92 protein-coding genes, 1 tRNA gene and 2 pseudogenes (1 of these 95 running past the window's edge) are annotated in these 115,343 nt (G+C 45.2%); 44 read left to right on the top strand and 51 right to left on the bottom strand.

What is annotated here, in order from left to right; translation table 11 throughout:
• Positions 1 to 230 precede the first annotated feature (230 nt).
• Positions 231 to 1,541 (top strand): APC family permease, encoded by a 1,311-nt coding sequence (locus ACE1CD_RS02330; RefSeq protein WP_374821307.1) that lies wholly within the window; start codon positions 231 to 233, stop codon positions 1,539 to 1,541.
• Positions 1,542 to 1,613: 72 nt separating this feature from the next.
• On the opposite strand, the gene ACE1CD_RS02335 is transcribed toward ACE1CD_RS02330, so the two are convergent.
• From ACE1CD_RS02335 to ACE1CD_RS02345, 3 genes and pseudogenes are all read right to left on the bottom strand, one after another.
• Positions 1,614 to 2,999, bottom strand: a complete 1,386-nt coding sequence (locus ACE1CD_RS02335; protein ID WP_374821310.1) for a UDP-glucose dehydrogenase family protein — start codon at positions 2,997 to 2,999, stop codon at positions 1,614 to 1,616.
• Between the two features lie 210 nt (positions 3,000 to 3,209).
• Positions 3,210 to 3,647, bottom strand: a pseudogene (locus ACE1CD_RS02340) (GDP-mannose 4,6-dehydratase); the annotation flags it as partial.
• 3 nt (positions 3,648 to 3,650) lie between these two features.
• Positions 3,651 to 5,507: pseudogene (locus ACE1CD_RS02345) on the bottom strand (GDP-mannose 4,6-dehydratase); the annotation flags it as partial.
• A 433-nt stretch (positions 5,508 to 5,940) separates the two neighbouring features.
• On the opposite strand from ACE1CD_RS02345, the gene ACE1CD_RS02350 reads away from it, so the two are divergent.
• Positions 5,941 to 6,177, top strand: coding sequence for a hypothetical protein (locus ACE1CD_RS02350; protein ID WP_374789543.1), 237 nt, complete (start codon positions 5,941 to 5,943; stop codon positions 6,175 to 6,177).
• Positions 6,178 to 6,661: 484 nt separating this feature from the next.
• Here ACE1CD_RS02350 and lepA read toward each other — a convergent pair whose 3' ends face one another.
• Positions 6,662 to 8,473, bottom strand: a complete 1,812-nt coding sequence (gene lepA, locus ACE1CD_RS02355; protein ID WP_374789541.1) for a translation elongation factor 4 — start codon at positions 8,471 to 8,473, stop codon at positions 6,662 to 6,664.
• Positions 8,474 to 8,873: 400 nt separating this feature from the next.
• Here lepA and ACE1CD_RS02360 point away from each other — a divergent pair, with 400 nt between their 5' ends.
• Positions 8,874 to 9,101, top strand: a complete 228-nt coding sequence (locus ACE1CD_RS02360) for a hypothetical protein (protein ID WP_374789539.1) — start codon at positions 8,874 to 8,876, stop codon at positions 9,099 to 9,101.
• 148 nt (positions 9,102 to 9,249) lie between these two features.
• Here the strand turns inward: ACE1CD_RS02360 and ACE1CD_RS02365 are convergent, their stop codons facing one another.
• From ACE1CD_RS02365 to ACE1CD_RS02385, 5 genes are all read right to left on the bottom strand, one after another.
• Entirely contained in the window at positions 9,250 to 10,014 is a 765-nt protein-coding gene (locus ACE1CD_RS02365) for a PEP-CTERM sorting domain-containing protein (RefSeq protein ID WP_374821313.1), read from the bottom strand.
• A gap of 439 nt (positions 10,015 to 10,453) precedes the next feature.
• Positions 10,454 to 13,207, bottom strand: a complete 2,754-nt coding sequence (locus ACE1CD_RS02370; RefSeq protein ID WP_374821316.1) for a diguanylate cyclase domain-containing protein — start codon at positions 13,205 to 13,207, stop codon at positions 10,454 to 10,456.
• Between the two features lie 275 nt (positions 13,208 to 13,482).
• Positions 13,483 to 16,134, bottom strand: a complete 2,652-nt coding sequence (locus tag ACE1CD_RS02375) for a chloride channel protein (RefSeq protein ID WP_374821318.1) — start codon at positions 16,132 to 16,134, stop codon at positions 13,483 to 13,485.
• Between the two features lie 122 nt (positions 16,135 to 16,256).
• Positions 16,257 to 17,567, bottom strand: coding sequence for a TldD/PmbA family protein (locus tag ACE1CD_RS02380; protein WP_374821321.1), 1,311 nt, complete (start codon positions 17,565 to 17,567; stop codon positions 16,257 to 16,259).
• A gap of 61 nt (positions 17,568 to 17,628) precedes the next feature.
• Positions 17,629 to 18,495, bottom strand: coding sequence for a Tab2/Atab2 family RNA-binding protein (locus tag ACE1CD_RS02385; protein WP_374821324.1), 867 nt, complete (start codon positions 18,493 to 18,495; stop codon positions 17,629 to 17,631).
• Between the two features lie 168 nt (positions 18,496 to 18,663).
• Here ACE1CD_RS02385 and ACE1CD_RS02390 point away from each other — a divergent pair, with 168 nt between their 5' ends.
• Complete coding sequence (locus ACE1CD_RS02390) at positions 18,664 to 21,465, top strand: CHASE2 domain-containing protein (protein WP_374821327.1); 2,802 nt, start codon at positions 18,664 to 18,666, stop codon at positions 21,463 to 21,465.
• 238 nt (positions 21,466 to 21,703) lie between these two features.
• On the opposite strand, the gene ACE1CD_RS02395 is transcribed toward ACE1CD_RS02390, so the two are convergent.
• The 6 genes from ACE1CD_RS02395 to ACE1CD_RS02420 form a co-directional block, all read right to left on the bottom strand.
• Positions 21,704 to 23,974: a glycoside hydrolase gene (locus ACE1CD_RS02395; RefSeq protein ID WP_374821330.1), complete on the bottom strand. Its 2,271-nt coding sequence runs from the start codon at positions 23,972 to 23,974 to the stop codon at positions 21,704 to 21,706.
• Positions 23,975 to 24,050: 76 nt separating this feature from the next.
• Positions 24,051 to 24,281: a NifU family protein gene (locus tag ACE1CD_RS02400; protein WP_374789523.1), complete on the bottom strand. Its 231-nt coding sequence runs from the start codon at positions 24,279 to 24,281 to the stop codon at positions 24,051 to 24,053.
• Positions 24,282 to 24,496: 215 nt separating this feature from the next.
• Positions 24,497 to 25,147, bottom strand: a complete 651-nt coding sequence (locus ACE1CD_RS02405; RefSeq protein WP_374789521.1) for a DUF3386 domain-containing protein — start codon at positions 25,145 to 25,147, stop codon at positions 24,497 to 24,499.
• Positions 25,148 to 25,218: 71 nt separating this feature from the next.
• The gene (locus ACE1CD_RS02410) at positions 25,219 to 27,576 is read right to left on the bottom strand and encodes a response regulator (RefSeq protein WP_374821333.1); all 2,358 of its coding nucleotides are present in this window, start codon (positions 27,574 to 27,576) and stop codon (positions 25,219 to 25,221) included.
• A gap of 8 nt (positions 27,577 to 27,584) precedes the next feature.
• A complete protein-coding gene (locus tag ACE1CD_RS02415) occupies positions 27,585 to 30,848 on the bottom strand; it encodes an ATP-binding protein (RefSeq protein ID WP_374821336.1) in 3,264 nt (1,087 codons plus the stop codon).
• Positions 30,849 to 30,953: 105 nt separating this feature from the next.
• The gene (locus tag ACE1CD_RS02420; protein WP_374789515.1) at positions 30,954 to 32,204 is read right to left on the bottom strand and encodes an MFS transporter; all 1,251 of its coding nucleotides are present in this window, start codon (positions 32,202 to 32,204) and stop codon (positions 30,954 to 30,956) included.
• A 75-nt stretch (positions 32,205 to 32,279) separates the two neighbouring features.
• On the opposite strand from ACE1CD_RS02420, the gene ACE1CD_RS02425 reads away from it, so the two are divergent.
• The 5 genes from ACE1CD_RS02425 (at position 32,280) to ACE1CD_RS02445 (ending at position 37,023) form a co-directional block, all read left to right on the top strand.
• On the top strand, positions 32,280 to 32,411 hold the full coding sequence (locus ACE1CD_RS02425) for a hypothetical protein (RefSeq protein WP_374789513.1): 132 nt from the start codon (positions 32,280 to 32,282) through the stop codon (positions 32,409 to 32,411).
• An 88-nt stretch (positions 32,412 to 32,499) separates the two neighbouring features.
• Positions 32,500 to 33,531 (top strand): tetratricopeptide repeat protein, encoded by a 1,032-nt coding sequence (locus ACE1CD_RS02430; RefSeq protein WP_374821339.1) that lies wholly within the window; start codon positions 32,500 to 32,502, stop codon positions 33,529 to 33,531.
• A gap of 204 nt (positions 33,532 to 33,735) precedes the next feature.
• Positions 33,736 to 34,485, top strand: a complete 750-nt coding sequence (locus ACE1CD_RS02435; RefSeq protein ID WP_374821342.1) for a sucrose-phosphate phosphatase — start codon at positions 33,736 to 33,738, stop codon at positions 34,483 to 34,485.
• A complete protein-coding gene (gene ruvA, locus ACE1CD_RS02440; RefSeq protein ID WP_374821344.1) occupies positions 34,482 to 35,108 on the top strand; it encodes a Holliday junction branch migration protein RuvA in 627 nt (208 codons plus the stop codon). The genes ACE1CD_RS02435 and ruvA overlap by 4 nt, the downstream gene beginning before the upstream one ends.
• Before the next feature lie 163 nt (positions 35,109 to 35,271).
• Complete coding sequence (locus ACE1CD_RS02445) at positions 35,272 to 37,023, top strand: alpha-amylase family glycosyl hydrolase (protein ID WP_374821347.1); 1,752 nt, start codon at positions 35,272 to 35,274, stop codon at positions 37,021 to 37,023.
• 401 nt (positions 37,024 to 37,424) lie between these two features.
• Here the strand turns inward: ACE1CD_RS02445 and ACE1CD_RS02450 are convergent, their stop codons facing one another.
• On the bottom strand, positions 37,425 to 39,335 hold the full coding sequence (locus ACE1CD_RS02450; protein ID WP_374821350.1) for an acetate--CoA ligase family protein: 1,911 nt from the start codon (positions 39,333 to 39,335) through the stop codon (positions 37,425 to 37,427).
• 592 nt (positions 39,336 to 39,927) lie between these two features.
• Here ACE1CD_RS02450 and ACE1CD_RS02455 point away from each other — a divergent pair.
• The gene (locus ACE1CD_RS02455) at positions 39,928 to 40,125 is read left to right on the top strand and encodes a hypothetical protein (protein ID WP_374821353.1); all 198 of its coding nucleotides are present in this window, start codon (positions 39,928 to 39,930) and stop codon (positions 40,123 to 40,125) included.
• Between the two features lie 378 nt (positions 40,126 to 40,503).
• Positions 40,504 to 41,349: a cyanophycinase gene (locus ACE1CD_RS02460; protein WP_374821356.1), complete on the top strand. Its 846-nt coding sequence runs from the start codon at positions 40,504 to 40,506 to the stop codon at positions 41,347 to 41,349.
• A 257-nt stretch (positions 41,350 to 41,606) separates the two neighbouring features.
• Here the strand turns inward: ACE1CD_RS02460 and ACE1CD_RS02465 are convergent, their stop codons facing one another.
• From ACE1CD_RS02465 to ACE1CD_RS02480, 4 genes are all read right to left on the bottom strand, one after another.
• Entirely contained in the window at positions 41,607 to 42,695 is a 1,089-nt protein-coding gene (locus tag ACE1CD_RS02465) for a hypothetical protein (protein WP_374821359.1), read from the bottom strand.
• A 124-nt stretch (positions 42,696 to 42,819) separates the two neighbouring features.
• Positions 42,820 to 46,167 carry a molecular chaperone gene (locus tag ACE1CD_RS02470; RefSeq protein ID WP_374821362.1) on the bottom strand — a complete coding sequence of 1,116 codons (3,348 nt, stop codon included), beginning with the start codon at positions 46,165 to 46,167 and terminating at the stop codon, positions 42,820 to 42,822.
• A gap of 59 nt (positions 46,168 to 46,226) precedes the next feature.
• Complete coding sequence (locus tag ACE1CD_RS02475) at positions 46,227 to 48,833, bottom strand: dynamin family protein (RefSeq protein WP_374821365.1); 2,607 nt, start codon at positions 48,831 to 48,833, stop codon at positions 46,227 to 46,229.
• 114 nt (positions 48,834 to 48,947) lie between these two features.
• Complete coding sequence (locus ACE1CD_RS02480; RefSeq protein WP_374789489.1) at positions 48,948 to 49,091, bottom strand: hypothetical protein; 144 nt, start codon at positions 49,089 to 49,091, stop codon at positions 48,948 to 48,950.
• 304 nt (positions 49,092 to 49,395) lie between these two features.
• Here ACE1CD_RS02480 and rpsO point away from each other — a divergent pair, with 304 nt between their 5' ends.
• The 3 genes from rpsO (at position 49,396) to aroF (ending at position 51,350) form a co-directional block, all read left to right on the top strand.
• On the top strand, positions 49,396 to 49,665 hold the full coding sequence (rpsO, locus tag ACE1CD_RS02485; protein ID WP_190469353.1) for a 30S ribosomal protein S15: 270 nt from the start codon (positions 49,396 to 49,398) through the stop codon (positions 49,663 to 49,665).
• Positions 49,666 to 49,670: 5 nt separating this feature from the next.
• A complete protein-coding gene (locus ACE1CD_RS02490; RefSeq protein WP_374789488.1) occupies positions 49,671 to 50,141 on the top strand; it encodes a PAM68 family protein in 471 nt (156 codons plus the stop codon).
• A 147-nt stretch (positions 50,142 to 50,288) separates the two neighbouring features.
• Positions 50,289 to 51,350, top strand: a complete 1,062-nt coding sequence (gene aroF / locus ACE1CD_RS02495; protein WP_374789486.1) for a 3-deoxy-7-phosphoheptulonate synthase — start codon at positions 50,289 to 50,291, stop codon at positions 51,348 to 51,350.
• Between the two features lie 242 nt (positions 51,351 to 51,592).
• Here aroF and ACE1CD_RS02500 read toward each other — a convergent pair whose 3' ends face one another.
• From ACE1CD_RS02500 to ACE1CD_RS02510, 3 genes are all read right to left on the bottom strand, one after another.
• Positions 51,593 to 51,946, bottom strand: coding sequence for a DUF1257 domain-containing protein (locus ACE1CD_RS02500; RefSeq protein ID WP_190469362.1), 354 nt, complete (start codon positions 51,944 to 51,946; stop codon positions 51,593 to 51,595).
• A 161-nt stretch (positions 51,947 to 52,107) separates the two neighbouring features.
• Positions 52,108 to 53,628 carry an AAA family ATPase gene (locus ACE1CD_RS02505; RefSeq protein WP_374789484.1) on the bottom strand — a complete coding sequence of 507 codons (1,521 nt, stop codon included), beginning with the start codon at positions 53,626 to 53,628 and terminating at the stop codon, positions 52,108 to 52,110.
• Positions 53,629 to 53,764: 136 nt separating this feature from the next.
• Positions 53,765 to 54,112, bottom strand: a complete 348-nt coding sequence (locus ACE1CD_RS02510; RefSeq protein WP_374789561.1) for a hypothetical protein — start codon at positions 54,110 to 54,112, stop codon at positions 53,765 to 53,767.
• A 259-nt stretch (positions 54,113 to 54,371) separates the two neighbouring features.
• Between ACE1CD_RS02510 and ACE1CD_RS02515 the strand changes: the two genes are divergently transcribed.
• Positions 54,372 to 54,443 (top strand) — tRNA-Cys (locus ACE1CD_RS02515).
• 78 nt (positions 54,444 to 54,521) lie between these two features.
• Here ACE1CD_RS02515 and purM read toward each other — a convergent pair.
• A complete protein-coding gene (gene purM / locus ACE1CD_RS02520; RefSeq protein ID WP_374789482.1) occupies positions 54,522 to 55,550 on the bottom strand; it encodes a phosphoribosylformylglycinamidine cyclo-ligase in 1,029 nt (342 codons plus the stop codon).
• 564 nt (positions 55,551 to 56,114) lie between these two features.
• Between purM and ACE1CD_RS02525 the strand changes: the two genes are divergently transcribed.
• The 3 genes from ACE1CD_RS02525 to ACE1CD_RS02535 all read left to right on the top strand — a co-directional run bounded on the left by ACE1CD_RS02525 (position 56,115) and on the right by ACE1CD_RS02535 (position 60,412).
• A complete protein-coding gene (locus tag ACE1CD_RS02525; protein WP_374821367.1) occupies positions 56,115 to 57,431 on the top strand; it encodes a septal ring lytic transglycosylase RlpA family protein in 1,317 nt (438 codons plus the stop codon).
• A 138-nt stretch (positions 57,432 to 57,569) separates the two neighbouring features.
• Entirely contained in the window at positions 57,570 to 59,144 is a 1,575-nt protein-coding gene (locus ACE1CD_RS02530; protein ID WP_374821369.1) for a bifunctional pantoate--beta-alanine ligase/(d)CMP kinase, read from the top strand.
• Between the two features lie 275 nt (positions 59,145 to 59,419).
• Positions 59,420 to 60,412, top strand: a complete 993-nt coding sequence (locus ACE1CD_RS02535; protein ID WP_374789476.1) for a polysaccharide deacetylase family protein — start codon at positions 59,420 to 59,422, stop codon at positions 60,410 to 60,412.
• 121 nt (positions 60,413 to 60,533) lie between these two features.
• Here ACE1CD_RS02535 and ACE1CD_RS02540 read toward each other — a convergent pair whose 3' ends face one another.
• The gene (locus tag ACE1CD_RS02540; RefSeq protein ID WP_374821372.1) at positions 60,534 to 65,267 is read right to left on the bottom strand and encodes a glutamate synthase-related protein; all 4,734 of its coding nucleotides are present in this window, start codon (positions 65,265 to 65,267) and stop codon (positions 60,534 to 60,536) included.
• A 971-nt stretch (positions 65,268 to 66,238) separates the two neighbouring features.
• On the opposite strand from ACE1CD_RS02540, the gene ACE1CD_RS02545 reads away from it, so the two are divergent.
• The 11 genes from ACE1CD_RS02545 (at position 66,239) to ACE1CD_RS02595 (ending at position 77,382) form a co-directional block, all read left to right on the top strand.
• Positions 66,239 to 68,257, top strand: coding sequence for a phosphodiester glycosidase family protein (locus tag ACE1CD_RS02545; protein ID WP_374789472.1), 2,019 nt, complete (start codon positions 66,239 to 66,241; stop codon positions 68,255 to 68,257).
• 385 nt (positions 68,258 to 68,642) lie between these two features.
• Positions 68,643 to 69,068, top strand: coding sequence for a cupin domain-containing protein (locus ACE1CD_RS02550; RefSeq protein ID WP_190475532.1), 426 nt, complete (start codon positions 68,643 to 68,645; stop codon positions 69,066 to 69,068).
• Between the two features lie 118 nt (positions 69,069 to 69,186).
• A complete protein-coding gene (locus ACE1CD_RS02555) occupies positions 69,187 to 69,567 on the top strand; it encodes a HesB/IscA family protein (RefSeq protein ID WP_374821375.1) in 381 nt (126 codons plus the stop codon).
• Positions 69,568 to 69,679: 112 nt separating this feature from the next.
• On the top strand, positions 69,680 to 70,066 hold the full coding sequence (gene rpsL / locus ACE1CD_RS02560) for a 30S ribosomal protein S12 (RefSeq protein WP_190475536.1): 387 nt from the start codon (positions 69,680 to 69,682) through the stop codon (positions 70,064 to 70,066).
• 359 nt (positions 70,067 to 70,425) lie between these two features.
• Positions 70,426 to 70,896 (top strand): 30S ribosomal protein S7, encoded by a 471-nt coding sequence (gene rpsG, locus ACE1CD_RS02565; protein WP_190475546.1) that lies wholly within the window; start codon positions 70,426 to 70,428, stop codon positions 70,894 to 70,896.
• 90 nt (positions 70,897 to 70,986) lie between these two features.
• Positions 70,987 to 73,065 carry an elongation factor G gene (gene fusA / locus ACE1CD_RS02570; protein WP_374821378.1) on the top strand — a complete coding sequence of 693 codons (2,079 nt, stop codon included), beginning with the start codon at positions 70,987 to 70,989 and terminating at the stop codon, positions 73,063 to 73,065.
• 106 nt (positions 73,066 to 73,171) lie between these two features.
• A complete protein-coding gene (tuf, locus tag ACE1CD_RS02575; protein WP_374789467.1) occupies positions 73,172 to 74,401 on the top strand; it encodes an elongation factor Tu in 1,230 nt (409 codons plus the stop codon).
• A 133-nt stretch (positions 74,402 to 74,534) separates the two neighbouring features.
• Entirely contained in the window at positions 74,535 to 74,852 is a 318-nt protein-coding gene (rpsJ, locus tag ACE1CD_RS02580; RefSeq protein WP_190475552.1) for a 30S ribosomal protein S10, read from the top strand.
• Positions 74,853 to 74,987: 135 nt separating this feature from the next.
• Positions 74,988 to 75,629: an LON peptidase substrate-binding domain-containing protein gene (locus ACE1CD_RS02585; RefSeq protein WP_374789465.1), complete on the top strand. Its 642-nt coding sequence runs from the start codon at positions 74,988 to 74,990 to the stop codon at positions 75,627 to 75,629.
• 104 nt (positions 75,630 to 75,733) lie between these two features.
• Positions 75,734 to 76,588: a hypothetical protein gene (locus ACE1CD_RS02590; RefSeq protein WP_374821381.1), complete on the top strand. Its 855-nt coding sequence runs from the start codon at positions 75,734 to 75,736 to the stop codon at positions 76,586 to 76,588.
• Positions 76,589 to 76,677: 89 nt separating this feature from the next.
• On the top strand, positions 76,678 to 77,382 hold the full coding sequence (locus tag ACE1CD_RS02595) for a PEP-CTERM sorting domain-containing protein (protein WP_374789461.1): 705 nt from the start codon (positions 76,678 to 76,680) through the stop codon (positions 77,380 to 77,382).
• 14 nt (positions 77,383 to 77,396) lie between these two features.
• Here ACE1CD_RS02595 and ACE1CD_RS02600 read toward each other — a convergent pair whose 3' ends face one another.
• Together ACE1CD_RS02600 and pheA are read right to left on the bottom strand one after the other, a co-directional pair.
• Positions 77,397 to 78,797 carry a hypothetical protein gene (locus tag ACE1CD_RS02600; protein ID WP_374821384.1) on the bottom strand — a complete coding sequence of 467 codons (1,401 nt, stop codon included), beginning with the start codon at positions 78,795 to 78,797 and terminating at the stop codon, positions 77,397 to 77,399.
• A gap of 110 nt (positions 78,798 to 78,907) precedes the next feature.
• The gene (gene pheA, locus ACE1CD_RS02605) at positions 78,908 to 79,753 is read right to left on the bottom strand and encodes a prephenate dehydratase (protein ID WP_374789559.1); all 846 of its coding nucleotides are present in this window, start codon (positions 79,751 to 79,753) and stop codon (positions 78,908 to 78,910) included.
• A gap of 261 nt (positions 79,754 to 80,014) precedes the next feature.
• Between pheA and ACE1CD_RS02610 the strand changes: the two genes are divergently transcribed.
• Complete coding sequence (locus ACE1CD_RS02610; protein ID WP_374789458.1) at positions 80,015 to 80,614, top strand: DUF1997 domain-containing protein; 600 nt, start codon at positions 80,015 to 80,017, stop codon at positions 80,612 to 80,614.
• Here the strand turns inward: ACE1CD_RS02610 and ACE1CD_RS02615 are convergent, their stop codons facing one another.
• From ACE1CD_RS02615 to ACE1CD_RS02630, 4 genes are all read right to left on the bottom strand, one after another.
• A complete protein-coding gene (locus tag ACE1CD_RS02615; RefSeq protein WP_374789457.1) occupies positions 80,615 to 81,226 on the bottom strand; it encodes a ribonuclease HII in 612 nt (203 codons plus the stop codon).
• Between the two features lie 64 nt (positions 81,227 to 81,290).
• Positions 81,291 to 83,516: a ribonuclease E/G gene (locus ACE1CD_RS02620; RefSeq protein WP_374821387.1), complete on the bottom strand. Its 2,226-nt coding sequence runs from the start codon at positions 83,514 to 83,516 to the stop codon at positions 81,291 to 81,293.
• A gap of 922 nt (positions 83,517 to 84,438) precedes the next feature.
• Positions 84,439 to 87,105 carry a TIGR03960 family B12-binding radical SAM protein gene (locus tag ACE1CD_RS02625; RefSeq protein WP_374821390.1) on the bottom strand — a complete coding sequence of 889 codons (2,667 nt, stop codon included), beginning with the start codon at positions 87,103 to 87,105 and terminating at the stop codon, positions 84,439 to 84,441.
• A 246-nt stretch (positions 87,106 to 87,351) separates the two neighbouring features.
• Positions 87,352 to 87,711 (bottom strand): STAS domain-containing protein, encoded by a 360-nt coding sequence (locus ACE1CD_RS02630; RefSeq protein ID WP_374821392.1) that lies wholly within the window; start codon positions 87,709 to 87,711, stop codon positions 87,352 to 87,354.
• 696 nt (positions 87,712 to 88,407) lie between these two features.
• Here ACE1CD_RS02630 and ACE1CD_RS02635 point away from each other — a divergent pair.
• A complete protein-coding gene (locus ACE1CD_RS02635) occupies positions 88,408 to 88,602 on the top strand; it encodes a hypothetical protein (protein WP_190463463.1) in 195 nt (64 codons plus the stop codon).
• A 184-nt stretch (positions 88,603 to 88,786) separates the two neighbouring features.
• Here the strand turns inward: ACE1CD_RS02635 and ACE1CD_RS02640 are convergent, their stop codons facing one another.
• Positions 88,787 to 89,161 carry a hypothetical protein gene (locus tag ACE1CD_RS02640; protein WP_374789450.1) on the bottom strand — a complete coding sequence of 125 codons (375 nt, stop codon included), beginning with the start codon at positions 89,159 to 89,161 and terminating at the stop codon, positions 88,787 to 88,789.
• Between the two features lie 595 nt (positions 89,162 to 89,756).
• Here ACE1CD_RS02640 and clpS point away from each other — a divergent pair.
• Both clpS and ACE1CD_RS02650 read left to right on the top strand, forming a co-directional pair.
• Positions 89,757 to 90,038: an ATP-dependent Clp protease adapter ClpS gene (clpS, locus tag ACE1CD_RS02645; protein ID WP_190463467.1), complete on the top strand. Its 282-nt coding sequence runs from the start codon at positions 89,757 to 89,759 to the stop codon at positions 90,036 to 90,038.
• Between the two features lie 17 nt (positions 90,039 to 90,055).
• The gene (locus ACE1CD_RS02650) at positions 90,056 to 90,904 is read left to right on the top strand and encodes a lysostaphin resistance A-like protein (RefSeq protein WP_374821395.1); all 849 of its coding nucleotides are present in this window, start codon (positions 90,056 to 90,058) and stop codon (positions 90,902 to 90,904) included.
• 6 nt (positions 90,905 to 90,910) lie between these two features.
• Here ACE1CD_RS02650 and ACE1CD_RS02655 read toward each other — a convergent pair whose 3' ends face one another.
• The 7 genes from ACE1CD_RS02655 to ACE1CD_RS02685 all read right to left on the bottom strand — a co-directional run bounded on the left by ACE1CD_RS02655 (position 90,911) and on the right by ACE1CD_RS02685 (position 97,716).
• On the bottom strand, positions 90,911 to 91,165 hold the full coding sequence (locus ACE1CD_RS02655; RefSeq protein WP_374821398.1) for a BrnA antitoxin family protein: 255 nt from the start codon (positions 91,163 to 91,165) through the stop codon (positions 90,911 to 90,913).
• Between the two features lie 120 nt (positions 91,166 to 91,285).
• Positions 91,286 to 91,501, bottom strand: coding sequence for a hypothetical protein (locus ACE1CD_RS02660; RefSeq protein WP_374821400.1), 216 nt, complete (start codon positions 91,499 to 91,501; stop codon positions 91,286 to 91,288).
• Positions 91,502 to 91,570: 69 nt separating this feature from the next.
• Complete coding sequence (locus ACE1CD_RS02665; RefSeq protein ID WP_374821509.1) at positions 91,571 to 93,529, bottom strand: WG repeat-containing protein; 1,959 nt, start codon at positions 93,527 to 93,529, stop codon at positions 91,571 to 91,573.
• Between the two features lie 47 nt (positions 93,530 to 93,576).
• On the bottom strand, positions 93,577 to 93,801 hold the full coding sequence (locus tag ACE1CD_RS02670; RefSeq protein WP_374821403.1) for a hypothetical protein: 225 nt from the start codon (positions 93,799 to 93,801) through the stop codon (positions 93,577 to 93,579).
• A 162-nt stretch (positions 93,802 to 93,963) separates the two neighbouring features.
• Complete coding sequence (locus ACE1CD_RS02675) at positions 93,964 to 94,668, bottom strand: pentapeptide repeat-containing protein (protein WP_374821406.1); 705 nt, start codon at positions 94,666 to 94,668, stop codon at positions 93,964 to 93,966.
• Between the two features lie 5 nt (positions 94,669 to 94,673).
• Complete coding sequence (locus ACE1CD_RS02680) at positions 94,674 to 96,050, bottom strand: DICT sensory domain-containing protein (protein WP_374821409.1); 1,377 nt, start codon at positions 96,048 to 96,050, stop codon at positions 94,674 to 94,676.
• 94 nt (positions 96,051 to 96,144) lie between these two features.
• The gene (locus ACE1CD_RS02685) at positions 96,145 to 97,716 is read right to left on the bottom strand and encodes a photosystem II high light acclimation radical SAM protein (RefSeq protein ID WP_374821412.1); all 1,572 of its coding nucleotides are present in this window, start codon (positions 97,714 to 97,716) and stop codon (positions 96,145 to 96,147) included.
• A 467-nt stretch (positions 97,717 to 98,183) separates the two neighbouring features.
• On the opposite strand from ACE1CD_RS02685, the gene ACE1CD_RS02690 reads away from it, so the two are divergent.
• From ACE1CD_RS02690 to ACE1CD_RS02710, 5 genes are all read left to right on the top strand, one after another.
• Positions 98,184 to 98,576 (top strand): DUF1830 domain-containing protein, encoded by a 393-nt coding sequence (locus tag ACE1CD_RS02690; RefSeq protein ID WP_374789433.1) that lies wholly within the window; start codon positions 98,184 to 98,186, stop codon positions 98,574 to 98,576.
• A 207-nt stretch (positions 98,577 to 98,783) separates the two neighbouring features.
• Entirely contained in the window at positions 98,784 to 99,221 is a 438-nt protein-coding gene (locus tag ACE1CD_RS02695) for a DUF4079 domain-containing protein (protein WP_374789431.1), read from the top strand.
• Between the two features lie 130 nt (positions 99,222 to 99,351).
• Entirely contained in the window at positions 99,352 to 99,621 is a 270-nt protein-coding gene (locus ACE1CD_RS02700; protein ID WP_374789429.1) for a hypothetical protein, read from the top strand.
• Between the two features lie 193 nt (positions 99,622 to 99,814).
• Positions 99,815 to 100,330: a hypothetical protein gene (locus ACE1CD_RS02705; protein WP_374789555.1), complete on the top strand. Its 516-nt coding sequence runs from the start codon at positions 99,815 to 99,817 to the stop codon at positions 100,328 to 100,330.
• Positions 100,331 to 100,362: 32 nt separating this feature from the next.
• Entirely contained in the window at positions 100,363 to 101,118 is a 756-nt protein-coding gene (locus tag ACE1CD_RS02710; protein ID WP_374821415.1) for an ATP-binding cassette domain-containing protein, read from the top strand.
• 103 nt (positions 101,119 to 101,221) lie between these two features.
• Here ACE1CD_RS02710 and ACE1CD_RS02715 read toward each other — a convergent pair whose 3' ends face one another.
• Positions 101,222 to 101,989, bottom strand: a complete 768-nt coding sequence (locus tag ACE1CD_RS02715) for a response regulator transcription factor (RefSeq protein WP_374789426.1) — start codon at positions 101,987 to 101,989, stop codon at positions 101,222 to 101,224.
• A gap of 552 nt (positions 101,990 to 102,541) precedes the next feature.
• Between ACE1CD_RS02715 and ACE1CD_RS02720 the strand changes: the two genes are divergently transcribed.
• A complete protein-coding gene (locus ACE1CD_RS02720; RefSeq protein ID WP_374821418.1) occupies positions 102,542 to 102,673 on the top strand; it encodes a hypothetical protein in 132 nt (43 codons plus the stop codon).
• The gene (locus tag ACE1CD_RS02725) at positions 102,648 to 102,896 is read left to right on the top strand and encodes a DUF6761 family protein (RefSeq protein WP_190463495.1); all 249 of its coding nucleotides are present in this window, start codon (positions 102,648 to 102,650) and stop codon (positions 102,894 to 102,896) included. The genes ACE1CD_RS02720 and ACE1CD_RS02725 overlap by 26 nt, the downstream gene beginning before the upstream one ends.
• A 231-nt stretch (positions 102,897 to 103,127) precedes the next feature.
• Here ACE1CD_RS02725 and grxD read toward each other — a convergent pair whose 3' ends face one another.
• From grxD to ACE1CD_RS02760, 7 genes are all read right to left on the bottom strand, one after another.
• Positions 103,128 to 103,451, bottom strand: a complete 324-nt coding sequence (grxD, locus tag ACE1CD_RS02730) for a Grx4 family monothiol glutaredoxin (protein WP_374789423.1) — start codon at positions 103,449 to 103,451, stop codon at positions 103,128 to 103,130.
• 125 nt (positions 103,452 to 103,576) lie between these two features.
• A complete protein-coding gene (locus tag ACE1CD_RS02735; RefSeq protein WP_190463499.1) occupies positions 103,577 to 103,828 on the bottom strand; it encodes a BolA family protein in 252 nt (83 codons plus the stop codon).
• Between the two features lie 52 nt (positions 103,829 to 103,880).
• Positions 103,881 to 104,498, bottom strand: coding sequence for a hypothetical protein (locus tag ACE1CD_RS02740; RefSeq protein ID WP_374821421.1), 618 nt, complete (start codon positions 104,496 to 104,498; stop codon positions 103,881 to 103,883).
• Between the two features lie 243 nt (positions 104,499 to 104,741).
• Positions 104,742 to 105,452, bottom strand: coding sequence for a lysophospholipid acyltransferase family protein (locus ACE1CD_RS02745; protein WP_374789553.1), 711 nt, complete (start codon positions 105,450 to 105,452; stop codon positions 104,742 to 104,744).
• 224 nt (positions 105,453 to 105,676) lie between these two features.
• Positions 105,677 to 106,192 carry a tRNA adenosine(34) deaminase TadA gene (tadA, locus tag ACE1CD_RS02750; protein ID WP_374821424.1) on the bottom strand — a complete coding sequence of 172 codons (516 nt, stop codon included), beginning with the start codon at positions 106,190 to 106,192 and terminating at the stop codon, positions 105,677 to 105,679.
• An 80-nt stretch (positions 106,193 to 106,272) separates the two neighbouring features.
• Complete coding sequence (gene grxC, locus ACE1CD_RS02755) at positions 106,273 to 106,587, bottom strand: glutaredoxin 3 (RefSeq protein ID WP_374789417.1); 315 nt, start codon at positions 106,585 to 106,587, stop codon at positions 106,273 to 106,275.
• 235 nt (positions 106,588 to 106,822) lie between these two features.
• Positions 106,823 to 107,245, bottom strand: a complete 423-nt coding sequence (locus ACE1CD_RS02760) for a VOC family protein (RefSeq protein ID WP_374821427.1) — start codon at positions 107,243 to 107,245, stop codon at positions 106,823 to 106,825.
• A gap of 242 nt (positions 107,246 to 107,487) precedes the next feature.
• Between ACE1CD_RS02760 and glpX the strand changes: the two genes are divergently transcribed.
• The 4 genes from glpX (at position 107,488) to ACE1CD_RS02780 (ending at position 110,616) form a co-directional block, all read left to right on the top strand.
• Complete coding sequence (gene glpX, locus ACE1CD_RS02765; protein WP_374789413.1) at positions 107,488 to 108,528, top strand: class II fructose-bisphosphatase; 1,041 nt, start codon at positions 107,488 to 107,490, stop codon at positions 108,526 to 108,528.
• A 113-nt stretch (positions 108,529 to 108,641) separates the two neighbouring features.
• On the top strand, positions 108,642 to 109,943 hold the full coding sequence (locus tag ACE1CD_RS02770; RefSeq protein WP_374789411.1) for a glutamyl-tRNA reductase: 1,302 nt from the start codon (positions 108,642 to 108,644) through the stop codon (positions 109,941 to 109,943).
• 183 nt (positions 109,944 to 110,126) lie between these two features.
• Complete coding sequence (locus ACE1CD_RS02775; protein ID WP_374789409.1) at positions 110,127 to 110,372, top strand: DUF4160 domain-containing protein; 246 nt, start codon at positions 110,127 to 110,129, stop codon at positions 110,370 to 110,372.
• A complete protein-coding gene (locus ACE1CD_RS02780; RefSeq protein ID WP_374789407.1) occupies positions 110,344 to 110,616 on the top strand; it encodes a DUF2442 domain-containing protein in 273 nt (90 codons plus the stop codon). Before ACE1CD_RS02775 ends, ACE1CD_RS02780 begins: the two co-directional genes overlap by 29 nt.
• A 79-nt stretch (positions 110,617 to 110,695) precedes the next feature.
• Here the strand turns inward: ACE1CD_RS02780 and hpsP are convergent, their stop codons facing one another.
• The 4 genes from hpsP to ACE1CD_RS02800 form a co-directional block, all read right to left on the bottom strand.
• Entirely contained in the window at positions 110,696 to 111,928 is a 1,233-nt protein-coding gene (gene hpsP / locus ACE1CD_RS02785) for a hormogonium polysaccharide biosynthesis glycosyltransferase HpsP (RefSeq protein WP_374821430.1), read from the bottom strand.
• A gap of 34 nt (positions 111,929 to 111,962) precedes the next feature.
• The gene (hpsO, locus tag ACE1CD_RS02790) at positions 111,963 to 113,129 is read right to left on the bottom strand and encodes a hormogonium polysaccharide biosynthesis glycosyltransferase HpsO (RefSeq protein ID WP_374821433.1); all 1,167 of its coding nucleotides are present in this window, start codon (positions 113,127 to 113,129) and stop codon (positions 111,963 to 111,965) included.
• A 155-nt stretch (positions 113,130 to 113,284) separates the two neighbouring features.
• Positions 113,285 to 114,295, bottom strand: a complete 1,011-nt coding sequence (gene hpsN / locus ACE1CD_RS02795; RefSeq protein WP_374821437.1) for a hormogonium polysaccharide biosynthesis glycosyltransferase HpsN — start codon at positions 114,293 to 114,295, stop codon at positions 113,285 to 113,287.
• 42 nt (positions 114,296 to 114,337) lie between these two features.
• A protein-coding gene (locus tag ACE1CD_RS02800; protein ID WP_374821440.1) for an acyltransferase family protein crosses the window boundary here: on the bottom strand, positions 114,338 to 115,343 show its 3' portion. It continues 101 nt past the right edge of the window; 1,006 of the gene's 1,107 nt are visible here — the last part of the coding sequence; the start codon falls outside the window, past its right edge; its stop codon occupies positions 114,338 to 114,340.

Below are 115,343 nucleotides of genomic sequence, written 5' to 3' on the forward strand. Positions count from 1 at the left end.
ACGAATGGCTTCATCAAGCATCTCGTACTGCTGCTTTTCTCCTTCAAGTTTTGCCTCAAATACCAACATACTTACGCCAGTAGTTCTGGTATAAGTATAGCGCCTATAAAGAAAGCCGCCCTGAAGGGGCGGGGCTTTAGACCCATTATTTTCGGTAAGTTGGGTTTCGTACCTCAACCCAACCTACGAACTAGCTAGTCTCTAACCCCTAATCCCTAGCCCCTAGTTAAATGTCAAATTCGGCACCCGCACCACCGCAGTTACAACGAGAATTGGGCGTTTTGGGCGCTACTATGATGGGGCTGGGCTCGATTATTGGCACTGGGGTATTTGTCAGTATCGGTGTGGCGGCGGGTATTGCCGGCCCAGCAGTAATTCTGGCGGTGATAATTGGTGCTTTTGTGGCGACATTTAATGCTCTCAACAGCGCCCAGTTAGCTGCCAGTCATCCAGTCAGCGGCGGCACTTACGAGTACGGCTACAAGTATCTCACGCCTTGGTTGGGTTTCACGGCGGGTTGGATGTTTCTGGTCGCAAAGACTGCTTCTGCGGCAACTGCGGCTTTGGGTTTTGCTGGCTATTTGCAAAATGCGATAATGCTACGTATCGCTGTCGCGAACGCACTGCCATCTTCTCGCTTTCTGGTGCCGATCGCTCTGGTAACTGTACTTTTTTTGACTTTAATTGTACTTAGCGGCATTAAGCGATCGAATCTTGCCAATATTATTATTGTGTCAGTAACCCTGCTATCTTTGGGTTTCTTTATGCTGGCAGGATTGCCAAAAGTAGCAACTACTGGTGTAAATAATTTCACTCCTTTCTTCAAAGGTTCTATTTCGACAGTTCTCCACGCCAGCGCTTTGATGTTTGTTGCTTACACCGGATACGGACGCATCGCCACAATGGGAGAGGAAGCAAAAGACCCGCGCCGCACTATTCCCAAAGCAATTATTGTGGCAATGGCGATAACGATGCTGCTTTATACTGCGGTGGCAATAATTGCCGTACTCGCTGCGGGTGCGGATAATCTGGGTAGGGTAACTGCACCTTTGGAAGTGGCAGCTCGCAATTTTGGCATTCCGGGCGCTACCGAGATCTTAGCTGTTGGTGCGATGACGGCGATGCTGGGCGTGTTGCTGAACTTGATTCTCGGTTTGTCTCGCGTAGTGTTGGCAATGGGACGGCGGGGAGATTTACCGGGAATGTTAGCAAATTTGGATCGGGGTGGGACGACACCCTATGCGGCTGTGTTGGTGGTGGGAATTGCGATCGCTAGTTTAGTTTTGATTGGAGATGTCAAAACCACCTGGTCGTTTAGCGCTTTTACAGTTTTGATTTATTACGCGATTACTAATTTAGCAGCGTTGCAGCTGCCAACCCAAGAACGGCTTTATCCTAAATATTTAGCCTGGATGGGTTTGGCAGCTTGTTTGTTTCTAGCTTTCTGGGTAGAAAGGCAGATTTGGTTAACAGGTATTGGCTTGATTTTAATTGGATTAATCTGGCATTTTGTTGCCCGATCGCAGACTCGTAGAGTTTAGATTTCAGATTTCAGATTTCCAATTGAATTCAATCCAAAATCCAAAATCTAAAATCTAAAATCTAAAATTCCCTTATCGGCCAATTCCTACATAACGGAATCCTGCGGCTTCTATTTCCTTGGGATTGAGGAAGTTACGACCGTCAATGATGACGGCATGATTCATCAATTTAGCCATTTTGGCGTAGTCTAAAGTGCGGAACTGATCCCATTCTGTGACCAGTACCAAAGCATCGCAACCATCTGCCAAACGTTCCGGATCTGTTTCGACAATTACGCCGCTTAAACCGTGACGCAAACCGGTTTGAGAAACGATCGGATCGTAAGCTTTGACTTTCATCCCCAAACGGTTGAGTTCTTCGATGATATTCAGCGCTGGGGCGTCCCTCATATCATCGGTATCCGGTTTGAAAGTCAAACCCAACAAACCGACGGATTTACCCTTGAGTATTTTCAGTTCTTGTTGCAGTTTATCGACAGCAATCAGACGCTGACGTTGATTGACTTTCACAGCTGCTTCGAGAAGTTCGGCTGTGTAGTTATAATCTTTAGCGGTGTGGACGAGGGCGGAGACATCTTTGGGGAAACAAGAACCGCCCCAACCAATCCCAGCTTGCAAGAATTTGCCGCCGATGCGGGAGTCTAAACCGATACCTTTGGCGACTTGGGTAACGTCAGCGCCGACGCGATCGCAAATATTGGCCACTTCGTTGATAAAGCTGATTTTGGTTGCCAAGAAAGCGTTGGCGGCATACTTGATCATTTCTGCTGAGTTGATGTCTGTTTCCACTACCGGTACTGGCGGTAAAGAGGAATTTTCGGCATACTTACGCTCGATGATGGGGGTGTATAGTTGTTTCATCAGATCGATCGCTTTCTGGTTGTTGCTGCCCAGAACGATGCGATCGGGGTTAAAGGTATCGTAAACTGCCGACCCTTCCCGCAAAAATTCCGGATTGCTGACGACATCGAATTCGGCGGCGATTTTTTGTACGGCTGCTTCCACACCACCAGCGCCTACCAGCACTTTTTGGCGTTCGGCGATACCGTCCATGACGATCATGCGTACCCAGTCGCCCGATCCGATCGGCACGGTAGATTTATTTACAATTACTTTATAGCCGTCGTTGAGATTCGCCCCAATGCCACGGGCAACTGCTTCTACGTAGCGGGTATCGCTTTCCCCTGTTGGCAATGGAGGCGTTCCCACAGCGATGAATAAAATTTCTCCGTGCTGGACACCTGCGGCGATATCGGTGGTAAATTCCAGCAATCCGTTCTGGTACGTAGATTGCATCAATTCGGATAATCCCGGTTCAAATATCGGCGATTGTCCGGCTTTCATTAACTTAACTTTTTCTTCGTTGTTGTCTACGCAGATCACATGATGACCGGTATGTGCCAAACAAACGCCTGTAACTAAACCAACGTATCCGGTACCTATAACGCAAACGCGCATATTGTGCTTATCCTCAAAGTGAATGACTAAACAGAGTTATATTAGCTTTCCGCTAATATGGAAAATTTTTTTGGGTAGAGAATGTAGGGTATGTTGCTAACTTACGGTGATGTACTCTACTCCTGTGTTCTGATTCTTCCCTGATGTATAGTACCCAAAAGTTAGTTGGCGATCGCTATCATCCCGAAGCAAATACCCTATATTCCTTGTTTAGCTGACTGTTGATGCTTCGGAGTTATCGATGCGAGCCCTAAAATCTTCTATTGTTAGCTTCAGTCCTGCTTCCAGGGGTATCGTTGGCTGCCATCCCAGCCACGTCTTCGCTTTTGTAATGTCAGGTTGCCGCTTGCGGGGGTCGTCTTGCGGTAGCGGTTCGTACTTAATCTCAACATTTGGATTCACCATTTGCTGAATTTTCTGAGCCAGTTCTAGAATAGTGTATTCGTCGGGATTCCCCAAATTGATCGGCCCGGTGCGATCGCCATTCATCAACCGCATCAAACCTTCTACTAGGTCGGAAACGTAGCAAAAACTGCGCGTTTGGGAACCGTTCCCGTACACCGTCAGGGGGATACCCCGCAGTGACTGAACTATAAAGTTGCTGACGACGCGACCGTCATTTTCTAACATTCGAGGGCCATAGGTGTTGTGACAGAATATACAGTATGTGCCGCCGATAAAGTTTTCCAGTTCGGGGACTGAAAAGTCGTAAACCCAATCATCGATCTCAAAAGCTTCTATACTTTTGACTTTTGCCCAGGCAATATTGCCAGTGGTTCGCGCTTGTAAAGTTTGTTGAACGTCTGCCAAGTCTAAAATCGAGTAATTCTCCAATCCTTGCACTGTAATGCGGTAGGATTTGTACTGGCGATCGTCTCCTTTGCGTACCGTGGTGTAAAACTCTGATACGCTGCCAATTATGCCGAATTTAGCCAAAATTAATGTCAGTTTTTCGATGATAGATTGGCTGGAACTGTTGAATATCAGTGACGAACCAGTTGTTTTGGCGTCGTGGTTGCCGTCTCCTTCCCAAAAGCCTTGTAAAAAATGAACCAGTTGGTTTTTGGGTAGTTGCAAAATCCAGTTGGGAATATCTTTTTCGGTACTCAATTTTTTGCCGAATCCAAATGCTTCGATCGCCAAATCCACAATAATTTTAGAACGGATATGGACTGTTGGCGCTCTGCCTTTCGTTTTTGGCATTGTAATTTGGCAAGTTAAGCCGAATAATTCTTCGACTGTGCGTACCAGTTTTTCCAAGTACTTCACATTGGAACTGAACAAAAGCTGGTAGTCTTTGTTTTTGTGAACCACGCACCCTTCTGCCAGGTAAAATCCCAAGAACCACAACAGGGCTTCTACATTTTCAATGTAGTTTTTCACCAGTTTGTTTGAGCTAGACGTGCCAATCTTGTCCTTCGGCGATAATGGTAATTCCAAATATTTCCAAAGTTCTACTGGCAAGCGGTTAATTGCTTCAAACTTTTTGATTTTGCTATAGTACTGGCGAGGGCTTATTCCTTTGGCACAAAGATATTTCCGCACTTTGTCACCAGATTTTTCCAGCCATCCTATGACATCTTCGCTGTGTATTGACAGCCTTTGGGTGGGTATTTTGTCTGTAATGTAGAAAGGCTGGAGTTCTTTTTCTAGCGTAGGAATGTAGTGTGGTACGGCAATTTCGTCACCTATTTTTAAGTCTTTGCCGAAAGCCGCTTTGGGATTGCCTCTTTCATCCCTTACAAACAAGCTGTGATCTTCTGTGATTTTAACTTGTTTGCCCCAAGTTGTCGAGATAGTAAATCCTCTTTTTGTTACCTTGTGCTTCCAAATGGCGGAAATTGGTTTTAAGACCACATTAGCATTGGTATCAAAGCAAGGTACTTTTACGTTAGAAATATCGCCGTGAATTTCATCGTAGCATTCGGCAAATGTTTTGTATTGCAGCCGATCGCCTTGATAATAAATCACTTTTTGATCGCCTGTCAAGCTGTTAAAAATTCGGGCTACGCGAATTTCTACATTATTTTCTCGGTGATAGTCAAACGCTAATGTTTCTGCGATTCGCTTGCCTTCGTCATAACAACTGCGAATCCCGATAGGATTGACATTGCCTCTGTATTCTTCTGTTTGGGGATGCTCTTCTGGATCTCCGTATACTTCTGATGTAGAAGCAAGTAGAAACCTTGCTTGCACGCGCTTTGCCAATCCCAGCATATTCATTGTTCCCATCACGTTTGTTTTGACTGTTTTGATGGGGTTGAATTGATAATGCACGGGGGAAGCGGGACAGGCGAGGTGATAAATTTGATCCACTTCCAACCTAATCGGTTCGGTAATGTCGTGGCGGAGTAACTCGAAGTAGGGACGATCGAGCCATTTGAGGATGTTTCGCTTGTGGCCTGTATAAAAGTTATCTAAGCAAATCACTTCATGTCCTTGTTCCATGAGGCGATCGATCAGATGCGAACCAATAAACCCAGCACCACCAGTGACCAAAATTCTCATAATTTTTTAACAAACGATACATTTTGTCAAGCAGTAAATACCGCCGTTACAAATATAACTGGCTTGCACCCTTTATGGTCTGCTGATATTCCATTCTTGTTGAGATGCTTCTGATGAAATTGCCGTTTTATGACATTTTTGGATGAGACTTTGGGACATTTTACTGTTTCCCGGAGATGAAAGCGTCGTGGCACAACTAGCAAGTTAGCAAAGAATCCCTCAAAAGGCGACTTTTGTTAACCCGATTCATCAAATCTTTACTCTGATGCAGCAAAATCGGTTGATTTTTTTCATAAGTCTTTATAAAATTTTATTTCGCGGGAGGGTCTAGGGCGTCGGGAAAGTCAAAAGTCAAAAGTCAAAAGTCACTCATTAAGAATTTTTTCCTGCTCCCCTGCCCCCCCTCTCCTCCCGGTTAAGGTGGATAGTGCTGATGTTTTCAGGGTACGATCGCGATCGATCGTCGCTATCCTCTGCTCTGGCCCAGCGGTATCGGTGCGACTACCAGGGGGTGTTTGATTTGGCAATGTCTGAATTTTGGCTGAAATCTTTGCTGGCTAAGGTTTTGACGGTTTTGGGTGCTAAAGGTGTTAGTCGCGTCTCTGGAAGCCTTGTCAATACTGGCTTTTACGAAAAAATTTCGACACCTACTTTACAAGCCCGTTCCTGAAATGGTATTCTTTATCTTGTCAGTCGCAAACGAACCTTGAAAACTTCATACTGTCTGGGTTTGAGGATGTTGCCATTTCAAACCACCAAAATCCCTTTCAGGGATTGAAACTCTGCATCTTTGTTGCACTCCATTAATTGTTCGCATTTCAAACCACCAAAATCCCTTTCAGGGATTGAAACATTCACACAGAGACAAAGAAGATTTTCGTCGCAGACTCATTTCAAACCACTAATATCGTGTGCGGTGTATCGGTAGTGTAAGACTGATGCTCAAGATTATCTGTGGGAATCTGGGGTTAAATTTTTACCGCAGATGAAGACAGATGAACGCAGATAAACGCAGATGAAGGCAAATAGGGACGCATTTTTTTATGCACCCGATGCTAGGGGACATAATATGAAACAAGCAGAAAGATACCAAAAAAAAGAGGGAGAAGAGAATTTCCCTTTTCCCTCTGTCACTACCCAATACCAAAAACAATTTATTCTTTATCCAAACGCAAAACAGCCATAAAAGCTTCTTGGGGTACATCTACAGTACCGATCGCTTTCATGCGCTTTTTACCTTTAGCTTGCTTTTGCAACAGTTTCTTCTTCCGAGAAATGTCGCCGCCGTAGCATTTTGCCAACACATCTTTTCGCAATGCGGGAATATGTTCGCTGGCAATTATTTTACTGCCGATCGCAGCTTGAAGTGGTATCTTAAATTGGTGACGGGGAATCAATTCTTTCAGTTTTTCTACCAAATTTCTACCCACGTTGTAAGCTTTATCTCGGTGGACAATCATCGCTAAAGAATCTACCGGATCGTTGTTGATTAAAATATCCAAACGCACCAGGGGATTTTCCCGATAACCGATCAAGTGATATTCCATACTCGCATATCCGCGAGAGCGAGATTTCATTTGATCGAAAAAGTCAGTCACCACTTCCGCCAAAGGCAGTTCGTAACTCAATGTGGTTCTTCCCTGGGTGAGATATTTCATATCCTTGAAAATGCCGCGCCGAGTTTGAGACAATTCCATTAAAGTCCCGACGTATTCTTCCGGCGTAATCATATCGACTTGCACGTAGGGTTCTTCGATTTTCTCCCGGTGCTGTGGGTCTGGTAAATGACTGGGATTGTCGATATAGAGAATTTCTCCTTTAACAGGTGTTACCCTGTAAATTACAGAAGGAGCGGTAATAATCAAATCCAGATTGTATTCTCTCTCCAGGCGTTCTTGCACAATTTCCATGTGCAGCAAACCCAAGAATCCGCAGCGGAAACCAAATCCCATTGCGCTGGAAGTTTCCGGTTCGTAGGATAAAGCGGCGTCGTTGAGCTTTAATTTTTCTAAAGCTTCTCGCAAATCTGGAAATCGATCGGCATCGGTGGGAAACATCCCGCAGAATACCATCGGTTTGGCTTGCGCGTATCCCGGTAAAGGTTCGGCGGCTGGTTCGTATGCCAATGTAATTGTATCGCCGACGCGGGCATCTTCCACAGCTTTAATTGCCGCCGCCACATAGCCTACTTCTCCGGCGTGCAGTTCGCTGACTTGAATTTGGTTGGGGGAAAGGACGCCTAACTCGTCAATTTCGTATTCTTTCCCAGTAGCCATCAAGCGAATGCGATCGCCTTTCTTCACCGTACCGTCCATCACCCGGAAGTAAACTATTACGCCTCGGTAGCTGTCGTAGTAACTATCGAAAATCAACGCTCGCAAGGGTTCCGATACTGTATCTTGCGGTGCGGGTATCAAATGTACGATCGATTCCAGAATTTCGTCTATCCCGATTCCTTCTTTCGCGGAAGCTAAAATCGCTCCACTACAATCCAAACCAATAATTTCTTCGATTTCTTTCTTGACCCGCTCCGGCTCCGCACCGGGTAAATCAATTTTATTCAAAACCGGGATAATTTCGAGATTATTCTCTAATGCTAGATAAACATTCGCCAGAGTTTGCGCTTCTACACCTTGGGAGGCGTCCACCACCAACAGAGCGCCTTCGCACGCAGCGAGAGAGCGGGAGACTTCGTAGGAAAAATCGACGTGACCGGGGGTATCGATGAGATTGAGAACGTATTGCTGCCCATCTTTAGCTTTGTAGTTCATCCGAGCTGCTTGCAGCTTGATGGTAATACCGCGTTCTCGTTCTAACTCCATGTTATCGAGGAACTGTGCTTTCATATCCCGATCGGCTACAGTTCCGGTAGCTTGCAACAGACGATCGGCCAAGGTAGACTTGCCGTGGTCGATGTGGGCGATAATGCAAAAATTGCGAATGCGAGCAACGGGCACATCAGTCATACAGTTCTCTTTAAGGTCGATCGGCGATCGCAGCACAAAGGTAATACAGCTTTCTTAAGATATTTTAATGTTTTCAGAGCCGATCGCGTTTTGTTCTCGATCGCTTTCTGACATTCCCTGCGCTACAGGCAATCCAGGGCCGATCGGCTGACACAAAAATTGACACAATTTAACGACTTGGTAAATTTATTGGTTCATGCGTTATACTAAAAGCTTTGGTTGTAACAGTTTTCCAATTGATATTGTACAATATTAAATAAAAGGCAAAGTAGTTCAAAAAATTAATAGGCGCTGCATAATAGCAATTGCTGAAAACTGCCACCCACAAGGCAGTCAGTGCAGATTGATTTAATCGCGTTTTGCGGTCTCCACCGTTATCGATTAGAATATCGTATTGCAAATGAAAGAACCAGTCCTAGATACCCATCGCTCAAATGATAAGGTGGAAGTTTATATCCACTTGGATTCAGATTTATTCGATCAAATTCAGCACCTCACGAATGACCCCAGCAAGGTGATTGAATCGGCCATCAGACAATGGCTCAAAGGTGGCGATCGGCGAGATGATGACCTAACTCGCACCCTGCAACGAACGCCAGTACCCCCCCGTGGTGAGTGGAACGATTAAATTTCCGTCACCACAAGCTGCTAGAGGAAGTAGGAACGAGGGGAACCCTCTTAATTGGCGAATACTTGTGTAAAATATGGGTCAGCATATTTTGCACAAGTATTTTTGCACAAGGATATCAATGCGATCGCTGTATTCTTCTTCTCAATTAGCTAATGACGTTGTGGTTATCCTTGGATACAGCCCCTAAGCGCAAATTGACACTTTGTTCTCGCTGCCGTTTCAGGATCAGACCCATACCGCATAAGCCGAACAGAACCAAACTACCGACTGTACCGGGTTCTGGTACCTTAGTTTGAGAGACGCGCTGATCGATAAAAGAAATCGTAGCTATTCCAGTAGTTCCACCCTTGAGTTGGATGTCTTTAACTACTTTGGCCTTCTTTACAGGTTTATCGAGATCGATCGCATTGTTAAGTATGGGCGGAGGATTGGAGACAAACGTCTGGCCAATAATATTATTATCTAGATCGAATACCGTTTCCACCACAGACGTTCTTGAGTTGCCCATCGGTGGTGGAGGGATGGGTTGACCGTTGAAAGCTAGATGAATATCGCTAATCGCCATATTCGGATCTAAAGCTTCTACCGAATAGCCAATCAGCACATCGATCGCGTTGTTCGCATCGGCGAAAAATGGCCCAGAAAATCTGATCCCTTCCAGACCGGTGTCCAGTGTTGTTACCGATATGGAATCGGGATCGATCGGCCCCACAAATGCCGGATTGCATACCGCAGGCTGACAATCGATCGTGGCCGTAAAATCACTGAAAAGCTTATCACCAACTGTGAAACTACCGTTGCTATCGATCAAATTTCCTAAATTAAATGTCGCTGCTGCAACGGGCCCAGTCACAACTCCCAAAAGAGTTACGCCCGTACAAACCATTCCTAGCGCAAAATTACGTATCATACTCCCTCTGCAAGTTTTCCGTAAAAAAATGGTAGTCAGTAATTCCGCTTATTGAAATCGATACTCTCTGAAAAGAAAATACCTTTACTCCGCAGTTAAGCTTCGCAAAATCAAGATATCAAAGTTAGCTTTTATACATAGGCCATATATTTGAGTTAAAAAACCCAAATCTACTGAATAATTATGGCTTACTTTTCATCCTCAGCGCTAATTATTTAAGTATTTTTGCTAACCTTGAATTTTTGCTTTCGCATCTAGATTAGTATAAATGTATAAATAACTGCATCCATCTATAGTAAAAATTTACCAATTTTTTATCAAATTTACCTAGATCGGTCAATTTTGTGAAGTTTTAGTAAAGTGACGTTGCCGATATACGTAAGTAATGTGATTTACAATACAAAAAATCCGCTAGTTCGCACAGTGGGGGAGCAAAACTTTAATCCAGATTGTGAAGAAAAAAGCGATCGCGCCCCAAAGCCTTTGCGCGATAGAGCGCCTCGTCAGCTGCCCCAATCAGCCGATCTGGAGAAAAAGCGGAATCAGGAAACGTACTGGCGACGCCCAAACTGACCGTAACGTAATTGCTTACGCAGGAAGCAGTATGAACTTGTTTTAATGCGCTGACATTTTCACGGATAGTTTGTGCGATAAAAACAGCACCCTCAGCTGTCGTATTCGGTAAAATCACTGCAAACTCTTCGCCGCCATAACGAGCAACTAAATCGACTGGACGGTTGACGGCACGACGAATAGCATCCGCGACCTGTTGCAAACACAAATCGCCTGCCAAATGACCGTAAGTGTCGTTGTATAATTTGAAACAATCGACATCGCACATAATCAGCGATAAAGGCAGACGATCGCGGCAGAGACGCCGCCATTCTTGCTCCAAGTATTCATCGAATCGGCGGCGATTTGCCAGCTGAGTCAACCCATCCAGCGAAGCGAGGCGCAGCAATGTTTGATTTGCGGTTTCTAGTTGTTGATAGAGTTCTGCTTGCTGAATCGCAATACCCACCTGAGTTGCCAATTGCTTGAGCAGATCGATTTCTAATGGCTGCCATTCTCTGGGATTGCTACAGTGATGTGCAATTAGCAATCCCCATAACTGTTCGCCTTGGAGAATCGGAACGACCAAGTTTGCTCTGACTTGAAATTGGGCGAGTAAATTAAAGTGACACGGCATTAAATTAGCAACGTTGATATCTGCGATCGCACGGGTGCGACCCTTTTGATAAAGTCGCACCATACTTTCTCCAAAGCAGGGATCGGCGATCGTGGTATTGAGGATTCGCGTCCATTCTGCACCCACAGCTTCTACAACTACAACACCGCTCCAATCTGGCTGGAAGCGATATATAATTACCCGATCTGTTGCGAGAAACTGTCGTACTTCTGTCGCCGTTGTCTTGAGAATTTCATCGAAACGCAAAGACCTGCGAATACGCTCTGCCATCCTGCCAAGCAGCCTTTCTGCTTCCGCTTGCTGCCACAGCGCTTCTTTTGCTCTTTCTTGATAAGTAATATCGCGAAAACTCCACACCCTACCGACGATTTTTTCTCCAATTAGTTGCGGCTGAGTATAGTGTTCAAAAATTTTCCCGTTCTTTAATTCCACAATGTCGTAACTTTTGACTTCTGATTGGTTACTCAATTCTCTAATTCTTTTATTCATCGTTTCTGGATTTTTCATACTATTTATAATAAAATGTAAATAGTCTTCATAGTTATGTCCTGCTATAATGGTATCCGTAATTTGCCACATTTGGATAAATTTCTGATTCAGACATACAAGCTTTCTTTCCAAGCTAAAAGCGATAATCCCATCAGCTGTTGATTCCAGTGTTGCCCGCAACAAAGAAAGAGTTTTTTCTCTTTCTTCTGCTGTCTGTTTCTGTTCTGTAATATCAATATGCGCGATGGCCACCCCATAATTCTCTAGTGGAATAGGAGCAAACTTAAAACTTATCCAAGTGGCTTCATTTTGGTTTCTTAAAATACAAATTTCTACGTCTTCCGGAGTTTTATTTTCTTGCCATTGGCTAAGGGCAAATTCTTTTAGCAATATTTTTGTGCCATCTTTCTTAAGAATTTGCCAATTTTCAGCATCAATTAACTGCCTATTAATATTTTCATTGGAGCTACCTAAAATATTTTCGTATGCCTGATTATATTCGATCGTTTTACCCGTTCGATCGGTTAGAGAAATGCCGATGGGAAATATATCAAAAATTACTCGGTACTTTTCTTGGCTCTCTCTTAATGCCGCTTCTGCAATTTTGCGCTCAGTAATATCCCGACCTACTGACTGGAAAGCGATTATTTTTTTATCGCGATCGAAAATCGCGCGATCGCTCCGCTCTTGCCAGCGAATTTCCCCATTGGGCAGCACCACCCGATGTTCGATCGTTCCAGTTGGCTTATTATAGTTCAAACAACCAATATGATATTTAATTTTCTGCTTATCTTCATCAGGAACAAAAGCTAAAAAGTGGCTTCCTATTAGCTTTTTTCGGCTAATACCAAAGTAACGGCTATACGCAATATTTACGAAATAAATAATACCTAAATCGGAAAAACAACCGATTATTTCTGTTTGTTTTTCTACAATATAACGGTAAAACAACTTGCTTTTGTGTAAAGATGTTTTTGTCTGCCGACGCGCCGCTATATCATATTTAATTTCGCGACTTATACTCATTAAATCGGCAGTCTTTTCGGCCAAATTTTCTTCAAAAAAAGAATGAGAATTAATTAATTTTTTTTGAATTTTACAAATTTCTTTTGATAATGTTTCTTCCGCTTGTAGAGGAATTTCTTCACACACAATAACGATCGATTCATTGGATGTTTTTCCCAGTACTGTGCGAGCGCTGATTTTAACTGCTAAAATACTACCGTCTTGGCAGACAAGACGACATTGCCAACTAGCAACCGATAGCGGCTTAACCCTTTGTACCTCCACATTAAAAAAGGTAGTAAACTCTAAATTTAGTTGCTCTCTATCTTCCCCATAAACAAAATTGAAAATAGATTTTTTTTGTAACTCTTCAGGAGTGTAGCCCAGACGAGAAGCGGCAAACTGATTGACCAGTAAAATTACTGCTGCCGAGTCCAGAATGAAGCTCATACAAGGAAGACACTCATAAAAATTTCGATCCCAATCTGTTTCTGTTTTTGTGGTGTCCATAGCCTCATCTACAGAGATATGACTTCTAAGCCGACCTTATACCAAGTTGCGTTCCATAGTTAAAGGGATAAATAAAACTCATAAATTGGCTCAAATACTTGGTGTAAGAGAGATTTATTATTGCTTCGTGGTCCCTGCCCTATGCTCCTAAAAGCGGATTTTGCGCCCTAAGTAGAGGAGAGCCTTTTTACGTTTATGTTTTATCATCACATAACTGTACAAAAAGTAACTAATTTAGAGAATAAATTGTCAAACAAAGTTGATTTTGAATGCAGCTAGGCGATCGCACCCCGGACTAAAATGACAGTACAATCGGAACCGCGAGCGATCGCCTCCGGAATGTTGCCTTTAATCGCCTGCTGCAACATCCCCTCGCGACTCGCACCCAACACGATCGCATCGCATTTCTCCTTTTCGGCCAAATCGATCACCGCTTCTGGCACAGAACTGGCACAAACAGGTGCAGCGACGCAAACACAGCCGACCTTACGCTGAAGAAACTGCGTAGCTTGTTCCAGCTTCCTGGTATTTATTTGCGTCTTAGAGGGCAAAAAAACCTGCATTAGCCTAATTTCACACTTATCCGACATAGTACATAGGGAAGGTAACAGTTCCACAGCTGCTTGGGCGTTCGGCCCACCCGCCATTGGCAGCAACCACTTGCAGAACTTGTCATTTGTTGATTTTACCGATGACAGCCGATCGGTGACAAAAGACGACTCGCCCAACTTCACCAACACCACATCGCAAGCAGCTTGCCGAACGATCGTATCCACAACGCTGCCAAAAATGCGACCTGCGGTAGGTGGAGCTGCATTCCACCCCATAACAATCAAATCGATATGCTCATTTTTAATAGTTTCCAATATCGCTTGAGCGACATCGTGAGCAACTCGCACCTGAGTGTGAACCGGCAACCCTAACTGGCGTCCCAAATTTTCCGCCTGACGCAGCAAACGGCGACTTTTGACAGTTCGCACAGGTGCTTCCGACGGGGAAATGTGGCGCGGTGCGATCGTCACTTGCAAGCACTCTAACTCATAATCGCGATCGCTCGCGATCGCAGCTGCCAATCGCAACAGACTCGGTGCAGTTTGGGGATTGGATAAAGGCACCAACAAACGCCCTTTCCCCACAGCAGGCGATCGGGTTTGATACACTACATAAGATACTTCCGGCCCAGAACCTACCCCTTTCCCTTCAATCCGGTCTACCTCAGCGCGAATAATATCAGCGCGAGTAATAATGCCAATCAGCTTGCGACCCTCAATCACCGGCAACCGACTCAATTGATAGCGATTTAGCAGATAAAGCACATCTGCCAAAGAAGCCTTGGGCCCAACCGTCACCGGTTGCGGCGTCATGATTTTCGATAAGATTGCATCCCCAGATAACTGAAGTTGGTCAATTTTCACCAAATCAGTTTGGGTGACGATACCGACCAACTTGCCATCATCCACCACCGGAAAGCCGCGATGATGAGAGCGGGAAAAAGCTTGGACGGCTTCATCCAGCGTCATTTGACTGCTGAGAGTTTCCACCCGTTGCTGCATCACGTTGCGAGCTTTCAACTCAGTCAGAATGCCGTCCTTGGGCGTTTCTGTGGCCAAGTTTATGCCATTCCATTCCAGCAGACGATCGTACAGCGATCTGGGTGCGATCGCTTCTGCAACTAGATAAGAAGTAACGGAAGCAATCATCAACGGTAAAACCAAATCGAAATTGGTTGTCATTTCAAACACAATTACAATTGCCGTAATCGGCACTTTGGAAACCGCACTGAAAAATGCCCCCATTCCTGCCAAAGCATAAGTAATCGGCGTACCCAATCCCCAAAAATGGCTGGCGAACAATCCCACCAGATAACCCAAAGAAGACCCCAAAATTAAAGAGGGCGCGAATAGCCCTCCCGGTGCGCCAGACCCAAAGGCAATTAAAGTCAAAATATACTGAGCGGTAAAAGCGATCGTCGCCACCTCCCATGTCGCGTTACCGTTGAGGAGGAACTCTCGCAATCCCGTGTTATCGCGAAAGCCATCTGGCAAAAGTGCGATCGCCAAACCGGAAATCATTCCCGCCAATCCGATTCGCCAAGATAAACTTATACGCAGAGTACGTTTGTAGAAATTGAGACTAACAAAAATACCCTGGCAAAATATTGCTGCCAGCAATCCCGCTAAAACTCCCAAAATCAGATAGCAGGGAATCTCCGGCATCGAAAAACTAACTTGAACAGCAGTAGAATGGAGATCGGGCCCGGAACTCTGAAAAGAATTGAGATTGAGGCTGCTACCGCCCAATATTCGGGAAACTACCGCACCGATAAACGAAGCTAAGATGGCAGTACCGAGCGTGAAGCCAGAAACATCGTGCAAAAGTTCTTCCGCCACAAACAATACACCCGCGATAGGTGCGTTGAACGCCGCCGCTAATCCAGCACCCGCACCTGCGGCAATCATCTGTTTTCGGTGATCCGGGGAAGTGGGAAGCCAGCGACTGAGTTGTCCGGCTAAAGCTGCCCCCACCTGTACGGTTGGCCCTTGCCGCCCCACCGTTAGCCCAGAACCTAGTGCGATCGTACTGCTGAGTAACTTAACTGCTGCCACTCGCCAAGAAAGATCCATCGGTACTCCCGCGAGTGCCGCTTTGACGTGAGGAATCCCAGACCCGGAAGCTTCCGGTGCGAGGCGTTCCACCAGCAATCCGGCAATTGTACCGAAACAAAGTCCGATCGCGGGAAGTATCAAGTACGGCGGATAATTGGCAGAGATTTGCACCCGCAAAGTGCCCAACCATCCTACGCCAACTTTAAGCAACACCGATGCCAAAGCAGCAACTAAACCGATCAGGCAAGCTTCTGCGATCGCAAGGCGACGTCTGGGGCGCAATATCTGGCGGAGGCGCTTTGGAATGGTAGGATGCCACATAATCGATTTTGGATTTTGGATTTTTGATTTTGGATTATTAAGTTGATTTTGGGATTCAACAGTTTCCGGTTTTCAAGGCATTTGCCGTTTCAATCTAAAATCTAAAATCTAAAATCTAAAATTTAGATTCTTCCTGTTACCGATAAACCTTCCACAATTAGGGACGGCGTGTAACAATTCCCGTTCCACTCGGCATCGCCTCCCAGTGTGAGAATTTGTTTGAGGGCAGTGTAGACGTTACCGGCCACCATTGTATCTTTGACTCGACCGACGATTTTTCCTTGCTGAACTCGATAGCCTAAATCCACATTCACGGAAAAGTCGCCAGAAATTCCCGGCCCACCTCCCAGTATTTGATCTACGACCAATCCATCATCGATTTGGGCGATTAAATCCAGCATCGACCCCGATCCCGGTTCGATCGACAAATTAAACAAACCGGGGGTGGGGTAGCTTCCCAGTCCGGGACGAATGCCATTCCCAGTCGTACCGCTACCTAAGCGCCGACCGGTGGTGATGTCGGCATAAAAAAGCTGTAAAGTACCGTTTCTAATAAAGGTCAAAGAACGAGTAGGTGTGCCTTCATCGTCGAAGGGGCAGCTAAATGGCCCTTTGGCTGGTTGCTGGGAAAGGGTGAGGATATCGGCAATTACTTTGCAGCTGAGGCGATCGCTCCACGGCGAAGCTCCTTCGACCACCATTTTACCGTTTAAAGCTGCTTGCACGGTGCCCCACAGCATATCGGCTGCTTTGGCCGTGAATAACACCGGTACTCTCCCAGTCGGCGGCGCAACGTTCTCTTGCGCCCAATCCAGACGCAGTAAAATTTGTTGTGCCAAGGAAGCTGGATCGAGGCGATCGCGCTGGGTTTGACCGTCTGATACGCTCAAAAAATCATCGCCTCGCACCCATTCTGCCCCTAAATAGCAACTTAGGGTAGTATCCGAGTGCTGGCGATCGAGTCCGTGGGAGTTGACCAAGCGGGTGGTTTCTACTTCGCATTCCCACTCGGCGCTTACCAACACTTCTGGGTAAGCGTCTCGAATTAGGGCGATTGCTTCTTTTCCCCAAGCAACTAACCGATCTACCGATACTGCTTTTCCTTCATCCGGATAGCTTGCGATCGAGGCCGCCACCAGTTCTATCGGTTCGGGTTCGTTAAGATCGGAAAGGGCGATCGCTCTTTCTACCAAAGCTTTCGGTTCCACAGGCCCGTAGGCAACTGCCAATCCCGGACGCCCTTCTTTCCACAATCGCAGTGCGGTTCCCTCCGCTTGGGCGCTTTCCAGTTGTTTGAGTCGATTTGCTTCAAAAAAGACTGGTTTCGATAGCGATCGCGACTGATATACTTCAGCCGCTTCTGCACCCGATTTTGCTGCTAGTTCCAGCAGTTGTTCTGCTAGTGCCTCTGGTTGCAAGTTGTCAGAACCCATAACACGATTTTAGATTTTAGATTTTAAATTTTAGATTGAATCCAGAATCCTAAATCTAAAATTACGCTAGATCGAGGTCTTGTAATAACCAAAAACCGGCAAAAGATTCTGCTTGAGGATCGGACTGAACTGCTAAAAAATGCACATTTTGTGCTTTCTGCTTAGCTTCCTCAAATTTTTTGGCTTCGGCAACCGTAGCGGCATCTTTGATATTAGCAAGAATCCAGCGATCGATCGCACCTGTTTCTAACAGCAATCTCGCTTGCTTACCTGGGTCAAATTTAATGCACGCCAGTTCCAGACCGGATATCCAGGCAGACAAAGGCATCGCTCTCGATGAGAAAAATATTATACCTGGAATAAGTGTATCCGCAGTTACGCCCCGTGCCTGCAAAGGAAAAGCTTCCTTAAAGCCTATTTCCCATTCGTTCATTTCCGCAAATGCTGACGCTTCCAAAGTCACAAATGCCCACCGCTGTCCGATTAAAGCATCGGGTAAAGGTTGGGGAGGTTGAATTTGGACTTGCACGGAAGGATTGGGGCCAACTGGTGTAAAGCCGGGATAATGGGGATATACTTCCTCCATCCGCTCGTTAAGCCACTGGTTGATGTTAAATGTGCGGCGGCTGGCGTAAGCTGCAATACCCAAATCTTCGCACGCTTTGGTAATCATGTTATTCATAGCGATGCGGAAGAAGCGGATTTTTTGGGGAGTTTGTCCGGATTGAGCGATCGCTTCCTCCAATGCCGTCCGCAACCATACCGAGTTTACCTGATTATTCGGACAGAATTTAGCAAACCGGAACGCGGACTCCGACGAGTCTTTCACATCCAACGGACTCTCGCAGATCAACACTTCCCACAATTTTTTCTTGTTCTCATCGAATATCGGACGCGAATAAAAGTCAAGTTCCCAAATAGTAGCCATATCAAACAGTTAGTATTTTGCCCATTCTCGATCATAGGGGTCAAAGTCGCTCGCCTTACCAAATTTCGCAATTACGGTTTAGATTAGTACTTAAGTAAGCTATTGTATTGACAAAAATACCGTTTAGCTCATTTTCTAAACCCTTGCCCCGCAGTGTCGAAAATGGAAATGGTAGCCCCACAAAAACAACCCTACGAGTATCAAGTTGGGGGCAGTCTGCCCATTAATGCCCCTACCTATGTTGTGCGACAGGCAGATAATGACCTTTATGAAGCATTAAAAGCTGCTGAGTTTTGTTATGTGCTGAATTCTCGGCAAATGGGCAAGTCCAGCTTGCGGGTGCAAACTATGCGTAGGCTGCAATTGGAGGGTATTGTCTGTGCGGCGATCGATATTACCTCGATCGGCACTCAACAAATTACGCCGGAACAATGGTACGCTGGTGTACTCAGAAATTTGGTAAGCAGTTTTCAACTGGCAGATCAAGTCAACTTGCGGAGTTGGTGGCGCGATCGCGAGTTGCTTTCCCCGGTACAGCGCTTGAGCGAATTCATCGAACAGATATTGCTAGAATCAGTTAGTGAAAATATTGTTATTTTTATTGATGAAATCGATAGCGTTCTCAGTTTGCACTTCCCTATAGATGATTTATTTGCGTTTATTCGCGCTTGTTATAACAAACGGGCAGAAAATAATAAATACAAACGTCTCACTTTTGCACTTTTGGGAGTAGCAACGCCATCGGATTTGATTCTTGATAAAAATCGGACACCGTTTAATATTGGTAAGGCGATCGCACTCAACGGCTTTCATCTACACGAAGTTCAGCCATTAGCACAGGGATTGGCAATTAATAAAGCAGAAAACTCTCAGGAAATTCTGCAAGAGGTATTAGCGTGGACGGGTGGGCAACCATTTCTCACTCAGAAGGTCTGTAAATTACTACTCACTTATCTGAATTCAGAATCAAACATCAATCCAAAATCTACACTTCATAATCCTCAAGAATGGGTTGCGGAAATTGTGCGATCGCAGATGATCTCAAGCTGGGAAGCGCAAGATGAACCAGAACATTTGAAAACCATACGCGATCGTCTCCTCAGAAACAAACAGTGTGCGGGTAGATTGCTGGGACTGTATCAGCAAATCTTACAACAAAGCGGAGTTCCAGCAGATGACAGTCCGGAACAAATGGAATTGCGGCTATCTGGTTTAGTCGTCAGGCAACAAGGACTGTTAAAAGTTTATAACCGCATTTACGAGTCGGTTTTTAATTTTAGTTGGGTAGAGAAAGAATTAGCTTCTTTGCGACCTTATTCAGAGACTTTCACAGCTTGGTTAGGTTCCGATTGTCAAGATAAATCGCGCCTATTGAGGGGACAAGCATTACAGGACGCACTTGCTTGGGCAGCTAACAAAAGTTTGAGCGATCGCGATTATCAGTTCTTGTCTGCCAGTCAAGAATTGGATAAGGAGGAAATAGAATGTTCTTTAAAAGCAGAAAAAAAGGCTAGAAAACTAGAAAAACTAGAAGCAAAAATTGCTTTGGAGGTTGAGAAAAAAGCTAAGGAAGCAGTCGAAGAAGCAAATAATATTTTGACTCGGGCTATACAGAAAACTAATCAGAAACGATTAAAGCTACGGGCTGGCCAAAGGTGGCAGATACTGCTAGCTTTATGCGTTGCCAGCCCTGGAATTCTTCTCCGCCTGACCGGGTTATTGCAGTCATCGGAATGGGCCGCTTTAGATCTATTTTTTCGCCTGCGTCCTTCACAACCAATAGACGATCGCATTGTCATTGTAAGTATTGAAGAGGAGGATTTACAGAAATACGGTTGGCCTATTCGCGATCGGGTTATAGCCCAGATCCTGCAAAAATTGCACTCCCAAAAACCCCGCGCCATTGGTTTGAACATCTATCGGGATTTACCCGTAGAACCCGGTTATGCAGAATTACACAAGGCGTTTACAAACATACCCAACATAGTTGGGATTGAGAACATCAACTATAAAAATAGCCCTGGAGTACTACCGCCGCCCGCCCTGAGTCGGCGAAAACAAATCGGTTTCAATAACGTAGTTGTTGATGCCGATGGCAAAGTACGTCGCAGCTTGCTGTATTGCTGGGTGGATAACAAATCTCATACCAGTTTTGCCCTCCAGCTGGCGTTTATTTACCTCAAGGCTGAAGGCATTGAGCCTCAAACAGCAAAGGATACCGAATATCTGCAACTGGGTAAAGCGGTGTTTCGCAGCTTTGAGTCCAACGATGGTGGCTATGTGGGAACGGATGACGAAGGCTACCAAATTTTGGGCAACTTTCGCAAACCATCGACCAGTTTCCGGAAGGTTTCGATGATGGATGTGTTGAAGAACAGAGTACCGCAGGATTGGGGGCGCGATCGCATCGTCCTGATCGGTTCCACCACCAGCAGCCTCAAGGATTTTTTCTACACTCCTTACACCAAGGATCTCGTTAAATCCAAACCTATTCCCAGTGTGGAACTGCAAGCCAATTTTCTGGGCCAAATCCTTACAGCCGCCCATTCTGGAGGAGCATTAATTAATGTTTGGCCAGACCCAATCGAATGGTTGTGGATTTGCAGTTGGTCTTGCCTGGGAGTAATTTTAATTTGGCGATCGCCCTCTTTAGGAAAGTTTATCCTCTATATCCTTCTGGCGGGAACTGCCCTGATCGGCAGCTCGTATTTAGCTTTCTTAGCGGGTTGGTGGATACCCGTCATTCCTCCTATGTTATGCCTACTAGGAGCTACAATTGTTACGGGAATAGGAGCTAGAGAAGATCGATTAGAAAAATTGCGGCTGCGTCGTACCGTGGAGTTAATTATGGAAGTTTACCCTAACAATCCGGTTGCCTGTCGTATAGCGATTGAGTGTCTTAAGCGATCCGAAAGCGAGGCAAATCAAGTTTTGCTTAATCAATGGGAAGATGAGCTATCTCATCGGTGAAAATTTTATGTTGGAATCAATGGTTAAAATTTTACCGCAGATGAAGACAGATGAACGCTTCGGAACGCAGATATGTTTGAGTTTTTCGGCTCTTTCGGGTTGATGATGACAAATGTTTTATGTGTTACAGATTTGGTGATATGGTGGGTTACGGTGCGGGAATTCAACTACTTTTTTGTGTTTTAAAGTTATCGTTTGCACCTAACCCACCCTACAAATAGTTAGTGCTTTTTTCGGTCTATGGAACTTCGATCGGTATCAGAGCATTTTCCGGCAAATAGCTGGAGAAACGATCGCCTTCCGAGAGAACCAAGATCAGGCGGATAGGATAATCTGGTTCAACGTGCAAATCTGCCCAAGGCACTGCCAATTCCAAACAACGGTCTAGGGCGACTTGGGCGCGGCTGGGACGGGAATGCCATTGCCAATGTTCGCCAGCTTCTTGGAATAAGACGGAATTAGTCAGTAAGTTAATCCCCAAATGGTGGCGGAAAAGGTAATTGAGGGGTGGTTCCTGGGGTAGATTTTGCAGGGGAATGGGACTGGTGGACATGGTGCGATCGGGATAAAACCAAAGCAAATTCAACTCTGGCGGACAACCTTTACCGGGTTGAATGCCACTTTGGAAATCTAACCGCAGATAGAAGTTGAGGTGATCGACACCGTACCAAATGCGCTGGATCGCAGTGCTGCGGTGCATTGTTCCCCTTGCACCACCAATTTCGATCCGACCTGCTTTATCCCAATCTTGTTCGTCGCCGATACCATCAATGACGGGATGAATAAAGCTTTCGGGTCGGTGGTCGCCTCGCGCTTCGTGAACTTCTACCGGTCGCTGCACATTCTCCGGAATGGGTAAGTTCAACGCCTGATAAATGGCAGCTAAATGTTCGCGGAACAGTTGGTCGAAGATGGCATCTTGGTTGGAGGAATGTCCTTCGCCAAACCACCAAAACCAGTCGGAACCTTCTGCTGCAAACAAAGCTTCCCAAGCTTCGGGGTTATTTTCTTCGGTTGCTTCTGGATGATTTGCCAGTGTTTGTCGCGCATCTGTGAGGAGTTCCCAGGCGCGATTTTTGGCTGGGTCGCCGATCCAAGTTGTCAGGTTACCATCTACCCAAGAACCGGTGTGGAGTTTTTCGGCGGGGATAGTTTCGGTGGGAGGGAATCGATCGAGAAATTCCGATACTGTGACCAGCTTCAGTTCTTTGTGAGTATTTAAAGTTTGATAAAGTGTTTCCAGGAATGGTTTGCCGTCTAGTTGGTAATGTTCCCAGCAATTTTCGCCATCTAGCGCAATGGTAACCAGCCACGGTTTTTGCAAGGCTGTACTACCATCGGTTTGGTGATGTTTGAGAGAACGTGCGATCGCCTCCAAATGGCCCACCATATCGGCTGCTGCTTTCTTCGGTTCCATCGACCCGTAAGTAAAGCCGATCAAATCCGACAAGCGGTGGTCGCGAAACACAATTGCCAAGTCACCAGCCGGTGTTTGCAAGCGATAGGGACGGTACAGAAACTCCGGTTCCGTCACATTACCAGAAGCATCGCGGTGGAAAAAGTGTTTGATGCTATTGCCCAAAATCGCTTCATCGGAAACTAGCCATTTAAATCCCTGTTTGGCAACGTAGGGCAAAATTTGAGGGCTAACAGCTTGTTCCGAGGGCCACAAACCGCGAGGTTCGCATCCGAAGCGTTCTCGATAAAAATCCCAGGCTTTTTGTAAGTGCCTGGGAATATCTTCTTCCCACTGGAAACGACGCTGGGGTAAATTCATGTTGGGTACCGCCACCCGTCCGGCATTTGTATCGGCAAGCAAAGGTAAGATGGGGTGGGTGTAGGGTGTGGTGGTAACTTCCAACTGTCCGGCGGCTTGCATCTGACGGTGTTGGGGAACGATGCGGCGCATGATTTCTTGCTGCTTAGCATAAATCTGTTCGCGATCGCCTAAATTAAAACCTTTCCCCTTTTTCAACCATTGTGCAATTTGCGGGTCATCCCAAAACAAAGGGTCAATCCAAGCGAGATTGTGCCAAGCTAACAAATCGCTGTAGTCTTGCGGAATCCAATTTTCTTGACACCACGATCGACCTTTTTCCTGTCTTTGTTCGTAAAGTTGGGCGTAGCGAGGGTTGGGATCGATGAGGGTGTGGTGATTGGCATCAAAAAAATGCTCGATGATGAATAATTTCTGTGCTTCGGTCAGATCTTCTGTGGGTAAAAGCGATACTGCTAGGTAAGGATCGATCGCCATACCAGCAATGTACTCTTCTAATTGCAGAATCAGAGAGGGAACCAGGTTCACTGTTTGATGCAACTTGGGATAGCGTTCCAGCAGCAACACTAAATCCAAGTAATCTTTAGTAGCGTGCAGACGTACCCAAGGCAAATGGTATTCACCCATTTTAGGCACCAATTCCGTGGGATCTGCCAGAAATTCCCTGCTGCGACTCTTGTACAACGGTTGGTGCTGATGCCAGATGAAAGCGATGTATAGAGGATGGGACATAAGGATTTTAGATTTTAGATTTTAGATTTTAGATTTTGGATTGTGGGGTTGTTAATCCAAAATCTAAAATCTAAAATTATATGACCTGTTCGACTTCGGCAATTTCCGGGATCATTTCGCGCAGACGGCGCTCAATACCCATTCTCAGGGTCATGGTAGAGCTAGGGCAAGAACCGCAAGCACCTTGCAGCCGCAGTTTGACGACAGGGCCATCTAATTCGACCACTTCCACATTGCCGCCATCCGACATCAAGTAAGGGCGCAATTCATCCAAAACGGTTTCGACGTTTTCAACTGTGAGTTCCATTGTTTGAGACCTCCTTTACTTTACTTGCAGAATATTTTCTGGAGTTGCAGCTATGTAGATCCTAGTCCACTCAAGGATAAAAAATTTAACAGATATAGCTAGGGCGTTGGGAAAGTCAAAAGTCAAAAGTCAAAAGTCAAAAGTCACTCATTAAGAATTTCTTCCTGCTCCCCTGCCCCTCTGCCCCCCTGCCCCCTTGCCCCAGCGATAAATAGCTAGACCACAGCCGGTGAGAGCAGTTTGACGTTAGAGAAATTGAACTCGGTCGTGGTTTGCTTGCCGTTATCGTTGGCATGAATGACTTGACGGGTCATGATATAGTAATCGCCAATTTTTGCGTAGGTATCCTCAAATTCGAGTTCTTTGGCGAGTTCACCAGTTTGAGCGTTGCGAAAGACAGCATCGTAGCGGGTGGAAACGTAACCAGAGCTTGTGTCGAGGCTTTCATGGGTGTTGATGGTGAAAGCTAACCTACCCATTACCCGGCTGACTTGACAAATTTCCGTGCCTCTGATCTTATAGTTTGAGCCCATCGCGTCGCCTTTGACGAGGATTTCGATCGCGCCTGTCGAGTCTTCCTCGCCTACGCTAAACTGGTTCTTGCCATGCGCTTGCTCAAAAGACGATCGTTTGCGGTGAGTAACCACATCTCTGAGTTGCGTGTAGATGCTCTGTTGCACTTCATCGTCTTCTACTCCCGTGACTTCCACGCTGAGGTCACCATTAATGCGAATATTGCCGGTGTATGCTTCATCACCTTGCTTGAGTTCGACATCCGCACTGTAGCCGGGAAACTTGCTGTCCCAGGTATAACGGTTTTCGTAAGCGGCTCGAAATAACTCGCTAGCACTCGTTTGCACAGTCACAGAAATCTCCTTGCAAGAATACTCTTTCCAGTTTATAGCAATCAAAAATTTTGGGAGAGATCGCCGACTTATCAAAAAAGTTGGATATCGGAACTACTATATCTGGCCTGCTGTTCAATCAATTTGTGAATTAACTCAAACTGATAGTTGTTTGCTAGGTCTGCAATCGCCTGGGCTATTTTAGCATTTTCTGGGAGAATTTGCTCGATTAACTTCAAGATATTGTTGTCGTCACATCCTAGTGCGGCTTCATTGATTAATTTTAACAACTCTGTTGGTAACACGTTTAAATCTTCAGCGTTTAACTGAAAATTTGTAACCGAATCATTGGCAGCTTCAATTGTTTCTTTTAATTGCGTATATGTGTCTTCATATAAATATTTTACGCCTAAAAACTTGCCAATATTATCAAGCAAATGTTCTTGATTAAATGGCTTACAAATAAAGTCATCGCACCCGCAATCTAAAACCATTTTTCGCTCTGTCTCGAAGGCGCTGGCTGTTAAGGCGATAATCGTAGTGGCTTTACCTTTAACAGTGCTTTTAATCTGTTGAGTGGCTACATAGCCATTCATCACCGACATTTGCATATCCATGCAAATCAGGTGCGGTTCCCAACTCTTCCAGAGTTCGATCGCTTCTTGTCCATTTTCGGCTTCTTTGACAGCAAAACCTATTGAAGTTAAGAGAGTCACCAGCAAAAGGCGGCTCTCTGCAACATCATCAACCACCAAAATTCTATAAGTCGGTTGTGCGGGTGCTAAACCAATTACCTTACCTTTATTTTCAGTATTTGGAATGTTACAGAGATCGGGAATAATAACGGGAATTTCAAATGTAAATATACTTCCCAAACCAACAGTACTGATGACTTTAATATCTCCTCCCATCAGTTGTACGAACTTGCGGCTAATCGGTAAACCCAATCCAGTTCCTTGCTGACATTTCCGACCTGTTTGTGTTTGTTCAAATGGTGCAAATAACTTGTCGATTTCGTCAGGAGCAATACCTGGGCCAGAGTCTTCTATTTCAAAATAAAGTCGATCTTTGTTAATGGTGGATTGTTCGCTATCCGTTGTCACTTGCGATGAACGATTAATTTTTACCCGCAAACTGACACAGCCTTTTTGTGTGAATTTGATTGCGTTACCTAAAATGTTAATTAATACTTGGCGTAATTTACGTTCATCAATTTTAACATATTTTGGTAGGTCTGAAGCGCAATCGAGAATTAACTGCAATCCCTGGGATTGAGCTTTCAACCCAAACATATCCTTTATGCTGTCCAGTACGTTAAATAAGTCAAAGTAGTTTTCATTCAAAGAGGTTATACCCGCTTCAATTTTGGACATTTCGAGAATGTCGTTAATTAGAGAGAGAAGATGTTCGCCAGAACGATTAATAATTTGCAGGTATTCTTGTTGCTGGCTTTTGAGGGAATAATCGCGAGCCAGTACCTGGCTGAAACCGAGAATGGCATTAAGAGGAGTACGCAATTCGTGACTCATAGAAGCCAGAAATTCGCTCTTGGCACGGTTAGCTGCATCTGCTGCCAATACAGCTTTTTGCAGTGTTTCTTCTGTTTTTTTACGATCGGTAATGTCTTTAATTGTAGTCACGACAAAAAACTCTCCATCATCTCTTTGGAATATGCCTCGCGTTACATCAACAATGACTTCCGCTCCGTCTTTACGATAAACTGTGAATTCTGTTTGATTATACTTGTGGTTAGTTTTAATAAACTCTTGATGTTGTTGGAGTATCGTCGCCCTTGACTCAGCATCCAAATGGGAGAAATGCACGTCAGTAAATGATTTACCAATCAGTTCGGCTGGCTCAAACCCAAATAGTTGGCTGTAGGCGGGATTCACTTCTACTAAACATCCATTGAAATCGGTCAAACAAATTGCCACAGGGGCTGAATTTAAGATCGATCGATTGAGGTTTTCGCTATTTCTCAACTGAATTTCAATTTGCCGCCGATCGCGAATCTCTTCTTGAAGTAAAGCATTTTGTCTTGCCAGATCCCGCGACAGCTTACAGATTTTTAGTTGATTCTCGACTCGCGCCACCACTTCTTCTAGTTCAAAAGGCTTGGTGATGTAATCAACTCCACCTAAAGAAAAAGCTTTCACTTTATCGAATATTTCTCCTTTCGCACTGATAAAAATAATCGGGATATGGCTGGTTGCTACATCAGCTTTTAATTGGGTGCAAACTTCATATCCATCCGGTTTTGGCATCATAATGTCAAGCAATATCAGATCCGGAGGGTTTTCTTGGGCTGATTTGATAGCCAAGCTGCCATCTCGCGCCAGTCTAACGCGATAGCCGCGCTCGCCCAAAAAGCCGCCCAATAAGCGTAGGTTATCTGGGGCATCGTCAACTACTAAAATATTAGCTGGTATATTTAATTGAGAAATATTCATTTTAAAGTTTATTTTTGTGATTTTGCTTCTTCAATTAAATTTAATATAGTATAATGATTGAAATTATTTACCAAGGCCCTCAGCGCATCAGCTAAAGCGCGATCGTGAGTTGAAATTTCCTCAATAATACTCTCGATCGAAATTGAGTCGAGGCTAATGGTAGCTTGTTCCAGACGGAGCATCAAGTCGGTTGGCAAAGCAGCAATAGCAGCCGGAATGTCAATATTAAAGTCAAGCACCTTTGAGGAAGCTGTCCATCCAGACTCCTCATAGATATATAGCACCCCAAGATATCTACTTATTATCTCAAAAATGTCTCTTTCTGTGAAGGGTTTGGGGATAAATTCATCGTAGCCTGCGCGTCGAGCAGTTTCTCGGTCTGTGTCGAAGCTGCTGGCGCTGACGGCCACAATTATGACCCTTTTTAACTTTTCACCTTTGCGCTTCTCACTTTCCTGCGATCTGATGTGTTGAACGGCTGCGTGGCCATTCATAACTGGCATATGCACATCCATAAAGATAAGTTCTGGTTGCCAGTTTTCCCATATTTTAACAGCTTCCATACCGTTGCTGGCGACTTGGACTGAAAAACCCAATTTTTGCAGCATTTCAGCAAATAATTGCCGATTTTCGGAGCGATCGTCTGCAATTAAAATGCGATAACTGGGTTGGTTGGGTGCTAAAGCAATAACTTGACCTGCGATTTTAGAAGTTTCCCGATTAGCTATTGCAACTGGCAGACACTGAATGTAAAATTTGAAATTTGTACCTTTGTTAACTTCACTTTCAACAGTCATTTCACCTCCCATCATTTGCACGAAATGCCGACTGATCGGCAATCCCAAACCGGTTCCGCCTTCCACTTTTTGTCCGCTTTTAGTTTGCACGAATGGTTGAAATATGCTGTCTAATTCATTGGCTGCAACGCCACAGCCAGTGTCGGAAATTTCAAAGTGAAGTGCCAGTTTTTTATTGTTAATAATTATGTTTTGTTTCGGCTCTAATGACAATCGCAGCGATACGCTACCTGATGAGGTAAATTTAAAAGCATTACTGAGTAAGTTAATCAACACTTGGCGCAACTTTACCTCATCAGTAAGCACCATTTGCGGAATGTCAGCACTGCATTCGATCTGAAAATACAATCTTTTTTCTTGCGCCTTGAGATAAAACATATTTCGCAAGTCATTGAGTAGAGCGATAACGTCAAAAGCAGTTTCGTTGAGGGAGATCCGTCCGGATTCGATTTTCGCCATATCCAGTACATCATTAATGAGAGTGAGTAAGTGTTCTCCACTGCGATAAATGATGCGAGTTTTTTCTCGATCTTCTGGGAGTAAAGTCGAGCTGCGGAGCATTAATTGGGCAAAACCGAGAATGGCATTGAGGGGCGATCGCAATTCGTGACTCATGTTAGCGAAAAAGGTGCTTTTGGCTTGGGAAGCTGCTTCGGCTGCTTCTTTTGCTTGTTGCAGTTCTACTTCTATTCGTTTCCTTTCGGCAATTTCGCGCTGCAATTTTTGATTGGACTGGGTTAATTCCGCCGTGCGTTCGGCTACTTGAATTTCTAAGGTACGATTGTATTGTGCTAATAAATTCTCGGCTTGTTTGCGTTCGCTGATATCAGTAAAAGCGGCGATCGCATAGACTACTTGATTTGTGCGATCGTAAATAGGAGTTGCCCAGACTTGCAAGGGAATAATTCCATTAGGGCGATGAACTTCCATATCATCAATTGTACTGCTTTCTCCCGCTAAAGCTTTGACAACTGGCAGCTTTTTTGTCGGATATGGCAGATCGGTTCCACTCAGATAAACTCGATAAGTATGTGCCAATTGCTCTGTTTTAGTTTCTGGTAAATAGTCCATCTCTAATATTTGTCTCGCTCTCTGATTTGCATAAGTCGCATTTCCGGTAGGATCGTGAACTGATACACCTACGGGCAATCCTTCTAAGAACTGAGTGAGGCGGTTCTCGCTATCTCGCAGTGCGGCAAAAGATGCTTCCAGTTGCTCTGCCATTTGATTAAAAGACTCTGCCAATTGTCCCACTTCATCAGAGCGTTTTATTTCTAATGTTTTATGCCATTCACCCTTAGCAATTTGCTTAGCGGCAGTATTCAAGCGCAAAATTGGTTTTGTAATCCAAGCAGCGGTAAAAATACCGATTCCTGTAGCTAAGATAAAGGCGGCTATACACAGCAGAATAGTTGTCTGGGTGTTGGTATTAATTTGCTGCATAAAGTCGGCTTCTGGTACGACTACCACAATCAGCCAATCCAAACCAAACCCATCTTTGAAAGGGGTTACCTGTGCGAATTCGCGTTTTCCTTCCATTTTAAATTCAAGTTGTATTGAACTATTTATTTCGGTCAAATTACTAAATTGATAAATTAAATGCTGTGCTGTGGATCGAATTAATGGGTTCCTCATTTCTACGGCTTGGAGTCGTTTATTCTCTTTGCCATCTGCATCCTTAATGAAGGGGAGTTCCGAGCTTGACGACGCTACTATCATTCCCGACCGCTCGATAATAAATGCTTCTCCGTGAATACCTATCTTCAAACTTTTGAGAAAATTATTGATGGCTGTAAGAGATAGATCGCTCGATAAAACACCTTGGAGTTTACCTGCTTCATTATAGAGGGGATAGCTAGCAGCAATGCCCAAACCTCTGGAAGTAGGAATATAGATATAAATAGGGCCCCATGTCGGTTTACCTACGGTAACAGCCGTTTGATAAAAAGGTCGTTTTCTGGCATCATATTGCGGTTGATTGACCAATAATTTTTGGCGGTTCCCTTGGCTATCTACGCTGTAGACACGAAGAAGACCTTTCGTAAAACTTTCTGTGGATGCAACTGTAAGTCCTCTCTCATCGTTACCAACGGAGACGAGTCCGCCCTGCGGGTTGCTAAAATAAATTCTACTTAGGGAATTAAAGACTTGAATTTGTTTTAAAAAATGCCGTTCTAAAGCTTGAGGATTATTTATATCCAACTGACCGAGACGAATAGCATTAGCGTTAGTTAAATTGATGGGATGAGGTGTTTTTAGGTAAGTGCTAATGCGATCGAAAGTGCGATCGCTAATTTCCCTCCGCAATTGGGAAGCAACATCGTTGACTGCCTGTTGCCCATTTTTAAAAGAGAGATACCCGACTAACCCCACAGCCCCAACGATTTGCACAACAAATGGGACAATCAGGATAGTTTGCAGGGTAGCCTTGCCAGAAACTTTGCTAACGACGCGATTTAGAGTATGAATTGGCATGGCGGAGAGAGGCTTATTTTTGTTTTGTCGTCTAAAAGTTCATGGTTCATTTTTATTTTGTTGTATAATTTCAGCTAGATTGCAAGTACAAGATAACACCAGGATCTAGTTATCTAAAACCCGGTTGAGGTATTGCAAAATCGCCACAACGATAACTACGCTGAAAGCTAATCCCAACCAAAAACTGTTTGCGGCTATTGACGATCGATCCATTGCCCAGCCACCCAAGGGAGGGCCAATAGCGTAACCGATTGCCCAGCACAGGGAGTTGATGGAAAGGTAGACGCCGCGCTGGGACTCCGGTGCAATATCGGCGACGAGGGCAGATGCGGAAGGTGTATAAAAGACGATCGCGATCGCTGTTACTCCCATCGCTAATATGGCCCAACTTAATTGTCCAGCAGGTGCAACGCCAGTCACCCAGATGAAACTGAATCCCACCGCCCACAATAAAGCGGAAACAGTTAAAGCGTGGGGATGGCTAAATCGCCTCAAAATGCGGGAGATCGGGATCAGACACAAAGTTGCTACGATCGTGTGCCAGGTAAACAAAGCGCTGATAGTTATGGTGGCAAATCCTACTTTTGAGTTACCCACCGGTACAAACTTACTGAAGTACAGGGGAATGGTGCTGTGCAGCTGGGAAACGTAGGTTGTGAAGATGATATTGGCTAGAACAAAGATAGCAAGGCGACGATCGCGCAATGCTGTTTCCCAGTTACCCAGTGCTTCCCTATGGCGTTGCGTTGGTTTGTAAGTTTCTGCGATCGCAAAATAAACAACCCCAAAGAAGACGACAAAAGATATCGCATCAATGACAAACAACGCCCGATAAGCGCCGATTGTACCGATCAACATTCCGCCCAGAATAATGCCTACTCCCAAACCGAAATTATCTGCAAATCGCACGATCGCATAAGCTTCTTGGCGATGTTCGGGCTGTGTTAAATCTGCTACTGCGGCTTCCGTTGCCGGCCAATACAAACCCATACCCAAACCCATAAGTAAGTTAGCGACAACAAAAGTGGAAAAATTATCGCTGAGCGCCATTACTAAAGATGCGATCGCGGAAATAGCTGCCGAGAGCAATAAAGTACGCCGACGCCCCCAAAAGCGGGAGTCGGCAAAAGAACCCCCCAATATGCGTCCCAATACCCCTGAAATAGAGGCGCTACCCAAACCGATACCTACCTGAGTCGCCGATAAATGCACTAAATTCACAAAAAAGATGGGAGCATAAAATAGGGTAAAACCCGAGCCTACCCCTGAGAGGAACCTACCTACAGCTAAAATCCAGATTTGCGGCTCTAGCTGGGGCAACCAAGAAAGCCTTTTGGTGGGACTGGAAAATTTCATTCAAGAATTAACGCCAGTAATTGAATTGACACTCTCTACCAGGAACGGCATAAGTATAACCGAGCCAAAAATACTATGCAGCTGGAACACCACACTCTCTTAATTCGTCCCGATCGCCACCACGACGAAATATCTACAGAAGAGATGTCGGCAAACAAAAGGAGGTGCAAAGCCGTCTCTTTGATTCGAGTGAGCGCAGATGAATAATATTGACAAAATTCTGATATGGTATTAGGTTGCATCTATTTGTTGCATACCTGGATTTCTACTGGCACCAAGTCGATTGGCTAAAGTCATGAACCTTATTTACCGAACGATCGCAATTTTAGGAATCGCCACTGCACTGGGTAGCATCTCTCCTGTTGTTCAGGCTCAGTCCAAGCCAAGCCAGTCTCCTTCAGGAAAGCCAACCCAGGCTGAGTCTAAGCCAGCTCGCAACAGCGAGTCAAACCCAGCGGAAGCTCAGTCCAAGCCAACCCAACAGGAGTCAACAACGCCAGCTGAGGCGGAAGGCACAACACCAGCCAAACCTGAATCAAAGCCGAACCGCACACAGTCAACGCCATCGACGGTGGAAGGCACAACACCAGTTAAACCTGAGTCTAAGCCGAACTCCACAGAGTCAACACCATCGACGGCGGAAGAAACAACACCAGATCAACCCGAACCAAGCTCAACTCCGAATAACTCAACAACGCCAAACCCCAGTACAGAGTCAACGCCAACAACCAAACCGGAAACGGAAATGAGTGCGGTGGACTTGTACAACCGGGGGATTGAAAAGGCGAGACAAGGGGATTATAAAGGAGCGATCGCAGATTACACTCAAGCATTAAAACTCAATCCCGAATTGGCTCAAGCTTATGTAAATCGCGGTTACGCTCGCTATTTCTTGAAGGATTTTCAAGGCGCGATCGACGACAGCACTGAGGCAATTAGGCTCGATCCCAATAACCCCAAAGCCTATATCAATCGCGGGAACGCTCGCGATGATATAAAAGATCATCAAGGAGCGGTTGAAGATTACAACCAAGCAGTACGCCTCGATCCCAATGACGATAAAGCTTACTACAATCGAGGGATTGCCTACAACAAACTGCAAAAACATCAGGAAGCGCTGCAAGATTACAGTCGCGCTATCCAACTGAGACCGGATTTTGCGGAAGCTTTCTTCAATCGCGGTGTTACTTATTACAACTTGAAAAATTCTCAAGCAGCACTCAGGGACTTCCAGAAAGCAGCCGATCTGTTTCGCGAACAAGGAAATACACAAGCTGTCCAATCCACTCAAGACGCAATCAGAACGATTCAGCAAACCCGAACTTGAAATTAGCGATGAGTTATAAGTTATGAGTTTTGAGTTTAAAATAGTTTTTAATTGTTAACTCGAAATTCATAACTTAAAATTTTGATATTTAAACTTAAAGACAAACAAACAGAAAAATGTCGTTCCAAATTTGAAAAAGTATTATTACTCCCTCACCCCAAGCCCATTTTTTCTTTTGACTTTTCTAGTCCCTAATCCCCAATCATGAAATTTTTGTTTGTAACCGATCTGGATAACACTCTTGTGGGTGACGACGAAGCGCTGGAAAAACTAAACCAGTTGTTAAGTCAGCATCGTCAAGAACATGGAACGAAAATAGTCTACGCTACAGGTCGTTCTCTGGCGCTGTATCGACAACTTTTAACAGAAAACCAACTATTAGAACCGGATGCTTTAATTGCAGCAGTGGGAACCGAAATTTACTACAGCGATCGCGAAGACGAACCCGATCCAGTTTGGTCGGCACAACTTTCTGTAGGCTGGAACCGCGATGTGGTGGTAGCTACTGGTGCTAATTTTGCCGATATTGTACCTCAACCAGCTTCCGAACAGCGACCTTTTAAGGTTAGTTATTTTGTCACAGAACGGGCAGCAGAGGAAGTGATACCCCGCTTAGAATCGTTGCTGAAAGAACGCGGTGTAGACGCACAGTCGATCTACAGCGGTAGCAAAGATTTGGATATTTTACCTCGCAATAGCAATAAAGGTCTGGCGGTACAGTTTCTGCGCCAGCAGTGGGGAATAGAAGCTACCCGAACAGTGGTGTGCGGTGACTCTGGAAATGATATCGCTTTATTTAGTGTGGGAGAACCGAGAGGGATTATTGTAGGAAATGCCCAGCCAGAACTCCGCCAATGGCTGAAAGCTAATCCAGCCGAATATCGGTATTTAGCAAAGGCAGATTGTGCTGGTGGAATTTTGGAAGGTTTGTACCACTTCGGTTTTTTGTCATGATTAGCTATCTCAAAGGAACAGTAGCAGGCTTTCACAAAAGTAGCAGCGATCGCGTTACCCTCATTCTGGAAGTTAACCAAATCGGTTACGAGCTGCAAATCCCGCCGCGTTTGGCAGAAAAGTTGCCCTCGCCTGGGGGAGATGCACAAATTTTTACTGACTTGCAAGTGCGGGAAGATCGGATGATTTTGTATGGTTTTGCTTCCGCCGCAGAGCGAGATTTGTTTCGCCAACTGACAAATGTGAATGGTATCGGTGCAGCTTTGGCGATCGCGCTTTTAGATACCTTGGGACTGCAAGATTTGGTGCAAGCGATCGTCACCGGCAATATCCGCGCCTTAGCAAAAGCACGCGGCGTCGGGAACAAAACCGCCGAACGCATTGCGCTAGAACTAAAAACCAAACTCGCAGAATGGCGGCATTTCGCTGGTGTTGCCAGTTCTAAGGCAACTGGCCCTTCTCCGGCAATTATTGAAGACGTGGAAATGACCTTACTGGCATTAGGTTATACCAGCACCGAGGTAGTGCAGGCGCTGAACGCGGTCAGCGAAGACCCACTGATGGCAAAAGCTAAAGAGGCAGAAGATTGGATTCGAGCTGCGATCGCGTGGTTGAGTAAGTAATATAAGATGCTTCGGAATTGCTTCTCAAAATTGTAAATATTACTTCAACGCTATGCCTGCGGACTGAGCTGTTATAACCAAGTTTATTTCCACAGAACGATTCAATAGCTGAGTTAAAAATAGCAAAATACAGTTGTAGCCCTAATATTACCAAAAGTCCGATATGACAAGCACAAAAGTTAATTCTTCTCAAAAAATTCATGAGGAGAAGAAAAACGCTGTTCCTGCCCAAAAAACTGATAACAAAAGCGAAAAAAATCATAAAACAAGTACGATTGAATTTACTTTATTTGCACCTTATAACAAAGGAGCCGCGTTAATCGGGAATTTTTCTGATTGGCAAGAAATCCCGATGCAAAAAGGTGAAGATGGTTATTTTCGCACCCAAATGGAACTGGAAGATGGGGTTTACGAATATAAATTCCGCATTCAATCTAAAAGTTGGTTTTTTGAACCAGACCAATGGGTAGATATCATCGACCCTTATGCAACAGATGTTGATGAAAGCAAAGGAGTCGGCACCGTAACAATCAAAGACGGCCAAAGAATTGTCGATAGTTACGTTTGGAAGCACGACGACAAACCCTTACCTGCCGATCGCGAATTAGTCATCTACGAATTGCACGTTGCCGACTTCTCCGGCGGCGAACCCGATCGCTACGTTCGTGGCAAATACAAGCACGTTGTTGAAAAGTTAGATTATCTCTGCGAACTCGGCATCAACGCCATTGAATTGATGCCTGTCAAAGAATATCCCGGCGATTATAGTTGGGGATATAATCCTCGTTATTTCTTTGCCACAGAAACAAGTTACGGCACAACCGACGAATTAAAAAATCTGATTGATGAGTGCCACGCACGCGGCATTCGGGTTATTATGGACGGGATTTTTAACCACTCGGAAGCATCTTGTCCGCTCACCCAAATCGATCACGATTATTGGTATCATCACTCCCCCCGCGATCCCGATAATAACTGGGGGCCAGAATTTAACTACGAACATTACGATGAAAAATTAGGCATTAAACCAGCGTGGCAATTTATCGGTGAGACGGTGCGTTTTTGGATTCAAGAATATCATATTGATGGCATTCGTTACGATGCAGCGCGACAAATTGCCAACTACGATTTCATGCACTGGATCGTTGCAGAAGCGAAAAAAACAGCAGGGGCGAAACCGTTTTACAACATTGCCGAACACATCCCAGAAACCCCTACCATCACCAATTTTGACGGGCCGATGGATGGTTGTTGGCACGACAGTTACCGTTTCTGTCTGATCGAACACATCTGCGGCGATACGTTTGATTTGGAGCGTTTGAAAGATGCGATCGACGGCAAGCGCCAAGGCTTTATGGGCGCTACCAACGTAGTTAATTACCTCAGCAACCACGACCAAAAGCGCGTTATGGTGGAATTGGCCAACCGCACCATTTTTGATGGCGAAGCTTTTAAACGTGCCAAGTTGGGAGCCGCCATATTGATGACATCTGTCGGCGTGCCAATGCTTTGGATGGGAGAAGAGTTTGGCGACTACAAACCGAAAACGATCGACCCCACAAAAATCGAGTGGGCGCTGCTGGGAAATGACCTCAATAGCGGTTTATTTGAATACTACAAAGGCTTGATTAATCTGCGGAAAAACAATCATGCCCTTTACACTGAAAACATTGATTTTTTCCATGAAAATGCTGAAGCAAAGGTATTAGCATATACTCGCTGGAATGATGAAGGTTCTCGTATAGTCGTCGTCGCCAATTTCTCAGATAACTATCTGGCTGGATACACCGTTCCTAACTTCCCAGCGGATGGCACATGGCACGAATGGACTTACGACCACGATATTGAGTCTGGTAACGGTCAAATCATCATCGATTTACCGGAGTACGAAGCAAAAGTTTTCGTCTGGCAATAGTTAAGTATCCTCTTGCTTTGTGTAGGGTGGGCACTGCCCACCTTTTTTTTACCGCCGATGAGAACAGATAAACGCAGATGTATTTGCTAACTTTTCGGCAAGTACAATAGATATATTTATAACCGCCGATGAGAACAGATAAACGCAGATAAACGCAGATGTATTTGCTAACTTTTTGCTAAACACATAGATATAATGGGTAGTATCGGTTACGTAAAAAATTTGCGATCTTATCTGCGTTTATCTGCGTGCATCGTTTCTACATCTGCGGTTAAATTTAACTCATGATTCCAAGCGAACTGAGATATTAAACAAAACTATGTTGTTGCGCTAAGTAGGAAGACAGCGCAACAACATACTTAATTTATCGGCAATCTGGCTGGTACAATATCTGAATTAACCTACAGAATCGTCCCAATTTCCTTCAGATAAACCCGCGTAAATGGTTCGCCTTCTCCCAGCGTGTATTGTTCTATCAAACCTTTGTGCCGAATGGAAACGCTGTTTCCTTCCTTCACAACCACAGTAGCGTCTTCGAGAATATCTCGCGTTAGCATCATTTCTGTTTCTGTGGGATTATTCAGAACTACTATGTTGCTGCCGTGGTAAAACATACCATCTCTTTCCAGCACGTCTTCTGTGTATTCAGCAATCAGTAAATCTAGCTTCGGATTCCGCAGTAGACTTTGAACATTGGTGTTGTAATCCTTGTGCAATATTTTTTGCGATCGATTCACGAAAACTGCTTCTCGACAAACAGCACCTATCGTCCATTCGGGTTTTTCTAAAAGGATACGATCGATAGTTTCTTGCAGTTCCGCAACTGAGATTTGGTTGAAAGTAATAATCGGTATCCTCGCATCTGCGTCAGACTTAAAGAAGGTTTCTAAAATCGACGATGGCACATCGACGCTTTCACCGATGGCAGGATTAAGGTGCATAAAAATGCCCGGTGCGGCATTGATTTCCAGGATGCCGAAGTTACCCGATTTCCAAGATTCAGAGAGACTTGGAGAAATGACATCTATCCCCAGACAAGTAAGCTTAAAGTGCTGTGCGATATCTTGCGCCAAAATAATGTTATCTGGGTGAACGGTGCGCGTTGCATCTATACTCAAACCACCAGCAGAAAGATTGGCGACTTTGCGAAGATAAACGGTGCTTCCTGACTCAATTACGCTGTCCATTGATAAGTTTTGTTCGGACAGATACTGTTCCATTGCGTCATCGCACTGAATTTTACTCATCGCCGAAGTAGGTGTGTCCAAACGGGCAGGTTTGCGATTTTCGCGCCCGATCGATTCACGAATAGTTGAGTACCCATCACCGACAACTGATGCGGGACGGCGTTCGGTAGCGGCGACAAATCTGCCGTTAACGCAGAGGATGCGAAAATCTGCTCCTTTGATGCTTTTTTCGACAATTATTGAGATTGATTGTTCTTCTGGAATTGCTTTCAGCGCCCTGCCAAAAGCTTGTTGTAATTCTTCTTCGTTTCGCACCGCAGCTGTTACCCCTATGCCTTTGTGATCGGCTACAGGTTTAACTGCTACTGGATAGCCAATTTCTGCGGCGGCTGCTTTTGCTTCTCCAAGGGAGACAACTACATCGCCTTTAGGAACGGGAAAACCTAATGTACTTAAAAAAGCTTTGCAGTCATCTTTACGGGTGGTAAAGTCTGAGTCGAGATGGCTATCGTTATCAAATGTTGTGGCTACGCCGCGAATTAGTTTTTTGCCGTAGCCGTATTGCATCAGTCCTTCATCCCACAGATAAAAGGTGGGAATTCCTTTGCTGCAAGCTGTGCGTAATAAAGCGTAGACTGTGGGGCCACCATAAACGCTGTGTCGAAATGTGTTTTGAAGATTGCGAATGCGATCGTCTAAATCAAAATCTTCCTTTTGATTAATTGCTTCAAACCAGTCCCAAATGGTATAAACTATTGCCCGACTTGTACGTGCGTGCAGTGCTTGCACGGCAATTCTAAAGAAGTTGGGATGCTGTTTGAGATTCCAACGGTTGAGGTGCAAACCCATGTCGAGTTTTCCCACTTCTGAAAGTGTGCGGGCGAAGACATGGGCATGGCTTTCGTATGTCTCGTCGCGCAACTGCGGGTAGCGATCGCCAATAACTGACAAATACTCCTCTATCGGTTGAGGCGACAAATACCCAGTGAGGGTAAAATCCAATACTACTGCCCCCGTCTCTAAATATGGGTTCGGCCCCATATAATGCTTGATGTTGTAAATATCGAAGGCGTCTGTCTTCCTGGCGTTAATGCGTACTGTGTCGATAATTTGTTCTCGCACCATTGATTATCTCCGCAAAGCTAAACTCCCTGCAAATTTAATTTCTGTACGTGGCTAAAAAATCGATTTTTGGCTGTCATCTTCAATAAGAGGGAGATTTTTCCCCAACATTTTCATTGCAGGTTAACAACAGCGATTTCTCTTTGCTAAATTTCTAGCCACGCCGACTACAACTTAACTTTAATGTGTAGGATTTTCATCTATCCAAAGGCAATGTTAAGTAAGGCGATCGCAAAAATACTTATTGTATTCTGTAGGGAATCCAAATTTTGAATGACGTTTTGACGGCAATACAAGATCGAGAATTTAAGAAAACTCCGAATCTGGGAGTGTTGAATTATCGGGAACTTCCGTAATAGTAATGTTATTGAGTTTCGCGATTGCTCGGTTCAGATACCCTTCAGAGCCCGGACTTTTATAAAAATCGGCCATTTCACATTCTAGATCTGCAAATCTTTCTTTTGCCTTAAAGGTGTGGATTAATTTTGCGGATTAACTATAAGGCAGATTTTCCTAATTATAATATATAACTTACGATAGGTACAACCTACAGCAAAACGGTTGAAAATTAAAGAAAGCATTGAGGAGACAGCACATGAATATTACTAAAGCTGATCTCAGAGATGAAGTTCGAGAACTTGCTGAGGAAGCTTTCCACCGGAAACTTATTTCTGGCTATGGAGACGGCCAAGACAGTAACGAGTACCAAATAGTATACCAAGGGAAACCCAAGCATTTTCCTTTAGAAAAAGCCCGTTCTTTGTTACGCAATTTAATTAGGCGTTTAGCTTAATTAAACATTCTGTTTGGCAAGGATAAATTTAGAGGTAAAACATCTCCATTCACACCAGCACCTGACTCTCTCTCCACTCCCGATCTCAAGTTTGGATCGGGAGTTATCTCCTGGCGATTCACTTTTGCGATCGCACAGCTACTTTGTTAGGACTTACGCATCAAGTTTGAAATGTAGGGACAATTCATGAATTGCCCCTACTACGGTAAATCAAGGGTTTCTGGTCATTTTTGCGTAAGTCCTGTTTGTGTAAAACCACATTTTCTTACGAATCGGTCAGAAAGCTTTACTATATAACACAAAAAAATTCAGTATAAAAATCTACCATTTGGCTGTTTCCTTGGTTTAAACTGTGATGTTTTATAGAAATTAAATCAGGTGAAAACTGGAGTTAATATGGCGCTGAGTGAAAACCGTGGGCAATTAGTTATTATTGGTGGGGCAGAACAAAAGGAAGGAGAATGCAAGGTACTTCGGGAGTTCGTTAGGCGAGCAGGAGGCGTCAAAAGTCGCATTGGGATCATGACGGCTGCGACAGGCTTACCAAGAGAAGTGGGAGAAGATTACACCAGGATCTTTGAGCGGCTGGGTGCTGAGGAAGTTCGAGTTATAGACACCGAATATCGGGAAGATGCAAGCAAACCCGAATACTTAGAATTCATTGAAAATGCGACGGGTGTGTTCTTTACTGGCGGAGATCAAGCTCGCATCATCAGCATCATTAAGGACACCGACCTCGATCGAGCTATTCATAAACGCTACGCTGAAGGAATCGCAGTCGGGGGTACAAGCGCTGGTGCGGCAATGATGCCGGATATTATGATTATTGAAGGCGACTCGGAAACCCATCCTCGCGTTGATGTTGTGGCAATGGGACCGGGTATGGGCTTCCTTCCAGGGATGGTAGTCGATCAGCATTTCTCGCAACGCGGACGTTTGGGACGCTTGCTCTCCGCACTGGCACAGCAACCAGCCGTTTTGGGATTCGGTATTGACGAAGATACAGCTGTGGTAATACAAGGCGATGAGTTTCAAGTCGTAGGTTCTGGTGTTGTTACGGTTGTCGATGTGTCAGAAATCGTCCATATTAATGTAGACGAACTCTTGCGGGATGAAGCTTTGGCAATTTGCGGAGCTAAATTGCATATTCTTCCTGATGGATATCGGTTTAACTTGAAAACTCGAAAGCCGATTGTTGAACAAATGGCTCAGCAAGCAGCCTAAAAGTATTAATTCGTTGAGCGGACAAGTTCCTAGAGCGATCCTCTGGGAACTTTTTTTAACTTACGTAAAGAAACCGGGTTTCTTAGAAAAATCCTTGCTTTCTCAACTAGATATCGACTCAGAAACCCGGTTTCTGGCTTGGGAACAATGCTTGTATTGACAGCACCCCAAATCGAAAATAATTTTTATATACCTCTGGGTTGTGAGGAAAAGCACCTTTATCTTCTGCGAGAATATGAAGGCAAAGTGTTAGTTTATCAAGGTTGAAAAAACGATCGATAAAGTACCCGACCGGGTAACACTTCATCATCAATTTTGGCATAAACGCGCAGACAAGCCAGCACTTCTCCTGACCTACCGCCGCTATCCAGTTCCAGGTCGTCTTTGGAGTATGCGCGGATATCGGCGTAAGCACCCCGTAACTCGCGAATTTGGACGGTACGATCGGCTTTGCGTGCGCTTTCGGCGGCTTCTCTCAGACTGCGCCGCGATTCTTGCTGTAGTTTTCCCCACCAAGAATCGCGATCGACTGGCGGCTGGTATACTAAAGAGTTGATGGCTTCGTCTAAATCAATTCTGGCACGTAAATTGTCGGCTGGATCGATGTTTTTCGCGGCTGTTTTGGCACGTTGAAAACAATCTATTAAAGCAGCGATATATTTGGATTTCTCATCTTTAGTAGCTAAAGATTTGACGCCAAAACGATTCACAGGTTTGAAAGCGTGATGTAAATCCGGGTCGATTGCTTCGATAAATTTTATATAAGTAGATGCGACAGTGGCGAGAAAATAAACATCTGAGTCTGATGTTTCTACTGCTACTCGCGCATCTAATTTTGTTTTGGTATAAAATTGCAAACCTGGGTAGATATTTTCGTCGCGGGTGAAGGGAAGTTGGATAGGCGATCGCTTATTACTGAAATCCGGTAATTTCTCTCGCCAAGACTCAGCTAAAGTTTCCGGTACTCGCAATAACTTTAATTGCATTTCTTGCCATAAATCGGCATCATTATTACTTAGCAAGTGAAAATCGCCGAGATAGAAACGCAATTCTTTATCGCTTTCAAAATTTTGTTTAATTCCGCTTAGTTTACTGCTATAATTAGAAGTAACTGGTTCAAATATATCTTCTAGCGAAGGCGAAACATTTTCTATGGGTTTAGAGATTGGCGAGCGCAAAATCCCCTCTAATTCTCCCAGCACTTCTTTGGCTAAATTTGCACCAGAATCGTCAGGTAATTCTGTTAAAGCTACCTGCAATCCACCCTGCAATCCACGCAAGTAAAAGCGCACCAATCGCGCTAACTCAGAATGGTTTATTTCTAATAGCTTACTCAGTTTTTCCATTCAGATCGCCTCCTCTCAACTCTGAGAAACCCTCAACTCTGACTGAGAAACCCGGTTTCTTAGAGAAACCGGGTTTCTGTTCTGAGGAAACCGGGTTTCTGTTCTGAAAACCTGTTTCTGGATTTTAGTGAATCCCACAAAACGGATCGCGGTTTTCATCAATTTCTTTCGGTTTATCCTCCAATCCCGCTTCAAAAACGCATCCTTCTTGTTTGAGACATTCAGGATGATCGGATGTCCAATAAGGTATTTCTCCCGCGTGAATTCGCAGAATACCTTGATCGTCGAGAGTGACATAATATTGATAATTATAATCGCTTTTGCCACCCGGACGGCTTAATTCGCCAATTGTTTCCCATCGATCGGTTATGGGATCGCGAAAACAGAAAGTATGTTTTCCTTTGCGAGGAAATTCCGGTAAAGGTTCGCTAATTAATCCAGTTCCTTGTTCTTTGGTATTACTTTCATAACGAAAACCTTGGATAGATTTGCTATAATCAACTTGACTGTCGAATATGAGAGGCGGATCTTTTGGACCAACACTCACAGTTTGCAATTCGATTACGTAAACTGCAATATCGCAAAGCAATTTACCATCCTGAGAAATAATCGGTTGGTTAGCTAATTCCGGCGATGCTGCTGCGATCGCTTTTTTGAGATCCAAACTTTCACAGCTAGCACTAATTAAGGAATGAGGAGTTCCCTGACAAAACAGTAATTTGAATTGCAATTTTTGGTCAATTTCAAATTGAACTTTAATTTTCGCTTTAAACTCATCTTCCTCCATTCCCAATTGGCGTACCAATCTATTAATATTGTATCCTCCCCAGAGCATCGGATTTGCGCCATCAAAATCTTGACGGTAGATCGTAATAGTTAAGGGAACACCTTCCCAATCGCTGCGAGTTTTGGCGATCGAATCGCGATCGCTAAGTTGACGAAGTTCCCGACCATTCCGAAAAATCAATCGATCTCTTTCTCCCTGAGTTTTCAGCGTAAACGAACAAGGGAGAAAATAAAACAAATTCTTGACATCGATATCCAGTTGATTGACACCCAGACGCAGCATTCCCTTCGCTGCTTCCAAATCAAAACCGTATTGGCGCAGCTTTTCTGCATAGCAAGCACCCACCGAAGTCGCCATTTTACTAAATTCTGGCACAAAAGTTACTCGTTCTGGATTCCACACGAAATAGTCATATTTGCTAAACTCCTGTTTTACCAGTTCTTCCACTAAGTAAATTTTGCAGGTTTGACCGGATAAAATTAACCAATCGACTTTTTCTTTACGGTGATTTTCTGACTGAAATCCCAAACGACTTTCCACCAGTCCTTTGGCGATGCGTACTGCATCTTCCACCACCGGAGAAACAGCATTTTCAAATTGCTGTCTGTTGATTTTCACGTTGAGGCGATCGGCAGATTTCACCTTGAAGTCAATTCCACTTTGTTTGAGCAAATCAGAAATCTTTCTCTCAGTCAGGACAACCCTTTCCCGGTCTATATTTTTATTAATTTCAATTTTTATTTCTTCCGCATAATCCCACAGGTCGTAAAAAGTTTGCAAGCGAGAGGGATTATTTTTCCATTTCGTCGGTAGGATTTTTTCTGCATCTTTCAGCGCGTCGTTGTAAGCGGGGTCTTCTTCAGGGTTGGAGGTTTTCTTGTCAACGCATTCCAACAAGGAACCAATTTTATATTTGCCATCTTTAGTTAGGAAGCGATCGCTCAATCCCGCAATCTCATCTTCCAGCTTTTGACATTCCAAATCTCCTGAAGTTACTGCGGTCAGCAAACAATCTGCGATCGCCACTTTCAGCAATTTGAAAATCCGCAGCGTAATTAACTCTCCTCCTAATTGCAAATGACCCGAAGACCCAATAAACGTAGGAGTTAGCACGTAGTATCTTCCCCCAGCACCCCGATCTTCATCTCGTTCAAATGGGTCTTTCTCTTCCAGAGAAAGGTTAATCAAAGCTAAATCCGTCGTTCCCCCACCGATATCCAAAACCAAGACATTTTGCGACCATTTTTTGCCATCCCAATGACAGCGAGTTTTGAAAGATTCAATCCCAATATTCAAATCGCCGCCGAATTCTCGCCATAAGAAAAAGATGACTACCGAGACAGCTTCATCGTAATCAGTCTTGACGAAATCCATCCCCAACGCACGCACCATCTGCTCAATTTCGCGACGCACCACTGGCGGCGCTACAGCAGGATAAGTCACAACGGCGGTAGTGATATCTCGACGCGAAGACCTACCAGACGTTCTGGTTTCGTAATATTTTTTGGTATTCTCGATCAAATAACCCCAAGCAGCTTGAATTAATTCGTTGCTGGTAATTTCTGACTCAACTCCCTCCCATTTGACTTGCATCGCATCCCGTTGTTGACCGAAATATCGCTTCGGCGAATGATGAAACTTCCCGTTAATTTCTTCTCCTTTAGTTTCGGAAAAAGCTGTTCTCCTGTTCTGAATAACTCTGTTTCCCATGAGTACCTTTAAAGATTTCAGAGTTTGGATTTCCAACTCGCTGGGAATTTCCTTTGCTTCACTTCCCAGATCCAAGGAAACTCGGAGCAGATTTTGCGATGATAAAGGCGGAACGCGGAAGACTTCGTGGTAAATATGGTTTAATTTTTTGTTAGCAGCACGGCGGAATAATTCGGGACGATTTCCCAAGGAAGTTTCGATTTTGCGGATCGTGACTAGCAAAGCTTGGTCATTAAGAGTACCCGTTTCGGGTATTTCCACATCTTTTTTAATATCGCCAATAAATCTTTCCCACTCCGCTACACCTACACCAGCTAACGCATCAACAGTTGTGGAATTCAACCATTCTACCAATAGTTCGCCTAACCGTTCTTTTTGTTCTTTAGGTAAGCTTTTTTCATTGGAAACAAAACTTGCATCAAATAGAGTAACAGTGGAATTCGATGTGCCAAAATCGATCGCTAACCAGTCGGTAGATTCGTTGAGATTTTTTTCGAGGGGTTTAGGTTTTTCTTCGACAATTACTGCTGGTTGTGCTTCAATTTTATTAATGTCGATCGCAGGTATTTCCGGTTCGGTTTTGGGTGTAAATAAGTAGCAGCTTTTACTTGCTGTTTGCGGTATCGCTAAAATCGGATTTCCAGCGGCGTCAGAATCAAAATATTCCACAATTACCAGCAAAGTGCAACCGACATTTCCCGGTAATGGTTTATCCAACGGGTAAGGGTCTTGTCTTAATCTTTGGGGAGCGTATAATTTGATTGGTTGTTTAAACGTAAATGTTCTGTACGCCGCTTGGATTTGCGCTCCTAATTGTCGCGGTTCCCCTTCCACCTCGCAACTGATGCTGGAAATATGCGGTAAATTGCTTGTGGAAACTGGAGCCAATTCTATGACTGGCAAATCTAATAAACTTTCGTCATTCGCTTTGGGACGCAGTTGGAATCTATTTAATAGTCTGATTTCTATAGCCATTGGTAATTTCAAATTTTAGATTTTAGATTCTGAATTGCTGATTTAAAATTTCAAATAAGTTATCCTCCAGGATAAGTAATTTCGGTAATTTGCCACAAACTCTGCCACCATTGAGGAACCGATCGATTGACCATATCTTCTGCGGTAATATCTCTCAACAACACTTCATTCTGAAGTAACTTTTGCAAATCGCTAATAATTCCTTTCAGAAATTCTCGCAAGCTGTTGTCAAATTTCTGATTTACCTCGCTGGCAAATTCTACCAGATGCAAACCCGCACTAGCCACCATTTCGTCTCGCAGTCGCAATACTAAAATTTGATTGTTCGCAGGTGTGCGATCGGTTTTGCTTCCCGTTTGTCCCCAAGCGAAAGTTAAGCCATTTTTATTATTGTTTGCACGCGCTAAGGGAAATAATTTTTCTGGTTTAATCTTCGTCTCAGAGTTTTCGGTTAATTTCGCTTGTTTCAGCAATCCATTCAGCCAAGTTTTTGGTTCTGTACCGCCGCGTACTAGGATTTGAAGCGATCGCACATTTTCTCTATTTTTTTGTTTGATTTCTTCTATTTTATCTGTAAGCAAAATTTCTGCGATCGCATTTCGCTCGTTCTGCACTTTGACGGAAAGTTCGTTTAGCAATAGCGCGATCGCACCATTTTGGGGATTGGCGATCGTCTCGCGGGTGAAAACTTCCATTTCTCCCACCATTTCGGCAAATTCCGGATAAAAATCTTCGCTTTGCACGGGGATGCGCGTATCGTCTCCCGCTTCCAAATCTCCCAAAATCTCATCTACTATATTTGTAGATTCTGGCAATTTAATGATACCATCATCTGCTTGCTGAAACAGCAAATTCCAATGCGGCCAGCTAAATATCCGAAATATTAGCTCATCTTTAATAACCTCGCTTACCTGCACCCCCTGCCGATCCTGCAAACTTTTTTTACCCAAATCTTGTTGAAACTCATTATAGGTTTTGACTAAACTTTCGATCGCTTCTCGCAATTTGACAAAATTCTTGTTTTCCGGTATCGGAATATCATGCTCAATACCTTCTAAAAGATGACGCAACTCATCCTGTTGTTTATGTAAAATTTCGGCTGCACTGCGCGTATCATCTAACAGTTGTTTGAAACCATGTTCTTTGACATGATTTAAGATCGATTCTCGCAGTCTCACGATACCACCATTTTCAGCTAAATCGCCTAATTGTCTGGCGAGCGTACTTCTGCGATCGGACCTTTGCAGCTTTTCACTTAACCTCTGCCATTTTTCGCGCAATTGTCTGGACTTATCCCCGCGATCGAAGAGATAATCTAAGTTAGCCATAAACTCTGGCGAACCTACTTGCACATTACTGGAATTCTTGGCTAAATCTCCCAATCCCCACAGCGGCGATAGCAGAAAAATGCGATTTTTTTCCGTAGTAAATGCTTGAGCGCTGGCGATAGTCGTTTTCAACACTTTCAGTTTTTCCAAAACGCTATTTTCGCTCAGCGGTTCATCCTCAAACGGCAAAATATCATCGATCGCATTTTCCTCAATCATCTCATCTAAGATCCTTTCCCCTCCCTCATTTTCCAAAGGTAGTTGATCGAACCTTCCCACGCCTAGCAAAATGCGCTCTTTCAGATTAACCCCCGGTTTCTGCTGCTGCATCATCGTGAAAATTTTATTTGCAGTTGCACCACCCGGTTCGTTACCTTTTAATATAATCAAAATTGTTTGTACTTCTTCCAGTTCTCGCAGCGATAAGAAAGTATCGCGCACCCCCGAATTCGCCGCACCCAGTCCGGGAAAATCAAGTAAAATAAATTCTTCTGCACCTGCTAAACCAGACAAATCCCAAATATCTCTCGATACTCTCACTTTCAGATTCACGCGCCGAATCAGGGGAAAGCTGTTTTGCAATGATTCCACCGAAACTTGGTGCGATTTTCCAGGTGCTGGCAATGGGATATCCTCAAATCTAAGATTTTGGATATCCATTTCTGCATCTGCTAATTGCAGTCCTTGACGAGCGACGATCGGATCGATTTGCGAATATTGCTTACCGAGCAATATTCCCCATCTTTCATAAGTTCGCACGAACAAGATTAATTCGCGCAACAAATAACGCAAATCCAAATTATTGCTACTTTTCCAAACCGTCTCGCACCAATTAATTGTATCTTGCCAAATGCCGATATCGTTAACGTTCAACCTTTGCAGTGCTTTTAACTGTTCTGAATTTATTCTCGCATCCGTCGCTCTCTTCTGCGCTTCTTTCAACATGAAGTCCAAACATTCTTTCACTTCCGCATCCGAAAGATATTCAACTGCAAATTCTTCTACCCGCGTCGTTTGGAAACCTTCTTGCTGAATCAAGTGGATAGCGGTGACATTACCCGTCGTCGGATTAGCACTCACCGGTAGTGCGTCCCCGTACCCGATCAAACTACCCAAGAGCAAAGTTTTCCCGGCATTAAATTCTCCCATCACGCCAATTTTCACTGGCGATGTAGCGCGATCGACTGTTTTTTTCGCCGCCTCCCCCAACCGCGACAGCGCATTCGGTAAACTTGCTGTCACCCACTCTGGTAGCGACAAGCTTTGGGAGAGCGATTCTACTGTTTCCCCTATAGATTTGCCATATTGTTTATAATGATTTAGCTTTTCCGTTTCCATATATTTTTCATTTTATTTAAAGTAGATTTTATCATTTCGCATCGGCCATTGGGGAAAGCCATAAATAACTATCTTTGCTCCTATACCACAATTTTATCTATTTGTCAAACTCAGTCAGATTTTTATGACTGTTTCCCAGGAAAACTCGTGCATCGAGAAGGAGAGTTTTGGGTGCGATCGCCACATCTTATGACCAATCATCAACGCAATTAATAGGCTTTCAGCTTCTAAATCAGATGAATTTTGATTAAAAGTCATACCATGCCTGAGATTATTTAAATTTACCACAGACTTCAAACGAAGTAAATACGTTAATTAATTGAGAATTATTTGCAGAACCTTTTCTTTACTGAAAGAGATAAAATTGAAAAAATAAAATATCGCCAACACAAATAAAACAAAATATTATATATGCCTTAAACTAATGTCCCTTTGCGCGAACGACAGAAAACGAAGAAAGAAAAATATTAATTCCCCCACTCCCCCACTCTCCCACTCCCCCACTCCCCAGACACTTGTGATAAAATCAAAGGCTGCTGCATAAATAACAAACAAGTTCATCATGGCCCTCACGCAAGAGCGCAAACAACAGCTCATCACCGAATACCAAGTACACGAAACCGACACCGGATCGACAGACGTGCAAATAGCCATCCTGACCGATCGGATCAACCGCCTCAGCGAACACCTCAAAGCCAATGACAAAGACCACGCTTCTCGGCGAGGCTTGTTAAAACTGATCGGACAACGCAAGCGCCTACTTTCCTATATTTCCAAACAAAATGTCGAGCGCTATCAAGCGTTAATCGGTCGCCTGGGCATTCGCGGTTAAACGTTATGCCATCAGAACCTCAACAGGAGTCCTCATCCGGTAAAAAACGCTTACCCTTCGAGCCCAAGAAAAATAGCAAAAAAGCGACCAAAACCTCATCTGCGACACCGATTGCGGCGAAAACAGAAGACAAACCGCGATCGGTCAGCAAAGAAAACACAGCGATTCCAGAGGCAGTGAGCCAGCGCATGGTAAAGCGAATGGCCTTTTTTTGCGGCATTCCCACCTCCCTGGGCATATCCACCTTTATTCTCAGCTATATCGTGGTCAGTCATGCTTGGTTCACACTACCGACCCCGGTCGTAGTGTTGACCAGCATGGGCTTTTTCGGTCTGGGTGTCTTGGGGTTGAGCTATGGTGTCCTTTCCGCATCCTGGGAAGAAGAAACACCAGGCAGCATATTAGGATGGGAACAATTTACCGTCAACTGGGGACGAATGACGGCGGCATGGCGATCGGGTAAGCAAAAAAACTAAAAACTTGCGGCATACTACCATCACAGCAAGCAAGCTGGCTATGCCGAAAACGCAACACCAGGTTGGCTCGATCGAGTTTGATATGAGAGCCTATAGGTTAGCTATTACCGATTCTGCACCCAAGAAACTTAAAAAAGGATTTTCAATATGATCGTGGTCATGAAAATCGGCTCCCCAGAAGTCGAGATTGCTCGTGTTAGCCAAGATCTCACAACCTGGGGACTGACACCAGAAAAAATTGTCGGGAAGCATAAAGTAGTGATCGGGTTAGTTGGCGATACCGCCGACCTCGACCCACTGCAAATTCAAGAAATCAGCCCCTGGATAGAACAAGTGCTGCGGGTAGAACAGCCCTTTAAACGCGCCAGCTTGGAGTTCCGTCACGGCGAAGCCTCCGAAGTAGTAGTTCCCACTCCCAACGGGCCTGTAGCTTTTGGTCAGCACCATCCTCTCGTCGTCACCGCTGGGCCTTGTTCCGTTGAGAACGAACAAATGATTGTCGAAACAGCGCGACGGGTAAAAGCAGCAGGGGCGCAGTTCTTGCGTGGAGGTGCTTACAAGCCTCGCACTTCCCCTTATGCTTTCCAAGGTCACGGCGAGAGTGCTTTGGAATTGTTAGCGGCAGCACGACAAGCCACCGGTCTCGGTATTATAACCGAATTGATGGATGCTGCCGACTTGGATGTTCTCGGCGAATATGCGGATGTCATTCAAATCGGTGCCCGCAATATGCAGAATTTCTCACTGCTCAAAAAAGTGGGGGCGCAACCAAAGCCAGTCTTGCTAAAACGGGGAATGGCAGCTACAATAGAAGATTGGTTGATGGCAGCCGAATATATCTTAGCTGCTGGGAACCCAAATGTGATTTTGTGCGAGCGGGGTATTCGCACGTTCGATCGCCAGTACGCACGCAACACCCTAGATTTGGCGGTAGTACCCGTATTGCGTACACTTACCCATTTGCCCATTATGATCGACCCCAGCCACGGTACCGGACGAGCTGAATACGTACCTTCGATGGCAATGGCAGCGATCGCGGCAGGAGCGGACTCGCTGATGATTGAAGTACACCCCAACCCAGCCAAAGCTTTGTCTGATGGCCCGCAATCTCTCACACCAGAAAGATTCGATCGCTTGATGCAAGAAATGGCTGTCATCGGTAAGGCAGTTGGACGCTGGCCTCAACCAGTTGCAGCACTTGCCTCTTAAATTTAGGACGGTGCGTCATACCCACAAAATGCTAATTTTATAGATATGTAACACATCTGACGCACCCTCCAAACTGAAAAAGGCCAGCTTTAGGAGCTGACCTCTTTTTATGTCTACAAGGGTAGATAATTTTTGGCTCATTAGTTCCCCTTTCTGCTAAAGGGGTTTGACAGGATAAAGTGGAATAGAAACGGGCCAACCTCCCGTCGGTTAACCCGTGAGCTTGGGAACGCGCAGAGCAATTATTTTTGCACTACCAACTTCACATTGGCGTTTTGCAGACCGCGCTGCTTCACTTCTGCCAAAGTCTTATTAACAGCGTACTTCTGATTGATAGAGTTGATCAGCTCGGTTTGGTTGTGCTTCTTAGCAACACCCCACAGGTCAGCAATCAGGTCGAAAGTGCCATCGCTATTGCGAGACCAACCCAAATCGTATTCGCCTTCCAAAACTGCAACCAAGTCAGCTCGAACCCGTTGACCATTGTATCCACGAACATCAGCATTGCTCTTCACCGTGATACCCAGGTCGCGCAGAGAAGTCTTGAGGATTTCGGCATCGGTGATTTTGGTCCGCAGAGTGCTAAAGTGAGACATTGGGATTTCCTCCTAGAGAAGTTAGAAACAAACGACAACGTTTTTGGTTTTGTGTTTTTGGTTTTGTTCGGATCTTGCCGCCCAAGAAAGCTTTTAGCGGCATTTACTTAAACTGCTAGCTAAGGCTAGCCTTTCCTCCTGTTGGGAGCAGGAGAAAGCTTTTAAAACTCCATTCGCTGATATTCAGCTACGGAGGATGCAGCAGGCCGCGCACGCTGTCTGGCCCAATCTCGCAAGGCCGTAACCTGTTCCGTCATTGTTCTCGACAGCGGTTGTGTCGCTTTAATCGCGGCAATGATATCTAGCTGCGTGAATTCTCGATCTTGAGCAAAGGCTTCGTACATCGCTGCTACCAGTGCCTGCTCAATTTCCGCGCCAGAGAAGCCATCAGACACTTTACCCAGTTGTTCCAAGTCAAAGCGAGACACTTCTCGACGGCGCTTAGATAAGTGAATCTTAAATATCTCTTGGCGTTCTTCTAGAGTTGGCAAATCTACAAAGAAAATTTCATCAAAGCGACCCTTCCTCAAAAATTCCCCAGGTAAGCGTTCTACTCGATTTGCCGTCGCCATCACAAAGACTGGGGAGCTTTTCTCTTGCATCCATGTGAGGAAGGAGCCAAATATCCGGCTAGAGGTACCTCCATCTGAGTCCGATGAGCCTGCACTACCTGCAAAAGCTTTATCTAACTCGTCGATAAATAGAATAACTGGCGAAATAGATTCGGCTGTTTTCAGCGCATTTCTCAGATTGGCTTCTGAGCGACCCACCATCGAGCCGTCGTACACACGGCCCATGTCCAGTCGCAGCAGTGGCAAACCCCAAAGACGAGATGTTGTTTTTGCAATTAGGGACTTGCCGCAACCCGGTACACCTAAGATCAGCATACCCTTGGGCTGGGGTAGTCCATATTCTCTAGCTCTTTCTGTAAAGGCGTTGGAGCGTTGTTTGAGCCATTTTTTTAGCTCTTCCAAACCACCCACCGCATCAATTGTTTCGTCTTCCTCAATGTACTCTAGAATACCGTTGCGACGAATCAACTGTCTCTTCTCGGAGAGTACAATGTCTACTTCTGCCTCTGTGAGGCGACCGTTTGTCACTTGGGCTTTACGGTACACCTTTTCGGCTTCATCTCTTGTCAGTCCCAGAGCTGCTCTCAGAAGTTTTTCCCGTGCTTCCGTCGTCAGCCTGCGAGCACGAGCTGGATCTAACTGCTGCGTCAACACCTGATTCAGCTCAGCCATGTCCGGCAGTGCGAAGTCCAGAACTACAACTTCCTTCTCCAGCTCTATCGGAATAGTTTGCACCGGTGACATCAAGATGATGCTTTTTTGGGTGCCTTTAAAGCTGGCGATCGCATCCCTGAGCCACCGCGTAGTCTGAGGATCGTTAAAAAATGGATGCAGATCTTTGAAGATGAAAATACTAGAATCTCGCTGTGGGTCTCGCTGTCTATTCATCGCCCACTCAATCGCTGCTTGTGGCGAGACGGTATTGTGCTGGATAGTTCGAGGGTGACCGTATTCTGACATACCTTGAGTCACTGTCCAGACATATACCCGTCGTGCGGGTTTCATTTGAGCGATTGTTGCGATTGCCTGCTCTGCCCGCTCTTCCTCGGAAGTAACGAGGTAGATCAGAGGGTATTGAGCTTGAACGAGAACGCTTAGTTCTTCTTTCATTTCTCCACGACCTACTATCGACCGAATAGAGACGGTGCAGACCTTACCAGATTCTTCTAAAGTAGTTGCCTGCTAATGCTTGGGCATTATTGTCGCTAATTGCTTTTGCAGTTTTTGCTTTTGCAGTTTTGCGACTTTAGCAGGGCACCAACTCTTGCTCTCCCTGTTGATCGGTTCCTTTAGTTACTGTCACCTTCTCAACCGAAAGATCTTCTTCTGGCAGTACACCTGGCTGTTTACTAAGGGAAACTAATTCTCCCTGTTGGATCACAACGGAACCCTTACACTCCGGACAACTGTAGAGCCGATGAGTTTGCCCATACGATGCCTCTATCTCCTCTGTTATCTCTGGATGAGCTAGGTAGAAAATAATGGCTCGTTCAGCAATAGATGACATCGGTTCTGAGTCAATTGCGGCTCGAATTTTGAGTTGACGATGCAGCTCTGGTGAAAGATACAACGTAACCTTTTGTTTATCTTGCATATGACTCATCAGTCGTTCTACCCGGGTATGTTTATTAGCCTATCGGTTAGATTTCTAGCTGTCAAGGCATTAAGCTGTTTTGACGGCACAATCGTTACATTTATTTACATTTAATCGCAGTCACGCGATATCTCAGCATTGCTAAACTATCGTCAAGCAGATTTATACTACTCCATCAGAAAGAAAAGACTAAGACGATCGTTCGACAAACCAGTTTCAAACAGATGCTAAGTGTGTTATATTTAAAATCTAAATTTTCGGCGGTATAGCCAAGTGGTAAGGCAGAGGTCTGCAAAACCTCCATCCCCCAGTTCAAATCTGGGTACCGCCTTTAACAAAACCCTAAAAAATCCCAACTATACGCCCAGCGTATAGTTGGCTGATATAGTTGGCTGATAGTTTGGCTAAGTCACTGGGGTAGGCCGATCGTACCACCATCTCCAGCAATCACCTCGCCGATCGCATAGGCAGCAATATTATGGGACTCAAACCAGCTAATTGTCTGCTCCGCCTGTTCTGGCGATACTAGCAACATATATCCAATTCCCATGTTGAATGTATCGAACATAGCTTTTGGACTGACTTCACCTGACACAGCTAACCAATCGAAAATCGGTAAAATCGGCCAAGAGCCAAAATCAATACGAATAGATTGGCCTTTTCCCAAGCAGCGAGGTAAATTTTCTGGCAATCCCCCCCCAGTTACGTGCGCCATACCATGTATTTGAATTCCAGCTGCTCGTGCTGCTAGAACCGGCTTAACATAGATGCGAGTCGGGGCAAGCAGAACATCTCCCAAACTCTGGCCGGACAACTGTGGAGGCGTATCGCTCCAATTAAAATTATGACGCTCGACAATTTTGCGAACCAAACTATAACCGTTGCTGTGAACGCCCGCAGAAGCTAAGCCGATCGCAATATCCCCAACTTTAACCTGCTCTCCATCAAGCAGCTGGCTTCTTTCCACAATCCCCACACAAAAACCAGCCAAATCGTATACTCCCGCCCCATAAAATCCCGGCATTTCCGCCGTTTCTCCACCCAACAGCGTACAACCGGCCAACTGACAGCCCTCCGTAATCCCCGCAATCACCTGAGTCAGTTGCGATCGATCCAGCTGACCCGTAGCCAAATAATCTAAAAAAAACAAAGGTTCTGCACCGGAAGTCAGAACATCGTTAACACACATTGCCACCAGATCGATACCGATCGTTTCATGACAGTTAAGGTCTTGCGCTATCTTGAGCTTTGTGCCAACACCATCCGTACCCGAAACCAAAACAGGCTCTTTAAACCCTGTCGGTAACCGGAAGTAACCACTAAAACCACCCAACCCACCAATCACTTCCGATCGATGAGTACGGTGTACCAGATTGCGTATTCCCTCCACAAAAGCACGACCCGCTTCAACATCAACACCTGCTTCTCGATAATCCATCACTAAAACTCCACCTGCAACGCGAGTGCGTGTACTTTAGGCAGATCGAGCCTGACGACAGGTACGCACGCAACTTGCTTAACTGCATATAACTGCACGATGTATTTTACCCGGCCTTGGCAATCGCGCCCCTGCCATTAGCAAAAATGTCACTCAATAGCATACAAATGTAAAAATTAAGTTTTTTCGCATCTATCAAAAGTATGAAAATAACAAACAAGAGCAGATAAATTGTGCCAAGTGACCACACATAAAGTGTTTCGGTCGTATGTAAATTTTTTATTAAGTTTTATTTTGTGTTTAAAATCACAAAATCAACCGCAATCCTTGTCATGACTTGTTTTTCATCGCAGTTAATTTTTAAATTTTCCATAAAGTTGGGCTGACTACAGAACAACCCCGATCCCCAAACACAAAACTTCGTGGTAGTCTGTTGCAGTTACAAGTTCAAGAAATAAACACGGAACGAGTACGAGTTAAGAGGGAAATTCTACCGACGGGTGCTACCCCGTGCCTGACAAGGCAACATCAGTAGCAATCTCAACCTCGATTCCAGACAAGCCTATGAATGTAAAACTTTGCAGTAGCCTTATAGTCACCTTGCTCACAACTGGGTTGAGTACAATATCATCCTGTCAAGCACAAGCTCCCAACGCACGGGAACAAGAAACCAAAGCAAGCCATTTGAGAGCTTCTACCTCAGCTTCACCCCAGGAGAGTACTCGGTCAGTATATGGAGTAAAGGTGGGATCGCAGTCCGAGCATAATGGCCAGACCGATATCCCAGAAAATAAGCGTCACTCGCCAGATACGGCTCTACCTGCGCCCTTGGCAAATGCACAGTCTGTAGATACAGTCAAAGTGGGCGAGTATCGATCGCGCCAGGGTAACGAGACACAAGCAGATCCGATCGCCAAAGTCGAACCTCATCTGTGGGCAGGGCGTCAGGCTGCAACCCTTTACCTGCGGAATATTCCAGTTATCACCTTTATTGGTTCGGCTTCAGATAGCATCGGCGATATTAAAGTCGGGAAAGCTGGAGATGGCAAAGACACTCTTAGTGCTGAAAATGAAGCCGAAGTTGTCGAACCGAGATCTTTTGCCAACCAAGGGCAAAATTTCAGCCAACAGAGGCGACCCGGGCAGTCTGAGCGCGATCCGGTTTGGCGGGCTAGTGTATTAGCAGCAAAGCTAAACCAGCTAAATCGCGACAACGTAGATGCCAATACGATCGCAGTTGTCTGGAATGGTGAGGCCAATACTGTCTCAACAAGTCTACCCTCTTCCAGAACAAGACGTAACTCACAGCAAGAATTTCAGTCTGCGACTCGTGATAGACAAATTGGTGAAAGCTACATCATCAAAGTAAATGAGGAACAATTAGTCCAGATAGATGCAGACACCAGGCTTCCAGACAGCACAAATAACCTAGCCCAAGATGCACTCCAAGTAACCAATCGCCTCCGACGACTGATCGGCAACGCCCCACCCTTAAGAGATATTGCGGGCAGACCCACAGCAAAACCAATCCAAATAGCCTTGACTACAGCTCCCGTTTTATCCCGCCTCAGAGGTTTGGCTTCCTGGTATGGCCCCGGCTTTCACGGTAGACGGAGTGCTAACGGAGAGATTTACAATCAAAATGCTCTAACTGCTGCCCATCGCACATTGCCTTTTGGAACACAAGTACGAGTAACAAACCTTAACAACGGTCTTTCTGTTGTGGTGCGAATTAACGATCGCGGCCCTTATGCAGGAAGGCGGATTATTGACCTTTCAGCAGCAGCAGCAAGGGTTTTGGGAATGATGCAAACAGGGGTAGCTCCAGTGAGCTTAGAAGTTCTCGGCAAATCCCAAACTGTAGCTGTAGAGCAAAATTAATTTCAGATTTCAGATTTCAGATTTCAGATTTACGCAAACAAAGCAATTTGAGATTTGAAATCTGAAATTTGCGAAGTTTCCTTCGCGCTTCGCTATAAACTACTATCCTGAGAGTTGCGTGGAAACCTGGGATTACTCGTGTACTTATGTACGACAGTTGCTGCCCTGCGCTGCTATCTGCGTCTGTGGCAGCTCGAACAAAGCCCGATCGAACCAGAAGTCGGCTTGGTTCCTACTATGGGAGCTTTGCATTCCGGTCATCTGGCACTCATCGAACGCGCTCGACAACAAAATGACTTTGTGATAGTCAGCTTATTTGTCAATCCGTTACAATTTGGCCCAACAGAAGATTTTCAAAAATATCCCCGTCACTTAGAGCAAGATCGACAACTTTGTCAAGAGGCTGGGGTAAATCTTATTTTTTCCCCCAGTGCGACAGAGCTGGGACTCTCAACCGCGCTTGAATCCGCCACAACCATAGTTTTTCCGCCACAATCAATGACATCGGTCTTGTGCGGACGTTCTCGCATCGGTCACTTTCAAGGCGTTGCCACAATTGTGACCAAGTTGTTGAACTTGATACAGCCCACAAGGGCGTATTTCGGCCAGAAGGATGCTCAGCAGCTTGCTATTATTCGACGTTTAGTAGTCGATCTGAATATACCAGTAGAGATTGTGTCCTGTCCGACAGTGCGCGAGTCGTCGGGATTGGCGAAAAGCTCCCGCAATCAGTATTTAACCGCAGAGGAAAAAGAACAAGCATCAGTTTTGTATCGCAGTTTACGACAAGCGGAATTTGCTTTTCAAGCAGGCGAGCGATCGAGCGCTCGTTTGATGGCTGTAACTAAGCTAGAATTGGCAACGGTTCAAGCGATTGAGCCCGAATATATTGAGTTAGTAGATCCGACGACGCTGATGCCTTTACAACAAATTGAGGAGGTTGGACTTTTGGCCCTCGCTGCAAGGTTGGGCACTACCCGCCTCATTGACAACATTATTCTGAGAAACCGTCAGCCGATTGTGGCAATCGATGGCCCTGCGGGGGCGGGAAAATCTACCGTGGCCCGTCAGGTAGCGCAGGCTTTGCAGCTGCTATACCTGGATACGGGCGCTATGTATCGAGCAGTGACCTGGCTGGTGCTGGAATCTGGTATTTCTATAGAAGATGAACCAGCCATCGCCGAAATTGTCAGTAAGTGCGATATTCAATTGGGTATGGGGGATGAACCTCAAGCTCCTATTCGCGTATGGATCGATGGCCAAGAAGTAACCCAAGCCATACGCAGCCTAGAAATAACCTCTCACGTTTCTGCGATCGCTGCCCAAACGATCGTCCGCCAAGAGCTAGTCAAACAACAACAGCGCTGGGGTGAGAAAGGAGGTATTGTTATTGAAGGTCGCGACATAGGTACCCACGTTTTCCCCGATGCCGAACTCAAAATCTTCTTAACTGCCTCAGTGCAAGAACGCGCCCGTCGCCGTCAAAAAGATCTCAAAAATCAAGGTGAGGCAGACCTGAGTTTGGAACAGATGCAGCAGAACCTTTCCGAACGGGATTGGAAAGATAGCAACCGTAATGTAGCGCCGTTACGAAAAGCACCTGATGCCATTGAAATCCAAACTGATGGTCTTAGTATCGCTGAAGTTACCGATCGCATTATTACCCTCTACCGGGAGAAAGTGGAAGGACAAAGCTCGACTTTGGCTAATTAATTCAAAACCTAGAGCTATCGTAACTGCTAATGGTTAATACCTCGAAATTCAGGTAATCAGCCATCAGCAGTTAATTTTTGGCAACTATAACTTCGATGCGCTTCCAGACTCGCCCCCGTAAAATTTCAGCTTATAGATTGGCTTAGAATATTTGCAAACGATGACATCTAAAAATTTGGCATTTATAAGGAGCAATATGGAAAGCTGCGCCGAATTTTTGAGTATATCGTACAGGAGTCCAACTAGACATAATGCGTGCGATCGAGTCTAACCGTATGTTTAAAAAGGTTTTGGTGTTCATTACCCTAGTAGCGGCTGTTTGTAGTTTGGCGATCGGTCTTAATTTGTTTGTAAAACAAGGTTCTCGTGACACTGTAGTTATATCTGCTGCCGCGTCTGGGCCATTACCAATAACTCAAGCGCAAAAGTTAGATACAGAAGTTGTTCGGCAACAAAACGTAACCCAAAACCTACAATATCCGATCGTTCAACCTCACGTTCCGGTAGAAGCAGAGTCTCTTCCCTCCGACAACGAGGGAATACCTCCAGCAGACGAAGAAGGCAAAATTTTTAGAGTTCCTACCCAGTTTCAAGGGAAAACGCTTGAAAAAATGCCAATTCTGGGTGAAAAGAAAGTGATTGCCCTCACATTTGATGATGGCCCTTGGCCTAAAACGACTTTGCAAGTTCTCGAAATTTTAAACAAAAACAATATCAAAGCAACTTTTTTTTGGGTCGGTCGTTGCGTCAAAAATTTTCCACAGATAGCCCAACAAGTAGTAGCCCAAGGACACGCGATCGCTAACCACACCTGGAGTCATTCTTATCGAAAAATGAAGCCCAGTCAAGCAGCTAAAGAAATAGAAGACACGGCAGAACTGATTTACAAAACAACAGGAGTAAAAACATTTTTATTTCGTCCTCCTGGCGGTCTGTTAAACAATGGGCCGGCGGATTATGCTAAGGAAAAAAACTATGCCATCGTCAAATGGTCAAATGACCCGATGGACTATCGCCCACTTCCTGCCTACAAATTAGTCAAAAATGTACTTCGTAAAGCGAAATCCGGCGATATTGTATTATTGCACGATGGTGGCGGCAATCATTCGGCGACCGTGAAAGCTTTACCGGAAATAATTGATAAGTTAAAACAGCAAGGTTTTGAGTTTGTCACTGTACCACAACTGTTGGAAATGAAAGCTCAAGAAATGAACGAGCGAGCGTCACAATTGAAATTATTGCCCGTGCCCAATCCACCCTCCGATTAAATAAGTTTCTATTATCACCACAAAACGGGAGAGCCCAATAAACGATCGGAATTAGATTTGATGGTTTGACATTTTTTGAGAAGTGGGATTTGTTGAACAAATCCGACTTCTACGTTGGCAATCAAACCTTCAAACTTTCAATGCTGTCAACAGATGGATTTACTTCTGGAGAATCGGCTTCTGAAGGAGGCACAACTTGCCAGAATTTGGGTAAATATTCTGTCCAGTTCTCCAGAATTGTCATAGCTTTTTGGCTACCAGTGCGATCGGCATGAGCTTGGATCAGTTCCTGCAATTGCGCTTCTCCCACAGGCGATATCACCCGTTGAAACTTGACAATTTCGGGGTTGACTTTTTGCGCGAAACTGCCATCTTCATCGAGGAAGTAAGCCAAACCGCCCGTCATCCCAGCGCCCACATTGCGACCGACTTTGCCCAAGACTACCACAATGCCGCCAGTCATGTACTCGGAGCAGTGGTCGCCGGCACCTTCAATGACTGCTTTGCCTGCGGAGTTCCTCACTGCAAAGCGTTCGCCGGCTTGACCTTTGGCAAACAATGTGCCGCCAGTTGCACCGTACATACAGACGTTACCGACGATCGCTGCTTGGGATGGGTCATAGGTAGCATCTGCTGGTGGCTGGATGATAATTTCGCCTCCGTGCATACCTTTGCCTACATAATCATTCGCTTCGCCTTCCAAGCGCAAAGTTATGTTCGGCAAGTTGAATGCGCCAAAGCTTTGCCCCACAGAACCGACAAAGTTGAGGGTAATTTGACCGCCAAACCCATTATTGCCGTATTGGGAAGCGATCGCACCTGCTAATCTCGCTCCAACGGTGCGGTCTGTATTCACCACCGGCAGCGAATGCTCGACTTTGCTTTGGTTGCGGATAGCGGCTTGAATCTCTGCGTTTTGCAACAGTTCGTCATCTAAAACAACTCCATTGCTGTGAACGGGTTCGTGGTTTAACCAGTCGCGATGGGATCGCGTATCCGGTAATTGGAGCAAACAATCTAGATTGAGGGATTGGGTCTTTGTTAACTGGATACCATCTCTAGTTTTGAGTAAGTCAGCACGTCCGATGACTTCTTGTAGCGATCGATATCCCAAATGCGCCAGAATACTCCGCACTTCTTCTGCCACAAAGTAGAAGAAGTTGACTACGTGTTCCGGTATACCAGTAAACCGCTTCCGCAGCGCTTCTTGCTGCGTCGCCACTCCTACGGGGCAGTTATTTGTGTGGCAGATGCGAGCCATGATGCAGCCTTCTGCAATCATGGCGATCGAACCGAAACCGTATTCTTCGCCGCCCATCAAGGCACCCATCACGACATCCCAACCGGTCTTGAAGCCGCCATCTACCCGGAGGATAACGCGATCGCGCAATTGATTTTCCATCAGCACGCGATGCACTTCTGTCAATCCGAGTTCCCACGGAGAACCTGCGTGCTTAATTGAACTCAGCGGTGACGCTCCCGTACCGCCATCGTGACCGGAAATTTGGATAATATCGGCATTTGCCTTCGCCACACCAGCCGCTACAGTACCGATGCCGATTTCTGCTACCAGTTTTACAGATACAGGCGCTTTCGGATTGATTTGGTGCAAGTCAAAAATCAACTGCGCCAAATCTTCAATTGAGTAAATATCGTGGTGCGGCGGTGGGGAAATCAAGGTCACTCCAGGTTTAGATCGCCGCAACATAGCAATGTAAGGGCTCACCTTTTTACCCGGCAGTTGCCCCCCTTCACCCGGCTTCGCGCCTTGCGCCATCTTAATTTCGATTTGCTTGGCGCTCATCAAGTACTCCGGCGTCACCCCAAAGCGACCCGATGCTACCTGCTTAATTGCACTCGATGCTGTATCGCCATTCCGCAGACCTTTCAGGTGTGGCAAAGTGGGAGAAAAGCCTTTCTCATCCACATCATCCAGAACTTTGTAACGCACCGGGTCTTCGCCACCTTCACCGGAATTCGACTTACCGTTAATGCGGTTCATCGCGATCGCCAGTACCTCGTGTGCTTCTGGCGACAAAGCACCCAGAGACATTCCTCCCGTACAGAAGCGTTTGGCAATTTCTTCGACTGACTCCACTTGTTCGAGAGGTATCGGATCGCGATCGCTCTTAAATTCCAGCAAATCTCGCAGTGCTGTTACCGGACGCCCTTCCATATATTTGCGGTAAACTTCGTAGTGGTCGGACGCTGGGGAATTTTGGATTTTGGATTTTGGATTTTGGATTGTCGATTTTTCTAAATCCTCTGCTTTGAAAGCAGCAACAGCCTTATGTAGTGCCTTGGCCATTTCCGGGCTGTTCATGTGGTACTCTCCACCGGGACGGTACTGCACAAAGCCGAAATTCTCTAACTTCTTAATTGTCAATTCTGGGAAAGCTTTGGAGTGAAATGACAGCACCTCGGAAGCTAGTTCCGCTACACTCAAACCGCCGATCCGAGAAGCAGTACCTTTAAAACCCAACTGCAACAAATCCGCACCAATACCGATCGCCTCAAAAATTTGCGCTCCCTGGTAGCTTGATAGCAGAGATATCCCCATTTTCGACAAAATTTTCAGCAGACCCTCTTCTACAGCTTTGCGATAGTTTGCTTCTGCTTTGATTAACGTAGATTGGGTAATTTTGCCCCGTTCCATCATCCCTTGCGTTTTGGGGTTATGCCACCAAGCCCGCACTGTTTCCAAAGCTAGGTAGGGACAGATTGCACTTGCGCCGTAGCCAATCAAACAAGCAAAGTGATGCGTGTTCCAGCACTGCGCTGTATCCACTATTAAGCTGGCTTTCATCCGCAAACCTTCGCGAATCAAGTGGTGGTGTACTGCCCCCACCGCCAGGAGAGGGGGAATATACGTCAGTTCTGCATTCAGATTGCTAGATTTATCGCTCAATATTAAAATCTTCTTGCCATTTTGCACTTCTTGTGCTGCTTTGGCACACAAAGATTTGACAGCGGCTGCTAAACCTTCCGGCCCTGCCGCGATTTCAAATAAAGTAGATAAGTCGGCTGTGGCAAATTCGGAGGCGCGAATCGCATCCAATTCTGTCTCGTTCAGTATTGGCGATTCCAACTTCAGTAAGTGGGCATATTCGGCGGCAGCTCGCAACAAATTGCCCTTTTCGCCCAAATACATACTCAGAGACATGACCAGTTTTTCCCGCAGGGGATCGATCGGCGGGTTAGTAACTTGGGCAAACCGCTGCTTGAAATAGTCATACAGCAAATGCGGCCTGACGGACAGCACTGCCAAAGGAATGTCATCCCCCATACAGAAGGTTGGTTCCTTCGCTGTAGATGCCATTTCCTCGATAATCATTTCCACATCTTCAATGGTGTAGCCAAAGGCGGTTTGATGGCGCAGTAAAGTAACGGCATCTAATAAAGATGTTTCTTTTGCAGATTGGGGAGTCAGAGAAACGCGGGATTTCAACCATTCGCCATAAGGTATTGATGAGGCAACGCGCTGTTTGATTTCCCAATTTTTGAGAACTTCGTGGCTTTCCAAATCAACTGCGATCGCTTGACCGGGGCCAAGGCGACCTTTTTCGACAATATCCGCTTCTGGGATATCCACCACACCGGCTTCCGATGCCACTACAATATAGCCATCGCGGGTAATCGAATAACGCGCCGGACGCAAACCGTTGCGATCGAGCGTAGCGCCCACTTTCTTACCATCGCTGAACACCAGCAAGGCGGGGCCGTCCCAAGCTTCCTGAATGCCGCTGTAATATTCGTAAAAATCGACAATTTCGGGATATTTATCCAAATCTGGCTGGTTTTTGTAAGCTTCCGGCACCATCATCATCAATCCTTCCAAAGGACTGCGCCCGGACTGCACGATTAATTCTAGGACGTTATCCAAGTTAGCCGAATCGCTATTTTCGGGATTGACAATCGGCTTCAGGTCATTTAACCTTTCGCCCCAAATTTCGTGAGATAAATCGGCTTCCCGCGCCACCATCCAGTTAATGTTACCCAGAAGGGTATTGATTTCCCCATTGTGTCCCAAAAAGCGCATCGGTTGCGCGAGAGGCCATTTGGGCATGGTATTGGTGCTGAAGCGACGGTGATAAACTGCAAAACTACTCGTGTAAGCGGGATTTTTCAGATCGACGTAAAAATCTCCCAACACAGCCGATCGCACCATACCCTTGTAAACTATTGTGCGACTGGAGAACGAGCAAACATAGAAATCCGTGCTGATTCCCGAAGGCTTTTGACCTTCCAGGTTGTCTGCTTTTAAAGTTTTTTCAATCCGCTTGCGAACTACAAACAAGGCGCGTTCTAAAGCATCCCCGCGCAGTTGTTCGCTTTTTACCAATAATTGTGCGATTTTAGGTTGATTTTCTCGTGCTTGAATTCCCAGCAATTCTGGCTTAACGGGTACTTCCCGCCAACCTAATAAAGCAAATCCCTCTTCGGTTAAGATACGCTCAACAACTTGGCGATCGCCAGCAGCTTTTGTGGCATCTTGGGGTAAAAACACCATACCCACGCCAATGCCATCTGTGGATGGCATTTCCAACTTATTTTCTGCAAACCACTGACTCAATAATTCCCAAGGAATACCCGTCATTAAGCCAGCGCCATCTCCGGAATCTCGATCGGCGCTGCAACCGCCTCTATGTTCCAGACAAGTAAGAGCAGCCAAAGATTTGGCAATTAACTCGTGGCTTTTCAAGCCATCTTTATTGGCGATAAAGCCAACGCCACAAGCATCTCGTTCTTCCACCAACCATCTTTGGCCCTGATAACCGACTGCCGCGTTTTGGTTTTGGTGCGATCGGTTTTCTGCTTCGTTTCGAGCTGCGGTCTTATTTATGGAATGATTCATGTTGGTTAAACTCAATAATTCAATCATTGACGAAAAGAATTTGAAATTGCAGATTTGAGATTTCGACTTATTTAAATTTGAAATCTTAAATCTAAAATTTGCGGAGTAGAAACTTCACACACTTGCGTCTCTACTTCTGTCAGGCTCTGCCGTTGTTATGGCGATCGTAAAAACTTATTTAATCGTAGGGTGGGTTAGGCGCGGGCGATAATTTACGTATTTTCAAGCAATAATTAAGTTCCCACACCGTCACCCACCATTCCACATATCTGTAAAATCTACAAACATTTTCCACCATAAACCCGAAAGAGCAGGTACGCCTCGTCGCCAATCTGCCACTTGCACCTCTTATATCTGGTATCTTTTGATTCTTATCGGAACGACGCATTTCAATCGAACACTCTGTTTCTTTTAATACCTTGATATGCTTCTTTTTGGGCTTTCAGAGAAACCTCGCCCCAAAAATAAACTAATGATTTTACGGTTAACCTCTTCTCTAAACCTGGTTGAGAAGGAGATTCAGGCAAGATAGCAGAATAAGATATTATACAAAATACGCTTCTGTGGCAATCCCCAATTTGCAGGGTGTCTTTACGCGCTTATCTTAGCGATCCTATCCTGCTGTAAGCTTACCCGCGAGATTCTTTTTCACTGGCGGGGTAAGGAGTTAAGCCGATCCGATCGTACCGATCGCAACTTTTGTGCAGTTTAAGCAAAATGGTGACAGCCGATCGAGTGAGTCTGCCATAAAATAGGTATCACTTTTTATTATGAGCCAGGGCCAAAAAATAGATCGCGTATCAAGTCATGCTTTTTTGATAAAGGCGATAAGGCTTTGGCTCATAGGACAGCAATATTTCAAGTTGGCGCATAAGTCCGGTACTCACAGAGGTTAGTTCTTAGCGGTTAGCTCAAATACAACGGAGAATAGGAACACAAAAGTTTTATTCCCATTCCCGATTCTCATTGGCATGGTTTGGTATCTCAAAAAACGACTTTCTCGTTTTCTTTTTCGATCTCCTTTGCGCTTGTATGGCAAAAACCTGTGGCGCAAGCGCCGCCAACTGGCGATAATAGCCACAATCGGCATATTGCTGTGGGTGGCAACTTCTTTCTTGAAAAAGGAGGAACAGCTGGTTTCGGCAAAACCGATGACCGTACTGACCCAAGAATTGCCGATTCCCCTTCCCAAAAGATCTTCAGGGCAATATAAGTTGCTGCTACAGGGCGATCGAATCTCCTTAAACGGACAAACTTGGCCCGCAACTTGGAGTAAGTGGCAAATTGGCACAAATCGAAAGCCTCACATTGCTATAACCGATGCAGGTTTAAAGCAAGCAATGGGAGTAGAGTTGTTAAGTTCCTGGGATTTGACCAAGCAAGCAGTACAGTGGTTTACCGATCCCTCAGCAGAGCGGCTGACTTTTCCTACTTTACTGACAAACCAATATCGATATTTAGATATTACCGATTTTGCCGATCGCCTGGGTTGGCAAATGCTCTTTGATGGCACAACCCTACGAATCAAGTCACCTCCCGCTACAGTAACGAACATTCAGCAAGAACAACCCAGCAAAAACGGCGAAGTTGCAACACCGCATCGCATCATCTTGGATCTCGATCTTCCCACGCCCTGGCAAGTCAGCCAACAAGGTGCTGTTTTGAGTCTGCATATCGATGCAGCTGCTGCACCGGGACTGATGGAGCGTTATTATCCCAAACCTCCGGAAGCAACAACCGACGAGCAAGGGTTCCCTTTACCATACGCTACAACAGAGCCTATACCGCCGCCAAACCCCGGCCTGCCATTGAGAATCGAAACAAGCCAGAACAAAACCACCATCCGAGTTGATATCCCTCCAGGTCTGCATCCGCGCATCTGGAGTGTACCCGCTCCTTATCGCTTAGTTATAGACCTAGCTACTGATGAAGTTATCGTAGAACGAGACATTATTTGGGCGACCGGATTGCGCTACAGGCAGCAGATGTTGAGCTTGGGCTCGTCTCAGTTCCCAGTAGTGTGGCTGGAGATCAATCCCCGCCAATCCATAATGTTAAGACCGATTTGGAGCAATCCCGATAGTTTGGTGGGAATTACTCCCTTAGTTGAACAAGCTAAGCAATGGCAGGTGGCAGCTGCGATTAATGGTGGCTTTTTTAATCGCAATACCCAATTACCGTTGGGAGCAATTCGTCGCGATGGTTTATGGCTATCCAGTCCAATTTTAAACAGAGGTGCGATCGCCTGGAACGATAGCGGGGAAGTGAAAATCGGACATCTCAGCCTTCAGCAAGTATTAATTACTTCTACGGGTGAGCGTTTACCTGTGCTTTCGGTTAATAGTGGCTACTTGCAAGCCGGTATTGCCGTACATACCCCTGAGTGGGGGTCTACTTACGTTCCTTTAACCGAAAATGAGACAATTATCACCGTCCTTGACGATCGCGTTATCAGTGTAGAACCATTCAATCGCATTCCCTTGCTGGGTAATGCCGTCAGCAAAACTTCTTTCCCCATTCCAGCTGAAGGCTACCTGCTAGTTGTACGAGATAATAGCAGCGCCGATATCCTTCCCGTTGGCACCATTGTCCGCCTGGAAAGTTACCCCGTTCCTCTGGAGTTTGACCGCTACCCGCAGGTTATGAGTGCAGGGCCACTTTTACTGCAAAATCGTCAAATCGTGCTGGATGCCAAAGCCGAACAATTCCGGGATAACTTTATCCATCAAGCCGCACATCGCTCCTGCATCGCCACAACTGCCTCTGGTACTATCTTGATCGTGGCTGTCGGCAACCGCATCGGCGGCCCTGGCCCTACTTTGAATGAAATTGCCGAACTGATGCGGCTGATGGGAGCAGTAGACGCTCTCAACCTCGATGGCGGTAGCTCTACCAGTCTTTATCTTGGGGGCCAACTGCTCAATCGATCGCCTCGTACTGCTGCTCGCGTCCATAATGGTTTGGGCGTGTTTATCCAGACCGATCGATAATTCAGGGATTGGGCAATTTTGGATTTAAGGAAAAAAGGGAGAATAGAGGCTCCCAGTGGCGATCGGAAAAACTTATTTAATTGTAGGGTGGGGGACGGTACGGGCGATAAATTCAGTGCCTAACCCACCATCATCCTCATCTGTAACAAAAATGAACTTTTTTCACCATAAACCCGAAAGATCCCTTAACTATTTAAAATTTCTTTAAAGCTGAAAAATCCTAGATGAAGAGTTGATATAAGTTACCAGTTTCAAGTACTTGGGCAGTGACAGCGAACGGGTGGAGTTTGCTATGTTTGGCAAAGGTCTACCATTACTGGGGATCGTCTGCCTTTGGCAACTCCATATTTTGCACAAATAATTCATCATACTCAAGGAAGAAGTTATGGCTCAGCATCAAGAAATTTCCCAACTATCCCCTTTACACACATCGTTTCCTGCAACATCAAATCCAGTTGCTGCCACAGAACTGCGTCCTTGGGGTTCTTTCACCACTCTAGAAGAAGGACGCGGTTACAAAATCAAACGCATTGAAGTCAAGCCAGGTCACCGCCTCAGCCTACAGATGCACCACCACCGCAGCGAACACTGGATAGTGGTTTCAGGCACAGCGAGAGTTACTTGTGGCTCAGAAGAAAAGTTACTCAACAGTAATGAGTCAACCTATGTTCCCCAGTGTATGTCTCATCGTCTGGAAAATCCTGGTGTGATTCCCCTGATTTTGATTGAGGTGCAAAATGGAGAATATCTGGGAGAAGACGACATTGTGCGCTTTCAAGATGACTATGCCCGCGTCAAGGCGGATAAGTAAAGATAATTTGACGTCGATCGTTCATTGTTCGTAGTTCTTAGCTTATGATTGAGGGATCTCGATCGCGCTTCAAGCTTGTCCCCATCAACAACGAACAATTTTAATCTGATAGCAAAGAATGATAAATATCAGCAAAGCCGCAGCAAGTGAAGTAAAGCGCCTTAAAAGCAAGCTAAAAAAGCCAAATGCCCTATTCAGGCTGAAAATTAATGCAGGGGGCTGTGCTGGGCTGTTGTATGCAATGGAATTCGACGATGCGATCGCACCCGACGATATCATTTACGATTGCAACGGTTTGCAGGTAATCATACCAGCTGACAACTGCCAGTACGTTGAGGGGCTTACCTTAGATTACTCTGAAGATCTCATGGGTGGTGGCTTTCGTTTTCACAACCCAAACGCCACTCAAACCTGTGGCTGCGGTAACTCCTTCTCTGTTAAGCCCACTTCTGGAGCGGCTTTAAATATGGCTGCTCCAGAACAAACATTCGATATCTGAAGTACGAACATCACCTACAGTTCTTGCGTCGCTTGACAAAAATTTAATAAAAGCGATACAATCTGCATTTGTGGTTAATTTTAAGCAGCCAAAAACTGTAGACTTAGAGGTCATGCCCACCATCCAACAACTAATTCGCGACGAACGCCAGAAAGCGCGTAAGAAAACAAAGTCCCCAGCATTGAAGAGCTGTCCGCAGCGGCGTGGGGTCTGTACAAGAGTTTATACAACAACTCCTAAAAAACCTAACTCAGCGCTACGCAAAGTAGCCAGGGTGCGCCTCACCTCCGGCTTTGAAGTAACGTCTTATATACCGGGTATCGGTCATAATTTGCAAGAACACTCAGTTGTAATGATTCGGGGTGGTCGGGTAAAAGACTTGCCAGGTGTGAGATATCACATCATTCGCGGTACGTTAGACACTGCTGGTGTAAAAGACCGCAAGCAAGGACGTTCTAAGTACGGCACAAAGCGTCCCAAGGCAGCAGCAGGTAAGTAAAGAAGGTAGAGAAGATTGTTTTCATGCCTGCCCTGCTAAGTTTTTTCTCCCAAGCGGTTGCAAAAGAGATATCTGTCCGATCGGACAAAATGGCGTACTCATTTCCATCAAGCTGAACGTCATAGGACAAAATGAGTACAAAAAATTAGCTCGCTAAAGTGTTGTATCATTTAACACCCAACAGAAAGAGCGCAGCTTCAGTAACTTACCAGCTTGCCATAAAGTCGGAAAAGACTGAGTAAAATTTGTAACAGCAGGTAAAGTGGGGGCGGGCAGGAAAATCTGACTGCCGTTGAGAAAAAGTAGAAATCGATCGCGTCCAAAGCATAAAGTTTAAAGTTTGATGAAGAAGGCTTAATATGTCTCGTCGTGCGCTCATTCAAAAACGTCCCGTACCGCCAGACGCCATGTATAACAGTCGCCTGGTCAGCATGATGATTCGGCGGGTAATGAGAAGTGGAAAAGAATCGGTGGCATCGGGAATCGTTTATGATGCCCTTAAGATAATCCAGGAACGGACAGGAGGAGATCCGCTAGAAACATTTGAGCGGGCTGTCCGGAATGCCACACCTTTGGTAGAGGTAAAAGCTCGCCGCGTAGGTGGCGCTACCTACCAAGTGCCAATGGAAGTGCGTGCAGATCGCGGTGCAACTTTGGCGTTGCGCTGGTTAATTCAATTTTCCAGGTCGAGAGCCGGTCGGACAATGGCCAGCAAACTGGCAAACGAGTTAATGGATGCTGCCAACGAAACGGGCAGCGCTATTCGCAAGCGGGAAGAAACACACCGGATGGCAGAAGCAAATAAAGCTTTTGCCCATTATCGGTATTGATTTCCTCACTCGCTGAGGCAACAGAAAAGTATAGAATCTTAACAGAGAGTTACAAAATTATAATCTACGGCAACAACCAAGGAGGTAGCCGTGGCACGTACCGCCCCGCTTGAAAGAGTACGCAACATCGGGATTGCAGCCCACATTGATGCGGGCAAAACAACAACAACAGAACGAATTCTGTTTTATTCCGGTCTGGTTCACAAAATTGGCGAAGTCCACGAAGGAACCACAGTAACTGACTGGATGGAGCAAGAGCGGGAGCGAGGAATTACCATTACTGCTGCCGCTATTAGCACCAGTTGGAAAGACCACAAAATCAACATTATCGATACACCAGGTCACGTAGACTTCACGATTGAAGTCGAACGTTCCATGCGGGTTTTGGATGGAGTAATCGCTGTATTCTGCTCGGTGGGTGGAGTGCAGCCTCAATCTGAGACTGTGTGGCGGCAGGCAGATCGGTATAACGTGCCTCGGATCGTCTTCGTCAACAAGATGGATCGGACTGGGGCAAACTTTTACAAAGTGTACGACCAGATCCGCGATCGCGTCAGAGCAAATGCTATACCGATTCAGCTTCCCATAGGAGCCGAAAGCGAGTTCCAGGGAATTGTAGACTTGGTACGCATGAAAGCTTTGATATACAAAGACGATCGCGGAGAAGAAATCGAGGAAACAGAAATTCCAGCGGAATTAAAAGCTAAAGCAGAAGAGTTTCGCGTCAAAGTAGTGGAAGCAGCCGCCGAAACAGATGATGCCTTAACTGAGAAATACCTCGAAGGCGAAGAATTAACTGAAGAAGAAATTCGGAACGGGATACGCAAAGGCACGATCGCAGGCACGATTGTACCCATGCTGTGCGGTTCCGCTTTCAAAAACAAAGGTGTTCAACCGCTGTTAGATGCAGTGATCGATTACCTACCCGCGCCAATTGACATTCCACCAATCAAAGGTCAGTTGCCAGACGGCAGCGAGGTATTGCGGCGTTCTTCAGACGACGAACCGCTATCAGCCTTGGCGTTCAAGATTATGGCAGACCCCTACGGTCGCCTCACTTTCATTCGCGTCTACTCCGGCGTCCTCAAGAAAGGCAGTTACGTTCTTAACTCAGTGAAAGGGAAAAAAGAACGGGTGTCTCGCCTGATTGTATTGAAAGCAGACGATCGGATTGAAGTAGACGAACTGCGAGCGGGCGATTTAGGTGCTGTTCTGGGTCTTAAAGATACTATTACTGGAGATACTCTTTGCGAAGAAAGCTCTCCAGTCATCTTAGAATCCCTATTCATCCCCGAACCGGTCATCTCTGTTGCCGTAGAGCCAAAAACCAAGCAGGATAGCGAAAAGCTCTCCAAAGCATTACAAGCTTTGTCAGAAGAAGATCCGACTTTCCGCGTCCGCATCGACCAGGAAACCAACCAGACTGTGATTGCCGGTATGGGTGAATTGCACCTGGAAATTTTGGTCGATCGAATGCTGCGCGAGTTCAAGGTAGAAGCAAACGTCGGTGCGCCACAAGTAGCCTACCGCGAAACCGTTCGCAAACCAGTCAGCAGAGTAGAAGGCAAGTTTATCCGCCAAAGTGGTGGTAAAGGTCAGTACGGTCACGTAGTCATCGACCTACAGCCAGGAGATCCGGGTAGCGGATTTGAATTTGTCTCCAAAATCGTCGGCGGTGTTGTACCGAAAGAGTACATCAATCCTATTGAACAAGGCATAAAAGAAACCTGTGAATCAGGGGTTCTGGCTGGCTATCCGCTGATTGATGTCAAAGCAACTTTAGTGGACGGGTCTTACCACGACGTAGACTCGTCGGAAATGGCCTTCAAGATCGCAGGTTCGATGGCACTGAAAGCAGCAGTACAAAAAGCTTCACCGGTGCTGTTGGAGCCTATGATGAAAGTTGAGGTTGAAGTTCCCGAAAACTTCTTGGGAGATGTAATGGGAGACCTCAACTCCCGTCGCGGTCAAATCGAAGGGATGGGCTCCGAACAGGCAATTGCCAAGGTAACTGCAAAGGTACCACTGGCAGAAATGTTTGGCTACGCCACGGATATCCGGTCTAAAACACAAGGCCGGGGCATCTTCTCGATGGAGTTTAGCCACTACGAAGAAGTGCCTCGCAACGTGGCTGAAGCTATCATCGCCAAGAGCAAAGGGAACGCATAACGATTTGAGATTTGAGATTTTAGATTTTTAGATTGAATTAAATCTAACAACTAAAATCTTTCATCTCGAATCGATACTCGATAAAAGGAAAAGGAATATCTGATTCATGGCACGCGCAAAGTTTGAACGGAATAAACCCCACGTCAACATCGGTACGATCGGTCACGTAGACCACGGCAAAACAACTTTAACAGCGGCAATTACAATGACCCTAGCAGCGCTGGGTCGTGCAAAAGCCAGAAAATACGATGAGATTGATGCCGCGCCGGAAGAAAAAGCGCGGGGTATCACTATCAATACCGCTCACGTTGAGTACGAAACCGAAAATCGGCACTATGCCCACGTAGACTGTCCGGGACACGCTGACTACGTGAAAAACATGATCACCGGTGCCGCTCAAATGGATGGAGCTATCCTGGTGGTGTCAGCCGCTGATGGCCCGATGCCGCAGACGCGGGAGCATATTCTACTAGCTAAGCAGGTAGGCGTACCCAACATTGTCGTCTTCTTGAATAAGAAAGACATGGTTGACGATGACGAACTGTTGGAACTGGTAGAACTGGAAGTCCGCGAACTTCTGAGCTCATACGACTTCCCAGGTGACGATATTCCCATCGTGGCAGGTTCCGCACTGCTGGCCCTGGAAACGATGACCAAGAACCCCGCCACGAAGAAGGGTGACAATGAGTGGGTTGATAAAATCTACGCACTCATGGATGCGGTAGACTCCTACGTTCCCACACCAGAACGGGAAATTGACAAGCCTTTCTTGATGGCAGTAGAAGACGTGTTCTCGATCAGCGGTCGCGGTACTGTGGCGACAGGCCGGATCGAACGCGGTAAGGTTAAGGTGGGCGAAACAGTTGAACTGGTTGGGATCAAAAACACTCGCAGCACAACCGTTACGGGTGTGGAAATGTTCCAAAAAACCCTCGACGAAGGGATGGCAGGAGATAACGTAGGGCTGCTGCTGCGCGGTCTGAAGAAGGAAGATGTGGAACGGGGTATGGTGCTGGCAAAGCCCGGTTCGATTACCCCTCACACTCAGTTCGAGTCGGAAGTGTATGTGCTGACCGAAAAAGAAGGCGGTCGCAAAACACCGTTCTTCGCAGGCTATCGTCCTCAGTTCTACGTGCGGACAACCGATGTAACCGGTACCATCAGAGCTTTCACGGCTGATGATGGTAGCACCGCCGAAATGGTGATGCCGGGAGACCGGGTGAAAATGACGGTGGAACTGATCAACGCGATCGCGATCGAACAAGGTATGCGCTTCGCTATTCGCGAAGGCGGTCGCACCATCGGTGCAGGTGTCGTTTCTAAAATCCTCAAGTAGAAGCGTCTTCACATAAATCCGGAGCAGAAAGCAATTGCTTTTCTGCTCCTTTGCCATCCCTCTAATAAATGAACAGCCGTATAATGACGGCTCTAGCAACTACCGAGTAAATTCAGAACCTAGACAATTAAACATGGCCACACTTCAGCAGCAAAAAATTCGTATTCGTCTTAAAGCTTTCGATCGCCGTCTCCTCGATACTTCTTGCGAGAAGATTGTCGATACAGCCAATCGTACTCAAGCTACTGCGATCGGTCCGATTCCCTTACCAACGCGGCGGAAAATCTATTGTCTGTTGCGTTCGCCTCACGTAGATAAAGATTCGCGGGAACATTTTGAAACTCGGACTCATCGCCGGATTATCGATATTTATCAACCTTCATCGAAGACTATTGATGCTTTGATGAAGCTCGATTTGCCCGCAGGTGTAGACATTGAAGTAAAACTTTAATCGGCGCATCAATTAATTTTTTTCCAGTATGCCTTTTAGGATAAGTTCTAAAAGGCTTATTTATTAAAAGTTTATTGCTGTTTTATAGTCTAGATCCGCTAAAGTAGTTAAAGAAGCGCCGTTACCGACTGTACTATGGCCCCCTCTTCCTCAATTGCTGTGCGAGAGCTTCCACTTTTCCCATTGCCGGAAGTAGTTTTGTTTCCAGGTAGACCTCTGCCGCTGCATATCTTTGAGTTTCGCTACCGAATCATGATGAATACGATTCTGGATAGCGATCGCCGTTTTGGGGTGCTGCTGATGCAACCGGACGGCAAACCAGCCTCTGTGGGGTGCTGCGCCGAAATTATTCGGTTCCAGCGTTTACCAGACGATCGCATGAAAATATTAACCGTAGGACAGCAGCGGTTCCGCGTTCTGGAATTCGTCAGAGAAAAACCCTACCGAGTTGGTTTGGTCGAATGGATCGAAGATAACCCACCGGAAAAAGAATTAAATTCTTTGGGCGCAGAGGTCGAACAACTCTTACGGGATGTAGTGCGTCTTTCGGCTAAGTTGACAGAACAGAATATAGAATTACCCGATGATATCCCCAGTTTGCCCAGAGAATTATCTTATTGGGTCGCCAGCAACCTTTACGGTGTCCCAGCAGAACAGCAATCCCTGCTAGAAATGCAAGATACTGCGGCGCGACTGGAACGCGAAGCCGAAATTTTGACTTCGACTCGCAATCACCTTGCAGCTCGTACTGTGCTTAAAGATACCTTAAAAAACTGAAAACTAGAAAAATTACTGAAAAACCGGGTTTCTCTAATGTTTTAGAAACCCGGTTTCTAATTAGTTATACCCTGTAATATATAGCGAGTTTTGAAAATGAAAAAATGAATGTAAAAGATAGTGAAATTATTGAGAAAATTGCCCAACTTCTCGAAAATTTGCCTAGCGATTACCTCCTACAGCCAGATCTACTGACGGAAGATCAAATTAATGAATGGTATCAACTCAAAAAAGATAACCTTTTGATTGCGAAAGCTTGGCGATCGCATTTTAATAACCAGGAAGATTATTTCCTTGATGAAGCTGTCGATAAAAAAGAAATTTCTATTCATAAACGCGATTTAATTCTGCTGATGGTAAGACAGTATAAAGCTCGGTGGCAACTTTGTAACGTAGCAGAAAAATATGTTAAAAGCTACCATATTAAATTACAAAAATTAACGAAGCACCTAGAAGTTTTACCTAAACCTATTCTCCGCGTATGGTATAAGTTTTTCCAAAATGTGTCTTTAAAAGAATATCCTTTTCAATCCCCTTATGAGCTGTTCGCCAAGACTTTACTAGAAGAAAAGAACGAAGTTTTTACTTGTACTTTTAGCTACTACGAAGTACCAGTTAAAAAGTGGCGACAAGCAACTAAGCAAATTACCAATATTTTAGGTAGAAGCGAAATTGATGGCACTTACCCTCAACTCAAAACCGCAGAAGTTGAAAAGCTAAAAAGCAACCTAGTTTGGGATAAGCTTAGTTTTTCTTGGCTGGGACTAACTCTCTTAGTATGCCAACTGGAAGCACCAAAAGATAACTTACTCAGGGAAAAGCTAATCGCATATAACCAATCTCTCAAAGAAGCACTAACGCTAGCAGTTACAGCCAGCCGCAAACTGCGAGGTTTTGCGTGGAAAAAAGGAAAAATTGTTTATGCGTCTGGGACTGGCGGAACTTATCCCGAAGCTTAACAAAACTTCATATCTGGAGCGCACTCGATCGCCAGCTAGGAAAGCTTACTTAAACTAGCAAAGAAATTAATTTTTCCTCGCTTTTACCTATGCTGAATAACAACTTTCAGAGATTCCTAGTTGTCACTACTGGGGCAGTTTTATGTTTGGCAGCTATCCAAACTAACCCTGTCCAAGCAGCAAGTTTTACCACTCTTTTCTTTGAAGATTTTGAATCGAATCTCTCTGAATGGACGGGAAAATATAACAGTACACATTACGGGGCGATCGTTAACGATCCGTTGGAAAAAGATAAAGCGCTCTCTTTTACCAGCCTCAAAAGTGGTGGTGATATTTTTTCCCGTCAAAGTTTCATCAGCCCTTCACAAACTTACCGATTATCTTTCGACTATCTCGGTTTACCAAAACCCTGGAGTCGGTCAAATGATTTAGGAGGTTTTCTAGGATATCGCACTACCTTGTCGGGAGATGCAGATTCATGGTTAGCTGGAACAAGCCGCAACTCGATTAAATTATCACCAAACTTCTTGGAATTACCAGACACAGGAAAATGGGAACCTATTTCGATTGCATTTACTTCAAGTAAAAGTATCCAGTTAACTCTGGAAGACTACTTTTATTCCTGGGGAGTTGCTGGCGATGTTTATTTCGACAATATCCATTTAGAAGCAATGGTTCCTACAAGCAAATCCGTTCCCGAACCTACGGCTGTGTTCGGGTTACTCACAGTCACTACTTTTAGCCTTGTATCAATGGTGAAGAAAAAAATAGCTTTTGCAAAGGTAAGCAGATAATTACTCAGCAAGCGTTAACGAGTTTCCCGATCTAATTGATAGAAACCGTACCAATTGAGCGCTGCTAACCAAGCCACGGAGAGCAAACCTGCCAGACTTAAAGTTAAACCGCTATAGGGTACTAATAATCCTAAAACTGGCAGGACTCCTCCCGCAATGGTACTAATAAAAGCCGCAAGGGAAGCACGCCAAGTTTTTCCCAATCCCCAAGACACAACTAAAAAGAACAGTGAAATTGCTAACCAAGCTAATTGGGAATCGATCGTTCGGCTGAAGTAAGTCAATGCGAGGATACAGGCAAAAAATAAGCCACCTGCGATCGTCACATCCCGCAGACTCATCGGTAAAGATAAGTACAGTAACAATAACCACCAGAGAAATAAAGCGGGAGCGAGCAGTAACAAGCGTGGCAAAACTCCCGTATTCCGCACTCTGCTAGTAGCGGTAAACACACCAAATGGGTTGAGAACCGAAACATTGCCGTCAAATACCCAGGTAAATCTCGTACCTCGTTCCTCCACCTTGGCTTCAGTTGGGACAATGCCACTAGCAAAATCAGCTCCAGGAAAATTAGCCAGCACGCTCAGGCGAAAATTAGAAAGTAACTGTCCATTAGCGTTATAGACCCAGCGTGGCGCTCCTTGTGCTTGATAGGTGACTCGAAAGCGCGTTTGTTCTCCTGGCCCAAGTCGAAAGGGAAAGGCATAGTCACCTGGATTAGATTGTGGGAGAATTTTACCGTTCTGCTCAACTTTGAAGTTTTGCAACAGCGAGTAGCTATTGGGCTGAGGTATTTCAAAGAAAAAATTCTGAGCTTCCCTGAGTTGGTTGGTAACTTGATAGTCGCCGTTAAAGTTGACGCGATAAATAGCGCGATCGCTCTTTTGCGGATCTAAAGTTTGGTCGATCTTGACCTCAATTTGGGAACCGGCGACTGTGAGAAAACGGGTAACAGGTCGCGTCTCCTGTACGCGCACCAACCTGTTGCCAACTTGAGTATTGTAGGAGTACGGTTCTTGAATCACGTAGCGCACTTGAGGTGCTGTTTGTTCTAACCTTTCTCCCGCAACGCTTTCCGCCACCTGCGCGACTCGTGCTTGTTCCCAAAAGTGGTAACGAGTGCCCAAAGTGGAACAAAGAAAGAAACCTGCGATCGAAAGGATAAAGACCAAGCCTGCGTGCAATAGCAGTCGCAGTAATACAGAATAACCCACTAACCATTGCCCCAACATATCACCTGTTTCCGATTCGTCTCGGCGGTGAGAAAAGTTGAGTGCGGCTAGAACAAGGCCCATAAACCCTACTAAGCCGACCAGTATGAGGAACGTGCGTAGCACTTTGGCCCCAAATTGAATCAGCTCAGAGGGTTGCGTGAGGTCGGGTAAGCCAGGAATACCTTGGGCAACTTCAAACATGATTAATTTTTTGCTAAAAAATATAAATTTTCTCAGAGCTTAGAATGGAAGACTGATCAAGGTTATGAGGAGTTTCTTACAGCCTTTGCTAGGTGAGTTTGCCTATTGAATTAGGAATCAATATTCAGAATACTGTAGCAACCAAAAATCTTTAGGGTTTCGGCGTGGTCTGCTAATTCGGTTAAAGCAGATTTGACTAATGGCTCATTAGCACCAGCTTCTAAGTCTATAAAAAAGAGATATTCACCTAGCGATCGCTTAGTCGGGCGCGACTCAATTCTGCTAAGATTGATATTTCTTTCGGCAAATACTTGCAGCGGTTTAGCAAGAGCTCCCGGTAGATTAGCCGGAACGCTAAAAGCTAGCGAAGTGCGATCGCCGCCAGGAGAAGGTTGTAAACTAAGTACCCAGAACCGCGTGTGGTTACAGGGATAATCATTAATTGGACTGGCAAGAATAGGTAGGTTGTAAAGTTGGGCAGCCCTCAGAGAAGATATTGCCCCAGCTGTACTATCTGTCTCCAGATAACGTAGCGCCTCCGTAGTAGAATTCATCGGCACCAACTGAACAGAGGGTAGAAATTTATCCAGCCATTCTTGACATTGAGCCAAAGCTTGCGGGTGCGAGTAAACAGTTTCAATCGCCTGTAAACTACCCGCACGCGACAGCAAAGCATGAGAAATCGGCAAAACTAAAGCTTGTTGAACTTGGAGCGTATCTAACCGCCAGAGTGTATCCAGTGTCATAGTCACACTGCCTTCTAGCGAATTTTCCACTGGCACAACGGCTAGATCTACTTGCCCAGATGCTGCCGCTTGAAGTGTTTGGGCAATGCTCGGATAGGGACATAACAAGGATTTTTGGCCTTTTTCCTGACTTAGCCAGTTAGCGTAGGCGACGGCAGCTGCTTCTGCATAAGTGCCGATCGGTCCCAGATGTGCGATCGATATCGATATAGTCATAAAGTTATTTTCTCAGCTTCTTAACCTTTCTTTGGTGGGTCCAGAGTACCCAGTCCTCTTGTGAATATTGCAGACGATCGGCTGAGGTATACAGAAAGATTCAGAAAAATTTCAATATACCGAATCCCACAACAGTCTACTATTGCCAGCCGCAAACCAATGGTATGATTAAGACTTGCAACCGGATGTTTTAAGAACTGTAACGTAAAATTAATTAATAGACATAGAGAAAAAACACTCTGTACCCTTTTACCTATGCACACCCGATTTGTCGCTTCCCAAACTGTTGAAATTGCTGTCCCAGAGCAACCGATTCCGATCAAGCATTATTTGCGTCAGCCTCAACGTCTTGTGAATGCTCTAGTCGATCCAAGTCGGATCGCACAATTGGGCGAGGAAATTTTTCGCTTAAAAATGCGCCCTCTCCACTTCATGATGTTAACAATTCAACCCACAGTAGATATGAGGGTGTGGACAGAAGCAGATGGCACAGTTCATTTAGAGTCTGTGGGCTGTCAAATTGTGGGTATTGAATATGTAAATCAACGCTTTGCCTTGAACTTGAAAGGAAGACTGTCTCCTTCGCAAGTGAAGGGATTGACTTATCTGAAGGGAAAAGCAGATTTAGAAGTACAAGTTGAGCTACCACCTCCATTTTGGTTAACGCCCAAACCAATGTTGGAAGCTACCGGCAACGGTCTACTTAAAAGTGTATTGTTAACTGTAAAACATCGGTTAATGCACCAATTGCTGCTGGACTATCGTAAATGGGCAACTGCTCCAGCTTTGGGAATAGAAAACAGAGAAAATACTTCCTTAATTCCCACTTCCCAGACTCCAGTTCCCAGCCCTTAGTCACTGGCGACAAGGACGAAAAGAGAGCCGATGCCAGCCTGAAGGACCATATTCTGCCAGAGCTTTTATATGTCGAGCAGTACCGTAACCCTTGTTGGCGTCTAGATCGTATTGTGGGTATTTACGAGCCAACCGATGGATGAGATCGTCTCGCCATACCTTAGCCAGAATACTAGCAGCGGCGATCGCTACCAACTTTTCATCTCCCTTCACCACCGATTGTTGTGGCATCGGTAAATCCGGAAGAGCCCACTTGCCATCAATCAGACAAACAGTGGGCTGCACCTTCAGTTTGATTACAGATCTCCGCATCGCCAACAACGATGCTTGTAGAATATTGAGGCGATCGATTTCCCGGACGGAAGCTATACCGATTCGGTAATCTAAAGCTACAGCCCGAATCCGATCGGCAAACCTCCTTCGTCCAACATTAGTTAGTTGTTTGCTATCTTTTATACCCGCAGCAGCTAATTCTGCCCAGGCGGCATCCGGTAAAATTACAGCTGCCGCCACTACAGGGCCGAACAAACAACCTCGCCCGACTTCATCAACACCTGCAACCAGTTCGCTAGAGAGGGAGTGGGGAATTGCTTCCACGATTGGCTCCTTCATTTTCACTTTTTTATCGCCCATTCCCCATTAGCTATTACCTATGAGTAATTAGCAAGTAGCAATTTTACCGATCGCTGTCACCGTCAGTAGCCGAGGAGCGCCGACGACGCCGACGCCGCAGTAACAAAGAATCGCCATTATCCGATTCGCTCGATGAGATCGCTACAGGCTCAGGATCGGGATCGACACTTTGCTCGATGCTGTCTGTATCTTGGATGTCGAACGATGGCTCGGAGTCAAAACTTTCCTCATCAGAGAAGTTAGGAATTCCCCTCTCTGGTGCTTCTGTATAATCGCGATCGATCTCCTCTGTTCTAGATTGAGGCGGTTCAAAAGCAACATCTTCGTCTGCTTGTCCTGGCAACTTCACAATTACAGTTGCGGCTTTGGGATTTTTAAGTTGGCGATTTAAACGTACCAGAGGCGACACACCCATAAAAGCATAAACTTGCTGTTCCTCTGGCGTCATTTCTACAGAAACGATTTCCGGCGGTACAGTTTCTGGCTTCACAGGACGCTCTATGCGCGAGCTGTCGAGGCGAAGTCCTTTCGGCCCTGTTGGCGAAAACACCTTTGAAGGCAAAGGTTCTGGCTCACTCATCCATTTGGAATCGGTTGATATGGAGCTAGGCGATTTAGTGGGAGACACAAACTCATTCGGCTTGGGCGACTCTTCTTCCAAACGTCCACCTTCACCAATACCCAGGCGGCGACGACGGCGACGGCGAGAGTTGGCTCCCAAACCGCGTTCTTGATAGTTGGGATGATTCATCATATCCATGTCAAGATCGGAGCCGGGAGCCATATCGTCTGCATAACCCTCTGCATCCCAGTAGTTATCCTGTCCGGCGGTTTCTCGCACTACTTCGCTTTGTCCGTAGGGTGCGGGTAGTACGGGACGACTCTGGAAGGAAGCAGATCCAGCAGTTTCTGGAATTTCATCTGCCGATGGGAAGATGCGTTCCCGCAAGGATGGTGACGCGGATTCGCGAACTGGCAGTATCGCTGTTTCGCGTTCGCGTGGCGGCTGCAATGGAGATTCGCGATTAGCGGCTTCTCCGGGTAGATGTACTAAATGACCCAATCCGCCGCAAGTAGCGCAAGGACGACCGAATAGTTCGTAAATGTTTTGGCCTTGCCGCTTGCGCGTCAGTTCCACTAAGCCGAGTTCGGAAAGCTGGGCAATTTGGGGTCTTGCTTTGTCAAATTTGAGCGCTTTGTTGAAATGTTCCAGTACCTGCAACTGGTCGCGGCGCGAATCCATATCGATAAAGTCAACAATAATTACACCAGCCAAATTCCGCAGGCGCAGTTGGCGGGCAATTTCTGTAGCGGCTTCGCAGTTTGTCCACAAAACTGTCTCCCTAGCTGTAGCCGATCGCGTAAAAGATCCGGAGTTGACATCGATCACGGTTAGCGCTTCTGTCGGCTCGATAATTATATAACCTCCAGAAGGGAGATCGACTCTGGGTTTAAGAGCTTCTTTAATAGCCGCGTTGACGCGGAAATATTCCAAAACCGAGAGGCGATCGCGGTGCTGATCGATCAAAACTCCTTGCGGTGTCCTTCCCCCACTCCACGTCATTAAATGTTGCTTCACTCGCTTCACACCAGTGTGCGAATCTACAACGATGCGATTTACATCCTCGCTGTACATATCTCGCAGTACGCGCTGGACAAAATCATCATCTCGATTCAGCAATGCGGGTGCCCGCGTTGAGATAGCTTCTTGTTGAATAGCTTCCCACTGTTTTTGCAGCGCTTCCAAATCTTCTATAATTGCTTCTTCTGGGCGATTTTCTGCTTCTGTTCGGACTAGCAAACCCATACCTGCCGGTTTGAGCAGAATCGCCAATGCTCTGAGGCGATTGCGTTCGCTTTCACTTTTTATCCGCCGCGATAAATTGACGCCTCGGCCAAACGGCATGAGTACTAAATAGCGTCCGGGTAAGGTAATATTGCCAGTCAGTCTGGGCCCTTTGTTTCCGGTCGGCTCCTTCATCACTTGTACTAAAACTTTTTGCTGGGGTGTTAGCAATTCTGTAATTGCTCCAGCAGTACGTTTTAGGCGCAACGGCCCTAAATCTGATACGTGAATAAATCCGTTGCGTTCCGGGTCTCCAATGTTAACAAAAGCCGCATCTATACCAGGAAGTACATTTTCTACAATGCCTAGATAAATATCACCAACTTGGTGATTTCCCGTGGCAACAACTAATTCTTGAATTTGATCTTCGGAAAATACAGCAGCGATGCGATGCTGCTCAGCGATAATAATTTGCTTTGGCATTCAAATTCCTCAAAAATTAGCAATGCTCGATCGTTCATGGTTCATCACAATTTCCCCATGAGCAATTCTCCAATGAACAATCGTTAAATTTGCCCCTGTAGGTGGGTAGGGGTTTCCTCTGTTGTACGGATTTGTAACAATGGTTTTAATAACCACATCTGTGGTAATAAAACAAACCTGTTAAAAAAATCCGTCTTTAAAGGAGTCACAAGGTCGTGTTTATCAATTAAGGTGCGTAGTACCCTTCTATGCAGATTAGGCACTAATATTTCGCTTTTGACGAATTAGGAAGTCTCAAAGTTCTGCGGGAGTCAGTTTTAGCCAGCATCCGTTATTTCTTTATTAACGGTGGCACCCTTAAAGGCTGCTTCAGCGTGCAACTGATTCCGATATTGGGCTCGTAGGCGAGTCATATTTTTAACCGATTCAACGAGCCAACATCTAAAAGTATCTCGACGTGAGCTACGCCAAAGGGAATGAGATTATGTTACCTACCCCACCCTACATAGAGGGTTTCGCCCTACAGTTAGTATTGGGTTAGAGAAGGCAAGCGCTTGCAGCCGATTCTTTTAACTGTTGAGGTTGCCCTCATATGCCAGAGTATAGTAAGTTTATTCCTCCAACACCCCCTCTTGTTAGGGTAAATCAGCGTCAAAGTCGGCCAAAACCACTTAAAAAAAGCTAACTAAATAGAAAAGGCAAAAGAAACAAGGGAGTTACTCTGGCTCAGTTTCTACTTTTTTGATTTTTACTTGCCTGTTGGGGATGTTACCCCATACTCAAGCACGATCGAATGTTGTTTATAGAGTTGACCGCTCGCTAGGAGTTTTGTTAGCGCTTCGCGCCGCTGCGCTAACGGAGCTGCTGACTCCTATTTTTCGTTCACTCTAAAAGGAATCTTATCACATTTTTGTTGACGCTCTCATACTACAGTCGGGTGATTGATGCTATAAGGCTCTAAGATTAGCCTCAATCGGTGAGTGTGAAGCAGTTGCAATTCTAGCTCGCACACTTGTTCGAGCATATAAATGATATGTTCGGGTCGCAACAGGTTGCCGTCATTGCGGCTCATACCAACATAACGAAGTACTTGAGATGAGTGGGTGCGATCGGGTGAAACTAGATCTGAACGGTAGGTCAGATCGCGACTTTCTTCCTGAAGTTCTAATTCAAACAGTCGCTCGCGCAGATTTACGGTATGTTTGTTGCCTGACTTGGTAGTTTGTTCCCACCAAATCGCATCGCGATGCTTAATTGCTTCAATCCATTGCTGCCATTGGGCTGAGGTCACCTCAGCAAAACTTGTCAAGGTGATTGAATACTCCGCCGCTGCCAATAATTGCGTAGCGGAAGGAGTTTTCAGATCGACTTCTTCAACCCGGTAGATGGGGATGTTACTGGGCATTTGGGCGACTAACTTGGCTTGGAAAGTTGCCACATCCATCTGCCGAGTCAACTCAAAGTCTACAATATCGCCGCTACTGGTAGCTCCCAAGGGCAGAGCATTGGCAATGGAAATGCGGGGACTGGCATGAAAACCATTTGTGTAAGCGATCGGTATTGATGCCCGCCGCACGGCGCGATCGAACAAGCGGGCCAAATCTAGATGGCTGACTAAGGCCATATCGCCCAGTTTGCCAAAGCAAACGCGCAGTCGCTGCACCCGCTCTTGTTTGGGGGCGAAATGCCCTGCAAATTGAGGTATGGCGCTCGGCGGTACGATCGTATTATGACCGAAATCGACTCCGCAGACACCGCAGTGAGAGCAGCCTTCAAACGAGCAATCCGGTACTGTCGCCGCTTCTAAAGCGCTTTGCAGGTCGGCTTTGAGCCAATTTTTATCAATTCCGGTATCGATAATATCCCAAGGTAGAGGTTTATCGAGATCGGGAATTCCCAATGGGGAAGAATTTTCCCCAGTCCCGATTACCCACTCGCCCTTTTCTACCAGACGATATTTCCAGGTTAGGTCGGATTCGGCGATCGCTTGTCCCCAAGCTGCATAAGCTCGCTCTATGCTATCAAACCAAGAATCCATTCCCGCACCCAATTCCCAGGCGCGACGCAATACAGATGCCAATCTGCGATCGCCCCTGCCGACAAAATCTTCCATTGCCGAAATCCGAACATCGGTGAAGTTTGCCTTCACTCCTCTCATGCGCCGAAATTCTTCCCGCAGCAGCGCTTGTTTGCGTTCAAATTCGCCTGTGGAAACTGAATGCCACTGAAAAGGCGTGTGCGGTTTGGGCGTAAAGTTGGAAATCGTCAGGGTAAAGTTGAGCGGTTTTCTACCTTTTACTCTGCATTCCTGCTGTAACCAACGGACAGTTTCCGCAATACCCAGCACATCGACATCGGTTTCTCCTGGCAAGCCGATCATAAAGTATAGCTTCACCTTATCCCAGCCTTGTTCGCAAGCTGTTTTGACGCCCCGCAACAGTTCTTCGTTGGTCAAACCTTTGTTGATGATGTCGCGCATCCGCTGTGTGCCGGCTTCGGGGGCGAAAGTTAAGCCACTCTGCCGCGTACCGCCGATAATCTTGGCAATATTCTCGTCAAACCGATCGACCCGCTGACTGGGAAGGGAGAGGGAAATATTTTCGTCTTTGAGACGGTTTTTTATTTCGATACCGACTGCGGGTAGTGCCAGATAGTCAGAACAGCTGAGGGATAAGAGGGAAAATTCGTTATGTCCGGTTTCTCGAATACCCTGTTCGATCGCTTCTATGACTTGTTCCGCTTCCACATCTCGCGCCGGTCGCGTCAGCATTCCGGGTTGACAAAATCGACAACCGCGAGTACAACCGCGCCTGATTTCTATTGTGAGGCGATCGTGTACTGTTTCTACATAGGGAACCAGTCCGATCGAATAAGCTGGCATGGGAGTTGCCACCCGCCGTAAAATTCGTTCTGGAACATCCGGGCGATTGGGATGGACTGAGCCATCATCTGCCATATCGTAGAAACGAGGCACGTAGACTCCCGGTATCTGTGCCAAATCTAGGAGTAATGCTTCTCGGCTCAAATGGGCGGTTTTGCCTTCTTCCAACACTAAGCCGATTTCCGGTAAAAGTTCTTCGCCATCTCCCAAAGCAAAGAAGTCGAAAAACTCCGCATAAGGTTCGGGATTGGAAGTTGCCGTTTGTCCGCCGGCAAAAATCAGCGGGTAGTTATTGCTGGCGGCGCGTTCTTGCCACGTTAAAGGAATTCCAGCCAAATCTAGCATTTCTAGGATATTGGTAGCTCCCAGTTCGTAGCTGAGACTGAAACCCAAAATATCGTAATCTGTGAGAGGCCGACGGGACTCGACGGCGAACAGGGGTGTATGAGTCGATCGCAGTTTGGCTGCTAAGTCGGGTGCCGGTAAGTAGGCGCGATCGCAAAGTTGTCTCGGCTGCCTATTGAGGATGTTGTAGAGAATTATATGCCCCAGATTAGACGCCCCAACCTCGTAAACTTCTGGGTAAGTCAATACCCAGCGCACCCTTGCTTCATCCCAAGACTTATGTACCGCTCCTAACTCATTACCCAAATAGCGAGCGGGTTTGAGAATATCTGGTGTTAGTAATTCTTCTACTGATACTGCCACAACAAAACTCTGGGAAAGATTTCACCAGATAAGGCATTTGTAGTGTGTCTGCCCTATCAATCTAATCATACTTGCTCTTATGCGTGGCAGGCGACCCTGTTACGGGAGAGATTTCACAAGTGGTGGCTTTACTCATGCCAAAACTCTGCTTCAGCCGGAAAATAGGCAAACAAGCAGGTCAGGCACACTTAAAGATTTTGCTCAAATTCTTAACTATCTAGCGATGTCGTGTTGTTACTGCATTAACTACGCTGCCAATCTTGTTGGCAGACAAGATATTGCAGCTTCAAAGGCGGCGCGACTTGCAAAAATCTCAAACACTCTATCGAGCTGAGTTAACTCAAAAATGATCCGAATTGAGGGTGAAACGCAACAGAGGCTAAAGCGCTGGTTTTCCGTTTGAGCCAGAGTCAGAGCAGAAACCAACACCATCAGGCCCGCGCTGTCTAAAGATTCTACCTGCTCCATGTCAACCAGGACAACCGCTTTGCGATCGGAGGACATAGCTGCTGTTAGCTGGCGTCCAAATTCAGGCCCGTTGGCAGCGTTGATGTGGCCATGAGGTCTAACTACTGTCATTTGTGAAGATGCAAATGTTGTCTGCACGGTCTAATCCCCCTTAACACAAAATTAAATTGTCGCCGTCTATGCCTTTGACTTTATACGCTCGCTGTCAGTATTGACTACTGTCTTTAGGCATTTTTACGGAATCTTCATCCAGAGAGGCTACTTTTTTAAAGTTTTGAGAAAGAAGTCCGGCTTAACAGTAAGCAAAGATACGGAATGATGGCCTCAGACTATCTCAGGCCATCCGAAACTAAGTCAGTATTTTCACGTAGGCACTTACCACAGGTAAAGGTAAACAAGACTGACCCGCTAAATATTGAAAACGAAATTTATGTCCAGGGAACAGGGTTAGGCGATCGCATCCTCCCAAAGGCAGATAGTGAATATTATTGTTGAGAAAAATAGTTGCACCCTAACTGCACAAGCCCTGTTTTGCCTACATCAGTTAAAAGGCATTTCCGGAAAGGCAGAAAATTTGCTATTTCTTAGCAAAGGAGTGTAAGGCATTTACGAAAGCCAACAGCACCTTAAATGATTGGGTAAGGACGCCAGAATCTCACCTTGCACAAACCCAACGCCAACATATGTGATTAATAGAGCGACCCTTATTGAGAGTAAATCATAAGTTTTAGCAATCTACTGTGAGTGAGATCACTTAGAGTAATGGTTTCAGATCACTCGCACCGAAAAGTATAAGACAGAAAATTGGTACATGAAGGAGTTCTGCCCACAACCGTGGAAGCTAAAAACGCGATTCGTCAACTTGTAGAAAAAGCTCTTTTTAGCCGGCGATTGACGCCGGACATAGAGAATGAAATCAACTATGAACTAACGCGACTGGGTTACATCTCGGACGTGGATTACGAAGCGCTGGAACTATTGATGGATGAAATGGATGCCGGTCGAATTCAGTTGGTGTCCAGTTATTAACAGGACACTCTTCCAGATTAGGGGCTAAGGGATTTTATTGATGCTCAAGAAATTAGTGCGGTTCGATCGTAAACCGTAGAAAGCTGAGCTATTAACCCAGAGATGATGGCCGTCCTGACTAAATTATTGAGTTGGCAATGGGTATCTTACTAAAACTAAGATGCTCTGCTTTATACTCGAAAATCTAGGATTTAAAATAATTTTGGTAAGCCAGCCAAACTTGGCGGATGAAATCCTGGAGATGTTGATGCGCCAGCTGAGCGTTATGTGTTTGAGTTTTTGATGTCTGTAGGTGTGTAAAAAGCGGTATAACCTCAACATCAAGAGCTGGACGAAATAAGATTGAGGGCCAAACCAGATCGGCACCTTGACGCAGGTCATACAAAGTATATTGCTCTGAGCCTGCATTCTCATAACACACAGGAATCGCGATCATCAAGGGACGTACCCAGCACATCTGACGGGATTCAATAATTTGAATGACTTCTGCGTAGAGGCGGGTAGCCTGGTGCTCTAAACAGACTATTTGACTAGGCTGAAAATTGACAGCAGAAATCATTACTGCTTGCTGCTCTAAAAGCTGCTCTGAAAAACTTACCTGAATTAAGTTTAACGAAATTTAGTCTTTTCTTCCGGCTTCATCCAAGGATGTCAGCATATTACTATCCACAGTCATCAACTCAGGCCAAACCAACCTGATGACCCAGGATGGCGAGAATTTTGCCCTATACTTTTAGTAGCGCTGCCTGGGTTGGGTGAATAGCCGATCGCCCATATCAGAATCCCGCACCACTACCCGAACACCCAGGTTGTCTTGTCAGTTGGCTGGGCGATCGAGTTCTCGAAAAAATTCCTATCTGGGTGACTAGAACTGAAATTGGATGATATAAATAAGTATTAAGGACTATAAAGGGATAACCAAAATAGTGCTTTTTGTTACTCAGCACTGAGAAACAGCGGCAAAGTCGGCAGCAAGATAAACTGAGCAAAAACTCAAAAACTTGAGTTTTGGGGACAAATTCTTGGTTTGAGTGGCCAAAGCAAACGGTTGCAGCATTTAAAAGCAATACCTAAATCTTACGGAGATTGGGCTGTTGTGTAACAAATTTGGATGAGTAGGTTAATGTTATCGAAGTTACAGGGAGGATAGAGCAGTGTCTGTCGAGACCCTTGAAAAGCGTTCAACGTCTCGTAAACTTGCGCCTCGCTATCGGGTGCTACTGCATAACGATGACTTCAACCCAATGGAGTACGTCGTGCAGGTATTATTGACAACGGTGCCAAATCTCACGCAACCTCAAGCTGTCAGCATTATGATGGAAGCTCATAATAGTGGGATTGCGTTGGTGATTACCTGCGCTCAAGAACACGCAGAGTTTTACTGCGAAACTCTGAAAAATCATGGCTTGACCAGCACTGTTGAACCTGAAGAGTAGCTAAAAATAGGGGTGATTTGAAACCAATTAAATTCGATCGCGTAGCTAGCTACCCTGCCCCTATTCGCCTAGCTACATTTTTGGTAATTTTATTGCTGCTATGGTTGCCGATCGCAGCACCGATTAATTTTATAGTTAGGGACAGAAATTCAGTCACAATCCTGACAATGGGATTGTTATTTGTGGAGTTTCTGTTGCTGCTGAGAATTTGGGGTAAAAAAGTCTATCGGCAATCCCATTTGCTGAAAAACTATGGTTTGGTAAGCACGCAGCAAAATTTCTTAGATTTGTTAAAGGGGCTGGATATTGGTTTGGTGTTTACCCTTGGTTTGTTTGCGATCGAGGGTATTTTTGGTTGGGTGATTTGGCAGAACTCAGAACAGTTACCCAGAATAATTTTAGAAGGCTTAATTAGCGCTTTAGGGGTGGGTTTTGCGGAGGAATTAGTATTTCGCGGTTGGTTGTTAGATGAATTGCAGCGAGATTATCGCCCCAATACCGCTCTCTGGGTAGATGCAATTATATTTGCCAGCGTGCATTTTTTGAAGTCATTTAATGAGATGATTCGCACCTTACCTACATTTCCAGCATTGTTGCTGTTGGGGTTAACTTTGGTGTGGGCGAAGCGCGGAAGTAAAGGTAAACTGGGATTGTCGATCGGTCTTCACGCTGGTTTAGTTTGGGGATATTACATTATTAATGTGGGGCAATTGGTGAAATTTTTCGATCGAGTTCCTGAATGGGTGACGGGAATCGACAAAAATCCTTTAGCTGGAGTGATGGGGTTGCTATTTTTGGGTGTTTTGGCGTTTTGGATGAGAAAGAGGGCGAAGGGTACAGAAAGCGATCGAATTTTTCCAAAATAAGTTTAATCAGGACAATTTTTGTAACTCTTCTCGGAGGACACGACGTAGAGTGTCTTCCAAAGGTTCTTTGCGCTGCTGAATATATTCGCGTAAGGCGTTGTTAATTAGCGTTTGGTAATTACCGCCTCCCGCTGCGTTGACTTCCGCACGAAACCAGACCAGAATATCATCATCAAGGCGAATTGTAATGCGTGTTTTGCCTGGTGGTATTGGGTCGATAGCACCTCGTTTTCCTTGGCTGAAATCGTATTCTTCCTTCATTTATTCATCCTCATATTGATTGCGTTCGTTGTTTTATTCGGGGGTGGAGTAAACAAAATTTAGAAACGATCGCACTTATTTATAAATTACTTATTCCTAAAATAATACGTCTAGCTAAACCTAAAGCTTCCTCAGTCTTGCCAAGTAATCCGCCTGACGACGATGCCCTCTAAGAATTTGTAACTTTGCACCTAGCTTTCTACCCCTTTCGTCAGCGGGACTATTTGTAAATTGACTAATCACAAACTGGTGACTATTTTGCCGAGGAATTATGATACCTTCGCGATCGCTATCTTCTTTTGGTAGTTGGATCGTAACTATTTGGTTATTGCTCATAATGTTTATCTTAAACCTAAGTTGCGAGTCAAATGTAGTAGGAAGCCTCAAGTGTGTTAAAATCAGATATCAATTTAGTGGATTCCTAATATAGCCATATTTACCCTGGGTTTTTACTATAGCCATCCCTTCACTAAAACCATAAGCTTCATCAAATTGAGGCTGAATAACCATGTTCCCACTTTTGTCGATATAACCCCATTTGTTGCCAATTTTGACAAGTGCTATTCCTTCAGTAAATTTACCAAAATAACCAAATTGTGGTTGTATAACTAGATTACCACTCTTATCTATAAATCCCCATTTATTATCAATCTTGACTGCTGACATTCCTTCAGAAAATTTTCCCAAGCCTCCATCATCAAATTTTGGTTGTATAACCATGTTACCACTTTTGTCAATATAGCCCCATTTGTTGCCAATTTTGACAGGTGCCAGCCCTTCAGAAAATGTATAAGCTTTATCAAATTGCGGCTGAATTACGAATTTGCCACTTCTATCTATATAGCCTCTTTTGCCGCCAATTTCTACCCATGCTAACCCTTCTGAAAAGTCATCTCCGTAATCAAATTGGGGTGAGATTATAAAGTACCCACTACTGTCAATATAACCAACCTTATCACCACTTCTTACTGCTGCTAGCCCCTCAGAAAAGTCACTAGCAGCAGGGAATTTACGCTCAATTACGAAGCGTCCAGTTTGATCTATGTAGCCATAAGTGTTGACAACCCAAACCCGTGCTAGTCCTTCCGAAAACTTTTTAGCAGCATTTTTAGCAAATTGGGGCTGGATTACAAAATTTCCAGTCTTATCTATATAACCACTATTCTGGCCTGAAATCCAAACTACTGCTAGACCTTCATAAAAATCATCAGCTTCATCAAATTGCGGCTTAATTACAACATCGCCATATTTATCGATATAACCATACTTGCCATCAATTTTTACCCGTGCCAAGCCATCTGAAAAATTTGAAACCCAATCAAATTTTGGTTGAATTGCAAAGTTAATGTTTTCTGGCTTAGAAGATTGTGGTAGTGATGAAAGTGGTGTCGGCGTAGAAGCAGAAGAAGTTGCTATTGGTGACGGATTTGAACTTACAGCAGGTTGCCTATATGGAGACTGAAGGCGAGTTACGAACACAACAGTAGCAACTACTCCTATTACCAATCCGCCTAATCCAATTACAACTGACCGGATTAAAGATTTAAAAAACATAATATCTTCCAATACTTGAGATACTGACTGATATCGCTGAGCGGCATTATAACGCACCATTTTATCTAAAACATTACCAAACCTACTACTTACTTTCGCTTTATTGCGCCAGATAATTTCTTGGGTACTAGGATCTTTTTGTAGTTGATGCGGTACTACACCAGAAAGAGCTTGTATACCTAGCATTCCTACAGCATAGATATCACTATAGACATTTGGAAATCCCTTGTTTTGTTCAGTTGGCATATAGCCAGGAGTGCCAATAACAATAGTTGGAAGCACCTGACCTTGCGTATTAACTGCTAAGCTTCTAATTTCCTTTACTGCTCCAAAGTCAATTATTACAATCTTTTTATCCTTCCGGCGACGCATCAAATTTTCAGGCTTGATATCCCGATGGATGACATTATGTTGATGCACGAACTCCAAAATTTCTAGAATATCGCGTAACAGTTTAATTACTTCAGCTTCTCGCAAACACTTACCTGAAGTTAGTTCTTTACTTAAATCATCCCCATCAATAAATTCTTGAACTAAATAAAATTCTCCATTTTCCTCAAAGTGAGCAAAAAGTTGCGGTATTTGATCGTGATTACCTAAGTTGTACAAAACTTGGGCTTCCGTTTCAAATAGGCGTCTCGCCACTGGCAATACCGCTGGGTCAGGTGTTTTTGGCGTCAGGTGCTTGACTACACACTGGGGATTTCCAGGTAAATCCATATCTGTAGCCAGATAGGTGTCCCCAAATCCCCCACTTCCCAGTTGTTTGATGATTTTGTAACGATTTCTGAGCGTTTTTCCAACAAGCATGACGTTCACACAGCACGATGCAGGTTAGGATCAATTTTTGCACTAATCTACTCCCTTGGGAAGACCGCCCATTCCTCCCGACGTGCTTCGTCAATTTCCTCTGCTGAAGGTGCATTTCCCAAATCAGCACACAGTCCCCATAATGATTTAGTAGGAGTAATTTGATTAGAAACTAACTCCTTTTCTATATCCGGTGCTAATTCCTGAATCAAACGCACCTTGTCTACAGGCGAAAGCTGCTTTGCTAAGTTCAAAACTTCTTGTAATTGCACAACTTTTTCCCTAGAATATTTGCCTAAATTCTAGCACCGCTCTAGCGACTTTCCATGCAGATTATCCCATTTGAACTATCCACACCAAAAACCCCAAAATTTGCTCCACAGGCGATACAGGGATAAACAAGTAAAGTAGAGAAAAAAGTGTAAAACTATCAATTAATCTTGCGTAGTTTTTAGCTCCATTTCTCTTATTTTCAAAGGAATTTGAATTTTTTGCGGTGGTAATGTCACCTCTGCTAGGATAGTACCAATCAAACAAACTCCTACTAAACTAACTCCTTGCAAATTGGCATCTTCCAATTCAGCGCAAAGCAGATTCGCGCCTGTCAAATTTGCTCCCGTCAAATTCGCGCCGCGCAAGTCTGTTTCTTCCAAATTGGCATTAGTTAAAGTTGCGCCTTGTAAATCTGCCTGACTCAAATCTGCACCTTGCAAGTTGGCACCACTGAGATTGACACCGCGCAAATCGGCACCGCGCAAATCTACTCCTTTTAAGTTGACGCTCATTAAATTTGCACCGCTTAAAAACGCACCAGCAAACGATGCTTGAGTCAACTTTGCGCCCATTAAATTAGCGCCCCGCAGATTACTTCCGCGCAAGTCAGCACCTGTTAAATCAGCTTGCATCAAATTAGCGCCTAATAATGTTGCGCGTAAATCGGTTGCCATCAATTGAGCGCTCAATAAATTGGCTCCTTCTAAACGCGCACCTTCGAGTTTAGCACCGCTCAAATTAGCTCCTACCAGATTAGCACCTGCGAGGTTAACACCTCGTAAATTGCTGCCTGAGAAGTCTTCGTCTTCTAAGTTAGCTCCCGACAGATGTTTAATTTTTCCCGCACGAATCGCTTCAATATCCATAAATCTTAAAAAGAGATTGTTTGTTGATAATTTTTGGCTTCAGCAGGCAATAAAGGTTCGACCAACCACATTCCAGATGTTACTCTAGGCGGTGCGATCGGTAAGTTCAATCCCTGTTGCAAGCTCATCACTAACAAGGACAAAGTTTCTACTAATTTTGGTTCCCAACGCTCGCCTGCTTGGGCTTGACAATCTGCCAAAGCTTTGGACAAAATTTCCTCGCGGCTGAAGTTTTCCGATCCTTCTTTGAGTAGCTGAATAACCCGCGCCTCAAAATGCGCCACTAGCCCCAAAATTCTCGATTCTAAAGGTATGTCTTCGCCAGCAAAAGCGCCTGGGGTGCCGTTGCCGTTCCACCACTCGGTTTGGTGTGTGATAATGTGTGCGATCGCCTGCAATCTCGGCATCGCACGCAACACTTCTATTCCCGGTTGCAAATGACAGCAAGGTGCTTCATCCAAACCAGTAACCGCTTTTACTCCCAAAGGAACTAATCCGTGCAATAAACCCGCAAGGCGCAATCTTTTCAACTGCCAAGCGGGGAGATCCAACAACTGCCCCATTACCTCTGCCAACGCTGCTACTTCCGCAGTTGCCATTGGATTTCCCGTGTTTGCCAATTCCATCAACTGCGCCATTCTTACAAAGGCTTGCAATTCGTTGGAAAATAAGTTTATATCCAACTCTTCTTGATGGGAAGCCTGCATTTCTTCTGCGATTAAATCGTGCTGACTTGTTTGCAGATAATTGACAACGCGGGAAACAATTTCACCCAAATTATCTTGTTCGGCGCTAGCAGCTTGGGCAGTAATTTCTTTCACTTGGGCGGTTAAGGTTTGTTGCAGTTCCGGGTCGTATTTACCGATGTGCGCGATCGCTAATTCTACTGTCTCCAATACTAACGCCGGTTCAAACGTCCAAAACCCGTAAAACTTACGTTCGAGGTCTGACTCTGGTACACCTTCCGGCCCATAATCTGTCTCTGATAATTCTTGACAAAGTACCATTGCTGTGTAGCTGGGCGATAGAATCATTAAGTGCCATTCTTGCCCTACGGGATCGTTTGGTTCCAGACTTATCAGCGCTACATTTGCCAGCTTGCTGGTGGGGTGTTCGGCAAAGCCGGTATCTGGCGACGCCACGATCACTATTTGGCGAGATTTTTGTGCTATTTCGCCATAGCGATCGGCTTCTTGCAGATACCATTTTCCGCGTTGAAATGCCGTAATCGTTAACGGCGCAGCATTTGAAGTTAATATACTATCTTCTAAAGCGTGGCATAGAGCAACTAAAGTGTTTTTGTAATACACTCCGAATCGCAGCGGTCTTGGGCTGGATTTATGGGCATCTGACAACAGTTGTAAAATGGAACCTTCTAACATAATTTTATTTAACAAACCGCCAAGAAGCAGAAAATTGAGATCTTTCGCGAAACAGGATAACGTAGAGACGTTTCATGAAACGTCTCTACATTTTTCAGACAGAGACTAACTGTTTTTCTTTCGATGCGATCGGTGCATTGAGGGCTTCTTCCAAATCGGCACAACCGAGTCTTTCTTCCAAAATTCGCATAACTTCGCGCCCGAAGTCGTTGGGATTTTGTCGCCATGCCAAAAGACAAACTTCGCCAAAGAATGAACCCAGCGGTTCTGGATTCCATAATAATTTTTTGGCTGTCCACGGCATGAGACTCATGGGGTTGTAACCTGGTTTGAGGATGTTATTTTCAAAGGCGTATTCTTCTAAGTGAGTATGCGGTTGTAAGCCAATAAAGAAGATGGCCGGTTCGACTTTATCCGCCCCAAAGATGCGCTCTAGTTCGCGATGGTAGGCAATTGTCTGGCGAATCGTTTCGGGACGTTCGTCGATCACATTAAACGAGTAGTTTACCGAAACTAGGTCATTAAATCCAGCTGCTTTCAAATCGCGACAGTTTTGCAAAACGGTGCGGAGGTTATATCCCATCCGCATTTTGCGGACAAGTTCTTGGGAACCGCTGGTAATGCCGATTTCAAAGTAATTCATCCCCGTTTTCACCATCAAGTCGCACAACTGGGGTGTCAAGTTGTCCGCCCTGATGTAAGCTGCCCAGTGGATATCGTTCATGCCGGCATCGATTATTTTCTGCAATAACTCTACGGCATCGTCGATAAATCTGCGGGCGGGGATAAACTGGGCATCGGTGAACCAGAAATTGCGAATGCCTCTATCGTAGAGTTGGCGGATTTCCGCGACGACTTCATCTGCGGGATTGATGCGTACTTGTTTGCCTTCAATCACCGTATATATGCAGTAGCAACAGTTGTGGGGACAACCGCGTTTTGTTTGCACGCCGATGTAGAAGTCTTTTTCTTGGAGATAGTAGCTAAATTCAGGCCAAATTGTTTCGATATAGTCGTAGTTGCAGGCTGTTTTTTCGATCTCAGTCGGTGCTTCGTGGATCATGCGATCGCGCGGTGCCGTCTCTCCCACAACATAACACCGTTCATCTCGAAAATCCTGCCCCTGCAACAGCTTTTCCAGCAGCGCTTCGCCTTCACCCACAGAAACGATCGTTCCCTGTGGCAAGCTTTTACCCAACTGCTCGTAAAATACGCTCACCGCACCGCCACCTACAACTGCTCGCGCTACTGAATGATATTTCTTAGCACGATTTAACCCGCGTCTAATCAATCCCCCATTGCGCCAGAGTTCTGTATAGTAGGCTGTAGTTACGCGCAGACCGCCCATAGCTCCCCGCAATCTGATCAGCGGTTTGGCAGCGTAATAAAACTCAAAGGCGTGCTGGAGAGGGTTACCACCTCTACCTCCCACTGGTGCGTATATTTGGATATCTCGCCACGAAAATACTAGCAGGGTGGGTTTGAATTCATCTACACAAGTATCCAAAGCCGTGCCAAAGTCTAAAGGTGGCACCGTTCCCAGGTCGAAAATCCGCTGTTGTACTCCTGGAAACAGTTTGTGCAGGTGATCTGCTAAGTAAACAACCCCAATCGGGAAGATGGGATTGCAGGGTAGGCGAACGTAGAGTATGCGGGTTTCCGTCATTGGCTTCTGTATTAAGGATTGCTAAGACTCCACTCTGGAAGCAACAGTCACACAGGAGCTGGGAGCCATCGCTACCTGTGATGCTCTTCTAAGAAATTTTTTATTATTTTCATATAACTTTACGATAACATTCGTCTTTCTCAGCGATAGAGTAATTTCGCTGAAATTTCTCGGAATGGTTTTCAGCCAACTTGGCTCGTCGGGATTAATTACCAAAATTAAACCTGGTTTGAATGTGTCCCAACACTATGGCCCAATGACAGGCAGCTGGCAGCTATGAAACCGAAGCTTTAGCGCAAGGCAAAGCGAACGTCTTCAACCGTAGTGTAGATTACACAATTTATATCTACCTTCAGATAGATATTTACTAAATTTTTCAAGTTGGTAGTCGCAGTTACAGCAAGTCGGGATCGCGAGTGTTAAGTTTTTTAATGTAACTGACTTTGGCACACGTTTCCTTTAAAATCATGGCTCAAATACTCGATCCCTTACCACCTAACTCCGGTGATGGCATTCTCTGCTGCTATGTCAATGCCACCAACAAAGTTCAGATAGCACGGATCTGCAACATTCCCAACTGGTATTTCGAGCGAGTAGTTTTTCCAGGTCAACGGCTTGTTTTTGAAACAATGCCAGAAGCAGTGCTAGAAATTCATTCCGGTATGATGGCAAGTGCTATTTTATCAGACAAGATACCTTGCGATCGCTTGCGAGTTAACGATGAACCCCAACCTGAAACGGCCCCTACTCAGAAACAGCACGAACAAGATAAAGACAAAAATCCCAAGCGGGAAGCAATTCGGAAAAATGTAGAAAAAACACCAATTTTAACAACTCCCGCCTTAGCAGGTGTAAGTTAAAATTGGATTTTCATAAAAACCCTCTTGCTAGATTGAGAATAAAAATTTAGACCTCTGTCTTCCAGAAGATCTATTTTTTCGGAGGAGTTAGGGATCTTAGAAAGACATGAGATAATACCCTTTTGTGCTAGGAATAACTAAAATGCTCATTGGTAGGTAAGAGCCGGTGAGCAAAGTATTCCTCGTTTCAACAAAGGGCAAAGTACTTTGAATTTACCAGATTTTATTTGGTTGTGGAGAATCGCCGCTTGGTCTATGGGATTTTCGCTGGTAGCTTACTTGCTGCTAGCTGCGAGCGGTATTTGGATGCTCTATATCAGACAGTCCAGAAGATCCCGACCTAATTGGTTGCGACCATTACACTACTGGATTGGCGGCACGATGGTAGCTTTAGTATTGCTACTGCTGACGATCGGTATTGTCGGCACTTTAGGCCATTACGGTAGCCTGAATCATTCCATACACCTGCCATCTGGATTGGCAGTTGTAGGATTGGTACTACTTTCGGCTGGAAGTGCGACGTTAATCAGCCCCCAGTTTCCGTGGGCTCGACCTCTCCATATCGGAACGAATATTATTCTGTTCGTGGGATTTGCTTTGGTTTCACTCACTGGTTGGAGTGTCGTCCAAAAATATCTACCATAAGGAAAGCCAGTAGGAGTCGTAAATCTACTTAACGATTTATGAAGATATTTCTGTGGAGCGATCCTTTTAGGAGAAGATTAGGTGAATATACTGAATATCCTTATCCTATGATATGCTTCATGGTGTAAATATGTCTTACTCTCCTTTGGCATTGGGTTTCTTCGTTATTGGTGGCGACGGTTTGCCGGTGGTAGAAAAATCTCACCAAGGTAATTACTCCCTGATTTTCCTCAACCGCAGTGACGCCGCTCGGTATCGCCAGCAGATGTCTGAGCTTCGCAGAGTCTCTGGAAAAGATTGCGCGATCGCGACCATGCCAATCCATCAAATCCAAAGGTTACTGAGTCACGCCAAAATTCGCGTCTGCGTCATTCACAGCTGGGATGCTGTTGTAGCGTAATCTGGAAGCGACAAGAAACTAAGATGCTTCGCTATTTTCGACGCAACCGTCATCTAAACTAGATGAGAAGGCTAAGCACAAAGAATAATATATTTCCGTGTCAGATTACCCAGTCAATCAGTTGCAATCCCAGACAGATACCTACTCTTCAAGCGCGAACGACGGGCCAGCACATCAACCATCGGTTTTCCATATTTCTCCCCTCATCCGGCTGACACTTCTGTGTTTATACGTATCGCTGACCGTACCTTTACCGTTTCTGGCCCAGGTGACAAATGCTCCAGTGCCACCCATGCTACTGTGGTTGGGAATCGGCATAGGGGCGATCGCTCTCTATGGCGCATTGAGCGAGCGGGTTATATTGGATGAGCAAGCGATCGGGGTAACATACCCTCGTTGGGTACCAAGCTTCTTTCGGAAAGGTTGGTCGCTACCTTGGTCAGAAGTGCAAGATTTGAAATGTCGCACTACAGGTCAAGGAGGACTGGTTTACTATTTTGTCAGTAAATCCGGAAAAGGCTATTTGCTACCCATGCGCGTCGTTGGATTTGCTCGGATGGTAAAGCAGGTAGAAGCTAAAACAGGAATCGATACAACAAATATTCGCCCTCTAGCTCAACCGTGGATGTATTTAATTTTATTGGCGGTCACGCTGATATTGCTTTTAATTGATGCTTGGACGATTTTGACTGCTGTCAATCAGTATTAAATAATAGGTTAATTAATCAGTAATTTGTAGCCTTGCCAACAACAGACATTCGCCAACTACGACTAACTCAGGTGAGCTTGAGAGCTCCTCTAGGTTTGCAGTTTTTACTTAAAAATATTTCTTTTGATGTATTTACAGGCGATCGCATTGCCATTGTTGGGCCATCAGGTGCCGGGAAAACTTCTCTTTTGCGACTGTTAAACCGCCTGAGTACACCCAGCGAAGGCTCAATTTACTTTGAAGATCGGGATATCCAAAAAATTCCAGTTATCCAGCTACGCCAGCAAGTCACTTTAGTGCTGCAAGAACCGAAGCTTTTGGGGATGACCGTTCGGGAGGCGATCTCATATCCCCTCCTACTCCGAAGTCTACCACAACAAGAAATTCAGGCACGACTTAACTACTGGACAGAACGCCTCCACATCCCAGAAGATTGGTTGGAAAGGACTGAGATGCAACTTTCTGTCGGTCAAAGACAACTGGTAGCGATCGCTCGTGCCTTAGCAATCCAACCTAAAATCTTATTATTAGACGAACCTACTTCTGCTCTGGATGCGGGTCGTTCCGCTCATCTCCTGCGAGTTTCGATCCAGCTGGCTGAAGAAAATAAAATGACAATCTTAATGGTCAATCACCAGCTGGATTTGGCACAGCAGTTTTGCACGAAAGTTTTGCATTTCCAGCAGGGCGAGCTAATTGAAGAGTTAGAAGCCGATCGGGTAGATTGGAGTAACCTGCGCGAAACTTTTGTGCGATTGGAACAACAAGCAGCTGAAGAATGGCTTTAAACTACTAAGCATAGAAGTCGCCCCCTATGCTTAGGTTAAAGTAGTTCCATTTTCTATTTCTTGACTTTTAACTTTTGACTTTTGAATTTCACCCGCAATGGCTTTATGTTGTGACCATTTTGGCGACAGAATGGTCAGAGCGTCTTTGGTGATGGTCGGTTTCATCTAGCGAAGAAACAGACCCCCTAAGAAACTCCGGGTTAAAGCGATAGCCGACATTGCGGACTGTTTGAATTAGACTGGGTTGGCGCGGATCGGTTTCCAGCTTTTTCCGCAGCGAGAGAACATGAGTGTCTATCGTGCGGGGATTGTCGATCGCATCGGGCCAAGCTCTGTGCAGCAATTCAGAACGGCTGAGGGGCAGTCCGTCCGCCTGCGCCAAGACATACAGCAAACTGAACTCTTGGGGTGTCAAATCGACCAGTTCTTCTTTAAAGCGGACGCGACGCTGCACCAAGTCAATTTTCAGATCCCCATAATCCAGATAAGCCGGCGGTAGTGTCATTCTGTTCCTTCTAATGAGCGCTTCAATTCGCGCCAGGAACTCCTGCATACCAAAAGGCTTGGTCAGGTAATCATCTGCCCCTGCTTTTAAACCGGCGACGATATCCGCTTCGGTGTTGCGGGCAGACAGCATGAGAATGTATGGCCTCTGCTGTCGCAGCAGCCAGCCGCAAAACTCATTAGCATCGCCATCGGGAAGTTCGGAGTCGAGAATTACCAATGTTGGTTGACGCAGATGAAACACTTCCCGCGCTTGATAGAGGCTGGCGGCTTGGAACACTCGGTATCCGGCCTGCTGTAAGTGCCAACCGAGTAGCGATCGCAGATGCGGATTTCCTTCAATGATTTGAATACCTACTGATCCCACGGAGGCTTGCTTTCCTTGCCTTTGTTAGATTCAAGTTAACAGAGCCGTTTAGAGAATTTTGTAGCGATTGCTACCTGACACCGAACTGTATTTTCATTTTTCAGTACCATTGGGCGATCGTTGAGATTGAGATCGTCCCATTATTTTGATATTTTCGCCTCTACCTTAGTACAGGTTACGTCATCTCGCTACCAACCAGTTTTCTACAGATGGGCAATCACCAGTAACGACCAAAACAACGGCTTTTTTTGCTTTATATCGTCAAATGCTGGCACACTGCACCTGTTATCTGTTTGCGGTTATGCCAACCGACATACCCAACAGGGGGTAAGGACTTACCCTCGAACTCGCTAAAATGAAGGTAACGTAGCAATCCAGTTTGAATCGCCTTAAGCCCAAACTTGTGATTAACAATCGCGTGAGAGCTAAAGTCAGCGGATAATTACAGCAATTTTTAAATTGCTTAAGTATAGCAACCGATTGACTGAGAGATTCAACAGGGTGAAATTTGGTCGATCGCACGCCCTATAACTTAACCTGTAGGTCGTGTAGATGAAGCCAAAATGCGCGATCGCCTCCACCAAAAAGCCAAAATCAAAGCTGGTTTTGACGGCAGGCGTTAATATATTTAAACACCAGACGATTTCAACTTACGACCATGCTTCAGGACACTCAAACGATTAGGCACTACCAAAAACTTACCGACGCCCTGGTCGATATGTGGAATCGGGGCTACAGATATGACAGTTTGCGTTTGTATTTAGACGGTTATATAGCTGCTCTGCGCCATACTAACGCACTTGAGCCATATCGCATCAACCGTTTGGAGGAGGAAGTTACACGTTACATATACGATCCATCTAATTTTGAAATGCCTCAACCCCAACCGCAATCGGACTACTACTGATGCTTTTTTTAGGATTTGCATCCCTGGGTTAGCCAAAAAAATTTTTTAAGGTCTTACCTGTAGATAATGCTGAGTAACGGCATACAGGTACAGAATTCCTACTTGCTTATTTCAGTTTTTAAGAAAAACTTTTTTATTCTCAACTGTAATTTTCGGCAGCAAAATAAAAATACTGACTGGATTTCTAACTAAAACGAATCCAATCAGTATTTTTAATCAAGAAACCTGGCTTCAGGAAGCTAAAGCAACCTCTAGCAACTCTTTTAATTCACCTTTTTGATACAGCTCGATCATAATGTCCGAGCCACCGATAAATTCTCCATTAATGTAAACTTGGGGAATTGTTGGCCAGTTGGAATATTCTTTTATTCCCTGACGAATTTCGTAATCTTCAAGCACATCCACAGTTTCGTAGGGAACTGCATATGTGTTGAGAATCTGAACCACATTGTTGGAAAAACCACATTGGGGCATTAGCTTGTTGCCCTTCATAAAAACTAAAATCTTGTGGTGTTTTACCAAGGTGTCAATTTTTTCTTTCAGTTCTGGTGTCATAGTTCTTCAGTGCGATCGTCAAAAGTGTGCGGAGAGAGCCAATGCTTTGTTATTTTGTATTTTTTAGCGTAGTTGTGCTTAACAACATACAAATTTAACCTACGCCAGTCAGTTGAGGTAGAGAGCTATTGAGTAGCTTTCAGAGCTTGGGGAGTGTAGGTTTTCAACGACAAAGCATGAATAGCTTCTGAAGACATAGCTTGTTGCAGCGCAGCATAAACCATCTGGTGCTGTTGAATAAGCCTCTTGCCTTCAAATAAAGAGGAAACCACCGTCACTTGATAGTGGTCGCCGCCGCCAGTCAGGTCTTGAACCTGAACTTGTGCATCAGCCAATTCTGCCTTAATCATAGCTTCAACCTGAACCGGACTAATCATTCTTTTCCTCTTGCTAAAAAAAGATTCAACCCTTAGTTATAAGTGTAGTTAACTATTGAGTTGACGAAGAAGACGAGGTGTTCGCTCTGGGGTAAGGAGAATCTACAAATCCCAATTCTAACAATTGCTGATAAGCTTTTTTACCCAAGTCGCGAGTCGGGTTTTGAGAGCGAATAATTTGCACCAGCAAAGGTACAGCTAATTCGGGCTGATTTTGGGCCCGGTGTACCAGCGCGAGCTGATAGGTTGCCTCATCCCGCATTTGCGCCGTTTCTACAGCCTTGCGCCTTTGGCCATCAGAGATGCGATTATCGATCCCCGAAAAACTGGCAGCTAAGTCTTGATAAAAGTTGGACAACTGGTTAAAAACCTGACGAGCTTCCTGGAGTTTTTTGATTGCCAGAGCATAATTTTGAGTGGAAACGGCGTTACTAGCTTCACTCATCAGACGCTGCCCGCCTTGTAGGCTCAGCAAACTGTTATCTTGAGTCAGGGGACGCAGCTCGTTGGTATCTGTCCCTTCCAAAGGCTCTGCCTGGTTGGGAAGAGAGGGCGGAGAAGATTGCTGTGCTAGGACTTGCAATGGTGCCAGCACATTCAAAGCTGCCAGGAGAGATAGGAATGTAAAGCTGTGCAGTGGGAGCAAGCGAACAGTTTGAGAAACTACCATGAACTAAGTTTGCGTCTTAGCACAAACGGGATGGACATTGACTTCGGAGTATATTAGCATTCCCAGGTGAAAGTGGATTGGTATTTAAGGGAACTAATCTAAAAATTATCACCGAAAATTTGTGCGATCGCCTCATACTGGGAAGTCAAAAGTCACTCAGTCAAAAGTCACTCAGTCAAAACTTCTTTGAGCGTCAGGTACTCAAGTACTTCCGATCTCGTGGGTGACTTCCGGATAGCGGTGCTAACTTTCGTGGAGATCCCGCATAGCAGCTTCAAGATTAGCTGTTAAACGTTGTGCGCCTTTTTTGACCGTTTCCGTGCGATATTCGGCCACACTGAGAGGAGAACCGATGTTAATTTCTACATTGCAGCCTCTGTAAGGAATAGGCTGACTATATTTAATACTTATAGGTACTATTTTTATGCCCAAACCGGGTTGGCTTGATTCTGCTTGCAAAGCTATTCTGGCTAAACCTGGTTTGAGCGGGCTGATTTGATTGTTGCGGAAGATATTGCCTTCTGGAAATAAAACCAGGCTTTCCCCCTGTTGAAGTAGTTCAACTGCATGACGCAGACTGCTAATTGCGGGATGTTCGGTATCAACGGGGAAACCTCCGAAACGGCGGACAAACCAGCCTTGCAGCCCTGTCATTTCATTAGCAGAAACCATAAACCGCAGATCCCGCCCGGTGATGTCTCGACCTGCTGCATAGGGCACCATAAAGGCATCCCAACGAGAGCGATGGGTAGGTGCGAGAATAACCGGCCCTTCTGTGGGTAAATTTTCCCGCCCGGTCACCGAAATCTTACCAAAATAAAAGGGTAAGATCGTGTGACGTCCCAAGGGATAAGCCAATTGACTGAACCAAGGTGCAACGCTGGATGTAACGGCTGTCACTGTTTTCGGTGTTATGCTGACAAGGGTTTTTGCAGAAGAGTCGAGCGGGATCATCATAGCGGCGGTGAGTAACTATATCAAAGTATCTTTAATCTCCACCGTAAATTCTCTATGGTGAGTAGTCGTTTATGAAAGGGACACTTCTAGGGGTGTCATCGCGCGGCGAATGAGGCTAGGTTATGAGGGGTGCGATCGCTTTGGCAAGGACAAACTAAAACAAAACTATGTTCTCGATCGCTTTTTGTTCTTAAAGGCGAAACATCGCTACTAATCTGTCGTTATGTACCGCCGTTTTCCTCGCGCAAGGTTTCGCTCCTAGATTGCCTTTTTTGTGCAAACCAAGATTGCAGCTGATGACGGCAGGCAGATTCTAAGATACCACCTACTACGGATAAGCGGTGATTTGAGCAAGCGCTATCGGGAATATTGCCAACGGTACGAATTGTGCCAGTTTTCGGATCGTCTACTCCATAAACCAACAACCCAATTCTGGCTTGTACGATCGCACCCGCGCACATAGGACAGGGTTCTAGAGTAACATAAAGCGTGCATCGGTTGAGATGCCAGTCTTGGAGAGCTTTTCCAGCAGACCGAATCGCGAGAATTTCGGCGTGTGCTGTGGGGTCTTTGTCGCGCTGTTTGCGGTTTTCGCCTTCTGCGATTAAATTATCATCACTGTCAACGATAACGGCTCCTACCGGTACTTCTCCGGCTTCACCCGCAGCTTGTGCCAGTTCTAACGCTCTACTCATCCATTTGCGGTGAGTTAGATAGACAGGATTATTAATTGTCATAACAAAATGTTGCTCTCAGCCCTCAAACTAAAGTCTGGAGCTATACAAACTAAGTCCACCTGCGTGGACGCATTTTAGCTTTAAGTCGCTGATTGGGCTAGTAATGGGTCTAAATTGCCATTGCTGTCGAGTTGATAAATATCGTCGCATCCACCTATGTGCTGATTATTAATAAAAATTTGCGGTACTGTGCGGCGTCCGTTGGCGCGATCGGCCATTTTGTTTCTCGCTTCTTCGTTGCCATCAATCTTATATTCGGTGTAATTGACGCCTTTCCACCAAAGCAGCATTTTAGCGCGGATACAGTAAGGACAGGTTTGCCAGGTGTAGATTTCGACATTCGCTTTGATGCGTTCGGGGTGTCGTCCTAGAATAGAGTTGAGCAAGTCGAGCATTTTAGTTTTCCTAAAGAGCGGGTGACTTTATTTACGGTATATCATCTTTAAAAATAAAGCCTTCGAGGTTGTAAAACATATTTTTATAAAGTTAAGTAAGTCTCTCAAAGTCTTACTTTTTCAGATAAATTGTACCGATTTGTAGGTTTGTTATGGTGAAAAATATCGCGATTTTCCACGTTGCAATCGGCCTGCGAAACTCGCGGAGATATCGCCCGAACGCATTAAGTTTGTACTAAACATTCTCTGTTCGATCGACTGTAAGACCAATTTCTTGGCCATAGGATAATTCCAGCGTGTGACCGTCTGGATCTCGCAAAAATGCCCAATACCCGACTGGAGGGCCAGAATCTTTAGGTTCTTCAATGAGTACGCCTTCCTGACGAGCTTTCTCACAAAGCGCATCCATCGATTCACGATTGTGACAACCAACGCCAAGATGAGCAAATGGAGAGAGAATGGGATCTACCGAATCGGTTTGAATCAGAACGATCGCAAAGGGTCGAGTCCGATCGCTCAGCCAAGCAACAGCAACCCCTCTTCCTGCATCAATGCGACGGTGAATCACTTGCATTTGTGCATAAGTAGCGTAGAAGTTGATGCTTTGCTCAATATCTGAGACGGGAAGCGCGATATGCGTAAGTCCAATATCAATCACGTGAAGTTCCTCGCCATCGATAAATTAGGGTAATTTACGGTTTTCCACCAAAATAACATTTTGGCGCGAATGCACTTTTTCGGATAGACTCTTGGGATCGTCGCGAAAAAACTCCCAGCAGCAAAACTTAACACGGCTTCTGGCAAGACCACTCTGCACAGCGATCCCTCCTCTGATAGACTTAAGAACTGTTACAGGCAGATGAAACCTAGCAAAATCAAGCAGTCGGGAGGACAGAAGCCGTGTTGGAAACTACGCTCGGTCTGGAGATTATAGAAGTAGTTGAGCAAGCAGCGATCGCATCTGCTCGTTGGATGGGCAAAGGCGAAAAAAACACGGCTGACGAAGTGGCCGTAGAAGCGATGCGGGAACGGATGAATAAAATCTATATGCGGGGCCGCATCGTCATTGGGGAAGGGGAACGGGATGAAGCCCCCATGCTTTATATCGGGGAAGAAGTGGGCATCTGCACCCGCGAAGATGCGAAAAGCTATTGCAACCCTGACGAACTTGTTGAGATTGACATTGCCGTTGACCCTTGCGAAGGTACCAACCTGGTCGCATACGGTCAAAATGGCTCGATGGCAGTACTGGCAATTTCCGAGAAAGGCGGTTTGTTTGCTGCCCCCGACTTCTACATGAAGAAGCTAGCGGCTCCCCCGGTAGCTAAAAACCATGTGGATATTAATAAGTCAGCTACCGAAAACCTGAAAATCCTCTCTGAATGTATGAATCGTTCTATTGAGGAACTGGTAGTAGTAGTGATGGATCGCCCCCGTCATAAAGAACTCATTCAGGAAATTCGCAAAGCTGGTGCCAGAGTGCGACTGATCAGCGATGGTGACGTTAATGCCGCCATTTCCTGTGCTTTTTCCGGAACGAACGTCCACTGCCTCATGGGCATTGGGGCAGCACCAGAAGGTGTGATCTCCGCAGCTGCTATGCGCTGTATGGGAGGACACTTCCAAGGACAGCTGATCTACGATCCAGATGTTGTGAAAACCGGACTGATCGGCGAAAGCAAAGAAAGCAACATCGCACGGCTGAAGGAAATGGGAATTAACGATCCCGACAAAGTGTACAACGCCGAAGAGCTAGCTTCCGGCGATACCGTCCTGTTTGCTGCCTCCGGTATTACCCCTGGCCCACTGATGGAAGGCGTTCGGTTCTTCCACGGTGGGGCGCGGACGCAGAGTCTGGTAATTTCCAGCCAGTCGCGGACAGCTCGCTTTGTGGATACCATCCATATGTTCGATCAACCGAAGAGCCTGCAATTACGCTAGTCATTAGGTAATGGTTATGGTTCGCAGTTCATCGTTAACGACAATGAACTACGAACCATAAACACGAACAACAAACAATTAGCAATTAACCATTAGCAATTAACCATTAGCAAATGAATATTGCAGTCGTAGGGCTAAGCCACAAAACAGCACCAGTAGAAATTCGTGAAAAACTGAGCATTCCAGAAGCGCAGACCCAAAGTGCGATCGCGCAACTTACTAGCTATCCCCATATTGACGAAGTTGCCATTCTCAGCACCTGCAACCGTCTGGAAATTTACATCGTCACCGATGAAACCGAACAGGGAATTTCAGAAGTACGTCAGTACCTCTGCGACTACAGTAGATTGCCCGTAAATGACCTGCGTAAGCACCTGTTTATGTTGCTGCATGAAGATGCTGTTATGCACCTGATGCGGGTTGCTGCCGGTTTGGATAGCCTGGTGCTTGGGGAAGGTCAAATTTTGGCGCAGGTTAAAAATACTCACAAAGTATGCCAGCAGTACAAAGGCGTCGGACGTATCCTCAACCGACTCCTCAATCAAGCCATCACTGCTGGTAAGCGAGTTCGTACCGAAACTAGCATTGGCACCGGTGCTGTATCTATCAGCTCTGCTGCGGTGGAGTTGGCGCAGATGAAAGTGCCGAATTTAGCAGCCAGTCGAGTGGCAATTCTCGGTGCTGGCAAAATGTCGCGGCTATTGGTACAGCACTTGATTAGCAAAGGGGCAAATCAAATAGCTATTTTGAATCGCTCCATGCAACGATGTGAAGAATTGGCAAATAAGTTTGCTGATGAGGTGCAATTGCAACTTCACCCGCTATCAGAAATGATGCAGGTAATCGCAGCTTCAGATATAGTTTTCACCAGTACCTCTGCTACCGAACCGCTATTAAATCGCGCCAAATTGGAAGCAGTTTTGGAACCTAATCGCTCTTTGATGTTGTTTGATATTTCCGTTCCGCGTAACGTGGATGCGGATGTAAACGAGCTGTCCAATGTCCACGCTTTTAATGTTGACGATTTGAAGGCGGTGGTAGCGCAAAATCAAGAAAGCCGACGACAAATGGCGAAGGAAGCGGAAGCTCTTTTGGAAGAAGAAGTCGAAGCTTTTGATGTGTGGTGGCGCAGTTTGGAAACTGTTTCTACTATCAGTTGCTTGCGAGACAAAATGGAAACTATCCGCGCTCAAGAATTAGAAAAAGCGCTGTCTCGATTGGGTACTGAATTTGCGGAAAAACATCAAGAAGTGATCGAAGCCCTGACGCGGGGGATTATCAATAAAATTCTGCACGACCCAATGGTGCAATTGCGGGCGCAGCAGGATATTGAGGCTAGAAGGAAAGCAATGCAGACTCTGCATACGCTGTTTAATCTGAATCCGGAAGCTCAGTCGAAAGAGCAATATAGCTAATTGGTCAATCGGTCATCGGTCATTGGTCATTGGTTATTTGTAAAAATATAACTAATGGCTAATGACTGATTAGTAATGAGTAATGAGGATAGTACTTACTTAAATTTATAGGGTAACAAGTTTGTATCAGCCCTCAGATGCACTGACTGGTCAGAGCCTATATGTTTCGTGTAAGATTGAAAAATGCCGACAGTTTTAAGAATAGGAGCATACCGATTCTACTTTTACAGTCACGAACCGAACGAGCCACCGCACGTACACATCGATCGCGATGATTCATCAGCTAAATTTTGGCTAGAATCAGTCAGCTTGGCAAATAATATTGGTTTTAGTGCTAAAGAACTTCGCAAATTGCAGTCAATGGTACAAGAGAATCAAGAGAGGCTTTTGGAGGCATGGTATGGGTATTTTGGCGATTCGAGCGGATGAGAGAGTTAAGAATGTGTACTTTACAGAAGATACGATCGGTGTCGATTTAATGGACGGTAGAACGATTGCTGTGCCACTGGTTTGGTATCCGAGACTGCTTCATGCTACACCCGAACAACGATCGAAGTGGGAAGTCTCTGGTGGAGGTTACGGTATTCACTGGGAAGAGATAGACGAGGATCTCAGCACAGAAGGAATGTTACGTGGTGCGCCTGCCCCCAGAGTATCAGTTATGAGTAGTTGAGGTTGAGTGCATAGCTTCAAAGACTCTTCCATACAGGGAAGGTAAGTTTTGATATAGGTTGATTTATCTTGCTTGTGTTCTATTTTTTTATAACAGTAGATGACAAAATTTCCTGATATGCTTGAATGGTTTGTTGCGCGATCGCATCCCAACTATACTCTTTCAAGGCATTCTTTTGCGCGTTTAAACCTCTGCGCTTTCTTTCCCCTTCATCTCGTAGCGCCAAACGCAATTTTTCGGTCAGAGATTCTACTGTTAAAGAACAAACCCAACCGGCTTCAGCATTTTGGACATCTTCCCAGATATAAACTCCATCGGAGATGACGACGGGCTTTCCGGCGACCATTGCTTCTGCGACAGCAATACCAAAATTTTCATAATAAGAAGGTAATACAAATAAATCGGCATTTTGCAGTAATGATGCTTTGCGATCGCCCCCAACAAATCCAGTTATGGTAGTATGAGAGCCCAGCGGCGAAGCTTGAATTTGCGCTTTAATTTTCGCTTCGTAATCCGGGTCTTGCGGATTGGCACCAGCTAAGACAAAATGAAAATCTATACCCTCAGCTAGAAGATTTTCCAACGCTGGAATCAACAGATTCAACCCTTTTTTGGGCTCAATTCGCGATAGGTACAAAAGCATTGGCGATTGAGAATTTGCGATCCGAAATGCCCCTGTGCCCCTGTGCCCCTCGACCTTTGCTCCCCTCTCCGTAGACGGGGAGGGGTTGGGGGTGGGGTGTCCCTCTGCTGTCACACCCAAGGGTATCACCAAATCCCGCGTTTTTACGCCAAATCGTTCGGAAACTTTGGCTTCCTGCTTGCTGGTGAAGTGAATTGCCGCTGCACCCGCTATATTTGGCTTTTCCAACAACACTGCATAAATCTGCTTTAATCGCCTTTTCTTACGCAGGTCGGCTGGGTCAAGCGTGCCCAGAGGACGTAAGATGTAGGGTAGGTGATGCGATCGCGCCACAGTCGCCGCCAACGAACATACTGGCGAAAATAGCGCGTGAATATGCGCTAAATCGAACTCCGAAGCGTGCTGACTCAACCACTTCAGCAAGTCGAGAGAAAATTTATACCTGCGAAAAGGGGCACAGGGAAAGTACCGAATCTGGTAGCCATCCTGTTCAATCGCACGGTCTAACGGTACATCTAGCGGCGGTTGCCCAGCATCTCCGTTGGAATTCGTAGTAATAATTGTTACCTCTACACCCGATCGGGCCAGAGCAGCAGAAAGACCCAACACCATCTGACTGGGGCCACCATAAACCAAGGAAATTGAAGGGATAATTTGGAGAATCCGCATGAAAACAAAGGATTAAAAATTGGGTTGACAATGCTTATAAAACTTGCTTATAAAAGTCTAACAACTTTTTGGCTAGAGCTTGATTGGTATACTCATTCATAGCTCTTTCATAACCCATATTGGCAAGATTTTCCCTTAATTCCGGTTCTTCCATCAGGCGCAAAATACAATTTTGCAAAGCCGAGACATCGCCTTCAGGAAAAATCAAACCAGCTTTTCCAATTACGTGAGGAATTTCGCCAGAGTCAGAACCGATCGTCGGCACTTTACAAGCCATAGCTTCTATTAAAACATGACCGAATTGTTCCTTCCAGCCTACAGCAGTTAAAGTTTTAAACTGATATGTTGTTTGGGATGGTAACACTAAAGTACTCATTAAATTGATATATTTATTTACCTCATCGTGAGGAACGCTTTCCACCAAAATGAGTCGTTCCTTAATTCCATATTCAGCAGCGCGTTCTATCAACACAGATTGCAAAGGGCCACGACCTAGTAGTAGTAATTTCCAGGTGCGATCGCGCAACCCAGCCATTGCTTCTAGTAGAGTCAGCAAACCTTTTTCTTCTACAAATCTGCCCACAAATCCTATCACAAAATCAGTCGATTCAATACCCAGATTTGCAGCCAATTCCGGTTGCGCTTGAGGTTTAAAAGTCTTTTCATCAACCCCCAGTTGCGGCATGATCGAAATCTGCCCTTTATAGCCGCGTTGTCTTAAAATTTCAGCCCCATCTTGATTGCCGACAATAATTCCATCGGTGTTACCAAGATTATATGCTTCCAACAAAGATACTGGGAATTTTAATTGATAAGGCAGATTCCACCAAGTAAAAAACAAATTTTTAGATTTTAGCCCCAACAGCTTATTTAGGGTAATAAATTGAGCGTATGCCAATGCCTTCGCTCCCTGTTCTACCTGGATAATTTGGGGACGAAATCGGCGCAATAAAGTAATTATATCTGTTCCAAAAGTAAGCAGTCCTTGATTGTTTTGACTGAAGTTAGAAATCGGCACTACTTGAAACGATTCTTCTTGGATAAATTCCGTTTCAATTATCTTATTTTGGACGCCGCCCGGTTGCCAGCGTCGCGGTACTACAACAGTTACTTCTATATCAGGTTCTAGACGAGATAAGGCTCGTAACTTTTCACGGTTGATATCGACGATGTAGGTATGGCTAGCGACTAAAATTTTCATTTTTTGCTCATCGATCGAGAGGGTAATTTAAAATTTTAGATTTCCGATTTCAAATTTTAATAAATCTGCAATTTTCAATCTAAAATATGAAATAGGTTATGGGGCGATCGCAAATTTTTGCCATAAATCTGCAATCTGCAATCTGAAATAAGCAACTACCCATTACCCATATCTTTGTGAGTATAAATTTGACCGTCATTCCAGATAGATTGGATAAGCGTACCCCAAGCTTTGAAAAAACCCATTATGTAGAAACCAGCGCGGCTGAGTATTTTGATGGGAGAACCGCTTTTATTGCAAGGCGGATTTCCGAGAACGTGACAGTCAAATAAGCGAGCAAATAATCGCAGTTGTTGTGAAATTGTAAGATTTTTCAATCCCATCAAAAAGTGGTTGTGATAGAAAGTGAGTTGATATTTGAGCGATCGCGTACTAATATCGTGACAGCCTCCAGTTTCTTCACCTAAATGAACCAAGTGGGCTTCTGGGTCATACCAAATTTTATAACCTGTCTGTCTGAGTCTCAAACAAAAGTCAGATTCTTCCCGTACCGCACTACCCATAAATCGCTCATCAAAGTGCAATCCATACTTCGTAAAAATCTCGCGGCGGAAGGACATATTGCAGCCTCTTGCAGAGATGACTTGCTGGGGTTTGACGGTATGCACCAAGTCTATATAGTACCAGGCGATGCCGGGGTCGCTCGCTTCTGGAGGCAAATATTCGATCGCAAAACCTTCACCTGCATCTGCCATTTTCATGCGATCGAATACTCGTCCCGCTACCGCCCCAATATCTTGTGGCGCAATATCTTGTGGCGCAGGCGTCTCGCCTGCGATATAGTTACGAGCGTGAGCGGCGAGAAACCCTGCTGGTAGTTGAACATCATCATCAATAAATAGGATAATTTCCCCATTTGCGCGACGAACCGCATAGTTTCTCGCACCTGGCAAACTCGCCCAATCGACGCGAAACCAATTAATTTTGCCTTCATTTGCCAATTGTTCGAGATAAGCTTGAATTTCTGGTTTATGGGTTTTGGTTTGGTCAACAACCAGCACTTCAAAAGCTGGATAATCTTGATTGATGACATCTTTGAGCGTATCTTGCAAAGGCTCTTCACGTCCGTAGGTGGGAATAATTACAGAAATTAAAGGTAAAACCATTTTTGACAATCCTCATGTTGGTAATATCTCATTTATCTTGTTTTAATTCTGCTTAGCAGCAGTTGCTTCTATTTTTCTTATCATAACTTTTTCTATCCATACGAACGCTCTTATGTAAGCTATCAGCACAACTCCCGTAATAATCAAAGCAAAAAAAAGCTTAGGATATTGATCGATTTTAATGCGCTTGTTTAAATAATGCAGTAACGTGATAAACAACGGTTGGTGAATTAGATAAATTTGGTAAGAGTATATACCCATAATCGACAAAATACTTAACCCATAGGTTAACCAGCGATTATGATTATCCTTGTTTAGGATAAGGCTTAGCATCACGAAAAAGAACGGTGTAAATGCCATATCGAATCCTAGCATATATATAATATTTATATGTTTAATTGCCATCCCTATATAAAGCATCAGCCCCACAATAAAAACAATTGTTGATATATTTATATCAGTTCTTCTAAAAGATTTATTGCTGGCGTAAATGAATCCCCAATACAAACCCAGACACAACTGAAAAAAGTAGCTACCTATAAAATTATTCTGTAGCAAAAATAAGTAAAACTCAGACTTATGCCCCACGGCTAGGCAGGCAAGCTTGGTTAGCAAACCAATTAAAATTCCTAAACCTAAAATTTTGTTTGGCTTGTTGCGGCAGACGTAAAAAATTAAAGGGGTTAGTAGATAAGCTTCTAAAATTACGGTGAAAAACCAGAAACCTTGGTTGATATCCTGAAATTTATATCCCGCCAGCCCTACAGCGCTTAGGGCAAAATTTAAAGGATTTTTTATATGAAGTTGGTTGAATATTATATAAATACAAATCGTAGATAAAACGGCTAGTAAATATGTAGGGTAAAGTCGTAATATCCTTTTTTTTAACCAAGCAGTCCAGTTAATTTTGCCGCCATCTTGGATAAGAGATGCTAGTACATAACTTGTGTTAAAACCAGCCATCACGAAGAATATATCTACTGCTGCGTATCCCAGACGGGCTCCATTTCTATTTAACATAGAAACAATGTTAATTTGTTCGGGATAG

The sequence above is a fragment of the Aerosakkonema sp. BLCC-F183 genome (assembly GCF_041929145.1).
GTDB lineage: Bacteria > Cyanobacteriota > Cyanobacteriia > Cyanobacteriales > Aerosakkonemataceae > Aerosakkonema.

Coding starts and splice junctions, on each gene's coding strand:
- ACE1CD_RS02465 (WP_374821359.1), bottom strand. CDS start 42,695: ATGGAAAAACTGAGTAAGCTATTAGAAATAAACCATTCTGAGTTAGCG.
- ACE1CD_RS02615 (WP_374789457.1), bottom strand. CDS start 81,226: ATGAAGGAGCCAATCGTGGAAGCAATTCCCCACTCCCTCTCTAGCGAA.
- rpsG (WP_190475546.1), top strand. CDS start 70,426: ATGTCTCGTCGTGCGCTCATTCAAAAACGTCCCGTACCGCCAGACGCC.
- rpsJ (WP_190475552.1), top strand. CDS start 74,535: ATGGCCACACTTCAGCAGCAAAAAATTCGTATTCGTCTTAAAGCTTTC.
- ACE1CD_RS02740 (WP_374821421.1), bottom strand. CDS start 104,498: ATGGTAGTTTCTCAAACTGTTCGCTTGCTCCCACTGCACAGCTTTACA.
- ACE1CD_RS02745 (WP_374789553.1), bottom strand. CDS start 105,452: ATGATCCCGCTCGACTCTTCTGCAAAAACCCTTGTCAGCATAACACCG.
- purM (WP_374789482.1), bottom strand. CDS start 55,550: ATGGATTATCGAGAAGCAGGTGTTGATGTTGAAGCGGGTCGTGCTTTT.
- ACE1CD_RS02455 (WP_374821353.1), top strand. CDS start 39,928: ATGAATATTACTAAAGCTGATCTCAGAGATGAAGTTCGAGAACTTGCT.
- ACE1CD_RS02415 (WP_374821336.1), bottom strand. CDS start 30,848: ATGCCAATTCATACTCTAAATCGCGTCGTTAGCAAAGTTTCTGGCAAG.
- ACE1CD_RS02610 (WP_374789458.1), top strand. CDS start 80,015: ATGCACACCCGATTTGTCGCTTCCCAAACTGTTGAAATTGCTGTCCCA.
- ACE1CD_RS02385 (WP_374821324.1), bottom strand. CDS start 18,495: ATGGCTACTATTTGGGAACTTGACTTTTATTCGCGTCCGATATTCGAT.
- grxC (WP_374789417.1), bottom strand. CDS start 106,587: ATGCTCGACTTGCTCAACTCTATTCTAGGACGACACCCCGAACGCATC.
- ACE1CD_RS02665 (WP_374821509.1), bottom strand. CDS start 93,529: ATGCTTGTTGGAAAAACGCTCAGAAATCGTTACAAAATCATCAAACAA.
- ACE1CD_RS02675 (WP_374821406.1), bottom strand. CDS start 94,668: ATGGATATTGAAGCGATTCGTGCGGGAAAAATTAAACATCTGTCGGGA.
- ACE1CD_RS02535 (WP_374789476.1), top strand. CDS start 59,420: ATGTTTAAAAAGGTTTTGGTGTTCATTACCCTAGTAGCGGCTGTTTGT.
- ACE1CD_RS02435 (WP_374821342.1), top strand. CDS start 33,736: ATGAAATTTTTGTTTGTAACCGATCTGGATAACACTCTTGTGGGTGAC.
- ACE1CD_RS02375 (WP_374821318.1), bottom strand. CDS start 16,134: ATGTGGCATCCTACCATTCCAAAGCGCCTCCGCCAGATATTGCGCCCC.
- rpsO (WP_190469353.1), top strand. CDS start 49,396: ATGGCCCTCACGCAAGAGCGCAAACAACAGCTCATCACCGAATACCAA.
- ACE1CD_RS02780 (WP_374789407.1), top strand. CDS start 110,344: ATGGGTATTTTGGCGATTCGAGCGGATGAGAGAGTTAAGAATGTGTAC.
- ACE1CD_RS02660 (WP_374821400.1), bottom strand. CDS start 91,501: ATGAGCAATAACCAAATAGTTACGATCCAACTACCAAAAGAAGATAGC.
- ACE1CD_RS02640 (WP_374789450.1), bottom strand. CDS start 89,161: ATGATTTCTGCTGTCAATTTTCAGCCTAGTCAAATAGTCTGTTTAGAG.
- ACE1CD_RS02390 (WP_374821327.1), top strand. CDS start 18,664: ATGGTAGCCCCACAAAAACAACCCTACGAGTATCAAGTTGGGGGCAGT.
- hpsP (WP_374821430.1), bottom strand. CDS start 111,928: ATGCGGATTCTCCAAATTATCCCTTCAATTTCCTTGGTTTATGGTGGC.
- rpsL (WP_190475536.1), top strand. CDS start 69,680: ATGCCCACCATCCAACAACTAATTCGCGACGAACGCCAGAAAGCGCGT.
- ACE1CD_RS02555 (WP_374821375.1), top strand. CDS start 69,187: ATGATAAATATCAGCAAAGCCGCAGCAAGTGAAGTAAAGCGCCTTAAA.
- ACE1CD_RS02525 (WP_374821367.1), top strand. CDS start 56,115: ATGAATGTAAAACTTTGCAGTAGCCTTATAGTCACCTTGCTCACAACT.
- ACE1CD_RS02360 (WP_374789539.1), top strand. CDS start 8,874: ATGAAAGAACCAGTCCTAGATACCCATCGCTCAAATGATAAGGTGGAA.
- ruvA (WP_374821344.1), top strand. CDS start 34,482: ATGATTAGCTATCTCAAAGGAACAGTAGCAGGCTTTCACAAAAGTAGC.
- ACE1CD_RS02425 (WP_374789513.1), top strand. CDS start 32,280: ATGCAGCTGGAACACCACACTCTCTTAATTCGTCCCGATCGCCACCAC.
- ACE1CD_RS02330 (WP_374821307.1), top strand. CDS start 231: ATGTCAAATTCGGCACCCGCACCACCGCAGTTACAACGAGAATTGGGC.
- ACE1CD_RS02540 (WP_374821372.1), bottom strand. CDS start 65,267: ATGAATCATTCCATAAATAAGACCGCAGCTCGAAACGAAGCAGAAAAC.
- tuf (WP_374789467.1), top strand. CDS start 73,172: ATGGCACGCGCAAAGTTTGAACGGAATAAACCCCACGTCAACATCGGT.
- ACE1CD_RS02400 (WP_374789523.1), bottom strand. CDS start 24,281: ATGGAACTCACAGTTGAAAACGTCGAAACCGTTTTGGATGAATTGCGC.
- ACE1CD_RS02395 (WP_374821330.1), bottom strand. CDS start 23,974: ATGTCCCATCCTCTATACATCGCTTTCATCTGGCATCAGCACCAACCG.
- ACE1CD_RS02550 (WP_190475532.1), top strand. CDS start 68,643: ATGGCTCAGCATCAAGAAATTTCCCAACTATCCCCTTTACACACATCG.
- aroF (WP_374789486.1), top strand. CDS start 50,289: ATGATCGTGGTCATGAAAATCGGCTCCCCAGAAGTCGAGATTGCTCGT.
- hpsN (WP_374821437.1), bottom strand. CDS start 114,295: ATGGTTTTACCTTTAATTTCTGTAATTATTCCCACCTACGGACGTGAA.
- ACE1CD_RS02655 (WP_374821398.1), bottom strand. CDS start 91,165: ATGAAGGAAGAATACGATTTCAGCCAAGGAAAACGAGGTGCTATCGAC.
- ACE1CD_RS02430 (WP_374821339.1), top strand. CDS start 32,500: ATGAACCTTATTTACCGAACGATCGCAATTTTAGGAATCGCCACTGCA.
- ACE1CD_RS02475 (WP_374821365.1), bottom strand. CDS start 48,833: ATGGAAACGGAAAAGCTAAATCATTATAAACAATATGGCAAATCTATA.
- ACE1CD_RS02500 (WP_190469362.1), bottom strand. CDS start 51,946: ATGTCTCACTTTAGCACTCTGCGGACCAAAATCACCGATGCCGAAATC.
- lepA (WP_374789541.1), bottom strand. CDS start 8,473: ATGACTGATGTGCCCGTTGCTCGCATTCGCAATTTTTGCATTATCGCC.
- ACE1CD_RS02735 (WP_190463499.1), bottom strand. CDS start 103,828: ATGATTAGTCCGGTTCAGGTTGAAGCTATGATTAAGGCAGAATTGGCT.
- ACE1CD_RS02480 (WP_374789489.1), bottom strand. CDS start 49,091: ATGACTTTTAATCAAAATTCATCTGATTTAGAAGCTGAAAGCCTATTA.
- hpsO (WP_374821433.1), bottom strand. CDS start 113,129: ATGAAAATTTTAGTCGCTAGCCATACCTACATCGTCGATATCAACCGT.
- ACE1CD_RS02585 (WP_374789465.1), top strand. CDS start 74,988: ATGGCCCCCTCTTCCTCAATTGCTGTGCGAGAGCTTCCACTTTTCCCA.
- ACE1CD_RS02720 (WP_374821418.1), top strand. CDS start 102,542: ATGAAGCCAAAATGCGCGATCGCCTCCACCAAAAAGCCAAAATCAAAG.
- ACE1CD_RS02545 (WP_374789472.1), top strand. CDS start 66,239: ATGGTTTGGTATCTCAAAAAACGACTTTCTCGTTTTCTTTTTCGATCT.
- ACE1CD_RS02370 (WP_374821316.1), bottom strand. CDS start 13,207: ATGGACACCACAAAAACAGAAACAGATTGGGATCGAAATTTTTATGAG.
- ACE1CD_RS02470 (WP_374821362.1), bottom strand. CDS start 46,167: ATGGCTATAGAAATCAGACTATTAAATAGATTCCAACTGCGTCCCAAA.
- ACE1CD_RS02590 (WP_374821381.1), top strand. CDS start 75,734: ATGAATGTAAAAGATAGTGAAATTATTGAGAAAATTGCCCAACTTCTC.
- ACE1CD_RS02380 (WP_374821321.1), bottom strand. CDS start 17,567: ATGGGTTCTGACAACTTGCAACCAGAGGCACTAGCAGAACAACTGCTG.
- tadA (WP_374821424.1), bottom strand. CDS start 106,192: ATGACAATTAATAATCCTGTCTATCTAACTCACCGCAAATGGATGAGT.
- ACE1CD_RS02770 (WP_374789411.1), top strand. CDS start 108,642: ATGAATATTGCAGTCGTAGGGCTAAGCCACAAAACAGCACCAGTAGAA.
- ACE1CD_RS02600 (WP_374821384.1), bottom strand. CDS start 78,797: ATGTTTGAAGTTGCCCAAGGTATTCCTGGCTTACCCGACCTCACGCAA.
- ACE1CD_RS02510 (WP_374789561.1), bottom strand. CDS start 54,112: ATGCAAGATAAACAAAAGGTTACGTTGTATCTTTCACCAGAGCTGCAT.
- ACE1CD_RS02445 (WP_374821347.1), top strand. CDS start 35,272: ATGACAAGCACAAAAGTTAATTCTTCTCAAAAAATTCATGAGGAGAAG.
- ACE1CD_RS02685 (WP_374821412.1), bottom strand. CDS start 97,716: ATGACGGAAACCCGCATACTCTACGTTCGCCTACCCTGCAATCCCATC.
- grxD (WP_374789423.1), bottom strand. CDS start 103,451: ATGACACCAGAACTGAAAGAAAAAATTGACACCTTGGTAAAACACCAC.
- ACE1CD_RS02420 (WP_374789515.1), bottom strand. CDS start 32,204: ATGAAATTTTCCAGTCCCACCAAAAGGCTTTCTTGGTTGCCCCAGCTA.
- ACE1CD_RS02775 (WP_374789409.1), top strand. CDS start 110,127: ATGCCGACAGTTTTAAGAATAGGAGCATACCGATTCTACTTTTACAGT.
- ACE1CD_RS02725 (WP_190463495.1), top strand. CDS start 102,648: ATGCTTCAGGACACTCAAACGATTAGGCACTACCAAAAACTTACCGAC.
- ACE1CD_RS02680 (WP_374821409.1), bottom strand. CDS start 96,050: ATGTTAGAAGGTTCCATTTTACAACTGTTGTCAGATGCCCATAAATCC.
- ACE1CD_RS02365 (WP_374821313.1), bottom strand. CDS start 10,014: ATGATACGTAATTTTGCGCTAGGAATGGTTTGTACGGGCGTAACTCTT.
- ACE1CD_RS02595 (WP_374789461.1), top strand. CDS start 76,678: ATGCTGAATAACAACTTTCAGAGATTCCTAGTTGTCACTACTGGGGCA.
- ACE1CD_RS02690 (WP_374789433.1), top strand. CDS start 98,184: ATGGCTCAAATACTCGATCCCTTACCACCTAACTCCGGTGATGGCATT.
- ACE1CD_RS02490 (WP_374789488.1), top strand. CDS start 49,671: ATGCCATCAGAACCTCAACAGGAGTCCTCATCCGGTAAAAAACGCTTA.
- ACE1CD_RS02350 (WP_374789543.1), top strand. CDS start 5,941: ATGTTTTCAGGGTACGATCGCGATCGATCGTCGCTATCCTCTGCTCTG.
- ACE1CD_RS02335 (WP_374821310.1), bottom strand. CDS start 2,999: ATGCGCGTTTGCGTTATAGGTACCGGATACGTTGGTTTAGTTACAGGC.
- ACE1CD_RS02450 (WP_374821350.1), bottom strand. CDS start 39,335: ATGGTGCGAGAACAAATTATCGACACAGTACGCATTAACGCCAGGAAG.
- ACE1CD_RS02620 (WP_374821387.1), bottom strand. CDS start 83,516: ATGCCAAAGCAAATTATTATCGCTGAGCAGCATCGCATCGCTGCTGTA.
- ACE1CD_RS02505 (WP_374789484.1), bottom strand. CDS start 53,628: ATGAAAGAAGAACTAAGCGTTCTCGTTCAAGCTCAATACCCTCTGATC.
- ACE1CD_RS02700 (WP_374789429.1), top strand. CDS start 99,352: ATGTCTTACTCTCCTTTGGCATTGGGTTTCTTCGTTATTGGTGGCGAC.
- ACE1CD_RS02410 (WP_374821333.1), bottom strand. CDS start 27,576: ATGAATATTTCTCAATTAAATATACCAGCTAATATTTTAGTAGTTGAC.